Source organism: Bifidobacterium thermacidophilum subsp. thermacidophilum DSM 15837 (assembly GCF_000426425.1).
Classification (GTDB): Bacteria; Actinomycetota; Actinomycetes; order Actinomycetales; family Bifidobacteriaceae; genus Bifidobacterium; species Bifidobacterium thermacidophilum.
Window position 1 is genome coordinate 345,103 of sequence record NZ_AUFI01000006.1, and the last position, 115,343, is coordinate 460,445.

Genomic DNA, 115,343 nt, shown 5'->3' on the forward strand with positions numbered 1-115,343 from the left:
GGGAACTGCCGAGAACGCGCCGGGAACACGCCGCATCGGGTTCCCGTTTGTGTGCATGCCCGCTACCATGGCTTGTGGCGTTCCCGCCCGAGCCGCACAGGTCAAGGAACGCCTGAGTTCCGAGACAATACTGTGTGCGGCCATGAGGGACAGGAGAATCCCATGGGCGACTTTGCTCGCAATCAGGTCGATTCGACCGAATCAACATATCCATCTTTCCAAGGCAACGGCGCCGTGCCATCCGCACGTCCGGTCACGTTGCGCTGGACCACCGCCGATATCGCCGTCGGCGCCGCGCTCGGCGTCGCATGCGGGCTGGTGTTCTGGGGATTCAACTTCGCGTATCAGGCGATTTCGCCGGTGTTGGGCGCGCTGCTGCCGGGCATCGCGAGCGTGCTGCATGCGTTCTGGTATTTTTCCGGCCCTCTCGCATTGCTGATCATCCGCAAGCCCGGTGCCGCCGTGTATGTGAATCTGGTGGGTGCCGTCGCCGAAATGGTGTTCGGCAATAATTTCGCGTTTTCCTTCGTCTTCATCTCCGCCGCGCTGCAAGGCGTGTTCGCGGAGATTCCGTTCGCGCTGGCCCGCTACCGCAAGTACAATCTGCCGATGAGCATCGTCTCGGGGTTGTGCGTGGCGATTGAATACGGGTTCTATCTGCTGTTCTTCAGGTATCAGGGCGTCGCGCTGGTCAGCCCTCGTGGCATCACGCATATGATCAGCGAGATTGTCGGCGGCGTGGTGTTCGCCGGTGTCATGAGCTGGTTCCTGTACTTGGCCATCGCCCGGACGGGTGCGCTTGACCGGTTCGCTTCCGGTCGTGCGGTCCGCGGTCTGGCAGACTGACCCGCATACGTTGTCGGCGTATTCCGTCGACGTATGTGGTCGGTGCCGTTGTCGGTGCCTGTTGTTGGACTGGCCGGCTGATCCGGTAATGGCCGAATCCTTTGATTCTTGTCGTTGAATGCATAGGCTGAATCCCGCGTGTCGTCAGTATCCGTTTCTCGGAACTCCGGATACGGGCGCGTGCGGTTAGGGGATTTGCTATAGTGGAAAAGTTGGTTTTCTCCAACGTGGGGCCTTAGCTCAGTCGGTTAGAGCATCGGACTCATAATCCGCCGGTCCACGGTTCAAGCCCGTGAGGCCCCACTTCTTCTCTCACTCGTCATCACGCGTGTCATGCCGTCTTTCGCATGGAATCGCGTTGACGCTGGTGTGTTCCCTTCGGTATACGCCGTGGGCTCATCAGCGTGTCGTCCGTAATGGCGCGTACAATACTGACGGTTCCGGTTCACGCCCGCCATAGGGGCTGGCGACCCGGGTCCCCCGAATTCCATAGGAGACACACCATGAAGCAGGGTATTCATCCCGATTATCACGCCGTGCAGGTCACCTGCTCGTGCGGCAACACGTTTGTCACCCGTTCCACCGCCGCTGGCGATCACATGACGGTTGACGTGTGCTCGAACTGCCACCCGTTCTACACCGGCAAGCAGAAGATTCTGGATACCGGCGGCCGCGTGGCTCGCTTCGAGAAGCGTTACGGCAAGCGCAGCAAGTAAGGCTTCTGAAAACGCCAGTCTTCGGACTGGCGTTTTTGTATTTCTGGGGTTCCTGGGGTTGCTGGTCCGTGATTGTCGGTGGAGGCGGTATGACAATCTTCTGCCGACGGTCAGTGGTGCGCCGGCGTCGGTAGCGGCGGAGCCGTGGCCTTCTGCCGACGCTGAGAGGTTATAGATATCGCGGGCGGTTCGGGATTTCGCCGGCTCATTCAGCGACTGGCCCATCGTAACGTCACATCTTCCCATCCTCTCAGGCGCACGGCATTGAGGTAGCCGACTTATGGCGTTGGATATTGACGGTATCTGATTGCGAAGTGACAGTGGGATCACACAATGACGAGATACCTGACCGATTGAGTTGGTTGTCGGCGGTATTGGCACGGCGTGTGACACTGTGATTGCACAGCAGGCTGATATCAGTCTGGTTCCGCCCGTTGCCATTGGTATCAATGCATGGTGTGATTGTCTGGTCGCGCGGCGGTCGGGTATCGGTTCGATGCAGTGGGGTGGTGCAGCTATCGGCATGTGGTGTGACGGTGGTGTCGCACGGCGGCGGGGTAGCCAGGTGCTTCGGCCGTCTGCCGCCGCTATCGGTGAGCCGTGTGATTCTCTGGTCGCACAATGGGCCGGTATCCGTCGCGGGCGCAGCGTCCGGTGCCCAGCTCTCGTCCGCCCCCCTTTGGCCAAGCGTGACTATATGATAGTGAAGTTGACCAAGATGAAGCGTGATTGCCGATGTGTGACCGGCAGCCGCCGTTGAGCCTTCCGGCACAGGGCTGGAGCACAGACGGCTGGGGTCGACGGGATTGGTATGCAGACGTGCACAGCACGTGCAATGGCAATACGGTAACGAGGATGATTTATGGCACAAGATCCACAGGATCAGTTCCCTGCGGCGCAGACCGCGGTGGAGGAGTATCACGATATCGAGCGGCAGATGGCGCAGCCTCAAGTCGCCTCCGACCCTGACAAGATCCGCAAGCTGGGCCGTCGCCATGCCGAACTCGGCACCATCGTCGCCGCATACGCCAAATACCGTCAGATATTCGACGATCTCGAAGCAGCCAAGGAGATGGCGTCCGCGGACGAGGATTTCGCCGCTGAAGCGAAGCGTCTGGAAGCCGAACTGCCGAAGGCCGAGGAAGCGCTGCGCACCGCGCTGATCCCGCGCGATCCGGACGACGCCCGCGATGTGATCATGGAAATCAAAGCCGGCACCGGCGGTGAGGAAGCCGCCCTCTTCGCCGGCGATCTGCTGCGCATGTACCTCAGGTATGCCGAAAAGCGCGGCTGGACCACCACCATCCAAAGCGAGAACACCACTGAACTCGGCGGCGTCAAGGACGTCCAGCTCGCCATCCGCGCGAAAGGCACCCCTGCACCGGAGGACGGCGTCTGGGCGAGTCTCAAATACGAGGGCGGCGTGCATCGCGTGCAGCGCATCCCCGTCACCGAATCGCAGGGGCGCATCCAGACTTCGGCGGCCGGTGTCATCGTTTTCCCGGAGGCGGATGACGACGATGACGAAATCGAAATCGATCCGAAAGACTTGAAGATTGACATCTTCATGAGCTCCGGCCCCGGCGGCCAATCGGTGAACACCACGTATTCCGCGGTGCGCATGACCCATATCCCCACCGGCATCGTCGTGAGCATGCAGGACGAGAAGTCGCAGATCCAGAACCGCCAGGCCGCGCTACGTGTCCTGAAATCCCGCCTGCTGGCCATGAAGCACGAACAGGAAGCCGCCGAAGCTGCCGATATGCGCCACTCCCAGGTCCGTTCGCTGGACCGTTCCGAGCGCATCCGCACCTACAACTTCCCGGAGAACCGCATCGTCGATCATCGCACGAATTACAAGGCGTACAACCTCGACCAGGTGCTGGACGGCGATCTGCAAGCGGTAATCGACAGCGACATTCAGGCCGACGAGGCCGCGCGTCTCGAACAGCAGAAGCATCAAGGCGCGAACGCGGCCTGACCTGTACACTCGTATGGCGGTATGACGACATGACGGTTTGGCGACATGATGACCAGACGGCCATGCGGCATGACCCACATGACCAGCATCGCCGTCATGACCGCCAATCGCCGGGTATGGTCCAATCGAAGGGAGTTCTATCGCGCATGGGCATCGAAACACTCAGGCAAATGCTGGCCGAAGCGACCGACAGGCTCAAGGATGCGGGCATCGAAACCGCCCGGTACGACGCCCGATTGTTGTTCGCCGAAGCTTGCGACACCAGCCCTCGCGACATTGACAAAGCCCTGCTCATGGGCGACGGATTCGAAGCCAGCGACCGTCAGCTCGCCGACTTCCGCTCGATGATGGACCGTCGCGCTTCGCGTGAACCGTTGCAATATATTGTCGGTCATGTCCCGTTCCGCTACCTCGATTTGCAGGTCGGACCGGGTGTGTTCATCCCCCGTCAGGAAACCGAAGTCGTAGTGCAGACAGGCATCGATTGGCTGACCCGCGAAGGCCTGTACGCCCCGAAAGTCGTGGATTTGTGTGCGGGCAGCGGTGCGATCGGCCTGTCCATCGTCACCGAAGTGCGCGGTGCCGAAGTGTGGGCTGTGGAGAAGTACCCGGAGACGCTCGCGTGGACGAAACGCAACGCCAAACTGGTCGCAGGCAACGATCCCGCGGCCGGCTACAACTATCACCTCCAGGCCGGGGACGCCACGGATACGACCACATTGGCCGCGCTGGACGGTTCGGTCGATCTTGTGGTCACCAATCCGCCATACGTGCCGATGTCCCAGCCCCCGCAACAACCCGAGGTGCGTGATTACGATCCGCAGGCGGCGTTGTACGGCGGTTCGGCTGACGGCACGCTTATTCCGGAGCGGATTGTCCGCCGGTCCGCGGCCCTGTTACGCAAAGGCGGCGCGCTGGTGCTTGAGCATGACATTACCCAGGCCGACCGGATGCTCACCTATGCGCTGTCGAACGGCTTTTCGCAGGCGCGCACCGGCTTGGATTACACGTCACGGCCACGGTATCTGTTCGCAATCAAGTGATGCCGCCCGGCACTTCGCGTCCTGCGGCCCGAGCGCACGCCGGCCGGCACGTCGGGACGCGATGGTGCAATAGTGGTGAAACAATCGGAGGTTTTATGGGCGAGGTATGCACAGTCGATGACGGGTCCATTGCGCGGGCGGCGCAGATTATCAAGGATGGCGGGGTTATCGTCATCCCCACGGACACCGTGTACGGTATCGCCTGCGATCCGTTCAATAGCAAGGCCATCGACCGGATTTACCAACTCAAGCGGCGTCCAAGGTACAAGGCGTTGCAAGTGATCATGGCCGATGCCGACAATGTGGAGGATTTGGGCCTGTACCTTCCGGCCCCCTTGAACCGTCTCGCCGCGGCCTTCCTTCCGGGGGCGTTTTCGCCGATTGTCGTTGCCGATCAGGATTGCCGGTTGAAGACGATTCGCCATGAATCCGATGGACATGCGACACAGGCGATCCGCGTGCCGAATTCCGCGCTGTCCTTGCGTATCCTGCGTGCGACCGGCCCGGTGGCGGCCTCCAGCGCGAACCGGTCCGGCGATGAAAGCGCCCAGACCGTTAACGAGGCCGTCGCCGCGTTCGGCGACCAGGTCGATCTGTATCTTGACGGCGGCCCAACCCAAGGCCATATTGCCAGTACGGTGGTCGCGGCCGACCCGACGAAACGCGACGGCATCAACGTCTTGCGCGAAGGCGTCATCCATCAGGCGGCGATTCGCGAAGCCCTGCACATCAACGGCGGGGGATTGGGCGCATGAGGGTCTACCTGTTCATCGCCGCGGTCGCCGGGGGAGCCACGTGGCTGATCACCCCGCTGATTCGCCATATCGCCATTCATATCGGCGCGGTCGGCAGGGTTCGCGCACGTGACGTGCACACCATCCCGACCCCACGCATGGGCGGCTTGGGCATGCTGGTAGGATTCGTGGTCGCCATGCTGTTCGCCAGCCGCATCCCGTTCATTTCCGGCTTGTTTACAGCGAATCATCAGGCTTGGGTGGTGATGATCGGCGCGATTTTGATCTGCCTGCTCGGCATGGCCGATGACCTGTGGGATTTGGACTGGATGCTCAAACTCGCCGGTCAGCTGCTCATCTCGGTGTTCGTGGCGTGGGGTGGCCTGCAGATTATCTCGCTGCCACTCGGGTCCTTGGTCACCGCGTCCCCAACGCTGTCGATGGCCATGACCGCATTCCTGATTGTCGCGTCCATCAACGCGGTGAATTTCGTGGATGGCCTGGACGGGCTTGCCGCCGGCATTGTCGCCATCGGCGGTATCGCGTTCGGCTTGTATTCGTATATTCTCGCGCGCTCGTCACCCAGTTACGCGTCGATGGCCACGCTCATCGATGTCGCGTTGGTCGGGGTCTGTATCGGCTTCCTGCTGCACAACTGGCATCCTGCGAAACTGTTCATGGGCGATTCCGGCTCGATGCTGCTCGGCTATCTGATCACCTGCGCGTCGATTGTGATGACCGGGCATTTGGATCCGGCTTCGTTGCACACGAGCGTGTATGTCCCGGTATTCATGCCGATTTTGCTGCCGATTCTCGTGCTGTTCCTGCCGGTGCTGGACATGTGTCTGGCCATTGTGCGGCGTTTGAGCAAAGGCCAGTCGCCGATGCACCCCGACCGCATGCATTTGCATCACCGGATGCTCAAAATCGGCCATTCCGTCCAAGGGGCGGTGCTGATTCTGTGGGGTTGGGCCGCGCTGATTTCCTTCGGGTCGGTCACCATCCTGTTCTTCCCGGTCAGATATGTGGTGATTGGCTTCCTTGTCGCCGCGGCGGTGCTGACCGTGCTCACCATGTTGCCGTATCTGCGCAGGAGGATTCCGGAGATTATGGAGGAGGACGCCGCGTATTCGAAGCACCATGCCGCCCAGCATGTGTGTCCGCAGTCGGGGCGGGGCGCCGATCGGCCGACTTCCGAGGCCGGGAATGAATCGCGGGATGCGGAAAAGGACGCGGATCGTCCGTCGCAAGCGTGATCGGGCCTGTCTACCAGCAGGCGGATGCGGGATTGCGGCGCGAGCCCACGGTCCATGTCTTGCACCGCTGCGCTCGAAAAGCTCGTAATGACGCCCATTTCGGCCGTTCGCGTGTCGCAAGTCAGGTCACGACCTTATAGTGTGGTTATGGCTTCAAATTTTGATACGCAAGCGCAAGCATATGCTCCCGTCCCTCCGATTTTCGCCAAGCTCGGCCTCGCGTATGACGATGTGCTGCTGCTCCCGAACGAGACGGATGTGATTCCGTCTGAAGTTGACACCACCACCCACCTCACCCGTGAAATCACCATGAAGACCCCGGCGATTTCCGCGGCCATGGATACCGTCACCGAATCCGACATGGCTATCGCCATGGCCCGCAACGGTGGTATCGGCGTGCTCCACCGCAACCTGTCCATCGACGATCAGGCCGCTCAGGTTGATATCGTCAAGCGCAGCGAATCCGGCATGATCACCGACCCGCTGACCGTGAACCCGGAAGTCTCGCTCGCCGACCTTGACAAGCTGTGCGGCAAGTTCCACATCTCCGGCCTGCCGGTCGTGGACAAGGACAACAAGCTCGTCGGCATCATCACCAACCGCGATATGCGGTTCATTCCCTCCGAGGATTACGACCGTCTCGAGGTCAAGGACGTCATGACCAAGGACCACCTGATCACCGGTCCGTCCAACATCTCCAAGGAAGACGCGCATCGTCTGCTCGCCAAGTACAAGGTCGAGAAGCTGCCGCTCGTGGACAATGAGGGCCATCTGACCGGTCTGATCACCGTTAAGGACTTCGTGAAGACCGAGCAGTACCCGGACGCCACCAAGGACGACCAGGGCCGTCTGCGCGTGGCCGCAGGCATCGGTTTCTTCGGTGATGCCTGGCAGCGTGCCTCCGCCCTTATGGAGGCCGGTGTTGATGCGCTCGTCGTGGACACCGCCAACGGCGAAGCCCGTCTGGCACTCGACATGATTCGTCGCCTCAAGGCCGACAAGGCGTTCAACGGCGTGCAGATCATCGGCGGCAACATCGCCACCCGCGAAGGCGCCCAGGCCATGATTGACGCCGGCGCGGACGCGGTCAAGGTCGGTGTCGGCCCGGGCTCCATCTGCACCACCCGCGTGGTCGCCGGTGTCGGCGTCCCGCAGCTGACGGCTGTCTATGAGGCCACCCAGGCGTGCAAGGCCGCGGGCGTCCCGTGCATCGCCGACGGTGGCATCCACTATTCCGGCGATATCGCCAAGGCGCTGGTCGCCGGAGCGAGCACCGTCATGCTTGGCGGCGTGCTCGCAGGCTGCGAGGAAGCCCCGGGCGAGAAGGTCCTGCTGCATGGTAAGCAGTACAAGCTGTATCGCGGCATGGGCTCGCTGGGCGCAATGGCCCCGCGCGGCAAGAAGTCCTACTCCAAGGACCGCTACTTCCAGGCCGATGTCGCCAGCAACGACAAGGTCGTGCCGGAAGGCGTCGAAGGCGAAGTCCCGTACCGCGGACCGCTCAACGCCGTGCTCTACCAGCTGATCGGCGGCCTGCACCAGTCGATGTTCTACGTCGGCGCGCACAACATCAAGGAACTGCAGGAGCGTGGCCGCTTCATCCGCATCACCGACGCTGGCTTGCGTGAATCCCATCCGCACGACATCGTTATGACCGCGGAAGCGCCGAACTACTCCGGCTTCCACAACAACTGATGTCCTGACAGCCCCGCGGGCGTGATTCCGCGGATTGCTGCCGGATTGCAAGGCGGCCGCCCTGTTGCCAGTGCATCAGAGCGGCCGCCTTCTTGGTACTACCGACGAAAGAGACCAACGAAAGAAACCAGCGAAAGACGTCTGCCCGCCACACTGATAGGCTGCACACGTCATCGTCATGATTGAGAGAAGAAGGGTATGGTCACCAAAGACTTCTGGGTACTACTCGCCATGGTGTTGTATTTCATCGCCATGCTGTCCATCGGATTCGCCTATTCGAAACGTTCGAACTCCTCGGCGAAGCAGTATTTCGCCGGCGGTCGCGGTGTCGGCCCGTGGTTGACGGCCCTGAGCGCCGAAGCCTCCGACATGAGCGGCTGGCTGCTCATGGGTCTGCCCGGTCTGGCCTACTTCACCGGCGCCGCAGACGCCATGTGGACGGCGATCGGCTTGGCAATCGGCACATATCTCAACTGGCGGCTGGTGGCCCGGCGTCTGCGGCGATATTCGGTAGTTGCGGGCGACGCCATCACCGTGCCGGATTTCTTCTCCAAGCGCTTCCATGACAAGAAGAACGTCATCTCCACCATCGCAGCGCTGATTATCCTTATCTTCTTCTGCGTGTACGTGGGCAGCTGCTTCGTGACGGTCGGCAAGCTGTTCTCCACCCTGTTCGGCTGGGATTACCATCTGACGATGGTCGTCGGCGCGGCCGTCGTGTTCGCCTACACACTGATCGGCGGCTACCTGTCCGTGGTCGTCACCGACTTCATCCAGGGCATGCTCATGTTCTTCGCGCTCGCCGTCGTGTTCATCGGCTCAATTGTCTCGGTCGGTGGCGTGGACAACACCGTGACCTTCCTGCGCGGCATTCCGGGCTTCCTCGACAGCACGCATCTGGCCACCCCGGTGCTCAACTCCATGGGCGAACAGATTGTGCGCGACGGTAAGGCGGTCTTCGGCGCGCCCACCGATTACGGCATCATCACTATCATCTCCATGCTCGCCTGGGGCCTGGGATACTTCGGTATGCCGCAGGTGCTTGTGCGCTTCCTGTCGATCCGCAGCTCCGAGGAGATCCGCAAATCGAGGATCATCGCCACCACATGGTGCGTGATCTCGCTCGCATGCGGCGTGTGCATCGGTCTGGCGGGACGTGCGATGATGCCCACCCAGTTCGGCACGCAGGCCGCCGCCGAAAACATCTTCATCGTCATCGCCCAGGCGCTGCTGCCGAGCTTCCTGTGCGGCATCGTGGTCTCCGGCATCTTCGCCGCCTCCATGAGCTCCTCCTCCTCATATCTGATCATCGGCGCGAGCGCGGTGGGCGAGAACATCTACCGCGGCGTCATCAACCGCAAGGCCACCGACAAGCAGGTGATGATGGTGGCGCGCACCACGCTGCTGGTCATGTTCCTGTTTGGCATTTTCGTGGCCTTCGACCAAAACTCCTCGATTTTCCAGGTCGTTTCCTACGCGTGGGCGGGGCTCGGCGCGTCCTTCGGCCCGCTGATGCTCCTGTCCCTGTACTGGCGCCGCACGAACAAGTACGGTGCCATCGCCGGCATGCTCGGCGGCACTGCCACGGTGCTCATCTGGCACAATCTCATCAAACCGCTCGGCGGTGTCTTCGCCATCTACGAGCTGCTGCCCGCGTTCATCATCTCGCTGCTGCTCATCGTCGTCGTCTCGCTGCTCACCCCGGCGCCCGAAGATTCGGTGCTGTACGAATTCGACCACTATCTCGACGATCCCGCCGACCGCAAGGTCGATGACGATCTGGTCGCAGCCGAAATCCAAGCCGCTGAGGAACGTTCGCAGATCTGAGACGCGATGCTTCTCCCACCCCCGCGGTAACCTGAGAGGTCCGGTCCGCGGGGGTTCGCATGCCGCCGAAGTCGGACATGACCGTTGATACATGAGGAAAGAGGCACCATGGTAGACGCACATGACGCAGAGACCTATACCGCGCAAGATTCGCGCATGATCTGGATTGATTGCGAGATGACCGGACTGGATATCTTCCACGACGAGCTGTGCGAAGTGTCCGTCGTCCCCACCGATTTCGACCTCAACGTGCTCGACGAGGGCGTGGATTATGTCGTCAAGCCGTCCGACGCGGCTGTCGCCCATATGAATGATTTCGTGCGCGCCATGCACACCCGTTCAGGCCTGATCAACGAATGGGAGCACGGGCTGAGCCTTGAGGAAGCCGAACGCAAGGTGACCGAGTATGTCGCGCGGTTCACCCCAGACGGGGTCAAGCCGCTGCTTGCCGGCAATTCCGTTGGCTCCGACAAGAAATTCCTCGACCGCTACATGCCCGGCCTCATGGAGCACCTGCACTACCGGGTCATCGACGTGAGCACCATCAAGGAGCTCGCCCGCCGCTGGTATCCGGACGTCTACCGCAACCGTCCGGCGAAGAACGGCGGCCACCGTGCGCTCGCCGATATCATCGAATCCATTGACGAGCTGCGCTACTACCGCGATCTGCTCTTCGTCCCGGCCCCAGGCCCGGATGCCGAGGCGGCTAAGGCTGGCGCTCGCCACATCGAGGCGACCAGTCTGCTGCGCACGTACGAGAAGAACGGCAACGCCCTCGAGTAACGTCAGGGAGGCCGTCATTTGACTGCTGACGGCCGCTTTTCCCGCTACAGCTCGGCCGATTGCCGCACCGCACGAAGCCGGCACTGAACCGGCTTGTTGCCGGCGACCATACCGGTATGAAACCGGTACGTTGCCGGCACTGAACCGATACGCTGCCGGCCCGCTATTCGCGAATCAGAATGCTGAAAGGATCCAGGCATGAACGCGACACCATGGACTCAATCCACGCCGCTTCCCAGTGATATCGCGATGGTCGTCGCCGATATGGACGGCACATTACTGGACGGCGACAGCCGGATTCCTGAGGGATTCTGGCCGCTTCTCGCACGCTTGCAACGCGCTGGCATTGAATTCGTCCCGGCGAGCGGGCGACAGATTTTCACGCTGCGTGACATGTTCGGCGACGCCATGCCGACCGGCTCGTTCATCGCCGAGAACGGCAATCTTGTGGTCGCACGGGGTCGCACCACCGGTGTGACCGCGCTGCCTGCCCATGCGGTGGCACAAATGATCGGCCTGTTGGTGGGCGCTGACCTGCCTCAAGGCCATGATGTCGGCATGGTGGTGTGCGGCGAGCACAGCGCGTATACCAACCGCAAAGACACACCGTTCGTGGACGAATGCCGCAAGTACTACCACCGTCTCGCCTTCCTCGACGACCTGCATGAAGCGGTGATGGGGCCGCACGCCGACCGGATTCTCAAGGTGGCGGTATTCGATTTCGGCGATGTGCGTGTGCCCGCTGACACCCTGTTCGCCCCGCTGCGCGACTGCTATCAGGTGGTCGTTTCCGGAGCGCATTGGGTGGACATCATGGACGCGCACACCGACAAGCGCCGCGGGGTCGTGGCCTTGCAAGAACAGCTGGGTATTACGCCCGCACAGACCATGGTATTCGGCGATTATCTCAATGATTTGCAGATGCTGGGGGCGGGGGAGTGGTCCTTCGCGATGGCCAACGCCTACCCGGATTTGCTGCGCGAGGCGCGGTATATCGCCCCGGCGAACACCGAGTATGGCGTACTGCGCGTCATCGATGCCATGCTCCGGCAGCGGGAAAGCCAAAGGAGACACGCCGATGCTGCAAACTGACGCATTGAGGATTCTGGATGCCGGCGCCAGCGTGTTCCTCACCGGCGCCCCGGGGGCCGGTAAAACCTATGTACTCAACGAATTCGTCAAACAGGCCAGGGCGCGCGGGGCGTCCGTGGCGGTTACGGCGTCCACCGGCATTGCGGCGACGCATCTGAACGGGCAGACCATCCACTCGTGGAGCGGTGTCGGCGTCGCCGAGGCGATGACTGACAGCCTGCTCAAACAGATCAAGACGCGTCGTGGCAAGCGTATCCGCGCGACCGACATCCTCGTTATCGACGAAATCTCCATGATGCACGCCTGGCTGTTCGACATGGTCGATCAGGCATGCCGCGCGGTCAGGCGCAATCCAGAGCCGTTCGGAGGACTACAGGTCGTCATGTCCGGCGACCCGTTCCAGCTGCCCCCGGTCGCCCATGCCAAGCGGGACCGCGAACTTGTCGTTCCGCCGCCGGAAATGGTCGCCATGCGTGAGCGGTATGAGCGGGCAGGGCGCAATCCGGAGGGTTTTGTCACGGAATCGTTGGTATGGCCGGAACTCAACCCTGTTGTGTGTTATCTGACCGAACAGCATCGTCAGGATTCCGGCCAGCTGCTTGACGTGCTCACCGACATCAGGCGCGGGGCGGTCAGCGATGCCGATCGCGCGGCGTTGGACGCCCGCATTGGCGTCGAGCCGGCCGAGGACGATGTCGCCGTCTATCTGTTCCCCAACAACCGGCAGACCGACGAGCTCAACGACCGCAAGCTCGCGCAGATCGACAGCCGCGAGCACGTCTACGAAGCTCAGGCCTCGGGCCCGGTACAGCTGGTCAAACGGCTCAAAAGCACCATGCTCGCCCCCGAACTGTTGACCCTCAAGATCGGGGCCGCGGTCATGGCCCTGCGCAACGACACCAACCAGCAGTATGTCAATGGTTCGCTCGGCACGGTGGTCGATTTCGTCGCCAATCGTGACGGTGACGAGTACCCGATGGTCCGTTTCGACAACGGGCATACCGTCATCATGCAACCGGCCGCATGGGAGATGATGGACGGCGAGACGGTACTCGCCTCGGTCAAGCAGGTGCCGCTGCGCTGCGCATGGGCGATCACCATCCACAAATCGCAGGGCATGACCCTCGACCGCGCGCGCATGGATTTGCGCAGGACCTTCGCGCCCGGCATGGGCTATGTGGCCCTCTCCCGCGTCGAATCCATGGAGGGGCTGTACCTGGACGGCATCAACGATCGCGCGTTCCTCGTCTCCCCGCAGGCGGTGGGGCTTGACGGCATTCTGCGTGACCGTTCGCACATGGCCGAGCATGACCTTGCCGAGCATGGCGAGGATGCCTTCCGTGACAAGGGCGAGGAGCCTCTAGAGGACGAATTCATGCAGGGCGGATTGTTCTAGACGGGGTTGCAGACGGACAATCAATCTTCCCCGGGCTTCCCGTGTGAGGTTTTCTCGCGTGTGGATTCTCGCGTCACGGCGATGAGCAGGCTACACTGGAAGTATCGGATGCGTCCGGCTCGCAGGAGAGGCGGACGCCATCGCAAGGAGGTTCGCCATGAAGAAATCAACCGTAGTATCTGTCATCGGCCTGTTGACCATGTTCGTCGCATTCGTCCTGTTCCAGACATGGCCGCTCGTGCTGTTCGGCACTGTGAAACTCACGGATGTCCTCACCTTGGTCGGCGGTCTCATGTTTATCATCCCGGTATATCTTGATTCCGTGAAGCGCAAGCGCGCCGACAACGCTCCGAACCCCGTGGTGTGGTCGACCTTGCCGCCGATCGGCATGGCCGTGGTCTGTGTCGGCATCCTCATGCCGAACAGCCTGACCTTCTTCCACCTGTTCTCCCTGCCGGACGTGTTCTATCTGGTCGGATGCCTCATGATGCTGCCGATTTTCCTCTACCCGATGTCCGGTCTGGAACGTGCGGAACTTGAGGAAACCGTCGAGGAAGAGGTTGACGAGGCGGCGAACAGTACCGCGGCCGGCGGCAAGAAGCGCGACTAGCCGTCTATTCGCGCCGAGGTGTTGTCAGCCGTCTTCGCTGGCATTGCCACCCCAATGTCCCATAACGCGAATACCTTGGGATTCATGAGTTCCAAAGCACTTCGTATGTCTACGCTGTTCCTGCGCACGCTGCGCGAGGATCCTGCCGATGCGGATGTTGATTCCGCGAAACTGCTGCAACGCGCCGGGTACATCCGCAAAGCCGCTCCAGGCATCTGGACGTGGCTGCCGCTCGGCCTGCGCGTCCTCGATAAGATCGAGGGCATCATCCGTGAGGAAATCAACGGTATCGGAGCCCAGGAAGTGCATTTCCCGGCCCTGCTGCCCCGCGAACCGTACGAGGCGACCCACCGCTGGGAAGAGTACGGCGAAAACATCTTCCGCTTGAAGGACCGCCATGGTGCGGATTATCTGCTGGCCCCCACGCATGAGGAGATGTTCACTCTGCTGGTCAAGGACATGTACTCCTCGTACAAGGACCTGCCGGTGACGCTCTACCAGATTCAGACCAAGTACCGCGACGAGTTCCGCCCGCGCGCCGGCCTGATTCGCGGCCGTGAGTTCATCATGAAGGACGCTTACTCCTTCACCGTTGACGAGGAGGGCATGCGCAAGGCCTACATGGACGAGCGCGGCGCCTACGAGCGCATCTTCACCCGCCTTGATTTGAAGTATGTCCCGGTGTTCGCCATGTCCGGCCCGATGGGCGGATCTGCGTCCGAGGAGTTCCTTGCCCCGATGCCGATTGGCGAGGACACCTTCGCGCTTGCCCCGTCCGGCAAGGCTTGGAACGTAGAGGCGCTGACCACGCCGGAACCGCCGGTCGAGGATTATTCCGACACTCCTGCCGCCGAAAAGGTCCCAACCCCTGATGCGATGAGCATTGACAATATGGTCGCGCGCGCCAATGAGGACCATCCGCGCAGCGACGGCCGTCAGTGGCAGGCGAGTGACATCCTGAAGAATGTGGTCATCGCCGTCAAACACCCTGAGGATGCCGACCACGATAAGCCGTGGCGCGAACTCGTGGTTGTCGGTGTGCCCGGCGATCGCGTTGTCGATATGAAGCGTCTGGAAGCCCAGTTCACCCCCGCCGAGATTGAGGAAGCGACCGAGGATGACTTGAAGGCACATCCGGAGCTGGTCCGCGGCTATATCGGGCCGATGGCCCTTGGCCCGCAGGCTGCGGCGCGCGGTGTCGAGCACCCTATTCGCTATTTCGTTGACGCGCATATCGCCCACGGTTCTGCGTGGTTCACCGGCGCCGACGAACATGAAGTCGACTACTACAACCTCGTGTATGGCCGTGATTTCACCGCCGACGGCACGGTCGAGGCCGTCGAGGTCTGCCATGGCGATATGAGCCCGGACGGTTCCGGCCCGCTGAGTTTCGAACGCGGCGTGGAAATCGGTCAGGTCTTCCAGCTTGGTCTCAAGTATTCCAACGCGCTTGGCCTGAAGGTCCTCGATCAGAACGGCAAAGCCGTCCCGGTGTGGATGGGCTGCTACGGCATCGGCGTCAGCCGTGTGCTCGCGTGCGTCGCCGAAACCCATCATGACGACAAGGGTCTGGCCTGGCCTGCGGTCATCGCCCCGGCCCAGGTGCATGTCCTCGCCACCGGCAAGAACGCCGAGGCCTTCGACGCCGCCGAAAAGCTGGTCGCCGAACTTGAAGATCGTGGCATCGAAGTGCTGTATGACGACCGCAAGAAGGTCTCCCCGGGCGTTAAGTTCAAGGATGCCGAGCTGATTGGCGTGCCGCTGGTCGCTGTCGTCGGCCGTGACACGGTCAACAACGGCACGATCGAGGTCCGCGACCGTGACGGTTCGAACTCCGAGGCTGTCGCCGTCGATGCGGCTGCGCAGACCATCGCCGATCGTCTTGCCGCATTGCTTGGCAAGTAGAGGCCGGGTATCGCACAGACAACGTACGGCAAGAGTACGGCATGATGTGATTCGTCTTCCGTGCGTGTGCGCGCAGATATGATTCAACCTGTGGCGGGCGTCATCTGAGTAAGGTGACGCCCGCCACTGCGTGTGGGCGCCGCGGGATTTACGGGATTCGCAGGATTCATGCGATTTGCGGGCGCTGCGGGATTCGTCGGGATTCGTACGGGATTTGTGGAATTCATTGGATTCGCTGGGTTTGTCGGATCGGCGTCCTCGCCTGAACGACTGTTCTCGGCGGCTTCCAGCCGAGCGACTTTCCTGAAAACCTCATTACGCCGACGACATGTGCGCGTTAGGCTGCTGGCGCCACTACCCAAACCGGTTACGGTGGGACGGCGGGGACCCCGCCAATGTTGCTGGGGTGTGTGGCATCTCAACCTGATTGCGAGCGGCGGCGCCGAAGGCATTCCCAGCCGACGTTCTCGTTCAAACCGGCTGTCCTTATGACTCGTAACACATCGACAGACGCGAAGCAACACCGGTATCATGAGTTATCCACATTCCGCCGTTTCTCACTTTTCCTTGATATTCTGCGGATTGCGATAGCTGAATGCATCTTTTGACCACATTTTCCGATTGGCTGGCGCAGTACCCATGCCATCCGGAAGAATGAATAGTACCGCAGACGCGACGGTGACATCCTGCAATACGACAGGCTTCTCTCCTCGCTCCAATCTCCAGTTGTGTGGTAGGACGTGTCCCCGTCGCGGCTGCAGTCCACATATCGCAGTCATGGATTCGCAATCATGAGGGGGAAAGCAATGGTGCAGCAAGGTCTGATAACCATCAATGGATACGCCGGTTCCGACCCGGTCAATTTCGGTAAGGATGTGCCCGCCTGTTCGTTCAGGATCGGGTGTACTCGCCGCTATTTCGACAACTCCGCAAAGGAATGGAGGGACCGCCCGACCATATGGATTACGGTCAAGGCGTTCCGTTCGCTGGCGCGCAATGTGCTGGCTAGCGTGCATAAAGGCGATCCGATCATCGTGTCGGGCACGTTGGCGAATGAGCAGTGGGAACGCGATGGCGAAACCCATTCCAGAACGGTCATCGAAGCGGCTTCCATCGGCCATGATCTTGGACTTGGGGTATCGCAGTTCACCAAGCAGAAATCAGGATTTGCGTCCGGGGCACCGGCGCCTGGGACGTCGACGCAACCGCAGGAACAGCAGCAGCCGCAGGGACAACCGCAAATGCAGCAGGCTTCCATGTCAGGTGCGCCTAATCAGGGAGCCGTGTCTCCGGAAGCCTCCGCCGGGCAAAACCAAGGGGGTCTTCCGTGCGACCCATTCGCTGAGACGCAACAGCACCAAGCGGCTGAGGGTGAAGCATATCCCATGCCCGAAGATGATGAGAACCCTCCTGAGGAGGTATTTTGACCAGGGGCGGCTTGAAATCGGGCAAACAAAAATGGCCACGAAGACATGTAGGAGTCTTCGTGGCCACGTGGTGGGGAGGAATACTGCCGGCTGGTCATATCCGCGACACGACGGAATATGGCGGCGGTGCATGGTCCGGCGGCTGCAATCGTGCGCCCTATCGGCACACAGGTGGCATCACCAGATGCGTACCCGCTTGTCGGGGTCGAGCCACATCGCGTCCTCGGGCTGCACGTTGAACGCCGTGTAGAACAAATCGACATTGCGCACGATGCCATTGGTACGGAATTCTGCGGGGGAGTGGGGGTCGATTTGCAGGTACTGCTCAGCGAGTTCGTCGCGCTGCTTGGTCCGCCAAATCGAGGCGTAGCTCAGGAAGAAACGCTGAAGCCCTGTGAAACCGTCGATGACGGGCGCGGTGCCGAGTGCTGCCTTGATGGCGTCGGTGGAGCCGTCCTCCGGTTTGCCGGCAGCGGCGTCGAGGGCGAAGGCGTATGCCTTGAGCGCGATATTCACGCCGCCCAGGTCGCCGATGTTCTCACCAATGGTCAGCGCGCCGTTGACGTGTGGGGCTTTGTCCGGCTCGTCGGCGTACTTCTCGACGAGCTGGCTCGGCACGAAACCGTTGTACTGCTCGATGAGCGCCTTGGTCCGCTGCTCGAAGTGTTCACGGTCCTCGTCGGTCCACCAGTTGTTGAGTTTGCCGTCGCCGTCGTACTGGCTGCCCTGGTCATCGAAGCCATGGCCGATTTCATGGCCGATGACGGCGCCGATGCCACCGTAGTTCGCAGCGTCATCGGCTTCGGGATTAAAGAAAGGAGGCTGCAGAATTGCTGCCGGGAACACGATGACATTTAGTGACGGCTCATAATAGGCGTTGACTGTCTGCGGATTCATCAGCCACTCATCACGGTCCACAGGCTTGCCGGCCTTGGACAGTTGATATCCGTTCTCGTACAGGGACGCGGCACGCATATTGTCCACAAGTCCGGCGTCATCGCGTACGTCAAGGGCGGCGTAGTCACGCCAATGACTGGTGTACCCGATTTTCGCGGTGAACTTTGAGAGCTTTTCCAATGCCTTGCCCTTGGTCGCTTCGCTCAGCCAGTCGCTGGTGCTGATGGACACGCGATAGGCGTCAATCAGATTCCCGACGAGCTGTTCCATGCGCTGCTTGGAGCTTTCAGGGAAGTGACGTTTGACGTATTCGCGCCCGACGTCCTCACCGCACACGCCGTTGACCAGCGAAACGCCGCGCTTCCACCGGTCACGCTGCTGTTTGGCTCCGGAGAGCACCTTGCCATAGAACGCGAAATTCGTCTCGTCGAACTCATGGCTGAGCATGCCCGCCCATCCGATGATGGTGTGGACGCGTGCCCACAGCTTGAGGTCATCCAAGTCGCTTGCCGCCCAGAATGCGTCAAGCCCGGACAGGAAGCTCGGTTCATGTACGATCGTATGTTGCACAATCGCCTTGAAATCAAGCGGTTGCGCCTTGCCTGTCGGCGTCGCGTCGTATGCCGTCTGCCATGCGTCCACCCAATCGGATAGGCCGAAATGCTCCAGCGACTCGCTCAATGCCGCGTAATCAGTGGGATTGTAGGTTTTCTGCGAATCCCTTGTGGCCACGTTGTCCCAATGGTGCGAAGCGATGACGGTCTCAACCTCAAGGACGCGCTTCGCCTGTTCTTCGGATTCCAGCTCGTCGCCGTACCCGGCCTGGCGCAGTTGCTTGGCGACCATCGCCACATACTGTTCGCGGACCGGGGCGTAATGATCCTCGCGGTAGTACGCCTCATCCGGCAAGCCGATGCCCGCCTGTTCGATGTGTACGATGTTATGCTCGGGGTCTCCCGGGTCACCATATATCGCCATCGCGAACAGGTCCGGTCCCCCGGTCGGGTTCAACGAGCCGAGCACGCGGGTGAGCGCGGTCTTATCCGCGGCATGGTCGATGGCATCAAGATCGGGGCGAATCGGCTCAATGCCAGCGGCGTCCACGGCATCGGTGTCGCAGAACGCGCGGTAGAGGGCACGGGACTTCGTCGCGGGACAATCGTCATCCTCAAGGATGTCGCGAATCTGGCTTTCGGCGTTCTCTGCGAGCTTGTCGAAGGAACCATAGCGAGAACGATCATCGGGAAGACGATAGGTGTCGATCCAAGGCCCGTTCACGTAACGGAACAGGTCGTCGGCGGGCTTGATAACGGAGGAAAAAGAGGCCGGGTCAAGGCCGGAAACCAAAGCTTTGCTCATAGCTTCACCCTAGCCAGATTCGGTGACAATCCGGCATTGTTCCGTCGGCGGTACTGGGCGGGTGGAGCAGCCGACCCGCAGAGCGCGGGCACGGGCGCAAGAAATCGGACAATACTGCGCATGTCGTTGCCCTACAAGGCCATCGTACGCGAATACAATACGAAATGTAGGCAAAATCCGGTGCCTGTAAGGAAAGGAGTAGTCATGACTGATCAGAATATGAATCAGAATCCTTATGGACCGTATGCCAACAACCCCAACCCGAACGCGGGCCAGAATCCTGAATCCGACGACGGGAACCAGTATTCGTTCAACCCGTTCCGTCTGGTCGAGGAGATGCTGCCGCAGCGTGCGAAGAACACCATCCGCGGAGCCTATGGGCTGATTGGCATCGTCGCCGTCATCCTCGGTGTCGCGTTGCTGGTATGGCCGGGCAAGACCCTGCTCGTCGCGGCCATCGCGCTGGGCGTATTCTTCGTTGTCGCCGGCGTGGTGCGTATCGTCAGCGCCATTGTCGAACTCGGTCTGCCCGCCGGATGGCGTGTGCTTGATATCATCGTCGGCCTGCTGCTGACCATTGGCGGCGTCATCATGTTCAAGTACACGGCGTTGTCCGCGCAGACCCTGCTTATCGTCATCACCTTGACCGTCGGCATCTGCTGGATCGTCGAAGGCATTATGGCACTGACCGAGTCATGGATGCTGCCGAAGCAGGGATGGGCGATCTTCTACGCGATCATCTCGATTATCGCGGGCATCGCAATCCTGTTCTGGCCGGGGCCGTCGGCGTTGACGCTGATGATTTTCGGCGGCATCACGCTCATCGTGCTCGGTATCAGCGCAATCGTGCGTGCGTTCACCTTCGGCAAACCCAGCAAGCGCTGAACGTAGCTGAAGAACAGTCATCGGAACGAGCGGGCCGCCTGCCGCAACTGACAGGCGGCCCGTTGCGTTCCAGCCAACGGTTCGCCGTCTGGTGTCAAGGCAACGGCTTGCTTTGTAAGCCGCACGAAGTAGGGTTGCAATTATGATCGAACTGAAAACACCTCAGGAAATCGAAGCAATGAAGCCTGCCGGCCATTTTGTCGGCAGCATTCTCAAGGAACTGCGCGCCCAGACCGGCGTGGGAACCAATCTGCTTGACATCGACGATTATGTCCGCCGCCGCATCGAAAGCCGTAAGGGTGCAGAATCCTGCTACGTGGATTACGCCCCGGACTTTGGCACTGGCCCGTTCAAGCATTACATCTGCATTTCTGTCAACGATGCCGTGCTGCATGGCGTCCCTTATGATTATGACCTGAAAGACGGCGATCTGGTCAGCCTCGACCTGGCGATAAGCGTCGACGGGTGGGTCGGCGACTCCGCCATCAGCTTTGTGGTCGGCAAGAACAAGGATCCCGAGGACTTGCGCCTGATCAAATGCACTGAGGATGCGCTCGCCGCCGGCATCGCGCAAGCTCAGCCGGGCAACCGTCTCGGTGATATCTCTGCAGCCATCGGCGATGTTGCGCACGAGCAGGGCTACACCGTGAACCTCGAGTTCGGCGGCCACGGCGTGGGTCATATCATGCACGGCGATCCGCACGTCGCCAACGATGGCAAAGCGCATCACGGCTACAAGCTGCGCCCAGGGCTGGTCATCGCGATCGAACCGTGGTTCATGAAGACCACCGACGAGATCTACCAGGATCCGAAGGACGGCTGGACGCTGCGTTCCGCCGATGGTTCGCGCGGCGCGCACACCGAGCACACCATCGCCATCACCGAGAACGGTCCGGTGATTCTCACCGCTCGTGACGAGTGATACAAGGTTGCAGCGATGCGGCGCAAGGTCGTCTGCGTAAGGTTGGCGTAGGGTCTGTGCAAAGCCGACGCAAAGCCGAAACGGTGTCAACGCAACGCTAGGCTACGCTACGCATGTCTGCGCATCGCTGATTGACTGACAGGGGTGGGCCGTTCGCGACGTCCCACCCCTGCGGTGTTTCATCGCTGCATGGTGTCCATCGCAATATTGCAATCCGCCGGATTTGCGGAATTCTCAAGGGTAATTCGGTTATTCACCGCCCTCGCCTTACGCCCCAATCCGCAGAATCTGTGAAATTCTCATGGTCGGCGCAAACCGTGAAATCAGCTCGTTTTGCTGAAACCACGCGGCGATTGCGATGAGAAAGTGACCGTTGTGCAAGACAGCGCGAGCATGGTCTTGGCGCGGTCTGTTATGATGAACACACTCCAGCGCGCGCATATGTGACCGCCGTTGCGTTATCGGCAGCATTGTGTCGTCGGCGTTTGAGACGTTCGAGGCGTCCGAACCATTCAAGACAGCTTGAACGATGCCGATTGGCGGGTGCGCACGTATCCAACAGAAAGGGGAGCTGATGGCGACAGCCGAGTTGGAGATCGATTCCGAACAGTACGATCTGCCGCTGGTCAGAGCGACCTCGGGTCCGGACGGCATCGTTGTGTCCAATTTGCGCAACGACGGGTGGGTCACGCTTGACCCCGGTTTCCTGACGACCGCGCAATGTGAATCAAAAATCACGTTCATCGACGGCAACAACTCGATTCTGCGCTACCGAGGCTACCCGATTGAGCAGCTGTGCGAAAAGTCCGATTTTCTTGAAGTCGCCTGGTTGCTACGTCACGGTGAACTGCCCACCCGCCAGCAGTACGAAAAGTTCTGCTCCGACATCAACCATCGCACCATGGTCGGCGAGGATTTCCGCACCTTCATGGGGTCGTTCCCGCGCACTTCGCACCCGATGAGCGTGCTCGCCTCCGCCATCAACGCGCTCGCCGCATTCTACCCTGACACTACGGATGTCAACGATTCCGATCAGCTTGACGAAGCGGCCGAAATCATCATGGCGAAGGCGCGGACCATCGTCAGCTACATCTTCCGTCGCCGTCGCGATGAGCCCATGCTCTATCCGGACGTCTCTCGCGGCTATGTCGACGATTTCCTGCGCATGTGCTTTGCCGTGCCATACGAGCCGTTCGAATCCGACCAGCTGTATGTGCACGCGCTCGGCCGTCTGCTCATCATCCATGCCGACCATGAACAGAATTGCTCGACCTCCGTGGTGCGCATCGCGGGCAGCGCGCACGCGAACCTGTATTCCGCAGTCGCCGCGGGTGTCAACGCGCTGTCCGGTCCGTTGCATGGCGGCGCGAACGAGGCGGTGCTGCGCCAGCTCAAAGCCATCCGCGATTCGGGCAAGACCGTCAAGGAATTCGTCGAATGGTCCAAGGACAACGGCAAGCGCATCGCCGGGCTCGGCCATCGCGTCTACAAGTCGTACGACCCGCGCGCGGCCATCGCAAAGTCGTATCTGACGAAAATTATGGAGCATGAAGCGACGTCGAAGCTTCCGAAGGACGAGCGTGCGCTGTTCGACGTGGCTACGGAACTTGAGCAGATCGCGTTGAATGACGAGTATTTCGTCTCGCGCCACCTGTACCCGAACGTCGACTTCTACACCGGGTTAATTTACCGCGCGATTGGTTTCGACCCGGCCATGTTCACGACGCTGTTCGCGCTCGGCCGCATCCCTGGCTGGATTGCGCAGTACCGCGAAATGCTGGACGACCCGATGACCAAGATTGGCCGGCCGCGCCAGGTGTATACGGGTGAGGCGAAGCGCGATTATGTTCCGATGGATCAGCGCTGATTTGGGCTGATGGCGTTGACTTGGTTAGCTCCGTTGGCGGCGTTTCGGGTCGGATAGTGCCGAAGGCTTGAGCGTACCAGTGGCATCGATGGTCTTTGACGCTGATGGCGCTGATGATGTGATGGCTGACGGCGTTGCTGATGCTGGTGCGTTGGCCGACGACTTTGGCTGACGGCGCGTTGATGGTGCCGGTTCGTTGGCTGACGACGTTGGCCGATTGCGACGGCCGTTGACGTTGCTGGTGCCGGTGGTTGGCCGATCGCGAGTCCGATGACGGCGTTTCTGGTGCCGAGGGTGCCGTTGGTCTCACAGATGGTGTCGAAGGGCTGAGAATACCGATGGTCTGGGGAAGTGGGATTGCTTGTCTCTGGTATCTCTCTGGTATCTTCGTCCTGGCGCAATCGTGTCAGCAACATAGAAACACTGACGAGCGCAGTCTTCCCATGGCGGGGTAGATTCCCGTTGACCGTGCCGATGACGGGCGCCGCACAACCTGTATCGCGGCGCCCGTTGTTGTTTGACTGTGTTGGATTGCGCTTCGCCCAGCCCTCGTGCGTCGTGATTGCCCTGTCGTGATTGCCCGTGTCGTGATCACCCGTGTCGTGTGATCGCCCGCATCTGTGCAAGCCGCCCTATGCGCTCATCCTCACGTTGGTTGTGAGTGGTGACTCACAATCGGTTGTGTTCTGTCGTGTCGGTGTGTGGATGAGCGTCGTCAACGTGTTTGGTTGTGAGTGGTGACTCACAACCAAACATATGGAATCCCGTCAGACGGTAGATTGCTGATGTCCTGATTCTTGGTTGTGAGCGAGGACTCACAGCCAAGGGAGTGGGGCGCTGTCAGGCTGTTGATTGTTGCCGCCTTGATTGTTGGTTGTGAGTTGGGACTCACAACCAAGGGGTTAGACAGCGTCCTTCAGTAGGCGCTTTTCTATTCGTGTTGTCGATTGTGAGTGGCGACTCACAACCAGAACAGAGGTGCGGTCAGTGCCTCTCAAATGCGTGGCGTTTGCCAGCGTGTTGTGAGCCACCACTCACAACCAACATGGGAGAAGGACAAATGACCTTGATGGGCTTGAATTCGCCGAGCTTGCAGTTGATTAATCCCCGGTCGGTGAATGTTCCGATTCATCAAGATCTCGATTATCCGAGACCTAGCCGTGCGAGTCTAACCCTGCCTTGGGCTCTGCCGGTTCGGACTCCAGCCGACTAGAACCCAAGACGCGCGGTTTCGCCCAATCTGAGTCCCGACCTGACCGAGCCCGTTGGAATCAATAGCACATCATCAGAGACAATACGCGGAATCCGCCGCTCATACTCCAAAAACGAGCGTGAATACCAAAGCGACGATCGCGATTCCGCCCTGCTTCAGAATAATCCACGGACTGCTGGTATAACTGCCATATGCGGCGACGGCGATGATGTATCCCAAGAGCCATGCGACCGCTGCTTGCGAGTGGTATGCGAACAGCGCAATCAGCAACAGGACACCGATCAGCAGGTTATACACCCCCTGGTTGCGGAACAGCGTTGTCACAGAATCGCGCGATAGTTCCTCGTGCGTCATGCCGAACACGCGCCCCGTCGAGGACGATGTAGTCGCGATGGTCTCCAAATAGAAGATGTACATGAATTCAAGAGATACCAAGGTCACAAGGACCATGCTGACAATGTGCATGACACTACTTCTTTTTCTTTCTTCTGTTTCTCACGATTGCGTGTGGGGCGGACCGTAGATAACGCTCGACATCCGCATCACTGCAGATGGCTTGACGTTCGCCGACGGTCGCATCAGAAAACGGGGCAAACGAAAGGTAATACAGGTTATACCATTCATCTGCCCCGCAATTCCGAGATATTCGTCAGTTCTTGTGCAGCTTCTCGTTGAGCGCAATGCCGACCTTGCGGTAGCGCGCCTCGATGCGGCCGCTGACCGAATTGCGGATGAAGAGGATGTTGTTCTTGCCGCTCAAGTCCGAACCCTTGACCACGTCGAGCGGTTCGCCGGCGGCGACCTTCGCCTTGTCGTATACGGTCACCTTGGTGCCGGCGGTTACGTATAGGCCCGCTTCGACCACGCAGTTATCGCCCAGGGAGATGCCGATGCCCGCGTTGGCTCCGAGCAGCGAATGCTCGCCAATCGAGTTGCGCAGCTTGCCACCGCCTGACAGCGTGCCCATGATTGAAGCGCCGCCGCCGATATCCGAGCCGTTGCCGACCACGACGCCCTGCGAAATGCGGCCTTCAACCATGGAAACGCCGAGCGTGCCAGCGTTGAAGTTCACGAAGCCCTCGTGCATGACTGTCGTGCCCTCCGACAGGAAGGCGCCGAGGCGCACACGGTCGGCGTTGCCGATGCGCACGCCGGTCGGGACCACATAGTCGACCATACGCGGCATCTTGTCGACGAGCATGACTTCGACGTTGGCACTGGGGGCGCCGTTGACGGCGTGTGCTGCGGCCGCCTGCACATCCATCTTGCGCAGGGCGAAATCTTCGATCGCGAACGGGCCGTAGTTTGTCCAGACGACGTTCGTGAGCACTTCGAAGATGCCGTCAAGATTGATGGTGTTCGGCTTTGCCAGGCGCATGCTCAACAGGTGCAGACGCAGATAGGCGTCGGCAGCATCCGTGGGGGCTGCGTCCAAATCGCTTACGGTGAAGATCGGGATGCGTCGTACCCCGCGTGCGTCGGCTTGTTCGCGGACGAGAGCGTCGAACCCGTGTGCCGGGCGGTCGGCTGGTGATGGAACGGGGCCGAGGGTAAGTTTCGGATACCACACGTCGAGCGTGGCGCCGGCGGCGTCGATGCTTGCCAGTCCCCATCCCCATGCGGTGCGTTGGTCTGCCATGATATTCTCCTGCTTTCTGGCGCTTTGAGGCGCCAATGTCCTAGAGGTTTGCGATGTCCTGAAGGTGCGCGTTATCCATGGTGCGCTTACTGGCGAGTATATTACGGTTCGCGGGTTATCGACAGGCGGATTCCGGTGCGCGAGTTGCGTTGTGGTGATGGGGTGGGCGGTGGTGTCTGGCCGAGCGGTGTTTGTCGTGGTGGTGTTTGGCGGTTGATGGTGCCGTCCTGATTGTTGGTTGTGAGTGGTGGCTCACAATCAGTAAGTGGAGTGGTTGCATCTGTAGTCGTTTGGGGCGCCCCTGTTGTTGGTTGTGAGTGGCCGCTCACAATGTGGGTGTGTTGGGTCCCGTTCTGCTGCGGTTCTGCTCGTTCATGCTGTTGGTTGTGAGTGGCAGCACGCAATCGGTTGCGTTCTTGTACGTCGAGTACACGGAGGGAAGTCATCAAGGTGTTTCGTTGTGAGTGGTGGTTCGTAATCGATGGTGTGGAGTGCTGTCCGTTGGTTGGTTGTTGGTGTCCTTATCGTTGGTTGTGAGTGGGGACTCACAATATGGACACGGCGGACCCGTTCTGCGGCTGTTCTGTGTGTCAATATCGTTGGTTGTGAGTGGCAGTTCGCAACCAACGATGTGGAATCTATCAGGCTGTCGATTGTTGTCGCCGTGATCGTTGGTTGTGAGTGGTGACACGCAATCAACGATACTGGCCTGTCGGTCGGTGGTTGGTTGTTGCCGCTCTTGTCATTGGTTGTGAGTGGACGCTCACAACCAGTTGTGTTCTGACGTGTCGGTGCGGGGACAGCCATCGTCAACCTGTTTTGTTGTGAGTCCCGGCTCACAACAGACGCATGCCGGAGACCGTCGGATCCCTGGCAGGTCACTAGCGGAAACTCGACGGATGCTGGGCGCATACCTGAGACTGATATCAGATCCTTGCGAGGCGGATATCGGGAATGGATACCGATAGATGCCACACCGCTCGCCGCCGACCCCCGCCCGCCGTTCGTCCGCCTGCGACAATCAGGAAACGACCTTACTGCGGATAACTTCATCTTCTGACCACATTGTCCGTTCCAGTTTCCGGCAGAACGCGCGACACGCTAGCGTCGACCGTATGAGTATGAACACCGTTGAATATCGAAGATCGGGGCTGATGACGCAGGCGAATGGCCGTCGCACCGAAACGACTCAGGTCCGTCTGCTGCGTATCCAAGCTGAGACGCTGATCCGTTGTCGTGAACTTCAGGCGCGCGCCGCTTCCCCGCTGATTTTTGCGCTGAGCACCGCATTGAAATTGCTGTGCATCGATGTGCCGAATGAATTGAATCATGACGAGTTGGTCGTGGTCGCGGATTCGCAGAAAACTCGCAGACGGATCGCGGGCGTCCGCTGCGTGTATTGGAGCTATCCCACGCGGCTGGTGCATCTTGAGGGTATTACGTGCGTCGCGCCGGATACGACGTGGCTGATGTATGCGCGTCGTTCGAGGCTGGAATCGTTGGTGTTTCTGGGCGATGCGTTCATGCGCAGGGATAGCGATCAACGGTGGATGACGTTGCGCGATTTTCGCAATTCGTGCCATGCGACGCATGAGCAGATTCGAAAAGCCAAGCGAAGAATGCCGGCGGGCACTGTGAATTCTCGCAGAGCCATGGTGCTGATGAGGGAGAACACTGATTCTGTCCGAGAAAGTGAATTGCGGTTGATGCTGCTGTCCTATGGCTTGCCGATGCCGCAAGTCAATCCGCACGTCGATATCAGGAACGACACCGGGCAGGCGAACGTGGGCAGACGACGGCGATTCTTCCTCGACCTTGCATATTCTGAGTGCAAAGTCGCTGTGGAATACGACGGTAAACAGCATGCGAGCAATTGGGAGGAGGATGTTCGCCGTCGTACGTTGCTCGAGGATGCTGGCTGGTTGTGCGTGAATGTCACCTGGAATGATATGCGCAGTGATGTTGAACGGCGCGCGCTCGCGGTAAGTGTGGCCTCGCGCCTAGAACGCCGGTCGGGGAGGAAACATGCCGTGACAGGGCCGATTCCATTGCGACGATTGGCTTCTCGCTTGCTGCGGATAGATAAAGAGGCTGATGATTCTATGACCGAGAAGGCTGATGCGCACGGTTGATGGTGTGTTAATTGTGTAGTGCGGACAATTCGGTTGTTGTTGGACGATGGCAGTGCCGATGCCCGATCACTGGGAGAAAACTGACGGTTTACTGACGGTTGCCGGCGGTTGCCAGCGACATTGACTTCGGTTACGCACTCGGTGTCGCACGCAAGACGCGCGTTGGATTCATGGGCCGGTGGTGGGAAGATCACTGATGTCATGGCGATATTTGACACGCCTGATGATTGCACAATGTGTGCCAAATTTGTGGCTGGATTGACGTCGGTCTGGTAGGAAGTCGTGCAATGGGGCGCGGCTTCGCAATAATCACGTGGGCGTTTTTACTGCGTTGCGGTCGAAAAGTCGATGATGTCCCTTTGCTTCTCGGTTGCACCGTAGGTGTCGTCGTTGCGTGTAACGTTTTGGAATCCGATTGTGCCCGGACGGAATCATGTCCTCCGGGGCGGTGTGTCGTTGCCGAGGTTGTCGCGATTTTCCCGGCGTGGTTACGAGCGTGACACAAACCGTGACTGTGTCAGAGGTCTGTTCATGGGATTCTTGCGATTCGACGTCACTGTAGTTTCGTAGCCATCCGTGTTGCGCCGGTTTCCGCCGACCTCGCCGCGCGTCATGTACACCGCGCCGCACGCCTCGTCGGCCTCCGCGCCCATAAACGTGTCCAGCATCAGCTCCAGCATCCGCGAGAGTCGGTAACGCATCTCCTCCTGCCCGCGCGCGACCTGCAACAGCCCGCCTTGTAAGCGGCAGGTCGTCGGTTCGATCCTCCTGCCCGCGCGCGACCTGCAACAGCAAGTCCCGCGTCTGTTCATCGTCCAATGATGCTAACTTATGCCTTACGGTCATCGTCTGGTCCTTCCCGCCATCAATTTCGCTTATCCATCAATGGCGATACTAGGCGGTGATCCCTTTCAAAGCCCGCAAGGAACAGGGCTTCATACACCAACTTCTGGGACATAACTGACCGGTGGTTTGGCCTGACCAGCGGTTTCGTTCGACTGGCTATGCGGCTTGACTGGTTTGACCGGCTTCTTGACTCTGCTCCCTTGATTGTGAGTGGTGGCTCTCAATCATGCGGCAACAAGTCCGAATACGTCGTCACCCGTCCGTGCATCCCACTTGATTGTGAAAGTCCACTCACAATCACCCACAATGATCTTGGGTGATGAAGGCATCGCTGTTTGCTCTGACGATGATTGTGAGCACTGACTCACCTTGCGCACACGAATGAGCAATTGCCGGCGACTGATATGGTCTCTCCCCGTCTGATTGTGAGTTGTCACTCACAACTGTTCGTTTGTATGTCCCAACTGGTAGCTGAAGCCGACCGATGACTGGTAACTGGTGATTGGCGATAGGTGGCTAGTCGCTGCTAACTGCTGGCTGCTGACGACTGACGGTGACTGGCGAGAGCTGGCATCGTTGACATAGCTTGGCGGGTTGTGAGCACTAGCTCACAATCAGGCGCAGGGGCCGTGGCGATTGGCGACCGTAGGGGAGCCTGGAGCTTCGGTTGTGTTTGTCGACTCACAATCAGATAGGGGGAGATTGCGCTTGCCGCATGATAGTGGGGGAGGTTGCGCTTGACGCCCAGATATTTGTGAGTGCTGACTCACAATCAGATCGGAGGAAGACCAGCTCGTGGCCAAATGGGAGCGGGATCACTGAAAATTGTGAGTGCGGACTCACAATCCTGGTAGGGGAGTCGCGTGTGCCGCGCGCGATACGGCATTGCATCGTTGGGTTGTGAGCGACGGCTCACAATCAGCAAAGGGTGTGAACGTTCGGGCGGGTCGGCGGACGATTTCCGCCTGTGCCTGTAAGGTGGATAAACGTGGCAGACTATGACTTTACGCAAGATTTGAACGAGACCAAGGCGAAATTTGACATGATCGCCAAGGCCATCGATATGGACGCCCTTGCCTCGTCAATCAAGGATCTCGAGGTAGAGGCGAGCGCGCCCGGCCTGTGGGATGACCAAGAACACGCTCAGCAAGTTACCAGCAAGCTCTCGGCGGCGCAATCCCAACTGAAGCGTCTCAAGGACGCCCAACGGCGCATTGACGATGTCGAGACCCTGTACGAGCTCGGTTCGGAGGAAGACGACAAGGATTCCATGGACGAGGCCGTCAACAATCTCAAACAGCTCGATCAGGACCTCGTCGACATGGAAGTCCAGACCCTCATGGACGGCGAGTACGACGCACGTTCCGCCGTGGTCACCATTCGTTCCGGCGCCGGCGGCGTCGATGCCGCCGATTTCGCCCAGATGCTGCTGCGTATGTACCTGCGCTGGGCGGAACGGCATAATTTCAAGACGAAGATGATGGACACGTCCTACGCCGAGGAAGCCGGCATCAAATCCGCCACATTCCAAGTCGATGCCCCGTACGCGTACGGCCGGCTATCGGTCGAGGGCGGCACACATCGTCTGGTGCGCATTTCGCCGTTCGATAACCAGGGCCGTCGTCAGACATCCTTCGCCGCGGTCGAGGTGATTCCGCTCGTGGAATCCACCGATCACATCGATATTCCGGAATCCGATATCCGTGTCGACACCTTCCAAGCATCGGGTCCTGGCGGCCAAGGCGTGAACACCACGTATTCCGCAGTACGCATCACCCACTTGCCCACGGGCCTCGTGGTTTCCATGCAGGATGAACGCAGTCAGATTCAGAATCGTGCGGCCGCCATGGCGGTGCTCCAGTCCCGCCTGCTGGTGCTGCGTCACGAAGAGGAAGCTAAGAAGAAGAAGGAACTCGCCGGCGATATCAAGGCCAGCTGGGGAGACCAGATGCGTTCCTACGTGCTGCACCCGTACCAGATGGTCAAGGATCTGCGTACCGGTTATGAGACTTCGCAGACTCAGGCTGTGTTCGATGGCGATATCGATGGTTTTATCGAGGCCGGCATCCGTTGGCGTCACGACCAGCGCAAGCAGGCCGCCGAGGAAGCTGCCCAAGCCTAAGGCGACGGAGGCCTTGGAACATCGAAAGCCTTGAAACAACAACTGAACCACATCTGACAACACTTGAGAACGTGCTGCCCCCGTATCCGCCTTGGGACAAGGATTCGGGGCGCATGTCCGGTAATCGACACGGAAGACGGGAATCATGTCGCTGATAACGCTTGATGATGTTACAAAGATTTATCCGAAAGGCACACGGCCGGCACTGGATGACATCACGCTGCATATCGACCGTGGCGATTTCGTGTTTCTTGTGGGCGCGTCAGGTTCCGGCAAAACGACGTTGCTGAGCCTGCTGTTGCGCGAGGAGGAGGCGACGGACGGGGAGATTCGCGTCGCGGGCAATGACCTGCGTCGTTTGACGAATCGGCAGGTCCCGCAGTACCGCCGTTCCATCGGCTTCGTGTTCCAGGATTACAAGCTGTTGAACAACAAGACGGTCTGGCAGAATGTCGCGTTCGCGCTTGATGTGATTGGCACGAGCCGCTCAACCATCAGGACGTTGGTGCCCAAGGTGCTTCAGACGGTCGGGCTTTCCGGCAAGGAGAAGAACTACCCGCATGAGCTGTCCGGCGGCGAGCAGCAGCGCGTGGCTATCGCGCGTGCGTATGTGAACCATCCGCAGATCCTGCTTGCCGACGAGCCTACCGGCAACTTGGATCCGACGACGTCACTCGGCATCATGGAAGTCCTTGATGCAATCAACCGCACCGGCACGACCATCGTGATGGCCACGCATAACGAGGAAATCGTCAACTCGATGCGCAAACGCGTCGTCGAATTGCACAACGGCAAGATTGTGCGCGACGAGCAGCATGGTTCATATGATTCAGCCTTGTATTTCCCTGATCGTGATGTCGAATCGAAAGCTTCAAACGCGAACGCGGTGCGGACGTCTGAGGGCCAGGACGAAGTGTCCGGGCGGCAGGCCGGAACTTCCGATGCCACGGCGGTCGAAGCTAGTACTGACGATCCTGATGCGAAGTTCCGTCCTCAGCGTTCCGCGTCACCGCAGGCTTCGGCGACGCTTGGTGTCGCCCAATCGCTGATGGCTTCGGAGAACGGCGATGAGGGTATCGCCCGACTCGCCCATTCTGTTCATTCCGGGCGCACAGGCCGATATGGCGAGGTCTTCCAGTCCGTGGAAACCACGATGACCTGGGGCAAGGGTCTGAGTGCAGAGGATATCGCTGCGAAGCGCGAGCATGAGGAAGCGTATGCCAAGCGGCACGGCACGAATGTTGAGGCATCCAAGCCACACAGCCACGAAGGTCAGTCCTCGGATGAGCAGGCTGCACAACCGCAACAGGGGGGTGCAGACAACAGCCGGGTGGCGCCTCCCGCCCCGCCATCGCCTCCCGTCCCGCCGATGCCGCCCGCCGTTGATGGCGAAGCAGCTACACAACGGGTACATGGGACGCAAGTCACGAGCGAAACGCAAGACACCAGCGACGCACAAAACACGAACGATGCGGATGGGAAGGAAAGTCAGCAGTCATGAGATTACGGTTCATTCTTTCCGAGACATGGACAAGTCTGCGTCGCAACGTACCGATGATCCTGTCGGTCATGCTGGTCACGTTCATCTCCTTCCTGTTCATCGGCGCCTCTGTGCTGATGCAGGCGCAGATTACCAAGGCGAAAGGCGACTGGTACGACAAAGTCGAGGTCGTAGTCTGGCTGTGTCCTGACGGCGCGAGCCAATCAGCGAACTGCTCGTCCGGCAAGGCTCCTACGGACAGCGAAATCGTGGATATCGAGGATAAGATTCAGGATGAGCTTGGATCCGTGGTTTCCAAAGTCACGTATGTCAGCCGTGAAGAGTTCTATAAGAACACCTTCCTCAAGCAGTATCCGAACGGCGTATATCAGGGCAGGACGCTGACTGCGGCGGATATGCAGGCATCGTTGAGGCTCAAGCTTACCGATCCGACCAAATACCAGCAGGTTTCAGAAGTGCTGTCGGGTGTGAGTGGGGTTGAGGAAGTTCAGGATCAGCGGCAGATCTTCGATCCGGTGTTCAATGTGCTGAACAAGGCGACGGTGGTGACGGTGGTCCTCGCAGGTGTCATGATTGTGGTCGCCGTGCTGCTCACTGGCACGACCATACGTATGAGCGCCGCATCGAGGAAGAACGAGACCGAGATTATGCGGCTGGTCGGTGCGTCGAACTGGACGATTCGTCTGCCGTTCATCCTTGAAGGCATGACGGCATCCATGATCGGCTCACTGCTGGCGGTCGGCGCATTGAGTGGAATCGTACAGATTTTCATCACCGATGGAATCGCGCAAACCGTTCAGTGGATGCCGTTCATCACGCAGAAAACCGTATGGCTTGCGGCGCCGGCGCTCGTCATCGGCGCGATGGTGTTGTCCGCGCTTTCGTCCGCCGTGTCGTTGCGACGCTACCTCAAAGTGTAAAGAACAAGTAAGGGGGCATGCCGGTCGCCGGTGGTCGGCAGTTGTCCGCCGGGACTGCAGCATGCCGTGCGCAGGCGTGCGGAGCCGTCGTATCGTTACGATATATCGTCGGTGACAGCATGACGGGGGTATTCTCATTGACCATTGAGCATCGTTATGTACAATGTGCGATACACCACAAGAAAGGCTGTGATATGAAGCGCACGAAAAAGATCGACGCCATCGTGGGCGCACTGATCGCATCGCTCACTTTTATCGCCGCAGGCACTGCGAACATGATCGCGCCGCTGCAGCCGGCGCAGGCGGTCACGATGCAGCAGTACAAGGCAAAGCTCCAAAGCCAAAGTGAGCTCAAAGCCAAACTGACCGGTGTCAGCACGCAGTTGGCGAATCAGATTCTCCAACTCAACGATCTGAACCAGAACCAGATCCCCGCCGCGCAGCAGGCGTTGGAAGACGCGCAGAACAGCGCGGAACAGGCGCAATCCCAGGCGCAGGCCGCACAGGAGCGACTCGAGGCCGCGCAACAAGACAAGGCCAACTTGCAGGAACAAATCAAGCAGACCGGCGCGAACTATGACGATGCGAAGGAAGCGGTCGCCCAGATGGCGCGTGAAAGCTTCCACGGCACCACTGCCTCGGAAGTGATGAATGTGGTGACCAATTCCACCACGACCGAGGATTTCGTCAACAAGATGCAGGCCGACGCCGCAGTCACGCGAACCGAAAGCAATGCTGCAAGCGACGCCGCGACGCAGCTGAGCACCGCGAAGAACCGCGAGCAGCGGCTTGCGGCAATCGAGGATGAAATCACCACGCTCAAGCAGAAGGCCGATGCGCAAGCTGCCGCGGCTCAGAAAGCCGTGGAAACTGCCCAGGCCAAGCAGACCGAGCTGAATGATCTGTTGGCTCAGGGCAATGCCGAACGGGCTTCGCTGGAGAGCCAGAAGAGCCAGTTGACTTCGCAATCCGCGAAAGAAGCTGCCGAGATTGTTGCGATGGAGTCGGAGATCACTTCCTGGTCCAGCAACTATTCAAATCAGCAGGCATCTCCCTCAAGCGGAGGCGCACAGTATACAGGCAAGAAGCCTTCGTCGGGTTCCAGTTCCAAGGGACCAAGCGGCTCGACTGCGTCAAGACCGAGTGCTCCGAGCAATTCGAATTCGTCGAATACTTCGCATAATTCGAATAATTCAGGTAGTTCGGGCGGTTCCGGCGCCTCCGGTATGAATTATGGCGTGCCGGGAAGTTGTCCTGCCGGCTCTTCATTCTGCTACGGGCATCGCACAGGCAACATCGGCAACGGCAATACTTATCCGGCGCGGAACTGCACCCTGTGGGCGTATATTCGCCGTTCGCAGTTGAGCCTGCCGGTGGGTTCGTTAATGGGCAACGGTGCCGACTGGGCGGGTACCGCGCGTTCGCTGGGATATTTGGTGAACAACACGCCGCATGTCGGAGCGGTGATGGTATTCGCTCGAGGGCAGCGTGTGACACGTTGGTATGCGAATGCGGCGTACGGTCATGTCGCCGTAGTCGAGCGTGTGAACTCTGATGGTTCGGTGCTGGTTTCCGAAGGCGGCACCGGGTTCGCGACATTCCCCGCGTATGAGACGATTTCGAACGCCGGGAATTATCAGTACATTCATTACTGATCTGAACCGCTGGACTGAACCGCTTGACTGCTGAGCTGTCCTTTGTCTGACGGGCTGGTCTTTCGCCCTCTCAAAATGGCGGGAGCATGTTGCTTGATGCGATGCACTCCCGCCATTCCTATACGCGGAGTCGATGGCACGGTTGTGTGCGGTTTCCGGCGAGGTAGGGGGGAAGAGCAGAAGAGAAGAAGAGGAATCGTTCGCGTTGATTGTGAGTGGCGACTCGCAATCAAACTGTGGAATCGTGAAACGTCCCACGATTGTTGTCCTCTTCGCGTTGATTGTGAGTGACTGCTCACAACCTGAGCAGACCTGGGCGGTTGTTCTTGACAAAATCATCTCCGGTTACTGATGTTTGTGAGTGACTGCTCACAAACAAGGCGAATGAAACTGTCCCGGGGAAGATTTCCTGCCATTGTTCGGCTGATTGTGAGTCGCCGTTCACAACCTTGGACGATTGCGCGTTGTATCTACTGTCATTCGCACTCGTTGCATCATTGTTTGCGAGTGGCGACTCACAATCAAAACAGTGGAGTGCGTGAATAGGGACGCTGACGCGGTCACGGCCGTTTGATTGTGAGCGATGACTCACAATCTTGTTGTTGAATCGATTGATGATGGTAATCGTGGTGGGAGTTGACGGAGCCACGGCTCACGATTGTGAGTGGTGACTCCGAGCTTGATTTGTGAAATCGAGAGATAGACATGTGATTGACGCAGAAAATTACCCGTTGTGAGTGGTGACTCGCAATCGACGTTTTTTCTGCGGTGGCATAAGAGACTGATGCGATGCTGGCGGCTGGTTGTGACTGGCGACTCACAACGATTGTTGATCAGAAGTCGGGTGGTGGATGTCGGCGGTTGTTTTGCCATTGATTGTGAGCGGCGGCTCACAATCTGTTGATTAGGGCGCTGCAGAGTGAGGTGGGGTACAAGACGAATAATGCGGGAGATACGGCGAGATGTAAAACAGGTGAAGAAGTGACAGGGCGGCGGATTGCCGGATATGGGTATGGCAAGCGACGTGACGGATTGCCGATCATAGGTGCGGCGAGTAATGCGGGAGTTGCGGAATTTGGCGGAGCGAGGGTGTTGTGGGCTTCGGAATTTGACAGAGTGAGCGGTGCTGCGGGTTGCCGGATATGGGTAATGCGAGCGACGTGGCGGATTGCCGGACGCGGTTATGACAAGCGGTGCACCGAGTCGCGTGCGAAGCGTGACAATGCCAAGGGCGCTGCGGAGCTGGAGTAGTAGGAGAGCGGCTTCGTGTACAATGATGGGTTCGACAGACAACATGCGAGCACCGTTTCCGCAATCGCTGTCAGCAGCGCGATGAAAACGGTACGATTCCGCGCACCCGCATACGTACCCGTGTACCCGCGCACCCGCATACGTACCCGTGTACGTACGTACTTGCGTATATACGTAAATACATACTAAGCGGTTCGCATGCTTGGCCTGTCAGACGCGCACCCGCGCAGGTACGTGATTACAAGACAATGCGCCCGTGCGTCGCCAGGCTGTTGCCGACGAGTGCGAACAGTGTGGAACTGAAGGAAACGAGGAACGAGGACGGAATGGCGAAAGAACAGGGGACTGTGATGATCGCGCAGAACCGCAAGGCGCGGCACGACTATAGCATCGAGGACACGTACGAGGCTGGACTGGTGCTCACGGGCACCGAGGTCAAGTCGTTGCGTGAGGGGCGCGCGTCGCTCGCTGAAGCATTCGTCAGTATTGACAGGCGCGGCGAGATGTGGCTTGAGGCCGCAAATATCCCGGAATATCTCAACGGCACGTGGAACAATCACGCCCCGAAGCGCAAGCGTAAATTGCTGCTGCATGCTGCGCAGATTGAGAAGCTGCAGCGTCAGACCCAGGCGAAAGGCTATACGATTATTCCGCTGAGCCTGTATTTCAAGGACGGCAGGGTCAAAGCGGAAATCGCGCTCGCACGAGGCAAGAAGGAGTACGACAAGCGTCAGGCTTTGCGCGAGGAGCAGGACAAACGCGAGGCGTTGCGCATCATGCGCTACAAGAACAAGCAGATGATCTGAGCGTTATCGTTTCGCTGGTCTGCGAAGATGGTTGATGGCGCGGGCATTCAATGTTGGCTGTCTTGCGGCGGAATCGTGACATCATCGTCCACAATCGTGCCCGCATATCGAGACTCCCCGTTGCAAGCCCACATTGCACGGTTACGGTGAAGTGTAACGTCGCTGTAGCATGGCGGGCTTATCCTGCGGCTATCGGCGAGGACGGGGCATCCGCCCGGGTGCCCACGCCGACGGGCGCTGCCGCTAGGCTCTTGCGTCCGGAACATAGAGAGGGTTCAGCCATGTCAGCCATGTCATCCATGTCTTATTTTCGCCACGCTGGAAGCCAAACCGCAAACATGCTGAAACGTTTCGGCGCCGCCGCCTGCTGTGTTGCCATGCTCGCCGGCGCTGCTGCATGCGGTACGAGCGATGCATCGGATACGAAGTCCGGCTCCGGTTCGTCGTCGAGTTCGTCCACGGCCGGTTACGATGTCTCCGGTGTGAAGAAGGACGCCTCGATTGCGGCGTTGCTGCCTGATTCGGTGACCAAGGACGGCAAGCTCACCGTCGGCATGGATACGTCGTACGCGCCGGCCGAGTTCCTCGCGGAGGATGGCAAGACTCCGGTCGGATATGACGTTGACATCGTCAAAGCGATGGCGAATATCTTCGGTTTGAAGGCGGACCCGGTGACCGCGAATTTCGATTCGATCATTCCGTCGGTCGGCAGCAAGTACGATATCGGCGTGTCGTCGTTCACAGTGACGAATGAGCGTCTTGATTCCGTTGATTTCGTAACGTTCTACAAGGCGGGTTCCACGTGGGTGACCAAGAAGGGTAACCCTGAGAAGGTGGATACTTCGGACCTGTGCGGCAAGAAGATCGCCGTGCAGACCGGTACCACGCAGGAGGAATCGGTCGCCGAGATTTCCAAGCAGTGCAAGGCGAATGGAAAGCAGCCGGTGGACGTGCTTTCGAGCAAGTTGCAGACCGATGTGACGACGAATGTGGTGACTGGCAAGGCGGTCGCGTTCTATGCGGATACCCCGGTTGCCGGCTATGCGATCTCGCAGACCGGCGACCAGCTTGCCACGCTCGGTGAAGATGAGGGTGTCGCCCCAGAGGGCGCAGCCATCAAGAAGGGTGATTCCGCCACCGACGAAGCGGTGCAGAAGGCCCTGCAGAAGCTCATGGATGACGGCACGTACAGGAAGATCCTCAAGCATTGGGGTGCCGAGGGCGGTGCCGTGACTAAGGCGGAGATCAACCCCAAAGTCGAGGACTGAGCTGCGCGTCTTGTCCGGGCGCGTTGACTACGCGCCCGCAGGGTATCCATGGTATGCCGGTCGTGTCGCGGATGACGCCTGTTACGTCCCGACGCGACCGGCGTGTCTTTTTCGTGTCGCAGTCTCCGGCATAGTATATTATGCGAAGCAATGCATAGATATGCATGTTGGAATGGCAGACAGTCTGACCACATGCATGAAGAGAGGAACATATGTCATTCAAGGCTTTCAAGACCGCGCTCGCCTGCACGCTGAGCGCCGCCATGTTGCTCGGTGCCGCCGCATGCGGTACCACGGATGAAGCGACGTCCGGCTCCGGTTCTTCGTCGAGTTCGTCCACGACCGGTTACGATGTCTCCGGCATCAAGAAGGACGCGTCCATCGCCGCCATGCTGCCTGATTCGGTGACCAAGGACGGCAAGCTCACCGTCGGCATGGAGCTCACGTATGCTCCGGCTGAATTCCTTAAGGAAGACGGCAAGACTCCGGTCGGCTACGACGTCGACCTGTCCAACGCGCTGGGCAAGGTGTTCGGCCTGGACACTCAGATTGTCTCCGCTTCCTTCGATTCGATCGTCCCGTCGGTCGGTAGCAAGTACGATCTCGGCATCACCTCGCTGACCATCACCAAGGAGCGTATGGACGCGGTCAATTTCGTCAGCTACTACAAGGCTGGCGCCACATGGGTGGTCAAGAAGGGCAACCCGCAGAAGGTCGATACCTCCGACCTGTGCGGCAAGAAGATCGCCGTGCAGACCGGTACGGTCGAGGAGGAGGACGCCAACAAGGCGGCCAAGCAGTGCAAGACAGACGGCAAGAAGACCATTGAGGTGCTCTCCAGCAAGCTGCAGACCGATGCGGCAACCAATGTGGTGACCGGCAAAGCCGATGTCTTCTATGCGGATTCCCCGGTGGCGGGTTATGCAATTTCCCAGACCGACGGCCAGCTTCAGGCGCTCGGCAAGGACGAGGGCTCGGTCAAGCAGGGCATCGCCATCGCGAAGAACGACGACCAGACCACCAAGGCCGTGCAGAAGGCCGTGCAGAAGCTCATGGATGACGGCACATACATGAAGATCTTGAAGCACTGGGGCGTGCAGTCCGGCGCTTTGGACAAGGCGGAGATCAACCCGACCGATCTGAGCTGACCAGCTGGCCAGCTGGTATCAGTTGGCATCAGTGGGCGTCAGTTGACATCAGCGGAAGGGGATATGCTGATACGCCCGTCGGTCATGCGACGTAAGCCGCATAGCCGGCGGGCGCACTCGTTGGGGAATCATCGTTGGGGAATCATCGTTGGGGAATCAATCGTGACTGATACAACAGCCTGACCATGTGGTGCGCGGCACTGATTTGTGATATTGGGATACGGACATTATCTTGACTGTGTCGCAGGGCGTGGCGACAATAAAGTTCACAAGGTGTTCACGCTGATGGTGTGAACTGGGCAACGAACCGACAACAGGAGATGGCGCAAACCATGGCGAAGAAACAAGTCGACGGCGAAGGTCTGGACATACCCGACCGTATCCACGCGTTGCCCGTGAAGCGTACCGGCCCGGTGGTCGCCGCTGTGATCGTGGCGTTGCTTGCGGCGATGCTCGTGCAGGGGCTGGTCACCAACCCGCGGTTCGAGTGGAACATCGTATGGAAATACCTGTTCAACGAGAACGTGCTCGAAGGCATCGGTTATACCCTGCTGCTTACGGTGATTTCCATGGTCGTCGCGATCATCCTGTCGGTGATTCTGGCGATTATGCGCAAGTCCATCAACCCGGTGCTGCGCGGGGTCAGCTGGTTCTTCATCTGGTTCTTCCGCGGCACCCCTGTGTACACGCAGCTCGTATTCTGGGGCCTGTTCTCCGTGCTGGTGCCCAAGCTGTCGCTCGGCATCCCGTTCACGTCGGTGACCTTCTGGAGCATCGACTCGTCCACGATCATCACCGCGTTCAACGCGGCGTGGATCGGGCTTGCGCTCAACGAGGCGGCCTACTTGTCCGAAATCGTGCGTGCCGGTCTTGAAGCCGTGGATCCGGGACAAACCGAAGCGGCGAAGGCGCTCGGCATGAAGCGCTCGTTGATTATGCGGCGCATCATCCTGCCGCAAGCCATGCGCATCATCATCCCGCCGACCGGCAATGAGACCATCGGCATGCTCAAGACCACGTCGTTGGTGCAAGCCGTGCCGTTCACGCTGGAACTTCAGTTCGCCACCAACGCCATTGCGAACCGCATCTACAAGCCGATTCCGTTGCTTCTGGTTGCCTGCATCTGGTACCTGCTGATTACCTCCATCCTTATGGTCATCCAGTCCCGTCTCGAAAAGCATTTCGGCAAGGGCTTCGAAGCCCGATCCATCGTGGCCGAAGATAATGGCGATCAGCAGCTGGACGGCCCGGTCGCTGTCAGCGAGACGAAGAAAGACCGCATCGCCCGCGGCAACAATGTGAAGATGATCGGGCTCAACGCGTGAGCGTGAGGGAGGAAACAGACATGAGCGACCAGACAGCAACCGATACCGCGTTCCCGCAGCAGACCTCTTCGCAGCAACACGACAAGTCGGCGACGCAACACACCACGCCGGCGGTCGAGGCGATCGGTGTGCACAAGGCTTTTGGACACCTCCACGTGCTCAAAGGCATCGACATGACCGTCATGCCGGGCACCGTGACGGTGATTCTCGGTCCGTCCGGCTCGGGCAAGTCGACCTTCCTGCGGCTGATTAACCAGCTGGAGACCCTGACCGGCGGCGAAATCCGCGTGGACGGCGAGATGATTGGCTTCAAGAAAGTCGAGCATAAGGGCCAGGAAGTGCTCCAGACCCAGAACGATAAGGAGATTGCGGCACAGCGATCCAAACTCGGCATGGTCTTCCAGCGGTTCAATCTCTTCCCGCATATGACGGCGTTGGAGAACGTCATGGAAGCGCCGATTCATGTGAAGCATATGGGCAAGAGCGAGGCGCGTGAGCTGGCGGTCGCCGAGTTGCAGCGCGTCGGGCTCGGCCAGCGGCTTGACTATTACCCGTCCCAGTTGTCCGGCGGCCAGCAGCAGCGTGTGGCCATCGCCCGTGCGCTCGCGATGAAGCCTGAAATCATGCTGTTCGACGAGCCGACATCCGCGCTTGACCCCGAATTGGTGGGCGAGGTGCTGAGCGTCATGCGCCAGCTCGCCGACGAAGGCATGACCATGATTGTGGTCACTCATGAGATCGGGTTCGCCCGTGAGGTCGCCGACCAGGTGGTGTTCATGGACGGCGGCGTGGTGGTTGAGCATGGTGGTCCTGAGATTATCGACCATCCGAGCGAGCCGCGCTTCAAGGACTTCCTGCAGCACGTGCTGTGAGTCTCCGTCGCGCTCATGGGTTGCGCTGTATCGGGGCATACATGAGCTGATGCAGCGCCTTGGGGAGGGAGAAGTCTATGGCTATTGCGATGGTATCGCGAAACGGAATAGTTCGACACCATGGTAGGTATGATGCTGTCGAGGCCTTCCGCGCGGGATTTGCGAGATTCTTGGTTCTTCTCGCGATTATGGGCGTCATTACTACGGGAATGAGGGGAACGCAGTCCGATCGCATGGTCGTGACATCGGTTTCCATGAGTGTAGAGGCATTGCTCGGCGACTGCCCCAAGTGGCTGCCATGGTGCGTTGTCTGACACGGCATGATAAGACCGTCTCATTGGGGGTGAGCGGTCTCGTATGAGTCACGGGCTACGCCATGGCAGCGGCCGTGCAAGAGAAATCTATGTGAGAGAAATCCCTGTGCGAGCAAGCCGTGCAAGAAGAACAGAAAAACATACGATTGCTCTTATCGAGCGGCAACATTGTGGTTCTCGTCGGCGGCGTGGCTCTGCGGGTGCAGGGGGATACGCGCGTAGAGCGTCCACGTCTCGTCCTCGCTGTTGAATCGCAGCTCGCCGCCAAGCGATTCGATGATGCCGCGGTGGAGCGCCAATCCACTTTGGGATTGCGGCAGAGCGCCGTCATGGCTGGCCGAAGCCTGGGCAACTTTTGGCGACTGCTGGTCTGTGCCGCGACCACGTGTGCTCTTAGGCGTCAGCGCGTTCGTCTGCATGAGTGACATGCTGTCGTCATCGTAGGCGATGGTGAGCATCGGCGCGCTGTCCGGGGATGCGTGCCGCAGCAGATTCGTGAAGATCTCTCCGATGAGCGTCACTGCTTCGTCGCCGGACTGTATGCAGACGGGCGACGATATTCGCCCTGACATGTGTACATCGACATGCATACGGTGCGGAGCCAGCAGATGCTGCCCTTGTTCGATGGCGATGCCGATGCGCGACGGCAGTGGAAGGTCATGCGAATCGTCAGTTTGGTCGTTGCGAGGCTGTTCATCCGCGGAGTTCATGGTTCTGATTACCGAGCGGATACTCGCCAGAGCGCTTTCGCTGAGTTGCCTGATTGTCCGCCAGTCCCTTTCGGATGTGGCGGTGGCATCAACGGCAATATTGGCGGCCGCATTACCGGCGGCATCATCGGTAGCGCCGTAGGTAGCGCCAGCGGCAGAGCTAATCACGCCGGTTGCACCTACCGCATCGATAGCGTCAATATGCTGCTGCGCGAGCAAGAAGATACTCGACAGATTCGCGGTGACCGCATCATGCGTCATCCGCGCGAACTTGGTGACTTCCTGCTGATGCGCCTGTTGCGTTCGCAGGAGTTCCAGCTCGGCATCGCGGTGCCGTTGCCGATCGTCGATGGCGATGGTGCGGATGGATGCGCAACTTGCGTATGTGACGATATACAGCACGAGAAATACGAATAAGGAAAGTGCTTCTCCTTGTGACAGCGCGTGGCGGAAGTCGAAGGCCAACAGCAGGGTGATGATTGAAGCGACAAGACTCCAGATCGACCATCGGGTGGGTGTTGAATACGCGAGCGTACCTATGGCCAGCGGCGTAAGCATATGAATGATCGAACCGGCATCCGAGAGTGATATCCCGGGAGCGAAAATCAGCAGTAGTACCACGGCGAATGAGATGACGGACATCGGTACCGGCGCGAAGGCGATGCCGAGCGGACAGCAGCAGGCGATAACACAAGCCATCCATTGCATGGGGGTCTGCGCGGGGAAGAATGCCAGTACCGCAATCATGAGTATCGTGGTCACCAGGCATAGGGCGACGTGCAATTTATGATGGCGCAATCGTTGCGGAATGACGGTTGCGATGGTGTTGCTGATTACAATCCGATGGTTTTCGTCCATAATGCCACCGCCTCCCGTTTGTTGGATACGCCCATTTTGTGCGATGCGCGCGTGATATACGTGTTGATGGTCGACGGGCTGACGTCGAGCACTTGCGCGATATCGGCGTTGCTGTACCCGTGCGAACACATGGTGAGCACCTGCTTTTCCTGCTGGCTCAGCGAGAGGATGTACGGCAGGCCTTCCTGCCGGATGCGCAGATGCGCCTGCCCTGGTGCCTCGAAGGGTGGCCGGACAGTGAGGGTTCCGGTGTCGGCGACCTCCATGATGATGGTTTTCAAGGCCGACAGCTCGTTCTTGCCGATAACCGCCTGCATGCCGGCATCGGTGGCATCATGGTAGAACTGGGTCGGCTCGTATGAAGTGATGCCGAGTATCGGCATCGTGCCGTTGGTATAGCGGATGGCCCGGCTCATATCGATGCCCGACAGGCCGCGCATCGAGATATCGGTGATGAACAGGTCCGGCAGGTCGCGGATGCCGGATTCGCATTGCCGGAAGTGGTCGAAGGCGTCCGAGCCGTTATGCTCGGTCCAGGCTATGGCGACGCGGGGCCATCCGGACATGATTTCACGCAGCATGTTCAAGGCCAGGATGTCGTTGTCGACGAGCACGACCTGCACGGTGCCCGACGCCTGGTCGCTGCCGGTCGCGGATGGTGTCTGCTGTTGGCTCATGGTGGTGCCTGGCTCCATGCTTGTTCGAATACGGGATTCGTACACCAGCATAGCGCTGTGGCGGCACCGCCGGATTGGCGTCAAACGATGACCGGCGCGGAAGCTGCTCCGAGGGGTATTCCAAAAACGGCGCCAATATGTGAGACGCGCAATCGTGGTTTCCGGGCGTGCTGAATGCCGTATTCGGCGGCAATCCAACGAAAACAGCATGGCTGTGTCGCAAGGCGACCAAGTCGTCATCGATGCTGGTAGCGCAATCGTGTAGGTATTTTCACGACAAGGATTTGCCTGCGGATTCCTCCCCACCGATAATGACAACGTTTCGATTCTGCACGAAGGAGCACAGAATGCGGCTGCATCACCAGAACACCGGTATGAACCGGAAAGCGGGCCGCAACTCTGTGTCCGTCTCCGTGACTGTCCTGCTCGCGCTCGTCATGCTGGCGGCCGGCGTGTGCGGCGGGTTCCTGCTCACCCGTGAGCCCGAACCCGCCGCGTTCGAGTCGACTGCGCGCGCGGGCACACTCGCCGTGCGATCGGAACCATATGATGACGAGCGTTCCGTCACCGTCACGGTGGAACGCAGTGAATCCGGTTCCGTAGCCGCTCCGGTTGGGGGAGTGGTTACGGAGTTGAGACAGTGCGCGGCCGGAAGCAATATTGAATCAGGCTCCGCGTTCATTGCCATTGACGGACAACCCCAACTCGCCCTGTATCTCAGGACTCCACCGTATCGGACGATGACCAGCGGCATGAAGGGCGGTGATATCGCGGCGCTCAACGCGGAACTCAGACGGCTCGGATATGCGGCCCCGGATTCGGACGTGATGACGTGGAATACGGTGAAAGCCTTCAATGCGCTTGCCACAACCGCTGGGACGCAGGGTACCACGCAGGAGCGCCAGTGGAGCATCGATACGTCGTTGTTTGCATGGTTGCCCCAACAGCAGGTGACTGTCAAGGAGTGCCAGGCCCGATATGGCGGGCACGTCGAGCCGGGAGCCGATGTGCTGACGACTACCAGCCAACCGGTCCGTGCGACGTTCCGGCGCAATGATTCCTCGATGCTGCAAGGCGATCGGGTCATGGAAGTCAACGGGACGACGTTCACCATCACCGATCAGACAGCGGACAGCACTGACGCCTCCCTACTCTCAGCCATCGGTGCGAGTAACGAATACCGTGCCGCCCAACAGCCGGCAGCCTCCGGGCAGGCTTCCGATACCGGAGGGGCCCAGAGCGACACGGGGCAGGACACTGCTTCGAACACCATCAACGTTACATATCGCTGGAAGCTCGCCAAAGCGCTGAACGTGGTCTCGGTGCCGCCGGCGGCGATGTACGATGTCTCTGCGGATTCGGCATGCGTGGTTTCGCGCGGCAAGCCGGTCGCCGTCCATGTGGTCGCCTCCCAGCTTGGCAAATCGATGGTCAGCGTGCAATCCGGCGCATCCCTGACTTCCGTCGATGTTCCCGCCAGCACAGGCAAGGCGTGCCGATGAGCGGGCAAGACCGGCTCGAGTCCATACGACCCGCGGTTGCAGGATTGGCGGGAACCAGTACAGTTCAGGACAATTCCGGTGATGAGCAGTCTGCCCATGTCAAGCTCGACGATGTCGGGCACAGCTTCGACGGGGACGACTGGCTGTTCAGGCATATCACCATGACGCTGTATCCCCGGCGCGTTTATGCGCTGGTCGGTCCTTCCGGCTCGGGCAAATCCACGCTATTGTCCATTGTCGCAGGCTGGCAGCAGCCAGCGCAGGGCAAGGTCATACGCGTCTCATGCGGTCGGGTGTGCTGGGTATTGCAGAATCCTCATGGAGTAGCGCGTAGGAAAGTCATCGACCATGTGGCACTGCCCTATATTTCTCGCGGGGACCGCAGGAACGAAGCCGAAGAGCACGCTTTGTCACTGTTACGCGTGTTCGGGCTTGACCATCTTGCCGCCAAACAGTTCCGTGACCTGTCCGGTGGCGAAGCTCAGCGGCTGATGCTTGCGCGCGCGGTCGCCTCCCACGCGGGACTGCTTCTTGTGGATGAGCCGACAGCACAACTTGATTTGGCGACTGCGGCGAGCGTGAACCGAACCTTGCACGGGTTGTCGATATCAGGGGCGATTGTCGTGGTCGCCACACATGATCCGCGCACCCGCGACGCGTGCACGGACATCATCGATTTGAGGGACTACCAGTGAGCCGGGAACAAGATACCGTTGCGCCTGCCATTGACCGGGATACGGCTGCGACAGGGCGTATGCGTCTGCGTGGTGTCGTGGACGAAGCATGGCGGGATATCGTGTCCGGAACCTCGCATGCGTTCATGCTCATGTTGATTCTCGCCGCGTTGGTTGGCGGGTTGTCTGCTGCCGACCTGTTCAGCATTCGGTCAATAGCGCAGCAGGTTGACCGGTATATCGCATCGGGCGCGTCGACGTACGTCATCGAGTTCAAAGGCAGGATCAGCGGTGAAGCATGTGAACGCTTGTCCAGTGTGGACGGGGTGCTCGCATCCGGCGCGTTACGGTCGAAGAACGACAAGGTCACATCCGCCGTCCTGCCATCTGCGAGTATTCCTTCGCTTGATGCCACGACCGGGGCGCTTGGTGTCTTTGCTTCTTCGACCCGTTCCGGCACTGTTACGTTGTCTACCAGGGATTACGATGGCATCTGGCTCTCCTCCCAGGCAGCGCAGTCTGTGAACGCTTCCGCCGGAAGTCAACTCGCATTGCATGCCGGTGGCAGTGTACGAATCGCCGGCGTATTCCAGTATCCGGACGACGGTAGGTCATCCAATTACCAATATGTGGCGCTCAGCCAGGTTCCGGTTGATGCAAACGATTTCGACCAGTGCGTGGTGAAGACCTGGCCGGTTCCGGATGCCCTGCAGGCGTTGTTGCAATCCACGGTATCCTCATGGCCTTCGGATGCTTCGCAGCAACCAACGATCAGCCAATTGAATGCGACGCAAGGCTCGAAGTTGGATGCCGTCAAGGCGTTCCGGGAGAGACAGAGTGCACTGGCTCCACTCGTGATGCTGGTCATTGCGTTCTTCATCGGATTCGCCGTTGTCCGTGTCAGGCGGCTCGAACTTGCATCCGCCATGCATTGCGGCGAACCCAAGACCGCGCTCTGGCTGCAGATGCTGCTCGAGGCGTTGGTCTGGTGCTGTTCGGCGATACTGGTGACGCTGCCATTGACGATCTGGGCGATTACCCATATGGATACGGGGATCATCATTGCCTCACCGACGCTTGTTGGTATTCTTTCCAGAGTTCCAGCGGCGGCCCTTGCGGGTGTGTTGGCCGGTGTCACGCTTGCGATGCTGGTCACTCGCGAACGTGACCTGTTCAGATATTTTAAGAATCGATGACCGGAAGCTGGGATTTGTAGTGTTTTTAACGACAAGGATTTGCATCGTGCGATGAAGTGCGAAACAATGCAATCGTGACGTCAACGAGGCGTCGCCTACGAGGCGCAAGAAGGAGTCTCAACGATGAAAAAAGTAGAGAAAGTAAAGACGGCATTAGCCGCGGTTACGGCATCGCTGCTGCTCGCCACTGGATTGGCGGGTACCGCGAATGCGAAAGATTACTGGAATTACGGGGTAGCGTGCTGGACGTATTCCATGGCAACGGCTCAGGGTGTGTATTCACAACACATCCTGAGATATTCATTGAATGATGGGTCGAAGAGGAACGCCTATGGAAAATGGGCTCCGACTTATCACAAGTCATATGCAAATGCTCATGGGCAGCCGTTGGTAGCGTATGATGCGCATTGGCGCAAGTATTAGTGATTGGTTCGGGATGTTGACTCATACCGTTGCTCGTATTCGAAATGTGTTTTTGATTTTCGGCGTGGCCGTGGCGTGCCTGATGTGCGTCGCCTGCGGCTCGGGACATCAGAACGCGACCCCAGCCCCATCGCAAAGCACTGCGAAGGCCGAGAATGGACATGTGTTCAAAGGTCCATACGCTCGAAAATTCGCAGACACGTACAACAGCCTTCAGACCGGTTTTGCCCGGGGACTCATAGAGGATGGCAAGATCAGCGAGAAGGACATCAATGCTTTGGAATTCAAAGTCGAGGGTTGCGTAGATGCCCAAGCTCAAAGCGAAGATGATTTCATCACCTTCATTTGGGAGGAAGGCACGACGACACCGACTCCATACCATGGTGCGAATGCGAAGAGGATGAACAAGATTGCGAAGCAATGCATGGAACGTTACGACGGGTATAAGATCAACGATCTGTCCCACTACGTATACGTCCATGAACATCCCGATGATAACGATCAATCCAAATGATAAATAACCGCGAAGGCGGGCTTGCGCTACGGGACTCGCGGCACAAGCCCACCTTCCGACTCTGCGAAACGAAAGAATCACCACTCCGAGAAGTGAAATCATGAAAAAGACCAACAATAGGGGGAACCGTCACACCGCTGTGACAGTCATGGTATGCGCCATGGCGTGCTGTGCAACATTGCTTTCGGGCTGTGCGGGCGGAGGACATACCGCTCCGTCCACTGGCACCGCGACAAGTGCATCGAGTAGCGCCACTGCGAAGGACGGCACCGTCTTCACCGGATACTACGCGCAACAAATCAAACGCACCTACGATGATGCACACCAGTCCCTGACCAAGAAGATACTGAAGGACAGCAAAATCACCGACGAAGAGTTCAACGAACTCAGCGAGCATTTCAGCGATTGCGCGAAACAGCAAGGCGTCGATGTCACTTTTGACTCGCAAGGCGGCATGCAAACCACGTATCCCGCCGGAATGAGCCAAAGCGATGGCGATTCCGCTGTCGCCCAATGCGACGAGGACAATGATTTCACCAGCATGAGCATTCTGCACGACAGCATGAAAAGCAATCCCAAGAACGAGGATCCAGCGGTACCGTTGCTCCAATGCCTGAAGAAAAACGGGCTCGCCGAACAATCCATGACGGTGGATGATTACAAGGCGATCGTCAGCGACGAGAACAAGGACAAGGACGTATTCGGCAAGTATTTCGACGAATCCGCCCCAGGGTATGATGCCGCGAAGGCGAAACTGTACGAAGCGTGCCAAACGAATTCGTGATGTGCATTCCAAGCGCCGATTGGCCGGTTATGTGAAAGTGACTTTCGCCATCGGCGCTTGACATAATCGTCCGATACACTGGTGTGCTATGTGCGGAATCGTAGGATATGCAGGCGGCATGACCGCATGCGGCAAACCATTGGAAGTATGCATGCAAGGCCTGGGCAGGCTGGAGTACCGTGGGTATGATTCCGCTGGCGTCGCCCTCGCCGCGCCGGGCATGGATTTGGTGGCGGTGCGCAAGAAGGCCGGGCGCCTGGACAATCTCAAGGCCGATCTCGCCCGCTCGCCGCTGCCGGACGCGACCGTGGGCATCGGCCACACCCGGTGGGCGACCAACGGCGAGCCGAGCGACACGAACGCCCACCCGCATGTGAGCGCGGACGGCAAGATCGCCATCATCCACAACGGCATCATCGAAAACGCGTCCAAGCTGAAAATGGAGCTGCAATCCGAAGGCTACGTGTTCTCCTCCGGCACCGATACCGAAGTCGCGGCGAAACTGCTCGGCAAGGTCGCCAACACCATCATCGAGGAAACCGGCAAACCCGACCTGTTCGAAGCGTTGCGGCGCGTGGCCCGCATGCTGACCGGCGCGTTCACCATCCTCGCCGTGGACTGCCGCCAGCCGGATATCGTTGTCGGCGCACGGCATGATTCCCCGCTCGTGGTGGGTCTGGGCGAGGGGGAGAACTTCCTCGGCTCGGATGTCGCCGCGTTCGTCGCCTACACCAAGCAGGCCATGGAAATCGGGCAGGACCAGGCCGTGTGCATCAGCGGCGACCAGGTGATCGTCACCGATTTCAACGGCAACCCGGTGAAGGATTCCAAGCGGTTCACCGTCGATTGGGACGCGTCCGCGGCGGAGAAGGGCGGATGGCCCTCGTTCATGGACAAGGAGATTCACGAGGATCCCGAGGCCGTGGCCAATACGCTGCTCGGCCGCTTCGACGATCAGGGCGATATCGTGCTCGACGAAGTGCATATCGGGCTGGACGTGTTCCGCCAGATTGACAAGATCATCGTCGTGGCATGCGGCACGGCAAGTTATGCGGGCATGGTCGCCAAGTACGCGATTGAGCATTGGGTGCGCATCCCGGTCGAAGTCGAGCTCGCGCATGAATTCCGTTACCGTGACCCGATCCTGACCCCGCGCACGCTGGTCGTCGCGATCTCGCAGTCCGGCGAGACCATGGACACGCTGATGGCCTTGCGCCACGCCCGTGAACAGGGGTCGCGCGTGCTGGCGATCTGCAACACGCAGGGCGCAAGCATCCCGCGCGAATCCGACGCTGTGCTGTACACGCACGCGGGCCCGGAGATCGCGGTCGCCTCCACCAAGGCCTTTGTCGCGCAGATCGTCGCCGCCTACCTGCTGGGCCTGTATCTGGCGCAGGTGAAGGGCACGATGTACCGCGACGAGATCAGGCACATCCTCGAGCAGCTCAAGGACATGCCACAGAAGATTCAGTGGGTGCTGGACAATCAGGCGGGCAATGTCGAGCAGGCCGCCAAGCGGATGGTCAACGCGCATTCCTTCCTGTTCCTCGGCCGCCATGTGGGCTACCCGGTCGCGCTGGAAGGCGCGCTGAAACTCAAGGAAATCGCCTACACCTTCACCGAGGGCTTCGCCGCGGGCGAGCTCAAGCATGGGCCGATCGCGCTGGTGGACGCGGGCGAGCCGGTCGTCGTGATCGTGCCGTCGGCGCGCGGGCGCAATATTCTGCACAACAAGGTGATTTCCGGCATCGAGGAAGTCAAGGCGCGTGGCGCGTACACCATCGCTGTTGCCGAACTGGGCGACCCGGATGTCGAACAGTACGCGGATGTCGTCTTCTGGCGACCGGTCTGCCCCACGCTGCTCAGCCCGCTCGTGGACGTGGTGCCGTTGCAGCTGTTCGCCATGGATATGGCCATGCTCAAGGGGTATGACGTTGACAAGCCGCGTAATCTCGCGAAATCCGTGACTGTCGAGTGATGCCTCGCATGTCCGCGGCCACTTGCAGCGTCGGGGCGTCCGGTATGGCTTCGTTGCCTCATGGGCGCCCCGACGCGCAATCCGGCTCCGACGATGCCGGGACGCGCGTGCCACAAGCCAGGCGGCACCGCTGGGTGACCGACGAGCCTGAAATCCCGTTCCGTTGCGTTGTGCTGTACGAGGATGAGCGGATCATTGTCATCGACAAGCCGCATTTCGTGCCAACCACGCCGCGCGGCATGTGGTACCGGCAGTCCGCGCTTATCAGGCTGCGTGAGCACTACGCGGAGCCGCAGATCACGCCGGCGCACCGGCTGGACCGGCTGACCGCCGGCATCGTGGTCTTCGTGCGTGACCCGGCCTGCCGTGGCGCCTACCAGATGCTGTTTCAGAACCACCAGGCGCGCAAGACCTACGAATGCCTGGCTCCGGCGGCGCCGATCACACGCCCGCATACCGGCACGCTCACACTCCTCAACGTCCCGGCGGTGTTCCCGCTCCTGCGCTGCTCGCATATCGTCAAGGACCGCGGCCGTCTGCAAGCCTACGAGGTACCGGGGGAGCCGAACGCGCGGACGATCATAGACCTGCCCGCCGCATGCGGCATGACCGACGACACTCCAGACGCCACGGCGCTGCCCGCCGGCACCCGCCGGTACGTTTTACACCCCGTGACCGGCAAAACCCACCAGCTGCGCGTCCACATGAGCTCAATCGGCCTGCCGATCATGGGCGACCCGTTCTATCCGACGCTCAAACCCTATGGGCCGGATGATTTCAGTACGCCCTTGCAGCTGGTCGCGTGCCGGCTCGAGTTCACCGATCCGGTCAGCGGACGGGATATGGCGTTCGTGTCGTCGGTTCCGTTGCAATGGTGATGAATACGGCCGAATGGTCTTGGAATGTTGTAGCAATCACACCGGCGGATGGTGCACGGCCGCGAATCGGCTAATCGCAACTGAAACAGTTAAGTTAAATCACCGCAAGAAAGGCCGGTTTTTCAGGCGCTTGACCGCCTCGGCATAGGTGAGACGCAGTGGGTATCCGACGTACGGGCATCGCCTATACTTGGCACCGTATCAACAGCTATCAAGGGGCGAACAATGAACCGGAACTTGACTGTCTCCATGCAGGATGTTGCAAGGGAAGCCGGCGTTTCGCCCCAAACGGTCTCCCGCGTCACCAACGGGAGCAAAAGTGTGCGCGACGAAACCCGAGTGCGCGTCGAGGAAGCGATGGACAAGCTCGGCTATCGTCCCAACTATGCCGCACGTGCGCTCAAATACGGCCGGTTCAACGATATCGGCGTCGTGGTGTTCAGCCTGTATGATTACGGCGATTCCCGCATTCTTGACGGCATCGTCGCGGCTGCGGTGGATGAGGGGTACGCGGTCACCGTACGCACGATGGGCGTCGGCAAGGAACGTTCGCTGCAGGCTGCGGTCGAGCGCATGGCACAGCTGCCGGTTGACGGCATCATCGTCGTGCTGCAGCAGGATGTCTCTGATTTCGATACCTTCGTTCCGCCGAAAGAGATGCCGGTCGTGCTCGTGTGCGAGGGGGCATCTACGAACTGCCCCACGGTGGACGCCGACCAGTATGGGTGCTCCACGAGCATTGTCGATTATCTGTTGGAACAAGGGCACAGCACCGTGCATCATATCGCCGGGCCGATGCAGTCGCGTGCGGCGCGCAGCAGACTGCAAGGGTGGAGCGACCAACTTGATCGCCATGGCATCGCCGCACCGCAAGCCCTGATTGGCGACTGGGGGGCGGACAGCGGGTATCGTGCCGGATTCGAGCTCGCCCACGACCCCGAATGCACCGCCGTGTACGCGGCAAACGACCAGATGGCGTATGGTGCGATCCTGGGTTTGAAGGATGGCGGCCGTCGCGTGCCCGAGGATGTCAGCATCGTCGGTGTGGATGATTCGCTCAGGGGCATTGTGCCCAAACTCGATCTGACGACCATGCGCATGCGCTTCGACACCATCGGGCATGAGGCGTTCACCATGATCCGCAAGCAGTGCGAAGGCCAGAACGTGCCAGTGAACGTGAAAACCGTGATTCCCGGCGAGCTGATTGAACGCGGTTCGGTGGCCCGGTACCCGCGTTGAGCCTCGCCGGTGAGTCCGACATGCGACGACTGCGGTGACACCTCGGCGAACGATGCGGCGGGGCGCATGCAGAAAACACGCGTGCGGCGAGGTATGAAGCGCCGTCAAGGAAAACACGGCAGTCAATGGTATGGTAAACATCAGTAACCGAACGCATACAGTTGGAGCGCCATGACAGCACGCAGAACACATCGCTGGCCAAGACCGCTGGACAATGCGGCCCGGCGTATCTGGTACGGCGGAGACTACAATCCCGAACAATGGCCGGAATCCGTCTGGGATGAAGATATCGAGCTCATGAACCAGGCCGGGGTCAATATCGTGTCCCTCGGCATTTTCGCGTGGAGTGCGATAGAACCCGAGGAAGGCGTCTACGATTTCGGGTGGCTCGACCGGATCATCGACAAGCTTTACCATGCCGGCATCGCCGTCGACCTTGCATCCGCGACCGCCAGCCCGCCGCTGTGGCTTACGCAGAAGCATCCGGAAGTCCTGTGGAAAGACGAGCGCGGCGACGCCTGCTGGCCGGGGGCGCGACAGCATTGGCGTCCCACCAGCCCGATTTTCCGCGAGTACGCCTTGCGGCTGTGCCGTGCCATGGCGCAACATTACCGGGACAACCCGGCCATCGTGGCCTGGCATGTGAGCAACGAGTACGGCTGCCACAACCGGTTTGACTATTCCGATGACGCCATGCGCGCCTTCCAGCGCTGGTGCAAGGAACGCTACGGGGACATCGAGGCGGTCAACGACGCATGGGGCACCTACTTCTGGTCTCAGCGCATGACCGATTTCTCCCAGATCATCCCGCCGCGGTACATCGGGGAAGGTAATTTCATGAACCCGGGCAAACTGCTTGATTTCAAGCGGTTCTGCTCCGACGCGCTCAAGGAGTTCTTCAAGGCGGAGCGTGACGCGCTCGCCGAAATCACCCCGAATATCCCCTTGACCACAAACTTCATGGTGAGCGCGCCCGGCAACGCCCTCGATTATGACGATTGGGGCAACGAAGTCGATTTTGTGTCGAACGACCACTACTTCACCCCGGGACGCCGGCATTTTGACGAGCTGGCCTACTCGTCCTCGCTGGTCGACGGAATCAGTCGCAAACAGCCGTGGTTCCTCATGGAACATTCGACCAGCGCTGTCAACTGGCGCAGCATCAACTACCGCAAGGTGCCAGGACAGCTGGAACGCGACGCGATGGCACATCTGGCCATGGGTGCGGACGCCATCTGTTTCTTCCAGTGGCGGCAATCCCAGGCGGGCGCTGAGAAATTCCACAGTGGCATGGTGCCTCACGCGGGACGGAACAGCCAGGTCTACCGTGACGTCTGCGCGCTCGGCAATGACCTGGACACGCTCTCGCAGGCGGGATTGCCCGGCACCACACTAAGCCAGGCACGGATTGCCGTCGTCTACGATTACGCGAGCGAATGGGCCACCGAGCATACGGCGACACCCACCCAGCAGGTGCGGCATTGGACGGAACCGCTCGACTGGTTCACCGCGTTGGCTGATCAGGGGCTGACCGCCGATGTGGTGCCGCTGGCGGGCGATTGGGATCGCTACGAGATGGTCGTTCTGCCGAGCGTGTACCTGCTGGGCGAAAACGATGCGCGGCGCGTGCGTGATTATGTCGCGGCAGGCGGCAAGCTGTTCGCCACCTACTACACTGGTATCAGCGACGAACGCGACCACGTGTGGCTCGGCGGCTATCCGGGGGCCATCCGCGATGTTGTCGGCGTGCGTTCCGAGGAATTCGCCCCGATGGGTGATGACGATGGCGTGCTTGATCACCTCGACCTGAGCAACGGCACCGTGGCACACGACATCGCGGACGTCATCACATCGACCGCGGATTCCGCGCGTATACTTGCCACCTACCAAGCCGATTCGTGGACCGGTATGAACGGTGTTCCCGCCATCACGGTCAACACATATGGCGAGGGGCGTGCCGCCTACGTCGGTTGCCGATTGGGCGCTGACGGGCTTGCCGCAAGCCTGCCTGCCATGTTCGAGGCCATGGACGTGAGCGTACCGGCATGGCAAGGTTCGGGCGACATTCTGCGCGTGGTGCGTGAGGGGCGCGGCGACGGCGAACATGAGGCGCCGCGGTTCACATTCCAGTTCAACCGTACGCACCATCCGGTCGCAGCGGATATCGAAGGGCGTACCATGGTCGCATCTCTCGCCGAAGACCATGACGACGGAACGGCGACCATCGCCCCGAACGGCGTCATCGTCAGCATGGGTTGACGGCGGGAGCCAGCGAACACATACGGAAATCAAGGAGCAGCATGACACGACCATCCCGCGGACGGCATCTCATCGCGAAGGCGTTGTCCGCCGTCATGTCCGTATGCATGCTGCTCACGGTCGCCGCATGCGCGGTGCAGGACACGCGCACCGTCATCACCGTATGGTCATGGGAGCCGAGCATGGGCAAGCTCGCCCAGTCCTTCGAGGCCGCGAACCCTGACGTCCATGTCATTGTGAAGAACACGAGCGGCTACGAGAACCTCAATACGGCGATCCAGGACGGGTACGGGCAGCCGGATGTCGCGCAGATTGAATATTTTGCGCTGCCACAGTATGCGGTCAGTGGCCAATTGCGTGATTTGACTGACCGTGCGCAAGGCTACGCGAACTTCTACACGACCGGCACATGGTCCTCGGTGCAGCTTGGCGGCCGTATCTATGGCCTGCCCATGGATTCGGGCCCGATGGCGTTCTTCTACAACGATAGCGTGTTCAGGCAGGCCGGGGTTGACCCGACAACCATCCACACGTGGAAGGATTATTACCGGGCGGCCAAGAAACTCAAGAAAATCGGGGTGTATATCGACGCGGACGCCGGGGATGCAAGCTTCTTCAACGCGATGATCTGGCTCGCCGGCGGCAGACCGTACCGGACCTCCTCCGACGGCAAAACCGTCACGGTGAACCTCAAAGGTGACACGGGCACGAAAACCTTCATCGAATACTGGCAGAAAATGATGGATGAAGGGCTGATCAACACCCGGCTGACCACATGGTCCACAGGGTGGCAGAACGCACTGGGCAACGGAACCGTCGCCTCGGTGCTGTCGGGCGCGTGGATGCCCTCCATGCTGTTGTCCGATGTGCCCGGAGCTGCAGGACAATGGCGGGTCGGCACTATCCCGACCGTTTACGGTAGCACAGCCAACGCTGAAATCGGCGGGTCCGCGTTGACGATGCTCAACACGACGCGCAAACCCGAAGCCGCATACCGTTTCATCGAATATGTGTGCCATGATGCCGAAGGTATTGCCACGCGCGTTGACGGAGGGGCGTTCCCCGCAGATACTTCCACATTGGAATCCAAGACTTTCCTTGAAAAGACGACCATCCGCGACTCGCGCGGCATCCAGATCCCGTATTTCGGTGGCCAACAGTTCAATAAGGTGCTCGCGCAGGCGGCGCAGAACGTGTCCTCCGGATACCAGTATCTGCCGTTCGAAGTGTATGCGCGCAGCGATTTCCGCGCGACCATGGGTAAGGCTTACAAGTGGGAGTCCGCCAACCAGCGGCGGATCGTCGCAAAAAAGCGTTTCGAGGCGGGCATGACCGACGATGACGGCAATCCTGTGACTGTGCCGGACGATCCGGGGCCGAAGGTTTCGCTCGCAGGAGCGCTCGCCAGTTGGCAGAACGACATTCAGGAGTACGGGGTCAATCAGGGCTTCACCATCCAGTGATGCAGATGATGTAGAAACCGGTATTCGCTGCGGCACGTCGGTTGCGCGGCCTATACTGGCGGCAGCGCTGACGGCGACCGCCGCAGCGACAGTACAGACCGCCGCAACAGCGCGGCGTTTGGGAGGTCGTATGGCTTCAACCCATATCATGCTCGGTGTCACCGGCAGCGTCGCGGCGTTCAAAGCATGCCAACTGGTCAGTGATTGGGGCAAACGCGGGTATGAGACGCGGGTCGCCATGACCGCGGCCGCGCAACGGTTCGTCACCCCGCTTTCGTTCGCGTCCCTCGCTCACACGCCGGTACGCACGGCAATGTTCCCCGATACCGCGGATTCCCAGGATGCATTGGATGCGCAGCGGCTTGGCATCAGCCATATCGATGACGCGAAATGGGCGGATGTGCTGGTGATCGCGCCCGCGACAGCCGATATCATCGCCAAAATCGCGCACGGCATCGCCGACGATTATCTCACTTCGATGGTGTTGGCATATGAGGGTCCCAAAATCCTGTGCCCGGCGATGAACACGCGCATGTACAACAATCCCGTCAGCCAGCGCAATATCGCCGCATGCCGCGAATTCGGGTGGACGATTGTAGAACCGGCAACCGGGCGGCTCGCTTGCCAGGACACCGGCAAAGGCAAGCTCGCCGATTTGGAGGACATCGAGGATGCCGTTGAACAGGCCGCCGAGAGTGCGGCCGCCAGCAGATGCGGCACGAAGACGGAGACCGACCAGCCCGCGAACGACGAATTGGCCGGATTACATGTGCTGGTCACTGCCGGCCCCACCCAGGAGCCGCTCGACCCGGTACGGTACCTGACCAACCATTCGACTGGGAAAATGGGGTATGCACTCGCCCAGGCGGCGCAGGCCATGGGAGCTGAGGTCACGCTCGTTTCCGGGCCGGTTTCGCTTGACGAGCCGGACGGCGTGCACACTGTCCATGTACAGACCGCGCAGGAGATGTTTGACGCGGTGCATGGCCACTTCGCGCGGGCGGATATCATCATCATGGCCGCCGCGGTCGGCGATTTCCGCCCGGAGTATCGCAGCGAGCAGAAAATCAAGAAAACCGGGGAAGTTATGCCGCCGATCACGCTGGTACAGAACCCGGACATCCTCGCTTGGGCGGGCGAGCACAAACGCCCGGACGGCTCGCAGCTCGTCTGCGGGTTCGCGATGGAGACGCAGGACCTGCTCGCCAACGCGCAATCCAAGCTGGAACGCAAGCATTGCGACATGCTCGTCGCCAACGACCTCAACGAACCGGGGGCCGGTTTCGCGCACGATACGAACCGGGTGGTGATCCTCACACCGGATACCGACAAGAACGCCACTGCGGGCGAGGACGGGTCGAAAATCCACTCAGAACCGCAGCCACTGATGGACAAGCGCGACCTTGCGGCTGTCATTCTTGGCAGGCTTGCCCGGATGCGGCGGGAACGTCTGGCGGATTAGAGCGAATCGGCACCCGGAGGTTTGTAAAGAATCCGGGTCATGCGGGCAATTACGAAAACGCGGATGAAAGGACACCCATGCTGCTGGCAGTAGACATCGGCAATACGAATATCGTGCTCGGCTTCCTCGATGGGGACCGCAAGGAGCAGATGAGGGGCACCTACCGGATCACCACAAAAGCCAACCACACGTCGGACGAATACGGGCTCATGATCACCGAATTCCTCGCGATGAGTGGGTACAGCCCGAGCGATGTGCAGGACGTGATTATCGTGTCTGTCGTGCCGAAAGTCATGCATTCCTTCCGTGCGAGCATCGTGAAATTCCTCGGCATCGACCCGATGATTGTCGGTCCGGGCATCAAAACGGGCATCAACGTGGTCATGGACAATCCCAAAACCATGGGCGCCGATTGCCTCGCCGACTGCGTGGGCGCGTATTTCACCTACGGCGGGCCGACGCTTGTCGCGGATTTCGGGACGGCCACGACCTTCAACTACGTGGATAGTAAGGGCAGCATCCGCAGCGGGCTAATCACCACCGGCATCCGCACCGCGGCGGCGGCCCTGTGGAACGAAACCGCCCAGTTGCCGGAAGTCGAGATTACACGGCCCAAGTCGATTCTCGCGAAGAACACGAAGGACGCGATGCAGGCGGGGCTCTACTACAACTTCCTCGGTGGCATCGAACGCACCATCCGACAGTTCCAGCAGGAGATCGACGGGGAGTTTCGCGTCATCGCCACCGGCGGGCTCGGACGCATGTTCAAGGACGATACCGACCTGATCGACGTATATGACCCCGATTTGATTTTCAAAGGACTGGCATCGATTTACGCGCGCAACACCCGCTGAATTCGCCGGTTTGGCTTTGATGTGCGCGCAGACAGAGGGCCGGAGCGGCCGCCGGGGTCAGACGGGCGGCACCAGACAATCCGCCTGCACGCGTATCATGATGCGAGGTGGTCGACCCGCATGGGCGGCCAACCGACTCAACATAAGCAGGCCCAACGGCCGAACAGAGGAGCAACCATGGCCAAGTCCAATGGTGCGTACGGTACATCCGACGCAACCGAACCAGACACCACAACCCAGCCGCCGCATGCGACGGAAGACACCCGCGCCAATACTGGCGCGAACGCTGATACCAACGCGAGCACCGACGCTAGTCTGAACGCGCATGCGAAGCAACGCAAGAAGAGGCATGACGGGCATCGCCCAATCATCTGGGTGGTCGCCGCCTTGGTGATTGTCGCGCTCGTCGCATGCATCGCCATTGTGAACTCACACTCGCGCAAGGCAGCAGCGCCGGCACAATCAGACAGCATCGCCATCGGCATCAAACTCGCGCCCGTGAGCCTTGACATCCGCAACCAATCCGGGTCGGCGCTCGAACAGCTGCTCATCGGCAACGTCTACGAAGCACTCGTCTCGCGCAACTCGAACAACGAGGTCGAACCCGGTCTCGCCAAGAGCTGGACCATCAGCGACGACGGGCTGACCTACACCTTCAAGCTCAACGAGCACATGAATTTCTCCAACGGCGACACACTCGACGCCACCGATGTCGCATGGTCCATCAACCAGCTCAAATCCAAGCGCTACTACAACAGCGACCAGGTCGAGAACCTCAAGCAAGCCAGCGCCCCGGACGCAACCACCGTGAAACTCACGCTAAGCCAACCCGATGCGAATATGCTGTGGTACCTTTCCGGCCGGCCCGGCCTGGTCTTCGACAAGGACGCGCACTACGACGCGAAAACCACGGCGGTCGGTTCCGGGCCGTATCTGGTCAAGTCATTCGATTCCAGCAGCAAGCTCGTCCTGCAGGCGAACCCGAAATATTGGGGCAGCGCGCACAAGGCCCGCACGAACACAGTCACCGTGCGGTTCCTACCAGACGACAACGCGGCGCTCAACGCGCTGACCAGCGGGGACGTGCAGGTGCTGTCCCCGGTCAACGCGAATATGACCGGCAAGCTCAAAAGCAGTGGGAAATACACCATCAAGGCGAACGACGGCAGCGACAAATTCGTGCTCGCGTTCAACTGCACGGGTGCGAAAACCTCCGACAAACGCATACGGCAGGCGATCCGCTATGCGATTAACCACAAGGAGATCATCGCCTCGCGCGGGGGAGTGGATGCGGCGCTCGGCGGGCCGATCCCGTCCGTCGACCCCGGCTACGAGGACTTGACCGGCCTGTATCCGTACAATCCCACCAAAGCCAAGAGCCTCATGCAACAGGCGGGGTATTCCACCAGTCACCCGCTCAAGCTGACGCTCACCTACGCGACGAGTATCTACGGTTCCGAGCTTGGTGAGCAGCTGCGCAGCCAATTGAGCCGCATCGGGATCGATTTGAGCATCAACAGCGTGGAATTCTCCACATGGCTTCAGGACGTGCACACCAACGGCGATTACGACCTCTCGCTCGTCGACCATGCGGAAAGCCACGACTTCTACAAGTGGACGCAGCACGACTACTACTACCATTACGACAATCCGCAGGTGCAGGCGCTGTATGCCAAGGCACTCGCTGCAACAGACGACGAGGACAGCGCAAGCAATCTCAAGCAGGCGGCGAGGATTGTCAGCGAGGATGCACCCGCCGACTGGCTGTTCGCCTACCGGGTGAGCGTCGCACAGGCCAAAGGGGTCACCGGGTTCCCTTCCCGGCTGACCCAGAGTGTGCTGCCGTTGTGGAAGGTCACGTACACGCCGGCACAGGCGTAGAGCGTAGCGGCGCAACGGCGGCGATACGCGGCACGATATACGGCAAGACAGCGCGGCAACATCTGGCAGGACGCGCTGATACGCGGCAAGAGTCACAGGCAAGGAGCATCAAGGCAATGAGATATCTGATTCGTCGGCTGGTGCTGTTTGTAGCCGCCCTGTTCGGCCTGTCGCTGCTGGTGTTTGTCGCGTTGCGGATTCTGCCGGGCGATGTTGCGTCCGTCATGGCGGGCACGAACGCCACGCCTGCGCGCGTGGCTGCGTTGCGCTCGCAGATGGGGCTGGACCGTTCGTACCCGCAGCAATATGCGGATTGGCTGTCGGGCCTGATGCACGGGAATATGGGGGTGTCTGCGATCAGCGGACGCTCGGTCTCCTCACAGGTCGGGTCACATGCGGCCATCACCATGCCACTGATTGTATTGAGCCTGATTGTCGCCCTTGGCGTGGGCGTTCCACTTGGCTGCCAGGCGGTGCTTGCCGCGAATTCGCGGGTGCGTGGCGTGTTGCATATCCTCGCCATCGTCGGTGGTGCGGTGCCGGCGTTGTGGGGCGGGCTGCTGCTCATCATGATGTTCGGCCGCGGGGTCGGACTTGTCGGCATCCTGCCGTCGCAGGGATTCCCTGATGACGGCTGGCGCAACCCGGTAGCGGTTCTCGCATCGTTGATTCTGCCCGCCATCGCGACCGGATTGGTGGCGGGGGCCGCAATCATGCGCTATACCCGCGCCTGTCTGATATCGATGGAGGACAGCGATGCCGTGGCGATGGCCATGGCGTGTGGGATGACGCGTCGACAGGCGATGCTCGGCGTGGGATTGCGGTTGTCTGCCGCGCAGCTGGTGTCGGTGGCGGGGTTGACTTTCGCACAGATGGTCACCGGCGTCATGGTTGTTGAAAGTCTGTTCAATCTTCCCGGATTGGGCGCCATGCTGATCGGCGATGTCGGCAATCGTGATCTGGTCGCCGTGCAAAGCGAACTGTTCCTGCTCGCCGCATTCTTCCTGCTGCTCGGCGTGCTGGTCGATATGCTTCATCATGCGCTTGATCCGCGGTTGGGCGGGCAATCCGAGGAACGAGGGTGAGGGAAGATATGGCTTCATCACGTAATCGTCGTGGGCGCTTGCAGGAAACTGGGCGTCCGACATCGTCGGGGCAATCCGAGGCAATCGTTCACTCGGCTGATACAAGGCTTTCTGAGCTTTCGGGCGATGCAGAGCATCCGGGTGCAACCAGGCTTCCTGCCGATGTCGGGCATCCTGCCAATACCGCGGATTCGCGGCATGTCGGGCCTGTGAGACACCCGTCCCGCGGCGGCTTCTACGGCAGATTACCGTTGCATGTCAGACTCGGGATTATCCTGCGCGGCATGTGGGGCCGGCCGGGCGGGCGGTTTGCGCTGATTGTCATGGCGTTGTGGCTGGTCGTGTCCGCGGTGTCGCTTGTGTGGACGCCCTACCCGCTGCTGCATACCGATGGCGACGATGCGTGGGCGTCGCCGTCCGCTGCCCATCCGCTCGGTACGGATGGCGTGGGCGCGGATGTGCTCAGCTGGCTGATGGCCGGGTCTCTCACGGATTTGGCGGTTGCCGTGCTGACCGTACTAGTGTCCGCGACGATTGGACTCGCGCTTACCGCAGCGATGGTATCGACCCGCCGGATGCTCGCCTCGGCAAGCGTAGTGGTCGTGGACGCGCTGATCGCGATTCCGACGGTGCTGCTCGCCCTGCTGTTCGCCGTTCCCTTCGGCACGTCTATCGCGGTGGTCGTCGCGGCGTGCGGTATCACGTACGGGCTGAATATGGCGCGAATACTGAGGCCGACGGCGGCTTTGGCGGCCCGGAGTGCATACGTGGAGGCGGCCAGGGCGAGCGGTGTCGGCCCGTGGCGTGTGTTCGTGCGGCATATTGTGCCCTCGACCTTCCCGGTGCTTGCCGTGCAGCTGTCGATGAGCGCGGGGACTTCGATTCTGGCCGAGGCGGGGTTGACCTATCTGGGTGTCGGTGTGCCGTCGGGCGTGCCGAGTTGGGGGCATTCGCTGACCACGTCGGTGCGGCTGATCAGCGTGTATCCGCTGACGGTGCTGTGGCCGGGCTTGGTAGTCACACTCGTGGTGACCGCGATGTATCTGCTGGGTGATGCGATTCGCGATTGCGCGGACCCGTTGGCCAATCCTGAGCTGCGTCGGGTGGAGGTCGGATGTTCAGGGCCGGCAGATCGAGGCGAAGAGGCGGAATCATGAACAATCTGGATGCGAGTGAGCTGAATATGGGCGGCATGACTGCGAATGCTGCCGGGGTCGGTGGCACCGGTGCGGGCGGTGCTGCCGATGCTGGTCATGCCGGTGTAGGCAATGCCGGTGTTGGTCATGCCGACGTGAGCCTCGCTACGAACACCGCCGGTAGCGCGCGCCCCACAATCCTTGATGTCCGCGATCTGAATGTGACCATCGGCGGGCATGCTGTATTGAAGCGGGTGTCTTTGCATGTCGACGCCGGTGAACGCGTTGGGATGATTGGGGCATCCGGGTCAGGCAAATCCATGCTGGTCAAAGCGGTGACCGGCTTGTTGCCTCGAACCGCGCGCGTGGACGGCAGCTTGAACATTGGCGGCAAGCGGGTCGACACCATGGATGATGCGGAACTTGCCGATTTGCGCGGTCGATACGTTGGGCTTGTGTTCCAGAACCCCGGAGCGGCGCTCAATCCGGTGCTGACCGTTGAGCAACAGGTCTGCCTGCCGCTGCGCCTGCATTATGATTTGGACGCAGATGAGCGGCACGACCGAGCGATGACCATGCTGGAACGGGTCGGCCTGCCTGGAAGACTCGCGGGCGCCTACCCGCATGAGCTCTCCGGCGGCCAACAGCAGCGTGTCGGCATCGCCACGGCGTTGATCACCTCGCCGCGGCTGATTATCGCTGATGAGCCGACCACTGCGCTTGATGCGATTGTGCAGCGTTCCATCATCGATCTGCTCGTTTCGTTGGTCGAATCGGCCGGTGCGTCGATGCTGTTCATCACCCATGATTTTGCGGTGCTTTCACGGGCGACTACGCGATGCGTCGTCATCGACGGCGGGCGTGTGGTCGAGACGGGTGGAACTGAAGAACTGCTGCGTAATCCTGGGGAACCAGCGACATGCGCGTTGGTGCGTGCCGCGAAGCTGCTGACACTGGACACGGGTGTGGGTGCAGGCGTGGATATGGACGGCACTGCGCGTATGGATACGAATCGGGAGCGTCAACATGGGTGAGAAGAGCAGGAAAACCGTACCGGCAGAAGTCATCGTTCCCGACGGACGCGACGTCGCGTCAGACGAGAAGGAAGCACTGCTGTCCGTGCGGGGGGTCGATAAGTCCTTCGGCTCCCGTTCACGACGGACCCAGGTGTTGTTCAACGTGGATATGGATGTCGCCGAAGGGGAGTGTCTGGCGGTGATCGGCGGGTCGGGGTCCGGAAAAACCACGCTGACCCGCATTGCATTCGGCTTGGAGCAGGCCGATTCGGGCACGGTTACGTATCGAGGCGTTGCCTTGAGCGGAGTGCGTTCGCTGGGAATGCTACGGCTGAGAAACGAATCGGGGCTGGTATTCCAAAACCCGTTCACCTCGCTCGATCCGCGTTGGACCGCCGGCGAATCGATTGCGGAAGGACTGATTGCAAGACAAGCCGGGCATAGAGCGGGCGACGCTGGGAGGCGAGTGGCATCGGACGATATCGCCGGTGCGGTCCGCCGGGCGTTGGGGATGGTCGGGCTTGATCCGGATGAGTTCATCGGACGGTATCCGGTCGATATGTCAGGCGGGCAGGCGCAACGGGTCGCCATCGCGCGGGCGATAGTCGCCGAACCGCGCATCGTGCTTGCTGACGAGCCGATGAGCGCGGTCGACGTCTCAGGGCGTGTCCAGATTCTGGACACATTGGCGGAAATCCGGAGGAAACGGCCTCGGACCGCGATGGTCATCGTGTCCCACGACCTAGGAGTTGTGCAGCATATTGCCGACCGGATTGTCGTGCTGCATGACGGGCGAATCGAGGAGACCGCCGCCACCGGCGATCTGCTCACGCAACCGCAATCCGCCTATACCAAACAACTCATCGACGCCGCAGCATGGTGATCGGCGTCGGTTGTGGCCGTCACTGGATGGTGTCGCCCGCGCATAGTCATCGTCGAGTGGAGATGTGTAGTGGCTGTCGCCGTATGGTGGCTGTCATCGTGGTGGTACCGCCCGACAACCCAATCCAGCAAGTCGTTTCCCGTCATCTCTGCTTCTACCGACGCTGAGCGGGCCGTGAGCGTCGGCAGAAACTGGAACGTGATCTTCTGCCGACGTTGAGACGCGGGTGAGTGTCGGTAGAAGCAGATGTCCAACCTTCTTCAGACACTGACCGGTCTCTCAGCGTCTGCAGAATCAGAAGGGGAGCACAGTAGTCGCGAGCCGATCGCGGAATGACGATGTGAACTATTTGACGACGGCGTTGAAATCGCTTCCGGTTGCGAACGAGGCGACCGATTGGAAGACCTGACGAGTCAAGTTGCGATACGCTTCCTCGTTGCGCCAAGCGACATGCGGGGTCAGAATGATGCCTGGAACCCGGCGCAGCGGGTCGTCTTGGGGAAGCGGCTCATGCTCGAACACGTCCAGCGCGGCCTTCACATCACCGCGGGCAAGCCGCTTGGCAAGCGCACCCTGCTCGATCACTTCGGCGCGCGCGGTATTGATGAACAGCGTGCCCGGCTTGATATGTTCCAGCGATTGCGCGGTGACGATGCCTTTCGTTGCGGCGAGCAGCGGCATGTGCAGGGAGATGATGTCGGAGCGCTCGAACATATCGCCCATATCGTCGACCGGTGTGACTCCGAGCCGCGCGACCGCGTTCTGATCAAGATGTGAATTCCACACGAGTACGTTCATGCCGAACCCTTGGAGCATGCGGGCGAACACCTGGCCGATGCCGCCGAATCCCACCAATCCGACCGTTTTGCCATGCAAAGCGTAACCGTCGGCGCCTTCCCAGCTGCCGGCATGCACTTGGCGGTTGAGATCGCCGACGTGCCGGGCGAGCTCCATCAGCAGTGCGAACGCGTGCTCGGCGACCGCATGATCGCCGTAGCGCACGACGTTGCACACACGCACACCGCGCTCTCGGGCAGCCTGCAGGTTTATGTAGCTCGCGACACCTGTGCCGCCGAATGCGAAGCAACGCACATGGACTCTTTCAGTCAGCCGGTTGAAGATCGAATCGGTGACATGGAATCCGATGACCATCACGGCGTCGGCGTCTTGGCAACGGCTGACGATAGTGTTTTCGTCGAGCGTGAAATCGCCGTACATGCGCAGACGGATCACGTCGTGCAACAGGCTGATGTTCTCCTTGAAATACGGAATCATGGAGGCAACGACCACCGGCATGACCGCGAGCGGCAGATCGGTGCGTTCGGGCTGTGTTTCGATGATTGGCTGGATGTCGGCTGCGGCTGATGTTGATGTTTCGCTCATGCTTCCACCTTAGACGCACGCGTGCCGGCAGTGTTGCGAGAGCATTTCGATACGTTGGTTCTGGTGTTGGTGTTGGCGTCGGCGGTGTTGGTGTTGGGGCGTGCGATATCCCCCGCCCCGTACTTGATTGTGAGTGGTTGCTCACAATCAATGAGTCGTTCATACGATAGTGTGCGGCGGCCGCCCCACACTGTAGTTGATTGTGAGTGGCGACTCACAACTAAGTACGGCGATCGGTCGGAGCAGATACGTCTGGTGGTTAAATGCCACTTCGTTGTGAGTGATGACTCACAATCAATGAGTCATTCGTGCGGCAATGTGTGCCGACTGCCCTGCGCTGTTGTTGGTTGTGAGTGGCGACTCACAATCAACGTGAGGGTTGGCCATTGCGGGGGCGACTGGTAAGTCAACGTCCGTTGGTTGTGAGTGGCTGTTCACAATCAACGAGCTGTTCATGTGGAAGCGCGCGTCATTCACCCTTTGCCGTAGCTGGTTGTGAGTGGCAACTCACAACCAAGAGCGGGAGTGGGCATTGCAGGTATAGCTGGAGCGGTTGTGACTGCTGGTTGCGAGTGGCTGCTCACAATCAACGCGCTGTTCGTGTGGAAGCATGCGTCGGTCGCTCTGCGCTCGAGCTAGTTGTGAGTGGTCGCTCACAACTAACGGGGCAGTGAGCCGTCGTGGGGTGGTTCGTGAGCTGATGTCTCTTCGTTGTGAGTGGCGACTCACAGCCAACGAGAGAGAGTGCGGTGTTCCGATGCGACTCCGCAGACGTTGATGTGTAGTTGTGAGTGGTCGCTCACAATCAGCATGAGCGATTGTCCGTCGTGGGTGCGGTGGTGCGTGAAAGTTCTTTGGTTGTGAGTGGTGACTCACAATTGGAAGATGGGTCGGGGCATGCGCGGTCTGGATGGTCTGACCGAGTTGTTCGTTGTGAGTGGCGGCTCACAATCAGCGTGAGGGTTGGTCGTTGCAGGTGTGGCTGTTGAGTGGAAGCTCTTTGATTGTGAGTGGCGGCTCACAATCAAAGAGATGAGACAGAGGATGCGGGCTGATGATGCTGTCTATTATTGGTTGACTGTGCTTAACGCCTGTTGCTTAACGCCTGTTGCCTAGCGCCTGTTGCCTATCGCCTAACGAATATCGCCTGATGGATGAGTAAATAGGCGCCGCGTCTTGTTCGCAGCCATTCCAATGGAGACTGGCCGCGAACAGATCGCAGTAAGCGATTGTGGAGTGCTACCAGTTTGTCGGATTCCTATGGGCCGGTTCGCGCGCAGGTCGGAGTAGCACCCGCGGCGGCAGACGCGCTCAGCGCGTGAACACTCCCTGCAGCCACGTGTATAGCGCCGGATTCGAAACATCCCAAGCTTCGAGCCGCCCGGTTGTCATCAGCCAAAGCGCTTGCAACGCGAGCCCGAACACGAGGAAGACCACAATCGTGACGGTCAGCCAGTGGCGGCCCTTCATTCGACTTGCCGCTTCCACTGGCATCAGCAGACACATGGTGCCAATGGCCGCCAGCCATGCCATATCGCACATATATCGTGCGTTGACGCCGAACGGTCCGTCAATACACGCTATGACACCGACAAGCAGCAGACACGTGATGCCAATTGCGCATGACCTTGACATTCCTCGCGTCATTTCGTGCGACTTTTCCAGCGATACTGCCGACGACATCCCTGATTGTGTTCCAGACGACACCCCCGTCGTCTCGACTTCTTCCGTCCGCTTGTGCGAGCCGCCCGTGTCGCTCGAGGCATGCGAGCCGCGTGAGAAGCACGAGACGATGAGCCAGATGACCGCTGGCAGCGCGAGCAGGCAGATCGGCGACAACGCTACGATACCTCCCACCGTCGGCTCCGCGATGACGTCTCTGTTATGGATCAGAAACGCCCAAGGATTCCCGGCACCCGTGGCGAAGACATCCGCGGTGAACGGGAACTCACGGGTGAATCTGATCGGGGCGAACAGCAGCAGAGCGGCACTGAACAGCCGGGCTTGCGGGCTAACGTGGCGTTGCGTCATATCGAAGCCGGTCAGATTATAGGCAGCACCGAAATCGAGCGGATTGCCGAATCGGGCGGCGTTGTACCACATCATGACGCCACCGACGAGAAGGAACGGCACGATCGCCGCAAGACTGGCTTGAATCGCGTGTCGTGACCGAACGGCAAGCATTTCGCGCGACCTGATTTGCGGCCATAGCAAGATAAGACCGAAGACCGCTGTCAGAATAAATGTCGGTCTGCACGTCATGGTGAGTGCGACGAGTAGCGATCCCGCAGCGACCATCCCGGTTCGGGGAACCGAGCCGATATCGTCAGCGGACCGTGCCCACAGCGCGATTCCCGTGGGTGCGAGAGCCAGCGAGGCGAGGATCGGAATCGAGTAGAACCACGGAACGAGGACGAGATAGGACAGTCCCGATGCCGCAATGATTGCGGTGCACGTCAGCACGACGAACCAGCGTGGCGTCCCCTTCCAGAACCGTTTCCACAGGGTCTGCACCAGGAAGATCAGTGATGTGCAAGCGGCGATTGCCAGGATTGCGCACGCGGCGGCGGTCGACAGATCCATTCCGGTCAGTGCTTTGTATGGGGCGAACAGCACGATTGCCGGGAGTGGTCCGAAATAGCAGTAATAGCGGCCGTGATAGAACGCCCAATCCCACAGCGATGGGTCGCCGCTCGCCGTGCCCTGCGCCCCTCTGGCCTGTACGTCGTACGGATTGTCCATGGCCGCGAGCCAGTCGGGCACATGGACATCAAGCCATGTTCTGCCGTGGAGGAACGCGTCAGCGAGCCGCTGATACTGCGCCCGGTTCACAAGGAAGGTTCCGTCGGCGTAGTGCAACTGGTATGTGGCGTCAACAGGGTGGGTCGATATAGTGAGCAGCACGATGATGACCGAGGCGAGGACCCACACAATCGCGAATGGCAGCCAATCTGGGCGAAGAATGCGGGGAATGCGGTGCCGGGTGTGCGACTTGGCGCGCTCGACGGTTGTTGTTGCGGCGGTGTCGCTTGCGAACGTCGGGGCGCTCGTGTGATCGGTGGCGGTGCTGTGCATGACTCCACTGTATCTCAGGGACGCGCGGGGTTGACGAATTCGCGGCGGTAAAGCGGTTGCCGAAACGGGTCGGAGCCCACGCCGGCCGCGGGTGGATGAACATCGAGACAAGGCAAAAGCGTCCCGTTGCAAGTTCCGGGCAATCGAAAAGCCGTCTTACGATATGAGACGCTGTGATACGCCGTTGTCAAAGGGCATGCTACGGTAAGGGCCATGACGTATTTCTCATGTTGTTGTTGTCGCTAACCGACGCCCCTTGGCGAGCGGTTGACAACGCACAACTTGAGATAGGATTCCGGCAGACCACATGGAAGGGCATGCGGATCTGCACACGATTGCAGCAAGACGAATAACCATCATGAATATCGTCTACGCTGGATTGTGACGCAATCACGATGAACCGGCGATTTGCCGGACAATCACCCGAATCGATGTGGTCGGAACAACCGACATCGCATCTTGCCGGAATCGTTTCTTGTGCACTCAACCGATGGCCAGGCACCACACCGCCGACCCATCCATCGGCCAGCCCATCACAAAGCAAGACACAAAGCCCAAGCACAGAAACGAGACATCATGACCATCCACGATTCACTCACCGACCTCATTGGCAACACCCCGCTCGTCCGCCTGCACCACGTCACCGATGGCGTGAAAGCGGACATTGTCGTCAAAGTCGAGTATTTCAACCCGGGCGGCTCATCCAAGGACCGCATTGCCGAGCGCATCATCACCGCTGCGGAGGAATCCGGTCAACTCAAGCCGGGTGGTGTGATTGTGGAACCGACCAGCGGCAACACGGGTGTCGGCCTCGCCTTGGTCGCCCAGCAGCGCGGCCATCGCACGATTTTCGTCGTGCCGGACAAGGTGTCCGAGTCCAAGCGCGCAGTGTTGCGGGCGTATGGCGCCGAAGTCGTCGTCACCCCCACCGACGTCGAGCCGGACGACCCGCGTTCCTACTACAACGTGTCCGACCGACTCGCCGCCACCATCCCCGGCGCGTTCAAGCCGAATCAGTACAGCAACCCGAATGGCCCGCGCAGTCACTATGAGACCACCGGCCCGGAAATCTGGGAAGCAACCGATCACAAGGTCACGCATTTTGTCGCCGGTATTGGCACGGGAGGTACGATTTCCGGCACCGGCCGCTACCTCAAGGAAGTCTCCAACGGTGCTGTCCAGGTCATTGGTGCCGATCCGGAAGGCTCCATCTACTCCAACCCGAATGACGTCCACCAGTACAATATCGAGGGTGTTGGCGAGGACTTCTACCCCGAGGCCTTCGATCGCAACATCACCGACGACATCAAGCAGGTCACCGACGCCGAGGCCTTCGAGATGACCCGCCGCCTGGCCAAGGAGGAAGGACTGCTGGTCGGCGGTTCCTCCGGCATGGCGGTCGCCGGAGCACTCAAATACGCGCGTGAGAACAATCTGGACGAACATCAGCTGGTCGTCGTGCTGCTGCCGGATTCCGGACGCAGCTATTTGGAGAAGATTTTCAACGACGACTGGATGCGAGCCAACGGCTACGGCGACGTTGTCGACCGTACCAGCAGCCCGTCCATCGCCGAGCAATACTTGTGATTCCGCCCGTGTGATTCCACACGATTGATTCAGCTTGATTTCGCTCGCACATCAGCGGTCCGACAATCAACCCTACATCCGATACCAACCCGTCATCACCAAAACCGATACCGACACGCGGGACAAACCCCGCACAACCAGATACGCTCGAAATCAGCGTATGAAAGGAACAACAATCATGTCCGTCGCATCATTCGAACAGTCCGCCAAGGATTTCGCCGCTACCAAGCTCGCCACGCGCGCCATCCACGCCGGCCAGGAGCCTGACCCGATCACCGGCGCCGTCGTCACGCCAATCTACATGACCTCGACCTTCAAGCAGGACGGTGTCGGTGGTCTGCGCAACGGCTACGATTACAGCCGTTCCATCAACCCGACGCGTGATTCCTTCGACGCCCAGCTCGCGGCCATTGAGGGCGCCAAGTATGCGCTCGCCTTCTCATCCGGCCTCGCCGCGATTGACGTGCTGCTGCGCTCCACCTTGAAGCCGGGCGACAGTGTCCTGCTCGGCAACGATGTGTACGGCGGCACTTACCGCCTGCTGTCCAAGGTGTTCGTGCCGTGGGGCGTGAACCTTGACGTGGGCGACATCACCGACACCGCGGCGGTGAGCGCGGCACTCGAATCCAAGCATTACGAGTGGATCTGGGTGGAGACGCCGAGCAACCCGCTGCTCAACATCACCGATATTGCGGCGACAACCGCGGTCGCGCATGCGCACGGCACGAAGGTCGCGGTGGACAACACCTTCGCATCCCCGGTGCTGCAGCATCCGCTCGATGATGGCGCCGACGTGGTGGTCTACTCGACGACCAAGTACATCGGCGGCCATTCCGACGTGGTCGGCGGCGCGGTCGTGCTCAACGACGAGGAGCTTCGCGACAAGGTCGCATTCCTGCAGAATTCCGCGGGCGCTGTGCCTTCCCCGTTTGATTCCTGGCTTGACATCCGCGGCCTGAAGACGCTGGATCTGCGTGTCAAGCAGCATAGCCGCAACGCGCTCAAGATTGCCGAGTGGTTCGAAGGCAAGCCGCAGATCGAACGCGTGTGGTACCCGGGTCTCGAATCGCATCCGGGCCATGAAATCGCCGCACGCCAGATGCACGGCGGCTTCGGCGGCATGGTTTCCGTCCAGTTCAAGGGCGGGCTTGAGGCGGCGAAGCGGTTCGCCGCAGCAACGAAGATCTTCACGCTCGCCGAATCACTCGGCGGCGTGGAATCCCTGATTGAGCTGCCGGCGGCCATGACCCACGCTTCGGTGTCCGGGACGACGCTTGAGGTTCCGGCGAACTTGGTGCGCCTGTCCGTGGGCATTGAGGATGCGGATGATTTGATTGCCGACCTCGATCAGGCGCTTGAGCAGGCCTGACTGGAAGAGAAGATAGGAAGAAGCTGGATGGATGCCGGATACTCGGGTCCGGTATCCGACAAGGGGACGTGATGAATGGGCGTCCGGGGCGATGATGGGCTCCGGGCGCCCATCGTTGTTGCTTGCTGGTCGTTCTTTGTTGTCGTCGTGGGGGTCGCGGATGGACGCCGGTGGTTGTCGGTCGGTGGCTTGAAGCCGGCCATCTGCCCGCGGTGCGACTGCGTGGGCGCATGGCGGGCAGATATCGCCGTCTTGGTGCTGGATTCGTGAGGTATCTGTCTGCCGTGCGACTTTGCTGTCACACGGCGTGCCGATAGCGTTGAGTGGCCGTCGGAATTCCGTGGTATCCGTCCGCGGTGCGATTGTGTGGTCGCTTGGTGGGCGGGTTGTCGTTGGTCGGGTGCCGGGGCCCGGTAGTATCCGCCCGGTGTGTGACTTTCTGGTCGCATGGCGTGGCGATATCGTAAGCTGTTCGCTGAGATTCGGTGGTAGTTGCCCGGTGTGTGTTTTCCCAGTCGCATGGTGTGCCGATATTGCCGTGTTGCTGTTGGCATTCTGGTATATCTGTCCGTCGTGCGAGCCGTCAGTCGCACGACGGGCAGAAAAGTCGCCAGTTCCGTCGCGCAGGATAGACTCGGGGGATATGACGGCAGGGAATTCGGCGATGGGCATCACACGCGCTACGGGTATGGCAGATTCGACAGGTGTGTCAGATTCGACAGGTGTGTCAAGAATGATGGGCAACTCTCGCGGGAACACGGGAGGCGAAACGCCTGTACCGGCGCCGGCGCTCGCCGCGCTGAAACAGTATTTCGGCTACGATTCGTTCCGTCCCGGCCAATCCGGACTCGTCACCGCAATCCTTCAACGCCGTGACGTACTCGGCGTCATGCCCACCGGCGCGGGCAAATCCATCTGCTACCAGATCCCCGCCACCCTGCTGCCGGGCCTGACCATCGTCATCTCCCCGCTGATTTCCCTGATGCGCGACCAGGTGGATGCGCTCCAAGACGCGGGCATTCCCGCGGCGTACGTGAACACCACGCAAAGCCACGACGAGCAGGACGCCGTGCTTACCCAAGCTGCCCAAGGCAAGATTCGCATGCTGTATGTTGCCCCGGAACGTTTGGAAACCGGGCGATTCCGGGATTTCGCCGTACACACGCGCATCTCGCTGGTCACGGTGGACGAGGCGCATTGCGTTTCGCAGTGGGGGCAGGATTTCCGCTCCTCGTATCTGGGTATCGGCGAGTTCATTGACGCGCTTCCGGTTAGGCCGATTGTCGCCGCGTTCACCGCGACCGCAACAGGCAAAGTGCGTCGCGACATCGTTTCGCTGATTCACCTGCGTAACCCGTTGGTCACCGTCACTGGATTCGACCGTCGAAACCTCTATTTCGACGTCATCCGGATGGAAACCAAACGCAAAACCGCATGGATTGCGCAATACGTGGCGACGCACCCCGGAGAATCCGGCATCGTGTACTGTGCCACTCGCAAGGAGACCGAAGCGGTGGCTACCGCGCTCAACCATGCGGTTCGAAGCCTCATGGTGGCATCCGGAACACATGGCCACGCGGAGGCCCCAGCAGGCTTGCCGGACGGCCCGATTGCCGCCGCCTACCATGGTGGCATGGCGCCGGAAGACCGGTCGCGCACTCAACGGGATTTCGTCACCGACCGCGTGCCCGTCGTCGTGGCCACGAACGCGTTCGGTATGGGCATCGACAAATCCGACGTGCGTTATGTGATTCACCACAATATGCCCGAAAGCATCGAAGCATACTATCAGGAGGCCGGCCGCGCCGGGCGTGACAGCGAACCCAGCCGGTGCACGCTCCTGTGGAACGACAGCGATATCGTCACCCGCCGGCGTCTGCTTGACTTGAACGGTGACAACGAGCGCCTCGACCCTGAGGAGCAGCAGATCGTCCGCGCCTCGAAACGTCGCCTGTTGGATGGGATGATTGGCTACTGCCGCACCACGCACTGCTTGCATGATTATATGGTCAGGTATTTCGCCGACCCCGAAACCGAGCAGGGGCTGGCAAACTTGATTGCGCCCAACGGTTCGGCTCAGCCGGAGGGTCCGACCGCAACATGCGGGAACTGCTCGAACTGTGAAGGCAATTTCGAGACGCTCGACGTTACGGATACCGCGCGGGCGATCAGTCGGTGCGTCCACGATTTGGGGCAGAGCTACGGCATGGGCAAGATAGTGGCGGTCCTGCGCGGTTCCAAAGCCCAGGATTTGCTCAATCGCGGCCTCGACAAGGTGCCAAGCTACGGCGTGCTGAGCAGTGTCCCCGAAGCGCGGATCCGCGATGTGCTCAACCAGATGAGCGTTGACGGTTTCCTCGCGATCACCGAAGGCCGGCTGCCCATCGTCCAATTCGGGCCGCTCGCAGCGCAGACGGTCGCCCCTGATTTTCATTACGAAATCAAGCGTATCCAACGGCAAAAGAGTGGGCGTTCGCGTGCCGCGGGCGCGACTGGCGGCGCGCTCGGCCAGGGCGCTACGGCCATGCAGGCGCAGGATACCGCGGAATTCACCGAGGCGGACGAACAGCTGTTCCAACGGTTGCGCGCCTTGCGCCGCAGCATCGCGCAGGAAATCGGCAAGCCGCCGTATATCGTGTTCTCCGATCGTTCGTTGCGTGACATGGTCCGGCTCAAACCTGCCAATGATCAGGAATTCCTTGAAGTCAGCGGGGTGGGGGAGAACAAGTTGCGCCAGTATGGTGCGAAGTTCATGGAAGTCATCACGCAAGATCGGTCGTGACACGCCGGCGAGCCTCTCACACCCTGCGGCTCGGCGGGGATAGTATGGACTGTGTCGTCATTGAAGACGATAGCGACGGCGAAGACGACACCGGTACCGGCGGGTGCCGCGGAATATGGCCATTGCACTATTCCGCCTGCACGTACACACGACCGGGGCCCAACACACGCCCGAAAAGCAAGGAGGCTGACATGATGGACCGTCATCTCAGGGAACTGCTCAACGACCAGTTCAACAAGGAGCTCTATTCCGCATATCTGTATATGGATTTCGCGGATTATTATCACACTCGTGGCCTGCACGGCTTCGGCAACTGGTACGACGTGCAGGTGCAGGAGGAACGCGACCATGCGATGCTTATGCGCGCTTGGATGCTTAAGCGCGGCGAAACCATTGAGCTGCTGCCGATCGCAAAACCCGACAAAACCATTACAGACGATGCTGATCCGCTGCATTTCGCGCTCGCTCATGAACAGTATGTCACCGGGCTGATCCATACGCTGCACGATGCCGCAGAGGCGGCCGGGGACACAGACAGCGCGAAGTTCCTCGATTGGTTCGTCAAAGAGCAGGTCGAGGAAGAAGAAAACGCGACCTCGATGATCGAGCGGTACGACAAGGCTGTCGCTGGCGGGACGCTCGAAGCGCTGGACACCGAGCTGAAAGCCCGTCGTTGGAAGGCCCCGTCACTGCGCGTGGACATTTTCTGACCGGTTTGAGCGGCGCAGCGCCTTTCGTCGAGCCGGCTGCTGCCAGCAAAATCCACCGCCGAAGCGCATGCCGCCCGCGCCGCGCTAGCCGGGCATAGCTTTTTTCTATGTCCTATACGCTCTCGCCCGCGGCGGCATACATCCGGGCGGGCTAGACTAGGCATCGAAAGCGGGTGGTCTACGTGTGCAACGCAGGCCACCCCGGCATCGAGGAGGTACTATGAGCGATGAATCCAAGCCCACGCAGGACGGCAAGCCGGTTGTCGAAAGCTTCCAGCTTGATCACACGAAGGTGAAGGCGCCGTACGTGCGCTACATCGACACCGAAACCGGACCGAACGGCGATGTGATCTCGAATTACGACTTGCGGCTGGTCCAGCCCAATGAGAACGCCATTCCGACCGCCGGTCTGCACACCATCGAGCACACCATCGCGGTGCTGCTGCGCGAACGCATCCCGGGGTATATCGACTGCTCGCCGTTCGGCTGCCGTACCGGATTCCATCTGCTGACCTGGGGCACGCACAGCACAGAGGATGTTGCGCGTGCGCTCAAGGAATCCTTGGAATTCATTGCCTACAAGGCAACTTGGGACGATGTGCCGGCGACCACGATTGAAAGCTGCGGCAACTACCGTGACCACAGCCTGTTCACCGCGAAGGAATGGTGCAAGGACATCTTGGCGAAGGGCATCAGCTCTGATCCGTTCGAACGCAAGGTGGTCTGAGCGCGGCGATTCGCGTCGCAATACGTGTACGGTAACGGCGGGGTGCTTCACAGACGGTGACGCACCCCGCCGTCGTGCTATCAGCCGGGGTGCTGGATTCGTTCGCCTTGCGATGTGCGCGCCGTGCCACAGATGCTGTGATACTTGCCGTGGTAGGGTGGAGCAGGTTATCTACGGCAGGAGACAGACAATATGGTTGCACGGCGATTCCGGCACGCCACCATGCGCGATTTTCCGGTGATGGAGCAGAACTACGAGCGCGCCCGTGAGCTGATGGCCCGCAACGGGAACCCCACCCAATGGGGGCATACCTTCCCGAAGCCGGAAATCGTGCAGGATGATATCATGCGTCATCGCAGCATCCTGCTGGTTGACGGCAGCGGCGCCAATGAGCGGATTCTCGCGCAATTCGCGGCTTGCACGGGCGAAGACCCGACCTATCAGACCATCGATGGGCAGTGGCTTGACGATGACGCCTACGTGACCATCCACCGCATCGCTTCGTCCGGTCTGATCCGCCATGCGGCGCGGGAATGCCTGGAATGGGCGCTCAAACAGTACGGCAACGTCCGGGCGGACACCCATCCGAACAACAAAGCCATGCAGCACGTTCTTGAAACCTGTGGGTTCACGCGGTGTGGGCTGATCCAGCTCATCGACCGGCCGACCGACACCACGCGGATCGCTTACCAGCGCCACGAATGGTGAGTGGCCGGTAGGCGGCTGGCCGGAGGCTGGTACGGTTCCGCCGTCAGCCAGAGGCTCTGTCGCCACGGCATTCGGCGCACTGGTGTTATCTGTCGCCTTGATAACCTTCTGCCGACGCAGAAGACACGCTCGGCGTCGGCAGAAGGTTGAGACGTCGTTGAATAAGCAATGCCGCCGATCGCGATGAAGCAATCAGCGGCATTCGGCGTTGCGGAGAGGCTCGCTGGGCTCAGCGCCCGCTCGCCATGCTCAGGATTCGAAAGCTACGAGACTGTCGCTGTCGTTCCCGGCCGCCGGGGCTGTAACTGAATCGTTCCCGTCCGCCGCGCCGAGCTTCGAATGCTTGCGACCGTACGCGAAATACACGATCAAACCGAGCGCGAACCAGACCACGAACCGCACCCAAGTCTCCCAATTGAGGCCGACGATCAGGACGCAGCAGAACACAATCGCCAGGATCGGCGTGACCGGAACACCAGGGGCGCGGAAGCCGCGATGGGTGTCCGGCTGGGTCTTGCGCATCCACAGCACGCCCGCCGACACGATGATGAACGCGGACAGCGTGCCGATATTCACCAGTTCGAACAGGATGTTGATATTGATGAATCCGCCGGCGATTGCCGTGAGAATGCCGAAGAACCATGTGCCCTTGAACGGCGTGTGGAACTTCTTGTTGACCTCGCCGAAGAACTTCGGGAACAGGCCGTCGCGGCTCATCGCATAGCAGATGCGCGACTGGCCGTACAGCTGGACGAGCATCACCGTGGTCATGCCGATCAGCGCGCCCAGATTGACAACGAAGGCGAGCCAGTTGAGCCCGGTGGCGAGAATCACGCCGGCGACCGGGGCGTCCACAAACTTCGCGAATTCAGGGTATTTGACGATGCCTGTCATGATAAGCGTCATGATGATGTACAGCACGGTCGAGATGATCAGCGAATACAGGATGCCGCGCGGCAGGGTCTTGTTCGGTTCGACCGTTTCCTCCGCGGACGAGGACACTGCGTCAAAGCCGATGAAGCTGAAGAACACGATTGAAGCCGCCGGAATGATGCCCATCGGCTTGGTCGAACCCGGCTGGAAGGTGTACCAGCCGTACGGGGAGAACGGTTTCCAGTTCGCCGGGTTGACATACCACACCGTGCACACGATGAACAGCACGATGATTGCGAGTTTGATCATCACCATGATGTCGTTCGTGCGTTTCGTCTGGTTGATGCCGATGGACAGCACCCACGTGATCAATAGCACGACAATGAATCCGGGCAGGTTGAAATAGGTTGTGACCCCCGGCGTGGTGCCGTATGCCGCGGTCAGTTCGACCGGCAGGTGGATGCCGAAGCCTTCCAAGAGCTTGTTGAAATACCCGCTCCATCCGGCGGAGACGGTCGCCGCTTGGAGTGCGTATTCAAGAATCAGATCCCAACCGATCATGAAGGCGATGATTTCGCCGAACGCCACATACGCGTACGAGTAGGCGGAACCGCTGACTGGCACCATCGATGCGAATTCTGCGTAGCACAGGCCGGCGAACCCGCAGCATACCGCGGCCAGCAGGAAGGACACACACAATGCCGGGCCGGCGGTCAGCGCTCCCTTGCCGGTGAGCACGAAGATGCCGGTGCCGATAATCGCGCCGATGCCGAGCATCGTCAAATCGAAGGTTTTCAACGTCCGTTTGAGCGGCGTGGCCTGCGCGACCATGCTTTCGACGGATTTCTTACGTAGCAGGTTCATGAATTCTCTTCCGATAACGCGACGGGACAGGCGCCGCGACGAATGATCCGGAATCGGGGCGGGGAAACAGAATTCCCCATGATTCGCATTGCCTTCTCTTTTATAACCGTCGCGCCCGACGCGCCGGGGCGATGACGCGAAGGGTTCCACGATGTGGACAGGGAACCGCCGGGGAGGAAACGCGTGCGACGAATGTTACCTCCCTGCGCAACAATGGGAGCATGACTTTGAATGCAGTTCCAGCATGGCAGTTTTCCTCGGCGCAGGGCGAGGCGAATTATCAGGCCGCGTTGCGTCAATATCCGGCGCAGGCGATCGTCGACCTCGCGGCGATGCGCGACAATATGCGGCATTTGGTGTCCGTGGTCGGTGGCCCCCAGTCCGGCACCGCGGTGATGGGCGTCGTCAAGGCGGATGCGTACGGGCATGGGTTGATTCCGTCCGCCCTCGCCGCGCTCGCGGGAGGCGCCACATGGCTCGGCACCGCGCAATCGCATGAGGCGCTGCTGCTGCGCAAGGCCGGAATCGGCCCGGACCGTTGCCACATTCTTACGTGGGTGTACAACGGCACGCAGGTCCCGTTCGATGAACTGATTGCCAACGATATCGACGTTTCTGTCGGCTCTCTCGCTGGTATCGACGCGCTCGCCGCGGCCGCACGCAAGGTGGGGCGTCCGGCGCGCGTCCATGTGAAAGTCGATTCCGGGTTCGGCCGCAATGGCTTCACTCCGCAGGGCTTCGGCGCGGCGCTCGATAAGCTGGTGCCGCTTGCCAAGGAAGGTGTGCTCGATATCATCGGCCAGTGGAGCCACCTGGCGGTCGCCGATTCGCCGGATGTTCCGGAATTCGTCGACGCGACCGACCAACAGGTCGCCACCTTCAACGAGTTCACTCAGCGGATGCGCACAGCTGGAATCGCGCCGAAAATCAGACATCTGGCCAATACCGCGGCCACGCTCGACCGCCCGCAGATCCATTTCGAACTTACCCGGCCGGGCGTCGGCCTGTACGGCTATGAGCCCGATCCGGCGATGGGCACGCCGCAGACCTACCGTTTGAAGCCAGCCATGACTTTGCAGGCGCAGCTTGGCACGGTCAAGGACGTGGAATCCGGTCACGGCATCTCCTACGGCCGCACCTATCTGACGCCGCAGGCCACGAGCACCGCAATTGTGCCTGTCGGATACGCTGACGGCATTCACCGTTCCGCATCTGGATTCGATATGCAGGGCGCCAAACATATCACCAAGCTTGGCGGCCCGGTGCGTGTCATGACCGAACAGGGGCCGAAGCTGTTGCGCGTCTCCGGGCGCGTGTGCATGGACCAGTTCATCCTCGACCTGCACGGCAGCGCGGCCGACATGGGCGTCCATGAGGGCGACACCGTTGAACTGTTCGGCCCGGGCAGGGGAGAGGACTACGCTGAACCGACCGCGGACGACTGGGCACGCGCGGCGGACACCATCAGCTACGAGATCTTCACTTGCCTGCGCAACCGCATCCCGCGCCTGTATCTGCACGCGCCCGAGGTGCTGCCCCCTGAGGATTTGGCGAAACTCGATCCGGCGAGCATCCTGTAATCGAGACCAAAGCGGGAAGCGAGGCGGTTTCAGGTGGCGTGGCGTGCGACGCCTGTCGGGCCGCCCCGCTCGACCGCTTGAGTACTTGATTGCTTGACTGTTTGAGTGCTTCGGCGGCGGGTTGTCGTCGGTTGCGTCGGCGGCTGCCGCGGCTATTGACCGCTGGTTGGCGCGCTGCCTGCGGCGGATTGCCGAACCGTAATCGGCGGTATGCGTCTGGAATGTCAGCGCTGGGATGCGCGACGGGGAGACGGGAAAGGGCAGATATGACGACTACAGCCGACGGCGAACGTGTACTCACCACTGAAGGGTATTGCGCGGCGGACGAAGAGCGTTGGGCGCCTGAACCGCCGAAATCCCCGTCGCGCACGGCGTTCCAGCGCGACCGGGCGAGACTGATTCATTCGTCCGCGCTGCGCAGGCTGGGCGGTAAAAGCCAGATTCTGGTCGCAGGAACCGACGATTTCGCGCGCACGCGATTGACGCATACGCTCGAAGTCGCGCAAATCGGCCGGCAAATTGGCGCTCTGCTCGGCTGCGACCCCGACGTTGTCGATTGCGCGTGCCTCGCACACGACCTAGGGCATCCACCATTCGGACACAACGGTGAACGCGCGTTGGCGGCAATTGCCAAGGATATCGGCGGATTCGAAGGTAACGCGCAGACCTTGCGATTGCTGACGCGACTGGAACCGAAAATATTCCTTCCCGACGGGCGGTCCGCCGGGGTCAATCTGACGCGCGCTGCATTGGACGCCGCGGTGAAATACCCGTGGACGCTTCGCGAGGCGGCCGCTCACCCCAAAGGGGAGCGTAGCGTGAAATTCGGCGTCTACCCAGACGATGAGCCGGTGTTCCATTGGCTCAAGCAGGGGGCGCCCGAGGCCAGTACGCCGATGGAATGCCAGGTGATGGACCTATCTGACGACATCGCCTATAGCGTGCATGATATTGAGGATGCGATTGCGACCGGCACACTGAATCCGGTGGCGCTCGCGGACAACCGGATTGTCGACCGGGTGGTCGAATCGGCGCGCGCATGGTATGGGCGGCAGTGGGACCCGGACCTTCTGCTGGCGGCGGTGCTCAGGCTGCGTGACGGACAACTTCTGCCGGGTCGTTTCGATGGTTCCCGGCAGGCGTTGGCGCAGTTGAAGAACATGACCAGCGCGTTGATCGGCCGTTTCGCCGGATCGGTGGAATCGGCCACACGGCAGCGATATGGTACCGGGCCGTTGACCCGGTATGCGGCGCATGTGGTGGTGCCTGACCGGACACGCTATGAGATTCTGGCGCTTAAGGGGATGTCTGTGTATTTCGTCATGGCTCCCCGCGAACGTGAGCCGTTCCATGAGCAAGAGCAGCGAATTGTCACCGATTTGGTGGATGTGCTTATGGCTGACTCGCCGAGGCCGAGCGACGCACTGGAGACGGTGTTCCTCGATGACTGGCGGCAGGCGTCGAATGATGACGAACGGTTGCGCGTGGCAATTGACCAGGTGGCCAGCCTGACGGACGGGTCGGCGGCGACCTTGCATTCGATTCTGTGCTGAGCGCCGACTCGGACACGCGGTGTCGCGGCGGCCTGCCGGCGCCGGCAGTATCTGTCTGCGGTGCGACATCGCGGTCGCACGGCACGCTGTTCTCTGGCGGCGCACGCCACTGAACAGCCCTCAGGCTAGCATGGAACCTATGCCCGGGATGATCAAGAAAGAAGACGTTGAGAAGGTGCGCGCCGCCGCGGACCTGTACGATATCGTATCCGCGTCCGTCACGCTCAAGCCTTCAGGCACCGGCACCTATGTCGGCCTGTGCCCCTTCCATGACGAGAAAACCCCGAGTTTCAACGTCCGCCCGTCCTTGGGCGTGTGGCACTGCTTCGGTTGCGGGCTGGGCGGCGACGTCTTCGGCTTCGTCGAGCACCAGGAGAACATCGACTTCCGTGAGGCGGTCGAACTGCTCGCCGACAAATACCACATCGAGCTGCATTACGATCAAGGCTCGCGCCAAGGCGAGCATGCCGGGTCGAAACGCGCGCGTCTGCTTGAAGCAAACGAGGAGGCCCAGCGGTTCTTCACCTCGCAGATCATGAGCAAGGAGGCGCTCGCCGCGCGCAAGCTGCTCGGCGGCCGCAATTTCAGCCAGGCCGATTGCGAACGTTTCGGCTGCGGCTATGCCCCGCAAGGCTGGGACAATCTCGTGCGACATTTGGCGGACAAGGGCTTCACCCAGCAGGAGATGTTGGATGCTGGACTCGCCCGTCGCGGCCAGCATGGCATCTATGACTATTTTCGAGGTCGGGCCACATGGCCGATTCGCGATTCGACCGGTCGCACGCTCGGCTTCGGCGCGCGCAAACTGTATGACGACGACACCATCGCGGCGAAGTACATCAATACGCCGGATACGCAGCTGTACCGCAAAACGCAGGTGCTTTACGGCATTGACTTGGCGAAATCATCGATTGTGAAGCACCGCCAGGCGGTGATTGTCGAGGGGTACACGGATGTCATGGCCTGCCATTTGGCGGGTATCGACACGGCGGTCGCCACATGCGGCACCGCGTTCGGCGCGGAACACGCGAAAATCATCCGTCGTCTGATTGCGGACGATTCGCTGGGCGCCGTCCAGCTGGTCGGGCCGCTTAAGGTCGAAGGGCAGTCGCTCAGTTCGCGTGTCGTCTTCACGTTCGACGGCGACGCGGCAGGACAGAAGGCCGCGCTGCACGCATTCGGGTTGGATTCTTCATTCCTGTCGCAGACCTTCGTCGCCGTGGCCGACGACAATCTCGATCCGTGTGATCTGCGAATCCAGCGCGGCAACGAGGCTGTGCGCGCACTGATCGACAGCGCCCGTCCGCTCTACGATTTCGTCATCGACACGGCAATCGACCGCTTCGACACCCAGTACGCCACCGGGCAGATGGGCGCGGTCAAGGCAGCCGCACCGCTGATCGCGCAGATCCGCGACCGTTCGCTGCTTGACTTGTACACGCGCAAGGCGACCCGGCGCATCGGCATCGACCTTGATATCATGCAGCGCGAGGTCAGACAGGCCAGACGGCAGTACAACGTACGCGACGAGGACGCCTACGCGCCCCGCCGACGCCAGCAGGTGCGTATCGAGGAGCGTGCTGACCGCGATGACCCGTACGCGAATCCGGCTCGCAGGCGGGAGCTTGAGCATCGCGATGCCGCCAATCAGACGTATTTCCACATCGACGACGCGGTGTTCATCTGCGAGCAGCAGTTCATGGCGACGCTCATCCAGATTCCGCGTGCGATCGACCGCGAATGGTTTGCCCAGTTGACTCTGGCGAATTTCATGACCCCGGTGTTCCGCACCCTGTTCCAGGCGATTGCGGCTGCCGGCGGATTGCCGACGGATGACACCCCGCAAGGCTTGTGGATGCACAATCTGACCAAGGCAGGCGGTCCGATGCTCCAATCGGTGATTGACGAGCTTGCCGTGATGCCGTTGCCGTTGCCGACCCCGCCGAACCAACAGTCGGCGCCTGGTGTAGGTGAGGGACAAGGCGCCGGTGTCGCCGGAGCGCCCGGCGTCGCCGACGTCCAGCTGCGGGAGCCGACCCAGGGGGAGCGCCAGTATGCGTCTGAACTGTTGGCCCGGCTGCTTGATATCGGTTACATGCGCAGAATCGGCGCGGCCAGACGCCGTATGGCCCAGCTGCCGGACGGCGAGGAGAAAATCGCGCTGCTCGGCAGCATCACCACGCTTGAAACCGCGCGCAAGGACCTTCAGGCGCAGGTGTACAACAACACGGTCGGGTAGCCTGGGGGCAAAACGACGCTCCTTACGCGTCGTATTCCCCGCTCGGCCCGATTGTCAGCGCGTCATCATGCGTGCGCCCGCTGTGGATGGCCTCGTTCATCGCACGGATTTCGTCCATATCCACCGCATATGCTTTGCCGTCCAGCTCCTTGACCGGAACCACCCAGCCGCCGTGCGTCATATACAACTCGTCCGCATCCCGCAGCTCGTCAACCGGCAGCTTGCGGTACGCGGTCCGCTTGCCTTCCTCAAGCGCCCACGCGAACAGTTCGCGTTGCGATGTGCCGTTTAGGATACCGATGCGCGGGTCCGGCGTGACGTACGTATCCCCGTATCGTGCGACGATGCTGCTGTTGGGACATTCCAACGTATACCCGTCCGTTGTAGTGGTGACCGCGTCGCCGACCCCGCGCCGGTCGCATTCCCGGTGCATCGCCTGATTAACCGCATAACTCAGGGTTTTCGCGCCGTTGAGCAGCCACGGCGCTTTCGACGTGATATCCGACGGGTATCCGCGGGTGAGCGTCGCCATGGTAATCGGCTCGATGCTGTGTCCTGTGCCCACGCCGTCAAGGAATATCCATACGCTTGGCATCAACGGTCCGTTGTCTGAATGTTCCGCTTCGGCGCCGATGCCGGTGGTCGGGTCGAGGCCGCGCGAGACGAGAATGCGGAGCATAGGCGCTTCTTCGGCCCCGTCGTAGGCGTCGATGACCCCTTGACAGGCGTCGGTGAACGCGTCGACATCAGGTTCGGGCATATCAACCAGTGCGGCGGAATGGGCGAGCCGTTTGAGATGGTTTTCCAAGGATACGGGGAATCCGTCGTAGACCGTGGTCGCCTCGAAGATCCCGTCGCCGCGCAATACGCTCAAATCAAAGGCCGAAGCACAATCATCATGCGCGTCAATGATGGTGACCGTGTCCACGCCGCCGATATCCAACCCCTTGAACAATACCGATGCGTTTCCTACCCCGAGTACGACTGCGCTCATGGAATGACTCCTCTCGTGTTGGCTTGCCGTGATGGCCTTGGCGGTCTCGCGGCCCTGCCGCCGGTGTGCCCCGCGGCCGACGCGTCGTGGCTGAGCCACCGCGTCGTCGAACGAGCCTCATGTTATTCCGCGCGTATTTCACGGATCGCACGGGCGGGGCATGCCCGTAATCCGCCGGTCACAGGTTGGTGATCTTCCTCGTTGCTGCGTGAAACCCGGGTTTAACGCGCCCAACTTAGCGTGTGGACGAAAGGGAGGTTCCTATGGGTTCGTTGATGTCCGGCGTTGCGCCGGTTGAACACAATACGCAAGGTATTGCGCCCGTACTGGACGCGAATACGACGCCGCAAGAGGCGCGTGAGGCGTTCCGGCACGGCGTGGTGCGCCCGACCTGCGGCATCGCCCGCGGTTTCGCCCAGGCGAATATGATTGCGTTGCCGCGTGAATACGCGTTCGATTTCCTGCTGTTCACCCAACGCAATCCCAAGCCCTGCCCGATCCTCGAGGTGCTTGATCCGGGCAATCCCCGGCCGTCCATTGCGGCCGGCAGCGATATCCGCACGGATATCCCGCTGTACCGGGTGTGGGAGCATGGCGAGCTGGTGGACACGTGCAGCGATATCACCGATATCTGGGCGCAGCATGATGATTTGGTCACATTCCTAATCGGATGCAGTTTCACCTTCGAATTCCCGCTGATGGAGGCGGGTATTCCGGTGCATCATATCGAGCAGGGACGCAACGTGCCGATGTACGATACGTCGATTCCTTGTAAGTCGGCCGGACAGTTCAGTTCGACGATGGTGGTGTCGATGCGTGGCATCCAGCCTGACCGCATCGCGGACGCCGTTCGCATCTCCGGCTATTACCCGAGCGTCCATGGCGCGCCGGTGCAGATTGGCGAGCCGGAGCGTATCGGCATCACCGATTTGCAGCACCCCGATTATGGCAACCCGCCGATCATGGAGAACGGTGACATCCCCGTGTTCTGGGCGTGCGGCGTGACCCCGCAGGCGGCGGTGATGGCGTCGAAACCGTCGTTCGCGATTACCCACGCTCCCGGGCACATGTTCCTTACGGATATTCCCGACCGCAGTTTCATGGTGTGACTCGCGTCGGTGCAAATACATCAATACCGATGGCGCGCGATGCGGAAGATATGAGATGTCGAAAAGCAGAAAACAGCGGAAGTGGGGAACAACAATGACGGGAATAGACATCAACAGCGATATGGGCGAAAGCTTCGGCCGGTGGGCGCTCGGCGACGACACGGCGCTGCTCGGCGTGGTGTCGAGCGCGAATGTGGCGTGCGGCTTCCATGCGGGCGACCCGGCGGGCATGCTGCGCACAGTCGGATACGCGGCGGCGCACGGTGTGACGGTCGGCGCGCACGTGGCGTACCGCGATCTTGCCGGATTCGGCCGTCGGTATGTCGATGAGACGCCCGAAGATCTCGCTGCCGACGTCATCTACCAAATCGGCGCGCTGGAAGGTGTCGCGGCGGCTGCCCGAACGCAAGTGAAATATGTGAAACCGCATGGGGCGCTGTACAACCGGATCGCGATTGACGAACGGCATGCCGCAGCCGTGGTCGAGGCGATCAAGGCCGTCGATCCGTCGCTGGCCTTGCTCACCCTGCCCGGTTCGGTGGTCGGCCGGCTTGCCGAGGACGCGGGATTGCGTGTGTTCCGCGAGGCGTTCGCCGACCGCGCCTACACCCCGGACGGTCATCTGGTCTCGCGGCGCGAGCCGGGCGCGGTCGTCACCGACCCGGAACAGGTGGCCGCACGGGTGCTGCGCATGGTCGAGGATGGTACGGTGACGGCTCGTCGCCATCAGTGTCCATGAAAGCCGCGAAATCATGAGACGGATATTGCCGGCAGGACAGGACGCGCTGCTCGTGGAAACCGGGGATTTGCGCCATGCGCTCGGCCTGTATCATGCGCTGAACGCGGCGATGGAGGATGCCGTTTCGGCAAACGCGTCGGCAGGGGAATCCGTTGCTTCGCTGGCGCCGGCACGACCGTTCGCGGCGGTCACGGAATTGGTTCCAGCCGCGCAGACCGTGCTCGTGCGATTCGATCCGCGCAAGATCCGTTCAGCTTCGCTCGCCGAAGCGATTATGACGCTGCCCGATACGCCCGATGAGGCTCAAGAGCATCGGACGGTGACCGTGCCGGTCATCTACGACGGCGAGGATCTTGAGGCCGTGGCGCAGCTGCTTGGTATCAGCGCCGATGAGGTGGTCGCCCGGCATACCGGCACTCCGTGGACGGCCGCATTCGGCGGGTTCGCCCCCGGATTCACGTATTTGGTGGACGGGGACCCGATTTTCGACGTACCGCGCCGCGCGACGCCACGGTTGGTCGTGCCCTCAGGCGCGGTCGGCCTCGCCGGGCGGTTCAGCGGTGTCTACCCGCGCGAAAGCTCGGGCGGATGGCAGCTGATTGGGCACACGGCCATGCCGATGTGGGATGCACAGGCGGACCCGCCCGCCGCCATCATGCCCGGCGACCGTGTGATGTTCCACGCCGAGCGTGATCGGGCGATCATGACTGATATTGCGCGCCAAGGCCGAACGTCGACGGACGGCGATATCCGAGCGAATACCGGGAACTCCGGTAGCGGTTCAGATTCAACGACACGCGTCCACGGCTTGCGTGTGGACCGCCCCGGCCTGCTTGCCCTGTTTGAAGACGAGGGCCGGTATGCCTCGGCTATGGGCGTCGCCGGATCGGGGGCATGCGATATGCCCGCCTACCGTCTTGCCAATTTGCTTGTCGGCAATCCGCCCGGTGCGCTCGCCATCGAACTGACCGCCGGCGATGCCGCGTTCACCGCGATAGGGAATGTGGTGGTCGCCGTTACGGGGGCACCCGTCGATGTATGTATCACCGGAAAGGCCGCATCTGGTGCCAATCCAAGGCGCGTGGCCGTAACGCAAAGCCTGCACCGGCAGGAGGCCATCATCCTCCATGACGGCGAAACCCTGACCATTGGCGTGCCGCGCGCGGGATTACGTGATTATCTTGCCATTCGAGGCGGATTCGAAGTCCCGATGACGCTCGGCAGCGCTTCGCTGGACACCATGTCCGGCATCGGACCGGCTCCGCTGGCCGCAGGCGACACGCTCGCCGCCGGACCCGCCGATCCGTCACGAAGCGTAGGGCGGCCATGCGAATGGGACGGCCACCTGCCGACCGGCACCATGCACCATGCCGGTCCGGAGGCGATCGGCAGCGCCGATCATCCGGTCTGGCTCGATGTCATGCTCGGCCCGCATGATGACTGGTTCACGCCGGCCGCCATCGGCACGCTGTTCGGCACCACGTGGCAGGTCACCGCACAATCCAACCGTACCGGGCTGAGGCTCAACGGCCCGCAGCCCCTGGAACGCGAAGACACGCGGGAATTGCCCAGCGAAGGCATGGTCCCCGGCTCGCTTGAAGTGCCCGGAAGCGGGCAGCCCGTGCTGTTCCTGCGCGACCAGCCGGTCACCGGCGGCTATCCGGTGATCGCCGTGCTGGCACTTGATGCGCTCGCGTTGGCGGCGCAACTGCCGCCGGGCGCGTCCATCCGGTTCCGCAAAGCCTGGGAGGGCGCAATGGCGGCATCGGGAGGCCAAGACCTATCCCATCCCGATGAACACGATGGAAAGGAGTCCCGATGAAGCGCATTCTGGTCGCCAATCGCGGGGAAATCGCCGTACGAATTATCCACGCCTGCCATGATCTGGGGCTGGAGGCGGTCGCCGTCTATGCGGATGATGACGCCGACGCGCTGTTCGTCCAGCTTGCCGATGAGGCCATCGCCCTGCACGGGGTGACGTCAATGGAAACCTACCTCAACATTCCGGCACTGCTCAAGGCGGCGGCAAGCGGACATGCGGATGCTGTTCATCCAGGGTACGGATTCCTATCGGAAAACGCCGATTTCGCGCAGGCGGTCCAGGATGCCGGGTTGACATGGATCGGCCCATCACCGCAGACCATCCGCATGCTCGGAGACAAAGTCGAAGCGCGTGCTGTCGCCGCGAAAGTCGGCGCACCCATGGCCCCGGGCACCACGCAACCGGTCAAGGACGCGCAGGAAGCCGCCGCATTCGCGCGTCAACACGGTCTGCCGATTGTCATCAAAGCGGTGCACGGCGGGGGAGGCCGCGGCATGAAAGTCGTGCGCGACCTCGCCGATGTCGAACCCGCCTTCGAATCCGCCGTCCACGAGGCCGAAGCCGCGTTCGGCAACGGGGAGTGTTTCATCGAACGGTTCCTCGACCATCCGCGTCACGTCGAAGTTCAGGTGCTCGGCGACACGTATGGCGGGGTCATCGCCGTCGGTACTAGGGACTGCTCGCTCCAGCGGCGCAACCAGAAGCTTATCGAGGAGGCCCCGGCGCCCTTCCTGCTCGGGAGCATCACACAACGGCTCGAGGATGCGGCCGTGGCGATCTGCTCTGAAGTCGGGTACGTGGGTGCCGGAACCGTGGAATTCCTCGTGGCCCCGGATGGCACGCTCTCGTTCATGGAAGTCAACACGCGTATCCAAGTCGAACACCCGGTCACCGAAATGACCAGCGGGATCGACCTGGTGTCCTGGCAGCTGCGTATCGCCGCAGGGGCGTCGATCGCCGGGCTCAAACCGGCGCATGACGGGCATGCGATGGAATTCCGTCTCAACGCGGAAGACCCATCGCTCGGATTCGCGCCGTTCCCCGGGCGCATCACCGCGCTGAGGGCGCCCAGCGGGCCGGGCATACGCTTCGATACCGGCATACAGGCCGGTTCGATTGTCTCCGACCACTTCGATTCCATGCTCGCCAAACTCATCGTGCACGCCCCGACACGCGAGGAATGCCTGCAACGGGCGCGACGGGCGCTCGCCGAACTGCGCATCGACGGCGTGCCCACGGTCGTGCCGTTCGACCGGGCGGTGCTCGCCGACCCTGATTTCACGGCGGAGCACGGGTTCCACGTCTACACGCGGTGGATCGAGGAGGTGCTGCTCAAGCGGCTTGACCCCGAACAGCTCAAGCCTGATGGGATGTCGGCACGTTTCGATGACGCAGATACCGGGTTGCATCGTACCTGGATTGAATGGGATGGCCGCCGCGTCGAGGTCGGCTTGCCGGCTGGTCTGGTCTCCTCGCTTGGGACGGCGGGGGTGGCCGGTGATGGAACATCGCACGATGGCGGCGTGGAGGAGACGACCGCGCATGACGCCGGGGATATCCTCGCCTCGATCACCGGCACTGTGGCGCGTTGGCTGGTCGATGACGGCGCTGAAGTCGGCGCGGGCACGCCGGTCGTCGTTCTGGAAGCCATGAAGATGGAAATCCAGGTTACGGCCCCGATTGGCGGCGTGGTCCATATCGCCGCGCAGCCGGGCGACAGCGCGAGATCCGGAAGCGTGCTGGGGCATATCGAATCGTGAGACAAGACATGAGACAGATAGGCGAGACAGGCGAGACAGGCGTGGCATACGGCGTTCGGCCGATTTGACCGGCCGGGCGCTGATAGGAGAGGAGCGGATATGACGGAAACGATGCAATACAACCAAGCAGGACATGTCAATCGGCAATCGGATACGTTTCATGCCGGCCGTGGCAGTGCGGCGCGCCATGGCGGCATCGGCCCTGCCGCCCGCATCGCAAGCTGGCGGTGGAAACCTCGCGTCGCGCACATCCAGAATGCTGCTGCGGCGGATGTAGGCCGGGGCAGCGAAACCATGATGACCTTCGCGCGCGGCGACCTGTTCCATGCCGCCCGGTGGCTTAAATCCGGCGGCCACAAGGCCATGGTCGTCACCGGGTTCTACATTCCGCAGGCCGAGCGTCCGGCTGCCGAATCGGATGGTCCCGCCGGGGCGGTCGAGCTGTGTGAGGCGCTACGGGCCATCGGTTCGGATGCCTGGCTGGTCAGCGATGAGCCGTGCGAGCCGGTCATCCGCGCAGGGGCCTCGTCGCGACTGCCCGAAGACCATGTGGCCATCGCGCCTGCGGATGCGCGACACTTCGACCAGTGGATTGACGCGATGCGCGGGTTTGTCGATCATCATGGCATCGACACCATCATCTACATTGAGCGCGTCGGGCCTGCGCGCGACGGGAACCCGCACAATATGCGGGGGTTTGACATCGACCGGTGGACCGCCCCGCTCAGCCGACTCACCAGGCTGGGATTGCATGTGATCGGCATCGGCGACGGCGGCAATGAGATCGGCATGGGCAGGCTTGATTCCATCGTCATCGAGGATGTCGTCGAGCATGGCGAGCGTATCGCCTGCATGGTTCCCGCGGACGAGCTGATTGTCTCCGGCACGTCAAACTGGGGCGGTCACGCGCTGGTATGCGCGATGTACGCGATGGGCTGCCGGCGGGCGGCTCCGCTGCTTGACGTGGCATGGCATCGGGCTGTGCTGGCGGATGTCGCGCGTGCCGGCGGGCTCGACGGTGTCACGATGCGCAACACCCCGACGGTCGACGGCCTGAGCGGGGAACGCTACTACCGCCAGATCCGCATGATGTCCGACATCGCCCGCGGGCGGTGTTAGCTGGCGCTTGTTGCGGCAGATGCGGGGTCTTGGGCTGCAAACGGTTGCACAATCCACGATGATGATCTGCTGTTGGATGCAGCGGCGTTCCGGTACGGAGGGCGCGACACCTTGTACAGATGCCATCGGCGGCGGTTGTTGTGCGGGTATGCTGGTGTGAACAGGCGGGCGGGCCCGCTGCCCATCAAGGTCGAGTTCGTGATAGGGGGCAAGTAATGTTTTTGACCATTCCCTCTGATTTTCCTGCCGCTCCGGGGCTTGTCGTTGATGATTTCTGCTGGGTTACCGTCAGACGTGGGCCGGGCGGGTATGTATTGCGTAATTATGTCTGTCTTCAAGGGGGGGGTGGGATAACGGCGCTTGCCGATGGGGCTTCGTGTGTATTTCATGCGGCCGAGGCGACGCCGCGCGCCCTTGGGTTGGCTGTTTGCGGCATCATTGATTGGAACATCGACCATCGTGGCAATCTGATCGCTCAGGGCGACCCGCCGGGGTGGAAGGAGTTGTGCGAGCCGATCGGCAAGGGCGCCGCGAGATGGAATCATGCCATGGAGTGTCTTGTCTCGCAAACGTCCAAAGGTTTTCATCTCAGCGTTCCCGTGCCTTCATTGCGCGGGTGGGATACCGATAGCCGAGTCAGGGAGGGGGAGATGGATGTGGATTCTTTCGATCCTGAAGTGCTGGGGCACGCGTTGCTGGACATCTATGATCGGGTTGATGCGTGGTGCGCCCGTAATGGGCGGAACCCTCGAACGGGGATGCCATGCCCGTTGCGTGAGGATCTGGGTAGTGATGGTGTGTTGGTGTTGACGCCGACGGCGTATTTCGAGGAGGAGTACCACCATCCCGGGCATGCCGTGATTCGCGAGTATTTCTATCATCCGGACGCACATCTGCCTGTGGTTGAGGTGACTGGCGAAGAATGGCTCAATCATTGGAAAGATGGGATCGCGGCGTGGTTGTGTTGGCGTGTGGTGCCGGCTGGTGGTGTGGATGGCTTGTTGGGGGTGTGGCAGGCTGCTCATGGCCGTGCGGTGGAGGTGTCTTCTGTGGGGTGTGAGGGGGAGCCTGGTGTGGGGTGTTTTTCGTCGCGTGGTGTGGTGTCGAACCGGTCGTGGGCGTCGTATTGGTTTCGTCGGGTGTTGGTGTCTGGTGGGGTGTTGGAGTTGGTGTTGGATGTCAGGCAGCCTGGCCGTCGCGGGCGTCTGGCGGCTAAGGCGGTGCGGGCGTGGGAGCGTTGCGCCCGCCACGCCCAACTCCTCCCGCCGGGAACACAGGCATGAGACGTGTCGATCATCAACCGTGTGAGTCAGCATGGTGCCTGTGGCATGCCGCTGCTGTTGCCGCGTGCGCATACGCTGACGATGGATTCCCGGCAGGGGAATGTGCTTGTCCAGGCATTCGCTGTGATATGTTCCACGGATTTGTGTGCAGGAACCGGGGAATGCGCCGGTATTCGGGTGGTCATGTCTGTGGGCTGGTGCAGGGTGTCGCGTTTGGGCGCGTATTCCCGTCATGCTGCCGGGGATGCGCGTGTATCTCCGGGTTGCTGCATCGTCGTGCGAACGGGGACTTGGAGATGTTCGGGTATTTGGGTGGTCCTGTCTGCCCTCCAGTGCAGGACATCGCGTTTGGGTGCGCATCTGTGCCGCGTTGCCGGGGATGCGCACGTATCTTCGAGTTGTTGTGTGGGCTGGGATACAGGAACCGGGGGATGGGCGCGTAGATGGCTGATGCCGGCCGGCCGCGGCGCCGGAGACGCTCAGATGCGCGTGAATCTTCGGGTTGTTGCGTCGGCTCGCGTACAGGAACGTAAAGATAACGCCGCAACCGTACCACCCGCCCCGCGCGCCCCACACCAAATCCTGCGACCGGCCTCACGCCCCACCCGCGCAACTTCTCCGTCCGGCTGCGACCCCCGCGCGACACGCGGCGCACAATCCGCCCTGCGCTACCGGGAAAATCGTGTCGTTTCGCCTACGATGGGAACCATGGTCACGGTAATGGTTGGTTCGGCTGCGCATCCGGTCAGCGACCGGCTGTATGGCGCGTTTCTTGAGGACATCAACATGTCGGTCGATGGCGGCCTGAATGCGAACGTGGTCAATAATTACAGCTTCGATGGCGTCTATCTCAAGCACCACAGCATGCGCGCCCGCGGAACGGACCGGTGGCGCACTCAGGCCGATCCGTTGCGTTTCTGGCCGTTCCATGGGGTTTCGGCGACGAGTTACGGCGCCCAGACGCGCGGCGAGCACGGGCAGCGTATTGAAACATCCTGCCCGGCGCCTCCGCTGCACCCCAACAGCCGATACGTGCGTGTGACCATGCCTGCGGGGCGGCATGGCGCGGATATTGAGAACCTCGGGTATAACGGCGGCGGCAAGCATGCCGGGGAGTGCGCGATTGCCATCAGCCAGGGGCATCGTTACGATTTCAGCGTCTACGTGCGTCCGGTAGCCGGTGTGGTGACGCTCGCGGTGAGTGTCGTCAACGCTTCGAAGGCGGCGTTGACCGATTGCGTGGAACTATCGTGCGGCAGCCCCGGTGATGCGGATGCGTCAAGCGCAAGTGTCGCCGCGGCGAGGGCGTGCGATTCGGATGACACTGCCCACTCCAACGGATGGGTTCGTCTGACATGCACGCTATCGGGTATGACCTCGGGTCTGGGCAAGCTGCATATCGGCTTGGTTCCGGGCAATGGGCACGTTGGTGATTGCGGATACGCCGGCGATGAGGCAGATGCTGGCGAACAACGTGCCGACGGGGTGCGTGCCGGCAGGGACGGGATGCATACAGACGGGGTGCGTGCCGACGGGGTACGCGCAGACGAGCATCATGCAGGGCGTGTGGCAACTACGCCGACCGCCGTACCGACCGCCGTACCGTCCGTCGCGCAATCCGCCGTGCAACTCGCCGCGCCGGCCGCCTTGTCAGACGCCGCTATCGACCTCGACTGCGTCAGCCTCATGGATGCGGACACCTGGGGTGCGGGCGACCCCAAATGGCGGTACGGCAGGTTCCGCCGCGACCTGGTCGAAGCCATCGCGGCGCTCAAACCCGCGTTCCTGCGGTTCCCCGGCGGCTGCATCACCGAAGGCGTCACACCGGGCAACGAGTACCGTTGGAAAGACACAGTCGGCGCCTTGTATGCGCGTCGTCAGCAATACAATATGTGGGCCTTCCGCATGCCGGACGGCTCAAGCTATTCGCAAAGCTACCAGATCGGCTTCTACGAGTATTTCTGCCTGTGCGAGGATTTGGGCGCCAAGCCGCTGCCGACCCTGTTCGCGGGCATGACCTGCCAGTCGCCGTACCGAGACCCGCAGTCCATTCCTGTGGACAGCGATTATTTCCGCGATGTGGTGGTCCAGGATTATCTCGATCTCATCGAATTTGCCAACGGCGATCCGGATGCCAGCCAGTGGGCGCGTGTTCGCCGCGATATGGGCCATCCGGCGCCGTTCGGCCTCGACATGATCGGCATCGGCAACGAGAATTACGGCGAAGGATATATGGAACGGTTCGATGCCATCGCCAAGGCGATTCACGAATGTTATCCGTCGATTTTGTGTGTGATGAGCGCCGGACTGTTCCCATATCATCTGTCGATGCGTCGGGCGTGGAATCATGCACGCGACATCGCCGCCGGGCGTGGCGAGATGCTGTTGGCATGCGACCCGCCGCTCGCCGGCAGCAGAGTCATCGTGGACGAGCACTCCTACCACACGCCTGAATGGTTCGCCTCGCAAGCCCGCCGGTACGACAGATATCCGCGTGATTCCGCCGGCGTGATGGTCGGGGAGTATTCGGCGAACGGGTATCTCGCGGGGCGCAAGCAGGACAACGCGCACGCCAACACATGGGCTTCCGCACTCGGCGAGGCGGCGTTCCTCACGGGGTGCGAGCGCAACAGCGACGTGGTGCGCATGACATCGTATGCACCGCTGCTCGCGCGCGTGCCGGGCAAGGGATGGATGCAGAACCTCATCGAATTCGACGCGCGCACGGTGATGCCGACGCTCAACGCCGAAGTAGAACAGCTGTTCGCCACGCATATCGGTCCGATGGCCTACGAGTGTCAGCTGGGCGATATCGGGCATGCCCGCGCCGGTAAGGCGGTGACGGATCGGCTGTTCGTATGCGCCACCGGCGATGAGTCGACCAGATTCATCAAGCTGGTCAATACCGGCGGCGATCGCATCGATGTCACGCTTGATATCTCCTTTGGCTTGCGGTCACTGGGCGCGCGGTCCCGCCGCGATTCGTGCCGATTGCGTGTGGTGCGTCTGTGTGCCGCGCCCGAGGCACGCAATGTGCTCGGGGCCGAGGGCGTGTCGCATCGGGCGGTGGAACGTCGTGAGGATACTTTCGCGATGGCCGGTCCGCCGGTACGGTTCGCGTTGGGGCTGCCGGCGTATTCGGTCACGATGGTGACGGTGACGTTGTGACACGCGCATGACGCGTGATGTTCCGGTCCGGCGGTGGCTGTCCGGCGGGCGCTGTCCGGTGTCCGTGCGAATCGTTGTGACACGCGCGTGACGCGTGCCGTCCTCCGCGTCGTCCTCTACCGACCGGTCGGCTTCGTACGGGCGCGCGATTGGCGGCATTTCGGCAATACTGGTGTATTTGCCGCCGACGTTTTCGATGATGGTCGGAGCAATCCGCGCGAACACGCCGTCTTTGGCTTCAGCCTGCCGGATTTCCCCGCTAAGATTGGGCATGTCGCGGGTGCGGCATGTTGAATTCACCTGGGGTTCAACTCAAATTCACGGAGGACTGGATGCGACGTTGGTTGCTTGAAGTAGTCAAGAGTGAGACGATTCTCATCGTCGCCACGGTCCTTGCAATCATATCCTGTTTCGTGGTGCCTCCGGATGCCGAGTATCGCAGCTATGTGCATACCAAGACGATCGCCCAGCTGGTGTGTCTGATGCTGGTGGTGTGCGGATTCCAGCGTATCGGCGTGTTCCGCATGGTCGGCTCGCGTCTGCTGCGCATGGTGCGCACTCAGCGCGGTGTGGTGCTGGTACTGGTGTCGCTCACGTATTTTTCCTCGATGCTGATCACCAATGATGTCGCGCTGGTCACCTTCATCCCGTTCGCGATTTCAGTGTTCAAGATGGCGGGTATGGAGGCGTCGGCCGTGCTGGTGGCGACGCTGATGACCGTGGGAGCGAATGTCGGCAGCATGCTCACCCCGGTGGGCAATGCGCATAACCTGTATCTCAAAGCGTTGTCCGGCATACCGACCGGAAAGTTCCTCGGCATCATGGCCCCGTATTCGTTTGTCGCTGCGGTATTGCTGATTGTGGTGATTTCGGTGGCGTTCGGCGGCAAGAAAGTAAACCGGTTCGCCGATCTTGACGGGGAAGATATCGAACGCGGGGTGCTTGCCCCACATCCCGACCAGCCGCAGCCTGACGAAATCCGCTTGACCGGCTATGGTGCCGGCCATGGCGGCTGGCGCGTGTGGGTGTATGCGGTGTTGTTCCTGCTGTGCCTGCTGGTGGTCAGCGACCTGGTGCCGATCTGGGTGATGTGCGTCGTGGTCTTCGGCGTGTTCCTGTTCGCCGATCGCAAGGCGTTTCGGAAGGTCGATTGGGGGCTGCCGCTGACCTTCATCATGTTCTTCATTTTCATCGGCAATATGAAGCGCGTGCCCGCGTTCTACTCGCTGGCGGCGTCCTTGGTGGGCGGCCATCCGCTTGAAGTGGCGGTCGTATCCAGCCAGATCATGAGCAATGTGCCGACGACGATTCTGCTGTCGGGCTTCTGCGATGATTGGACGCATCTGATTATCGGCACGAATCTGGGCGGCATGGGCACGCTGATCGCCTCGATGGCGTCCTTGGTCTCGTACAAGAACGTGACCCGGCGCTACCCGGACAGAAAAGGCCGCTACCTTGCCGTATACAGCGCGGTCAACGTGCTGTTTCTCGTGGTGCTGGTTGGCCTGTCGTGGATCATCGACTGACATGCGCGCCCGACTGGCCTGCGCGCGCTCTTCTGGCCTGCGCGCGCTCTTCTGACCTGCGCGCACCCTTCCCAAACTGTCTACGTTCACAGCCGTCTGAGCATAGACAGTTTGAGAAGTGAATACGTGGGACAGCTGCGTTGCACGAGGTTGCTGTGTTGCGTGGGGTGGTTGCGTGCGAGACCGCGATGACGGTTGGTGCAATGAAACGTCCGTGACGACCTTGATGGAAAGTGACCCCGGTCGGATTCGAACCGACGACCTTGAAATTAGAAGTTTCCTGCTCTATCCAACTGAGCTACGGGGCCGTAAGACAACGTGTGCCATTATAGCAGCCATAGGGACGTGCGCCTGCTGAGGATTCTACGGAATCTACCGCAACGCGGAGCGGATGGCCTGCTCGACCTGCGGTGCGGTCAAGCCGTACCGCTTGTACAGGTCCTGCGCGGGCACGCGGTCGGTGAATTCCTTGGCGGCCCCGAAGTTCAGTACTCGCATGTGCCTGTCGACGCCCGACGGCTGCAGACCATCCTGATTCGCGTAATACGCGGTCACCTGCTCGCCCCAGCCGCCGGACAGCTGTGCATCCTCGAGCGTGACGACCAGCGAATGACGCTTGCGCAACGCCTCAAGGCACGCGGTGTCAAGGCTGGTGCACTGCTGCGGGTCGATGACGGTCGCGTCGATTGTCGCCACCCCGCCATCGCGAGATTCTGCCAAATCCGCTGCGATACGTTCGGCGAGCGGATACATGTTGCTCAAACCGAGGATCGCGACATCCGCGCCCTGTCGGGTCACCCGGTACCGGGCGAACGGCGTGTCGGCGTTCCCGACATCGCCCTTTGCGCGCGTTTCGTCTGCATCGCCACAATACCGCGGATATGTGCCGTCATTAGCCGCCGCACGTTCGGCCGCAAGAATCGGCTCGCCCGGCACGCGGATTGCGACCGCCCCATGGTCGTGCGATGTCGTCGACCAGTCGAGCATGGCAAGGAACGCGTACCCGCTCGTCGGCGTCAGATATGTCAGATTGGGGATATTCGCGAACATCGGGATATCGAAGGCTCCGGAATGCGTGTTATCGGCGCCGGAAATGCCCGCCCCGAACACGAGGAGCGTCACCGGCGTCCCGTTGAGCGACAGTTCCTGCTGCAACTGGTCGAAGGTACGCTGGAAGAAAGTCGCGCTGGTTGCGAGCACCGGTGTGCCGCCGGCTTTCGCGATACCCGAGGCGAACGCCACCGCATGCTCCTCGGTGATGCCGGTATCCACGTAATGGACGCCCGCCCGCTCACGGAACTCTCGCGTGATGCCGTTCGACCCCGGGGTGGCGGGGGAGATGACCACAAGTCCCGGCTCGCTGGCGAACCGCGGTTCCAGCCGTGCCATCGCCAGCTGCCCGTAGTGCTTGCGAGCGCCGAGAGGATTGCCTTGGGCTGCGAGCGGGTCCTGCCAGTGGTTGGCCTCACAGCGGCCTTCCTTTACGCCGGCGGCAGCGTCCTCGGCGTCAAGCCCCAGCCCTTTGGCGGTATGGATGTGGATGACGATCGGGTGGTCGATATCCTTGACCTGGCTGAACGCCTCCACGAGCGCGGCCACATCGTTGCCGTCCTCGACATACCGGTAATCAAGGCCGGACGCGTTGAAAATATTGGGCTGCGAGGTGCCACCGGCTGCGCGCAGCCGGGCGAGCTGCCCGTACATGCCGCCGAAATCCTCGGCGATGGACATCTCGTTGTCGTTGACGACGATGATCATATTCGTGCCCTGCTCGGCCGCGTTGTTGAGCCCCTCGAAGGCGATGGCGCTGCTCAGTGACCCGTCGCCGATGACGGCGATCACATTGCGCGTGCCGCTCGTGCCGTCAAGCCCGCCCATGAGGTCGCGGGTTTTCGCGAGCCCGCACGCCAGCGAAATCGAAGTTCCGGTGTGACCGAGCACGAACATGTCATGCTTGCTTTCCTCGGGGTTCGTGAACCCGGTCACCGTGCCGAACAGCCGTTCGTCCATATAGGCCGGCGCACGCCCGGTGAGCATCTTGTGCACGTAGCTTTGGTGGGAGACGTCGAAGACGATTTTGTCGAGCGGCGAATCGAACACGCGGTGCAAGGCCACGGTCGCCTCGACCATGCCGAGGTTCGAACCGATATGCCCGCCGTGCAGTTTGCCGTACCGCACCAGCGTCGTGCGGATTTCCTGGCACAGGGCCGGCAGATCTTTGGAATCAAGCGCTTTCACGTCGGCGGGGCTCGAAATATGCTCCAGAAAACCGCCAACCATACGCTTGCTCCTTCCGTTTGTCCCAAATGTGAGATTGTAGACTACGCGCGGCGTGATGATTGAGTGTGGAGAAAATACCCCCAGTTTCTTCGTAAATCGCGTGCGCGATGATTTCGCGGCATATCCGTACTGCGCATCCGTGCCGCATATCTCTGCCGTATATTCATGTTGTGCACAGCTGTTTTTCGAAGCCGTTGCGTAGAGTGGTTGCATGCGTCCACTCTGTCCGATCTGGAGGTAGGAATGGCTGAAGAAACGCCGCAAGTTGCTGTGATTATGGGTTCGGCGAGCGATTGGGAGACCATGAAGCACGCCTGTGAAATGCTTGACCAGTTCAAGGTGCCGTACATGAAGCAGGTGATTTCCGCCCACCGTACGCCTGAGCTCATGGCGGATTTCGCGCATTCCGCGCGTGACAAGGGTATCAAGGTTATCATCGCCGGCGCCGGCGGGGCAGCCCATCTGCCTGGTATGGTCGCCGCGCAGACCACGTTGCCGGTCATCGGCGTGCCGGTGCGCTCGCATGCACTGTCTGGCTGGGATTCCCTGCTGTCCATCGTGCAGATGCCCGGTGGCATCCCGGTCGCCACTACGGCGGTCGGCAATTCCGGCGCCACGAATGCGGGCCTGCTGGCGGTGAGCATCCTGAGCATCACCGACGGGCGTCTGACCGACGAGCTCAAGGCATATCGCGAAAGCCTCAAGGAGAAGGTGGCACAGTCCAATGCCGAGCTTGTCTGAGGAAACCAACGGCCGTATCAAGTATCTGGAACCGGGTTCGACAATCGGCATCGTCGGCGGCGGCCAGCTGGGCCGCATGATGGCCCTGTCCGCACGCCAGATGGGCTTCCGTATCGGCGTGCTCGATCCGACGCCGAACTGCCCGACCGCGCAGGTGGCCGATTTTCAGGTGACCGCCGAATACGACGATGTCGCCGCGATTCGTGAGCTTGCCGAACGCAGCGATGTGCTCACCTACGAGTTCGAGAACGTCGACGTGGATGCGCTCGATGACGTGCGCGACCTGGTGGCCATCCCGCAGGGCACTGATCTGTTGCGCGTGACTCAGGACCGCGTCCATGAGAAGACCTTCATCAACGAGCATGGCACGGCGACCGCTCCCTGGCGGCAGGTCGACAGCATCGAGCAGCTTGAGGCCGCGCTCGGCGAGATCGGCTATCCGTCGGTGCTCAAGACCCGTACCGGCGGCTATGACGGCCACGGCCAGACCGTGCTGCACGGGCCGGATGATTTCACCGCGGTCCGGGAGCGTGCGCAGCGTGAGGGCATGTTCCCGCCGTCGATTCTGGAAGATTTCGTCGATTTCGCGTTCGAGGCCTCGATCCTAGTTGCCGGCAACGGGCAAGACTACGTGACTTTCCCGATGGTGCGCAACGAGCATCGCAACAACATCCTGCATATGACGATCGCCCCGGCGGCCGTCTCGCCGGAGGTGGAACGCGAGGCGCATGAGCTTGCGGTCAGGCTGGCAAAGGGCTTTGAACTCTCCGGTATTCTCGCAATCGAGCTGTTCGTCACCAGGGACGACCATGTGATCGTCAATGAGCTGGCGCCGCGGCCGCATAATTCCGGGCATTACACCATCGAGGCGTGCTCCTCGAGCCAGTTCAACGAGCATATCCGCGGAATCGCCGGCTGGCCGCTGCCCAAGCCGCGGCTGCTCAGCCCGGCTGTTATGGTCAATGTGCTCGGCCAGCATGTGGCGCCGACACGCGCGCTCATTCCCGAGCACCCCGAATGGCATCTGCATGATTACGGCAAGGCCGAAGTGCGGCACGACCGCAAGATGGGGCATATCACCGTGTTGTGCGACGACACCCAGGCGGCGGTCGAGGCGCTTGAGGCAACCGGGTGCTGGGACGATTTGCGCTGAATCGGGCTGATGCACGCTGATTGCGCGTGATTGCGTATCAAGCACTGTTCGACGGCCGGCATACTGGAGACGGTATGCCGGCCGTCGGCGTACCGGGCTTGCCACGGGCGTGGGGTGGTTGTACTATCGCGGTGCAAGTCCGTCGTTTCGTTGACTGGCCGCCGGCGTGGCCGGGTTTCGCGAGGGGCTGGCATGGTTGTTGATGGTTCGTTACAGTAGAGGGCATGGATATGGCTGAGCATGGCGTCGCACGGCACACGCGGCAGAAGAATGCGCTGTTGCAGCAGTTGCGTGCGTGCGAGGGCTTCGTCTCGGCGCAGGAACTGCACCGGCGGCTCACCGATTCTGGGGCGTCCGTAGGTCTGGCGACAGTGTACCGGCAACTCAACTCGCTGGCGGAATCGGGCGCGGTGGACACCGTGCGCTTGGACGGGCAGCAGATGTTCCGTATCTGCGATGACGATTCGCACCATCACCACCTGATCTGCAACGGCTGCGGCAAGACCATCGAGATCGAGCCTCCGGATATGGAGTGGATGCGGCAGATTGCCCGCTCCCACGGTTTCAAGATCAACTCGCACACCCTCGAGATCTTCGGCCTGTGCACCGACTGCCAAAAGAAGCGCGCCGCCTGACCCGACCGGGTGTTACCCCCGACTGTCTCATCGCGGACACACGGGTATTCCTTTTCCGCTCGGAGCTGCACGTCGCTCAGCGTCGATAGACGGTTGTGCATGGCTTGTTGCAAGGAATCCTTGGTACCAGCCTGCTTTTCGACACGCTGTAATTGATAATAATTATCATTAACGATAATCTGGTCTGGTCATCGGATGCGGCGATTGTCGCATCGCGTCACTGAAGAGAAGATCAGGAGCAGACATGACAGCAACCGGAACATATCGACGGATCGCCCGGGCGGCGGCATGCATTGCGGCAGCGGGATTGGTCGCCGCCATGGGGGCGTGCGGCTCGCGCGAATCAGCAGGAACGGCCTCATCCAACGCGTTGGGAACCCTCAACGTGGTCGCCAGCATCAACCAGTGGGGCTCGGTCGCGGGCGAGATCGGCGGCTCCCGCGTCAAGGTGACCAGCATCATCAACAGCACCGCGGTCGAAGCGCACGATTACGAGCCGACCAGCGCCGACATCGCCGCCATGGCGAAGGCGGACGTCATCATCGTCAACGGTGCCGGGTATGACAGCTGGGCCACGAAAGCCGCTTCATCCACCAAGGCGCAGGTCGTGAACGCGGCCGAAAGCGGCGGCAAGCATGACGGCGACAACCCCCACGTCTGGTTCTCCGCAGCCGTGCGCACGGCGGCTGCCAAGGCGATCGCCGCAGCATACCGGCACAGCGATGCCGCCCACGCCGAGGAATACACCAAGCAACTCAAAACGTGGCAAGACAAGGAAAAGACCTTGGAATCGGCCATCGCCGAGGCGAAGCAGCGGCTCGACGGCAAGAAATATGCTGCCACCGAGTCCGTGGCTGCCTATCTGGCGGATGACCTGGGATTGACAGATGCCACGCCGGCCGGATACGCGCAGGCGGTCGCCAACGAAAGTGAACCTGCCTCCGGCGATGTCACCGCCTTCAGCAAGCTGCTCCAGGCTGGTTCAGTGGCGTTGCTGGTAGTCAACACACAGGAATCCAACGCCACGACCAAGCAGCTGACCACCGCCGCCGGCCAAGGAGACGTACAAGTGGTGGAACTCACCGAGCAGATGCCCAAGCATTACAGCACGCTGACCGATTGGATGACTGCGCTGGTCGCATCGTTCGCAACAGCCGGGAAGGGCTGATCCGGCATCAGACACCAAAAACGGGCGATTTCCCGGCTCGTTCACGAGGCCACGCCCTTCGCACCCGTTCACGACGACCGCAGCAGCATCGCCGGGTCGATTCTCGCCGTCCTCCACGCGGGAATGATCCCGGCGATCGTATACTGACGAGATAGCCGCGCCGATTGCGGGGGAGCCGGCGGTATCTCGCCGCGATGTGACTGGTGGGGCACACGGCGACGGGATGGCGGTGCTGGGACTATCCAATCCCCTCGTATCTGTGCGGCATGCGACTGGGCGGTTGCACATCATGCAGATAGCATCGTGCAGGGCAGCCAAACCTCGCGAATCTCCGCTGAGTGTGATTGATCAATCGCACTCAGCCAGATACCGCCGGTGTCAGTCCGTCGGCCGCTCTTCCGGCGTCGGTGGAAGCAGGTCTCAAACCTTCTGCCGACGCTGGCAAGCCACTTAGCATCGGCAGAAGGTTGTGTCGACGGTTGGCGGTCTCTCAGCGTCGGCAGAAGCAGAAACTTGGCTGCGCGACGTTTGTCTGCAGTCGTCGATAGCTGTCGCTGCTGTCCGCAGCCGACCGCCCCGCACATCACCGGTGTTCCTGCTCCTTGGCTTTCGGGGCGAGTCGCAGCGACTTGAGCATGTCCGGGATCTGCGAGGCCTTGAGTCCCGGCAGATACGCGGACAGTACGGCGAGCCCGATGCGCGGCAGCGCGGCCGCGTCCGGATAGCAGATATAGATCGGCGAAGGCGTCGGCTGGAACTTGCGCTTGAAGAAGTACAACGACTTGAACCCGTACGCGGGTTCGAGCGTATCGGCCACAATCTGCAGCGCGTGCTCGATGACTGCGACATCCTCCGGATCGGCGGTATTGTCGCCGATACCGGCGAGCGGCGCGGCGGACAGGCTCATGAACTGCGGCGCATGATCAGGCTCCTCGACGCACTGCTCATGCAGACGTTCGGCCATACGGGCGATGAGGAACTCCATGATTCCGTTCGGACTATCCGTACGATGCCGCATGAAATCAAGCGTCCAACCGATCACTGTGCCGTCGCGGTAGGTCGGCAGCCAGCTGGTCGCGCCCTGCACCACGCCGTCGGCGTCGATCGCATACAGCAGCATAACACGCGGGTCGCGCAGCTCCTCGATGCCGCCCAGCGTGAACTTCATCTCCGGCAGCGACTTGAGTTCCGCCCACTGTTCGGAAATCTCGATGATCTGCTCGCGCACCTCCCACGGCGCCTCGTTGGATGTGGTCAGCACATCGGTCAGGCCGCTGCGACGCGCCTTGTTAATCGCCGTGCGGATATCCTGCCACTTCTTGCCGCGCGTCTGCCAGGTGCTGGGGATGACCAGCATCTCCGTACCCACCTGGATAGACGAGCAACCCAATGATTCCAAGGTCTCACGGGAGTTGTCGTGCACCGCGTAGAAGGCCGGCGACCACGAGTTGCGCTCGCAGAAGCGCATGAACTCGCGCAGCGACGTGTCGAATTCACCCGGGTCGCCGAACGGGCCGGTCACGGTCAGGGCCACGCCATGGCTCACCCGGTAGGCGATCGCCGACCGGCCGCTCGGGGAGAACCAGTAGTGGTTGTCTTCCCACGTGGTCATGAAGCTCATCGACTCGCCGCCACGCTCCACCAGCGTGCTGGCGCGCTCACGGTCGGCGGCGTTCAACGCCACGGAGTCGCGGAACCACAGCAGGAACACCACGAGCACCACAATCCAGAACACCAGTCCGGGCACCTGGTTGATAACCATCGATGCCACTGTGGTCGAATGCATGTGCAGCCGGCTCGACCCGATAAGCCCCATCGGCAGGTAGCGGTGCGGCAGGTCGCGCAGCAGCATGCCGAAGGTGGCCGGCGGGGTATACGCGTCACGGTTGAGCATGCCGAACGCGAGGAATCCGCCCGCAGTGGCCAGCAGCGTCACGCCGATGGTACACACGCCCCGCCGAATGCGCGAGCGGCCGGTCAGTACCGGGAAATGGCCCATATTCACGGCGATGGCCACAATCAGCACCGCAGACGGCAGCGCGGTGGCGACCAGCAACTGCAGCAGAGCGATCCGCAGTTCGGCGTCGATCGGTATGATGGCGCTGTCAAGCAGCGGAAACACCACGCAGTAGACAAGCGAGAGGGCTACGGTCAGGCCGTTGAGTACAATGCTCACGCGTGCGGCCAGCTTGCGCCCGTGGTACAGGCCCCACGCGAGGATCGCCAGGGCGGCCACCAGCAGGATGGTCCGGGTCCACACGCCGGTCATCGCGAAATGATAATGCTTTGCCATCGCCACGCAGCTATTCGCCTGCAGATTGTCGGCGCATACGTCGGCCAGTTCCTCGTCGCCGACAAGGCCGGACAGGAAGAAGCCGAAGGTGGACAGCGGACCGTCATGCGAACTGGACACGAGCGCGAGGATCGGGCCGAATGCGAAAATCAGCTGGATCGCGGCGATTAGGCGGCGCACTTCATAATCCGTGCCATGCCACCACTGTTCGTGCTCCTGCGTGTGGCCGTTTCGACGTGCCATGATCGCGCCCGCGGCCTGCCCGACCAGCGCGGCGGCGAGGGTGCAGTAGTCGCCCGGATTGCCGCTGAACAGCAGCCCGGCCAGCACGAACGCGTAGCCGGTCAGTCGGATGCGGCGTCTCCACAGCAGTGATTCGAACGCGCTGGCCGCCATGAGCGCCCCGATGGACAGGGTGAGCGGGGACAGCGAGAACGGCAGGCGCTGCACGGCATGCCATGATTCGGCGTCCCACAGATTCGTGGCGATGGCGCACAATCCGAGGCCCAGTGCCGAACCGGCGACCGCGCCCAGCAGCGAAGTAGCCAGCGTACGGGCGACGCCGAGCACTGCTTGCGCCGTCGAAACGATCACGAGAATCGCAATCGCGTACAGCACTAGGGCGAACGGCCCCCGTACGAGCACCAGAGACCACAGCAGCTTGAGGAAGTGGGCGAACGTGCCGCTCTGCCCTGGCTCAGCCGTGTGGTGGAACATGCGCAGCATGGTCATGTCTTGGGGGCGCCGGATGACGTGGTGGGTCAACTGCCAGATCCACACTGAGATGTTGAGTACGACGAGCACGATGGCCGCCACCGGGCCCGCCCAGTGTTTCGTCCACCAGCCGCGCATGTCGATGTTGAGGGCGCTCCAGCCGGTTTGATGCGGTGCCGGCTTGGATGCCTGCCGCGGTGTCTTCTGTGGTGGTTGCTGTGTCTGAGTCATAGTCGTCGCTCGTTTTGGATTGTGTGTGATGTGTTGGTTGTGTTTGATTGGTTCGTGTTCGTCTGCATTCATCGCCGCGCTCAGCCGTCCACCGTGAGCATCTCAAGATTCGGATACGAGCTCAGCTCGCGCCGGTCCGTCCCGATGCCGCTTTGCGCGCAGAACCGGTCGATGACCGCGGCAAGCCCGGTGTTCACCGTATGCCAGTCGTGTCCGGATCCTTTCGCGGTCGCCAGATGGACGGTCATGCCAGCCTGTTTGGCGGCTTTGGCGATAATCGCTGCATTACGCTGCGATTTCGTGTCCCATTCGCCGGCGATGCTGAACAGGGTTTGTGTCGACGGGGCATTGCGTTTGATGATTTCGGTCGGCACATGCCGCTGGTACAGCTTCGCGTCACCGTTGAAATACCGCGTGATGGTGGCCTCGCGGTCGTGGTAGGTCGGGGCGAGCTCGCCGTCCGCTGCGTAGATATGCCCGTAGAGTTCCGGATGCGCCGGCCCGAGCTGGGTGCTGCACGTTCCGCCCTGCGAGAACCCGCCGATCAGCCAGTCGTTCGTGGATGTCGAAACCGGCAAGGTCCTGCGGATCCACCTGGTCACATCCACGGTCAGGTAGGTTTCGGCCTTGCCGTACACCGGGGTGTCCGCGCACAGGGAGTTCTGTGTTGCGGCACCGTTCTGATCGGGGGAGACGACAATCGGCGCCAGTCCATGATGCTTCGCCGCGTAGTCGTTGAGCGTCGTCGCGATGCCGCTTGCATTGAAGAAGCGGTCGGGGCTTCCCGGCTGGCCGGCGAGCATCACCATCACCGGCAGTGCCGGCGGTTTGCGGCTCAGCGCGGCTGGCGGCAGATATACGTCGGCGTTGCGCGCCTTGAAATGCGAGGCGGTCGCCGGAATATCGACGGTCCTGATCTCGCCCGCCTCAGGCATCGACGGCAACGTGCCGCGCTTGGCGAGCCGCTGCCATTCCTTCACGCTCATCGACGCCTTGCCGCTGATATGGGAGGACGACACCTCCTTGAACGCGGCCACGCCGAATAGCGAACCGAGCGTGGTGTACTCGCCGTACACCATGTCTACGCGCACAGCGCAACTGATGAGGGACAGCACCGCCATCGCGCAGGCGATTGCACGCCGCAATCCGCGAGAATCCACAGCCGCGCACACGGCGAACGCCGCCAATCCGATGCCGATGGCGATGGTCAGCATCACCATCCACCCCAAGCTCACGCCGAAGACGAGAAATACATCGGACAACAGCCACACGACTAGTCCGCCCACGCCGAATCCCGCCAAGCCGACGAGCAGTTCGCGCAACAGCACAGGGATTGTCCATCGCGGTTCCCCGCGCCGCGAGGAGGGCAGAATGACGGCCAGCAATGCGCTCAACGCCGTCAGCGCGAATAGGGTAGGGGGAAACCAGCCGTTGAGCAGATGAATATTAGTGAGGAATTTCACCGCAACCGCTTCCTTTCCGGGTTTGGTTTGGCTGGAACACCGCCACGATAATAACGCTCGACACAAAGTTCAATCATTCGTGAGGATGACCCGACCCCGCCCCCTTGGGCTGCTCATGGAAACCTGCATGAATGCTGGTAGAGTGCGCGTTTTGTCGCTTATGACGTGGACAATGTCCTAGGTTGGTCCAACGGGACCGTCGTTTGCATACGGACGGCACCCCGATGCGCACGGCGTATTCGGGGCGGGATAAGGAAAGGCCACATGACTCGTACCAGCGATGACCATGATTTCGCCACAAGCACAACACAACACGACACGACCGGCATGACGGGTAGTGACGCGGACACCACCGCCGTGACGTCGGACGCTTCGCCAATCGAAGAACTCAAAATCGCGACCACCAGCCATGACGACCTGCTCAATGGCGACCCGCGGGACAAGAACGGCAAGCCGCGCAAGCCATTCGCCAACTGGCTGTACGCCGTAGTGTTCATCGTGGTCGATATGGCCGCGGTGCTCATCATGCAGACGGGCGTCACGGAAAGCAGCACGCGCGTGCAATTGTCGAGCCCGCTGCTGGGCGCGTGGAGCATCGTCGGCAAGATGTTCACCCAGCTGAATTTCGTGTTCGTGCTCAATCTCATATTGGTCGGCCTGTTCTATCTGGTGTTGCTCATGCTCACCAACCGGCTGTGGGTGGCGTCACCGATTGTGCTCGCACTCGCCTCGGTGATCGCCGTGGCAGACCATTTCAAGGTCGAATCACGCTATGAAGCGATTCTGCCGTCCGATCTGAACTTCCTGCAATCCAACACCGGCGATATCGTCAGCTTCATTCCAACCGGATCGACCGGCCTGATTGTCGGTGTCATCATCGGCATTGTCGCGTTCATCGCGCTGTTCGTGTTCCTGAATCATATTGACGGGCGTCACGGCAGCATGATTCGGTCCGGCGACTCGGCGCGAAAAGCCTCTCTCGGGGCGGTCACGCGCATCCTGCTGATTGTGCTTCCGGTGATGTTCCTGGGGATGTATACCGCTCAGGCCGGTACCGTGGGCTCGTGGGCGCGGAACTTCTCCTCGTGGCTCGGTGACACCCCCTCCATGTGGGATTCGGTCTATGATGCTCAGCGCAACGGCGTCGTGACCTCCTTCCTGCGACAGATGAACCCCGATGTCATGGAGGAGCCCAAGAACTACAGCGAAGCGACCATGAAGAAGGTCGCGGCACGGTACGCCGCCGAGGCGAAAACCATCAACGCGAGCCGTTCCAACAATCTCACCGACAGCACCGTCGTGTACATCCTGTCGGAATCCTTCTCCGACCCCTCACGCGTCCCCGGCATCAAGCTCAACGAGGACACCATGCCGAATATCCGCTCGATCAAACAGAACACCACGAGCGGGCTCATGCTGTCCAGCGGCTACGGCGGCGGTACCGCGAACCTTGAATACATGGGGCTTACCGGCCTGAGCACGGCGAACTTCAGTTCCTCGCTGACCAGCCCCTACCAGCAGCTCGTGCCGAGTGAAACGTGGACGCCGACCATCAACCAGCTGTGGGGATCGGCGGCGAATTCCATCGCCTTCCACCCGTATGAGCCGTCCATGTATTCGCGCGCAACGAACTACAAAAAGTTCGGATTCTCGCATTTCTACGCGCTCCAAGGCTCCGACATCATCAAATATCAGAGCAAGATCGGCAAGTCGCCGTATGTAAGCGACGAATCGACCTACAAGAGCGCGTATGAGGCGATTTCCGGCACGGACAGCAACCAGTTCGTGCAGATCATCACCATGCAGAACCATATGCCGTATAAAAACTGGTATGACAACAACCAGTACAAGGTGACTTCCACGGATTCCGATACCGAACTCGGCAAGACGGAAACCGAATCCATCGAAACCTACGCCAAGGGCGTGAGCCTGACCGACAAGGCGACCAAGGAGTTCCTCGATAAGCTGAACGAGCTGGACAAGCCGGTCACCGTGGTCTTCTACGGCGACCATCTGCCCGGCATCTACAAGACGGCCAGCAAGGATTCCGACAATTCCATCGCGTTGCACGAGACCGACTATTTCATCTGGTCGAACAAGGCCTCGGGCACGCAAGGAACCAAGGTGAGCAACAGCGAGTATTCCTCGCCGAACTTCTTCATTGCGCAGACCGCGGAACACATGGATGCGAAGGTGTCGCCGTATATAGCGTTCCTGACGCTCATGCATGAGAAGATCGCGGCGATGGAACCGCCGGTGGCCAACAAGATCCAAGGCTGGGACCGTATCCCCGAAGGCCAGGATATCTACTTGGATTCGAACGGCAATCCGATGGCTGAGGCTGATTTCGACAGCGAGACCAAGCAGCTCATGGAGGACTACAAGCTGATCCAGTACGATATCACCGTCGGCAAGGGATATCTCAAGTCTCTCGGTTTCATGACCCTTGGATGATCAGCAGGTAATCCATAGACTACGATGAAGGCCCTCGCACCGGAACATTCCGGTGCGAGGGCCTTTGCCATGGTCCGCGTGACAGGTTGTGCGTTCAGCTGTTCAGGCGTTCAGGGCCTTGGCTCCGATATCGTGGCGGTAGAACATGCCGGTCGTGTCGAGCTTGTCGAGCACACCGTAGATCTTGTCCTGCGCGGAGCGGATGTCGTCTGCGGTGGTCTCCAGCAGCAGCACGCGCCCGGAATTGGCGACTAGCTTGCCGTCGGCGTCCGTGGTGACGCCCGCGTAATACACGTGGCTGGATTCGTCGACCGGAATCTCCGGAATCGCGGCACCCTTGACCACGTTGGTTGGGTAACCGTTTGAGGCGAGCACCACGCCGAGCGTCGTCTTGTTGTCATCCTCCCACATGAAGGTCGGGGTCTTGTTGTTGAGGATCGCGTTGATGCCTTCGCCGAAGTCGGAGGTCAGGCGGGGGAGCACGACTTCCGTCTCCGGGTCGCCGAAGCGGGCGTTGAACTCGATGACTTTCGGGCCGTCCTCGGTAGCAATCAGGCCGGCGTACAGAATACCGGTGAACGGCGTACCCTCATCGGCCATCGCCTGCACGGTCGGGCGAACAATCGTCTCGATCGCCGTGTCGACCACGTCCTGGCTGATTTGCGGCACCGGGCTGTACGCGCCCATGCCGCCCGTGTTTGGCCCTTTGTCGCCGTCGAAGGCGCGCTTGTGGTCCTGCGAAATCGGCATTGGCCAGAACTCGGTGCCGTTCACGAAGCTCATCAGCGAGAATTCTTGGCCTTCGAGGTAATCCTCGATAACGGCCTTCGCGCCGGCGGCACCGAAGCGGTGGTCGACGAAAATATCCTCGAGAGCCTTGAGAGCGGTGTCCAGATCCATGGCGACCGTCACGCCCTTGCCTGCGGCGAGCCCGTCGGCCTTGACCACGATTGGGGCGCCGTGGTCGCGCACATACGCTTCGGCTGTGGCGAGCTCGTCAAAGGTGCGGTATTTCGCGGTCGGGATGCCGTGACGCTCCATGAGCTGCTTGGCGAAATCCTTGGATCCTTCGATTTGGGCGGCCGCCTTGTTTGGACCGAACGCCTTGATACCGTTCGCCTCGAAATCGTCGACAATGCCTTGGATCAGCGGCACTTCAGGGCCGATGAACACCCAATCGACCTGATTGTCCTTGACGAAGTCGATGAGGGCGGCGTGATTGGACGGGTCAAGCTGCGTGGTGTTGATGCCGTCGAGCCGCATGCCCGGATTTCCCGGGGCGACGGTCACTTCGCTCACGCTGTTCCCGCTCAGCAGCGCGTGCGCGATTGCATGTTCGCGTGCGCCTGAACCGATGACCAGAACCTTCATTCCCATCTTGCGCGTTCCTTTCGTTCTGACGCTGGTTTTCAGTGAAGTTCGACGTCGTTGCCGGTCTTGGCGACGATGGAGCCGATCTCATACGCCGTCTCGCCGTTGGCCTTGAGCAGGTCGAGCGTGGCCTGCGCCTTGGAGGAGTCCACGGCGAGCACCATGCCGATGCCCATGTTGAAGATGTTGAACATCTCCATATGATCCACGTCGCCCGCACGTTCGATGACGCCGAAAATCGGCGGGACGGGGAAGGAATCCAGATTGATGCTCGCCGCGAGGCCGTCGGGGATCATGCGCGGGATGTTCTCGATGAACCCGCCGCCGGTGATGTGGGCGACGCCCTTGATGAGATGCTCGGCGAACAGCGGTTTGAGCGCCTTGACGTAGATCTTGGTCGGGGTGAGCAGCACTTCGCCCACGGTTTTGCCGCCCAGCTCGTCAAGCTTGGTGTCCACCGTGTAGTCGGCCTGCTCGAACAGTGCCTTGCGCACGAGCGAGAACCCGTTCGAGTGCACGCCGGTGGACGGCAAACCAATCAGCGTGTCGCCTTCGGTGATGGTCGACCCGTCGACGATATCGGACTTTTCTGCGACACCGACGGCGAAACCGGCAAGATCATACTCGTCCGGGTCATACATGCCGGGCATTTCGGCGGTTTCGCCGCCGATAAGGGCGCATTCGGACTGCACGCAGCCGTCAGCCACGCCGGAGACGACCTGTTCGAGCAGCGCCGGATCGTTCTTGCCGCACGCGATGTAGTCGAGGAAGAACAGCGGTTCGGCGCCTTGGGCTGCAATGTCGTTGACGCACATGGCCACGCAGTCGATGCCGATCTTATCGTGCTTGTTTGCCATCTTGGCGACCATGAGCTTGGTGCCCACGCCGTCGGTGCCGGAAATCAGCACCGGTTCGCGGTAGCCGAGGGAGGCGAGATCAAACAGGCCGCCGAAGCCGCCGATGCCGCCGACCACGCCGGGACGGTTCGTGCGGGCCACGTGCGATTTGATGCGCTTGACTACCTCGTAGCCGGCTTCGACACTGACTCCTGCCTTCTCATACGCTTCTGGCATGACTTACCTTTCTTGGATTTGCTTGTATTCGTATCGATTGTTTTGTGAGGTATTGGCTTTATTGACTTTATGGGTTTTATAGGCTTTGTTGGGTTGGGACTGCACGCCACGTGTGGGCGGGTGGTGCAGTCGGAGCGGGCATGAGTATGCCGCTGCATCTGCGAAAGATTGCAGCGGCATCATGTCAGGCATTCGCCACTTGCGCTTGGAGCGTGTCGATATCCGCGCTGAACTCGTTGCCCTGATAGTGACTCTTGTCGTGCGCGAACTTGGCGATTCTCACACGGTCCTCTGGGGTCAGTGACTTGAGGAACGACTCCTCGTAATCGTCAAGCGCGGTCGGATAGTCACCGTTGAAGTAGGCGACGCACAATCCGCCGTACGGGGCGTCCGCATGCAGGCCGATGGCCTTGACCAGACCGTCCAATGACAGGAACGCCAGCGAATCCGCGCCGATATACTCGCGGATTTCCTCGACGGATTTCTTCGCGGCAATCAGCTCCTTGGTCGTCTTGATATCGATGCCGTAGAAGCACGGGTATTTCAGCGGCGGTGAGGAGATGCGCATATGCACTTCGCGGGCACCGGCTTCGCGCAGCAGCTGCACGATGCGACGCGACGTGGTGCCGCGGACGATGGAATCGTCGATCACCGCCACGCTCTTGCCTTTGACGACGCCGCGTACGGCGGACAGCTTCATGCGAACGCCCTGTTCACGCAGTTCCTGCGTAGGCTGAATGAAGGTTCGCGCCACGTATTGGTTCTTGATCAGGCCCATCTCGTTGGGCAGGCCGCTGGTCTCGGAGAAACCGGACGCCGCGGACAGCGAGGAGTTCGGCACGGCGATGACCATGTCGGCGGGGGCGGGGGATTCCTTGGCGAGAATCGCGCCCATACGCTTGCGGGCAGAATGTACATTGACGCCGTAAATGTTGGAATCCGGGCGCGCGAAGTAGATGTACTCCATGGAGCAGATGGCCAGCTGCGTGTTGGTCGTGTAGCGGTCCATGTGATAGCCATCATCGTCCACAACGATGATTTCGCCGGGGCCGATGTCGCGCACGAACTCCGC

At 60.8% G+C, this 115,343-nt stretch carries 83 protein-coding genes and 2 tRNA genes (1 of these 85 running past the window's edge); 68 read left to right on the forward strand and 17 right to left on the reverse strand.

Annotated elements, in window-relative coordinates; translation table 11 throughout:
* Positions 1 to 162: 162 nt before the first annotated feature.
* From K315_RS0101875 to K315_RS0101945, 15 genes are all read left to right on the forward strand, one after another.
* Positions 163 to 846, forward strand: a complete 684-nt coding sequence (locus tag K315_RS0101875) for an ECF transporter S component (protein WP_029575931.1) — start codon at positions 163 to 165, stop codon at positions 844 to 846.
* A 229-nt stretch (positions 847 to 1,075) separates the two neighbouring features.
* Positions 1,076 to 1,149, forward strand: a tRNA-Ile gene (locus K315_RS0101880).
* A gap of 200 nt (positions 1,150 to 1,349) precedes the next feature.
* The gene (gene rpmE / locus K315_RS0101885) at positions 1,350 to 1,562 is read left to right on the forward strand and encodes a 50S ribosomal protein L31 (protein ID WP_029575932.1); all 213 of its coding nucleotides are present in this window, start codon (positions 1,350 to 1,352) and stop codon (positions 1,560 to 1,562) included.
* Between the two features lie 862 nt (positions 1,563 to 2,424).
* The gene (gene prfA, locus K315_RS0101890) at positions 2,425 to 3,543 is read left to right on the forward strand and encodes a peptide chain release factor 1 (RefSeq protein WP_029575933.1); all 1,119 of its coding nucleotides are present in this window, start codon (positions 2,425 to 2,427) and stop codon (positions 3,541 to 3,543) included.
* A gap of 146 nt (positions 3,544 to 3,689) precedes the next feature.
* Complete coding sequence (gene prmC, locus K315_RS0101895) at positions 3,690 to 4,586, forward strand: peptide chain release factor N(5)-glutamine methyltransferase (protein ID WP_044085745.1); 897 nt, start codon at positions 3,690 to 3,692, stop codon at positions 4,584 to 4,586.
* Positions 4,587 to 4,681: 95 nt separating this feature from the next.
* Positions 4,682 to 5,341: an L-threonylcarbamoyladenylate synthase gene (locus tag K315_RS0101900; RefSeq protein ID WP_029575935.1), complete on the forward strand. Its 660-nt coding sequence runs from the start codon at positions 4,682 to 4,684 to the stop codon at positions 5,339 to 5,341.
* Entirely contained in the window at positions 5,338 to 6,576 is a 1,239-nt protein-coding gene (locus K315_RS0101905) for an MraY family glycosyltransferase (protein ID WP_029575936.1), read from the forward strand. The genes K315_RS0101900 and K315_RS0101905 overlap by 4 nt, the downstream gene beginning before the upstream one ends.
* 147 nt (positions 6,577 to 6,723) lie before the next feature.
* The gene (guaB, locus tag K315_RS0101910; RefSeq protein ID WP_029575937.1) at positions 6,724 to 8,271 is read left to right on the forward strand and encodes an IMP dehydrogenase; all 1,548 of its coding nucleotides are present in this window, start codon (positions 6,724 to 6,726) and stop codon (positions 8,269 to 8,271) included.
* A gap of 198 nt (positions 8,272 to 8,469) precedes the next feature.
* Complete coding sequence (locus K315_RS0101915) at positions 8,470 to 10,098, forward strand: sodium/proline symporter (RefSeq protein ID WP_029575938.1); 1,629 nt, start codon at positions 8,470 to 8,472, stop codon at positions 10,096 to 10,098.
* A 108-nt stretch (positions 10,099 to 10,206) separates the two neighbouring features.
* Positions 10,207 to 10,881 (forward strand): oligoribonuclease, encoded by a 675-nt coding sequence (gene orn / locus K315_RS0101920; protein WP_015450816.1) that lies wholly within the window; start codon positions 10,207 to 10,209, stop codon positions 10,879 to 10,881.
* Positions 10,882 to 11,079: 198 nt separating this feature from the next.
* Positions 11,080 to 11,973, forward strand: coding sequence for a Cof-type HAD-IIB family hydrolase (locus K315_RS0101925; RefSeq protein ID WP_029575939.1), 894 nt, complete (start codon positions 11,080 to 11,082; stop codon positions 11,971 to 11,973).
* On the forward strand, positions 11,960 to 13,369 hold the full coding sequence (locus tag K315_RS0101930; protein WP_029575940.1) for a PIF1 family DEAD/DEAH box helicase: 1,410 nt from the start codon (positions 11,960 to 11,962) through the stop codon (positions 13,367 to 13,369). The genes K315_RS0101925 and K315_RS0101930 overlap by 14 nt, the downstream gene beginning before the upstream one ends.
* Before the next feature lie 157 nt (positions 13,370 to 13,526).
* Positions 13,527 to 13,979 carry a hypothetical protein gene (locus tag K315_RS0101935; RefSeq protein ID WP_029575941.1) on the forward strand — a complete coding sequence of 151 codons (453 nt, stop codon included), beginning with the start codon at positions 13,527 to 13,529 and terminating at the stop codon, positions 13,977 to 13,979.
* Between the two features lie 84 nt (positions 13,980 to 14,063).
* On the forward strand, positions 14,064 to 15,884 hold the full coding sequence (locus tag K315_RS0101940) for a proline--tRNA ligase (protein ID WP_029575942.1): 1,821 nt from the start codon (positions 14,064 to 14,066) through the stop codon (positions 15,882 to 15,884).
* A gap of 791 nt (positions 15,885 to 16,675) precedes the next feature.
* Entirely contained in the window at positions 16,676 to 17,311 is a 636-nt protein-coding gene (locus K315_RS0101945) for a single-stranded DNA-binding protein (protein WP_081666352.1), read from the forward strand.
* A 177-nt stretch (positions 17,312 to 17,488) separates the two neighbouring features.
* Here K315_RS0101945 and K315_RS0101950 read toward each other — a convergent pair whose 3' ends face one another.
* Positions 17,489 to 19,567 carry a M13 family metallopeptidase gene (locus K315_RS0101950; RefSeq protein WP_029575944.1) on the reverse strand — a complete coding sequence of 693 codons (2,079 nt, stop codon included), beginning with the start codon at positions 19,565 to 19,567 and terminating at the stop codon, positions 17,489 to 17,491.
* 204 nt (positions 19,568 to 19,771) lie between these two features.
* Between K315_RS0101950 and K315_RS0101955 the strand changes: the two genes are divergently transcribed.
* From K315_RS0101955 to K315_RS0101965, 3 genes are all read left to right on the forward strand, one after another.
* On the forward strand, positions 19,772 to 20,452 hold the full coding sequence (locus tag K315_RS0101955; RefSeq protein ID WP_029575945.1) for an HdeD family acid-resistance protein: 681 nt from the start codon (positions 19,772 to 19,774) through the stop codon (positions 20,450 to 20,452).
* Positions 20,453 to 20,594: 142 nt separating this feature from the next.
* Positions 20,595 to 21,374 (forward strand): type I methionyl aminopeptidase, encoded by a 780-nt coding sequence (gene map / locus K315_RS0101960; RefSeq protein ID WP_015450800.1) that lies wholly within the window; start codon positions 20,595 to 20,597, stop codon positions 21,372 to 21,374.
* Between the two features lie 574 nt (positions 21,375 to 21,948).
* Positions 21,949 to 23,241 carry a citrate synthase gene (locus tag K315_RS0101965; protein WP_029575946.1) on the forward strand — a complete coding sequence of 431 codons (1,293 nt, stop codon included), beginning with the start codon at positions 21,949 to 21,951 and terminating at the stop codon, positions 23,239 to 23,241.
* A 1,312-nt stretch (positions 23,242 to 24,553) separates the two neighbouring features.
* On the opposite strand, the gene K315_RS0101975 is transcribed toward K315_RS0101965, so the two are convergent.
* Both K315_RS0101975 and dapD read right to left on the reverse strand, forming a co-directional pair.
* Complete coding sequence (locus tag K315_RS0101975; RefSeq protein WP_015450798.1) at positions 24,554 to 24,919, reverse strand: DUF1304 domain-containing protein; 366 nt, start codon at positions 24,917 to 24,919, stop codon at positions 24,554 to 24,556.
* A gap of 184 nt (positions 24,920 to 25,103) precedes the next feature.
* Complete coding sequence (dapD, locus tag K315_RS0101980) at positions 25,104 to 26,093, reverse strand: 2,3,4,5-tetrahydropyridine-2,6-dicarboxylate N-succinyltransferase (RefSeq protein WP_029575947.1); 990 nt, start codon at positions 26,091 to 26,093, stop codon at positions 25,104 to 25,106.
* Positions 26,094 to 27,247: 1,154 nt separating this feature from the next.
* On the opposite strand from dapD, the gene K315_RS0101985 reads away from it, so the two are divergent.
* Positions 27,248 to 28,225 (forward strand): DUF559 domain-containing protein, encoded by a 978-nt coding sequence (locus tag K315_RS0101985; protein ID WP_029575948.1) that lies wholly within the window; start codon positions 27,248 to 27,250, stop codon positions 28,223 to 28,225.
* A 488-nt stretch (positions 28,226 to 28,713) separates the two neighbouring features.
* Here K315_RS0101985 and K315_RS0101990 read toward each other — a convergent pair whose 3' ends face one another.
* Complete coding sequence (locus K315_RS0101990) at positions 28,714 to 28,953, reverse strand: hypothetical protein (protein ID WP_029575949.1); 240 nt, start codon at positions 28,951 to 28,953, stop codon at positions 28,714 to 28,716.
* Between the two features lie 1,106 nt (positions 28,954 to 30,059).
* Between K315_RS0101990 and prfB the strand changes: the two genes are divergently transcribed.
* The 9 genes from prfB (at position 30,060) to K315_RS0102040 (ending at position 41,939) form a co-directional block, all read left to right on the forward strand.
* The gene (gene prfB, locus K315_RS0101995; protein WP_029575950.1) at positions 30,060 to 31,193 is read left to right on the forward strand and encodes a peptide chain release factor 2; all 1,134 of its coding nucleotides are present in this window, start codon (positions 30,060 to 30,062) and stop codon (positions 31,191 to 31,193) included.
* A 145-nt stretch (positions 31,194 to 31,338) separates the two neighbouring features.
* Entirely contained in the window at positions 31,339 to 32,694 is a 1,356-nt protein-coding gene (gene ftsE, locus K315_RS0102000) for a cell division ATP-binding protein FtsE (RefSeq protein WP_029575951.1), read from the forward strand.
* Positions 32,691 to 33,614 carry a permease-like cell division protein FtsX gene (gene ftsX, locus K315_RS0102005; RefSeq protein WP_029575952.1) on the forward strand — a complete coding sequence of 308 codons (924 nt, stop codon included), beginning with the start codon at positions 32,691 to 32,693 and terminating at the stop codon, positions 33,612 to 33,614. Before ftsE ends, ftsX begins: the two co-directional genes overlap by 4 nt.
* Before the next feature lie 194 nt (positions 33,615 to 33,808).
* Entirely contained in the window at positions 33,809 to 35,269 is a 1,461-nt protein-coding gene (locus K315_RS0102010; RefSeq protein WP_029575953.1) for a CHAP domain-containing protein, read from the forward strand.
* 1,577 nt (positions 35,270 to 36,846) lie between these two features.
* Complete coding sequence (gene smpB, locus K315_RS0102020; RefSeq protein WP_029575955.1) at positions 36,847 to 37,326, forward strand: SsrA-binding protein SmpB; 480 nt, start codon at positions 36,847 to 36,849, stop codon at positions 37,324 to 37,326.
* A gap of 338 nt (positions 37,327 to 37,664) precedes the next feature.
* Positions 37,665 to 38,594 carry an ABC transporter substrate-binding protein gene (locus K315_RS0102025; protein WP_029575956.1) on the forward strand — a complete coding sequence of 310 codons (930 nt, stop codon included), beginning with the start codon at positions 37,665 to 37,667 and terminating at the stop codon, positions 38,592 to 38,594.
* A gap of 212 nt (positions 38,595 to 38,806) precedes the next feature.
* A complete protein-coding gene (locus K315_RS0102030; protein WP_029575957.1) occupies positions 38,807 to 39,742 on the forward strand; it encodes an ABC transporter substrate-binding protein in 936 nt (311 codons plus the stop codon).
* Positions 39,743 to 40,074: 332 nt separating this feature from the next.
* Entirely contained in the window at positions 40,075 to 41,067 is a 993-nt protein-coding gene (locus K315_RS0102035; RefSeq protein ID WP_029575958.1) for an amino acid ABC transporter permease, read from the forward strand.
* 20 nt (positions 41,068 to 41,087) lie between these two features.
* Positions 41,088 to 41,939: an amino acid ABC transporter ATP-binding protein gene (locus tag K315_RS0102040; RefSeq protein ID WP_029575959.1), complete on the forward strand. Its 852-nt coding sequence runs from the start codon at positions 41,088 to 41,090 to the stop codon at positions 41,937 to 41,939.
* Between the two features lie 466 nt (positions 41,940 to 42,405).
* Here the strand turns inward: K315_RS0102040 and K315_RS0102045 are convergent, their stop codons facing one another.
* Both K315_RS0102045 and K315_RS0102050 read right to left on the reverse strand, forming a co-directional pair.
* Complete coding sequence (locus K315_RS0102045) at positions 42,406 to 43,821, reverse strand: sensor histidine kinase (RefSeq protein ID WP_029575960.1); 1,416 nt, start codon at positions 43,819 to 43,821, stop codon at positions 42,406 to 42,408.
* Entirely contained in the window at positions 43,797 to 44,498 is a 702-nt protein-coding gene (locus tag K315_RS0102050) for a response regulator transcription factor (RefSeq protein WP_238556397.1), read from the reverse strand. Before K315_RS0102050 ends, K315_RS0102045 begins: the two co-directional genes overlap by 25 nt.
* 347 nt (positions 44,499 to 44,845) lie before the next feature.
* On the opposite strand from K315_RS0102050, the gene K315_RS0102055 reads away from it, so the two are divergent.
* From K315_RS0102055 to K315_RS0102140, 18 genes are all read left to right on the forward strand, one after another.
* Positions 44,846 to 46,000 (forward strand): hypothetical protein, encoded by a 1,155-nt coding sequence (locus K315_RS0102055; RefSeq protein ID WP_029575962.1) that lies wholly within the window; start codon positions 44,846 to 44,848, stop codon positions 45,998 to 46,000.
* A complete protein-coding gene (locus K315_RS0102060) occupies positions 45,997 to 46,695 on the forward strand; it encodes an ATP-binding cassette domain-containing protein (protein WP_029575963.1) in 699 nt (232 codons plus the stop codon). The genes K315_RS0102055 and K315_RS0102060 overlap by 4 nt, the downstream gene beginning before the upstream one ends.
* Positions 46,692 to 47,870: a hypothetical protein gene (locus tag K315_RS0102065; protein WP_029575964.1), complete on the forward strand. Its 1,179-nt coding sequence runs from the start codon at positions 46,692 to 46,694 to the stop codon at positions 47,868 to 47,870. Before K315_RS0102060 ends, K315_RS0102065 begins: the two co-directional genes overlap by 4 nt.
* A gap of 123 nt (positions 47,871 to 47,993) precedes the next feature.
* Positions 47,994 to 48,293, forward strand: coding sequence for a hypothetical protein (locus tag K315_RS0102070; protein ID WP_029575965.1), 300 nt, complete (start codon positions 47,994 to 47,996; stop codon positions 48,291 to 48,293).
* On the forward strand, positions 48,268 to 48,807 hold the full coding sequence (locus tag K315_RS0102075) for a hypothetical protein (RefSeq protein ID WP_231485427.1): 540 nt from the start codon (positions 48,268 to 48,270) through the stop codon (positions 48,805 to 48,807). Before K315_RS0102070 ends, K315_RS0102075 begins: the two co-directional genes overlap by 26 nt.
* A 160-nt stretch (positions 48,808 to 48,967) precedes the next feature.
* Positions 48,968 to 49,591: a hypothetical protein gene (locus tag K315_RS0102080; protein WP_015450777.1), complete on the forward strand. Its 624-nt coding sequence runs from the start codon at positions 48,968 to 48,970 to the stop codon at positions 49,589 to 49,591.
* Between the two features lie 88 nt (positions 49,592 to 49,679).
* Positions 49,680 to 51,569: a glutamine--fructose-6-phosphate transaminase (isomerizing) gene (glmS, locus tag K315_RS0102085; RefSeq protein WP_029575967.1), complete on the forward strand. Its 1,890-nt coding sequence runs from the start codon at positions 49,680 to 49,682 to the stop codon at positions 51,567 to 51,569.
* 44 nt (positions 51,570 to 51,613) lie between these two features.
* Entirely contained in the window at positions 51,614 to 52,447 is an 834-nt protein-coding gene (locus tag K315_RS0102090) for a pseudouridine synthase (RefSeq protein ID WP_152571384.1), read from the forward strand.
* Between the two features lie 225 nt (positions 52,448 to 52,672).
* Entirely contained in the window at positions 52,673 to 53,686 is a 1,014-nt protein-coding gene (locus tag K315_RS0102095) for a LacI family DNA-binding transcriptional regulator (protein ID WP_044091172.1), read from the forward strand.
* Positions 53,687 to 53,857: 171 nt separating this feature from the next.
* Positions 53,858 to 55,945 (forward strand): beta-galactosidase, encoded by a 2,088-nt coding sequence (locus K315_RS0102100; protein ID WP_029575970.1) that lies wholly within the window; start codon positions 53,858 to 53,860, stop codon positions 55,943 to 55,945.
* Between the two features lie 41 nt (positions 55,946 to 55,986).
* Entirely contained in the window at positions 55,987 to 57,408 is a 1,422-nt protein-coding gene (locus K315_RS0102105) for an ABC transporter substrate-binding protein (protein ID WP_029575971.1), read from the forward strand.
* Positions 57,409 to 57,538: 130 nt separating this feature from the next.
* Positions 57,539 to 58,870 carry a bifunctional phosphopantothenoylcysteine decarboxylase/phosphopantothenate--cysteine ligase CoaBC gene (gene coaBC / locus K315_RS0102110; RefSeq protein ID WP_029575972.1) on the forward strand — a complete coding sequence of 444 codons (1,332 nt, stop codon included), beginning with the start codon at positions 57,539 to 57,541 and terminating at the stop codon, positions 58,868 to 58,870.
* Positions 58,871 to 58,947: 77 nt separating this feature from the next.
* A complete protein-coding gene (locus tag K315_RS0102115) occupies positions 58,948 to 59,724 on the forward strand; it encodes a type III pantothenate kinase (RefSeq protein WP_029575973.1) in 777 nt (258 codons plus the stop codon).
* Positions 59,725 to 59,901: 177 nt separating this feature from the next.
* Positions 59,902 to 61,605, forward strand: coding sequence for an ABC transporter substrate-binding protein (locus K315_RS0102120; RefSeq protein ID WP_029575974.1), 1,704 nt, complete (start codon positions 59,902 to 59,904; stop codon positions 61,603 to 61,605).
* A gap of 116 nt (positions 61,606 to 61,721) precedes the next feature.
* Positions 61,722 to 62,690 (forward strand): ABC transporter permease, encoded by a 969-nt coding sequence (locus K315_RS0102125; RefSeq protein WP_029575975.1) that lies wholly within the window; start codon positions 61,722 to 61,724, stop codon positions 62,688 to 62,690.
* Between the two features lie 284 nt (positions 62,691 to 62,974).
* Positions 62,975 to 63,847, forward strand: coding sequence for an ABC transporter permease (locus K315_RS0102130; RefSeq protein ID WP_152571394.1), 873 nt, complete (start codon positions 62,975 to 62,977; stop codon positions 63,845 to 63,847).
* Positions 63,844 to 64,860, forward strand: a complete 1,017-nt coding sequence (locus K315_RS0102135) for an ABC transporter ATP-binding protein (protein ID WP_029575977.1) — start codon at positions 63,844 to 63,846, stop codon at positions 64,858 to 64,860. The genes K315_RS0102130 and K315_RS0102135 overlap by 4 nt, the downstream gene beginning before the upstream one ends.
* Positions 64,853 to 65,725 (forward strand): ABC transporter ATP-binding protein, encoded by an 873-nt coding sequence (locus tag K315_RS0102140; protein WP_029575978.1) that lies wholly within the window; start codon positions 64,853 to 64,855, stop codon positions 65,723 to 65,725. Before K315_RS0102135 ends, K315_RS0102140 begins: the two co-directional genes overlap by 8 nt.
* Before the next feature lie 345 nt (positions 65,726 to 66,070).
* Here K315_RS0102140 and K315_RS0102145 read toward each other — a convergent pair whose 3' ends face one another.
* Both K315_RS0102145 and K315_RS0102150 read right to left on the reverse strand, forming a co-directional pair.
* Complete coding sequence (locus K315_RS0102145) at positions 66,071 to 67,108, reverse strand: D-2-hydroxyacid dehydrogenase family protein (RefSeq protein ID WP_029575979.1); 1,038 nt, start codon at positions 67,106 to 67,108, stop codon at positions 66,071 to 66,073.
* A gap of 1,311 nt (positions 67,109 to 68,419) precedes the next feature.
* The gene (locus tag K315_RS0102150; RefSeq protein WP_029575980.1) at positions 68,420 to 70,183 is read right to left on the reverse strand and encodes a hypothetical protein; all 1,764 of its coding nucleotides are present in this window, start codon (positions 70,181 to 70,183) and stop codon (positions 68,420 to 68,422) included.
* 576 nt (positions 70,184 to 70,759) lie between these two features.
* On the opposite strand from K315_RS0102150, the gene K315_RS0102155 reads away from it, so the two are divergent.
* From K315_RS0102155 to K315_RS0102180, 6 genes are all read left to right on the forward strand, one after another.
* Positions 70,760 to 71,770 carry a pyridoxal-phosphate dependent enzyme gene (locus K315_RS0102155; protein WP_029575981.1) on the forward strand — a complete coding sequence of 337 codons (1,011 nt, stop codon included), beginning with the start codon at positions 70,760 to 70,762 and terminating at the stop codon, positions 71,768 to 71,770.
* 178 nt (positions 71,771 to 71,948) lie between these two features.
* Entirely contained in the window at positions 71,949 to 73,139 is a 1,191-nt protein-coding gene (locus K315_RS0102160; protein ID WP_029575982.1) for a cystathionine gamma-synthase, read from the forward strand.
* A gap of 736 nt (positions 73,140 to 73,875) precedes the next feature.
* Positions 73,876 to 75,921 (forward strand): RecQ family ATP-dependent DNA helicase, encoded by a 2,046-nt coding sequence (locus K315_RS0102165; RefSeq protein ID WP_033520392.1) that lies wholly within the window; start codon positions 73,876 to 73,878, stop codon positions 75,919 to 75,921.
* Between the two features lie 191 nt (positions 75,922 to 76,112).
* Complete coding sequence (locus K315_RS0102170; protein ID WP_029575984.1) at positions 76,113 to 76,631, forward strand: ferritin; 519 nt, start codon at positions 76,113 to 76,115, stop codon at positions 76,629 to 76,631.
* Between the two features lie 220 nt (positions 76,632 to 76,851).
* Positions 76,852 to 77,358: an S-ribosylhomocysteine lyase gene (locus tag K315_RS0102175; RefSeq protein WP_015450757.1), complete on the forward strand. Its 507-nt coding sequence runs from the start codon at positions 76,852 to 76,854 to the stop codon at positions 77,356 to 77,358.
* Positions 77,359 to 77,550: 192 nt separating this feature from the next.
* Positions 77,551 to 78,066, forward strand: coding sequence for a GNAT family N-acetyltransferase (locus K315_RS0102180; RefSeq protein ID WP_033520298.1), 516 nt, complete (start codon positions 77,551 to 77,553; stop codon positions 78,064 to 78,066).
* A gap of 249 nt (positions 78,067 to 78,315) precedes the next feature.
* Here the strand turns inward: K315_RS0102180 and K315_RS0102185 are convergent, their stop codons facing one another.
* A complete protein-coding gene (locus K315_RS0102185) occupies positions 78,316 to 79,803 on the reverse strand; it encodes an APC family permease (protein ID WP_029575986.1) in 1,488 nt (495 codons plus the stop codon).
* 221 nt (positions 79,804 to 80,024) lie between these two features.
* Here K315_RS0102185 and alr point away from each other — a divergent pair, with 221 nt between their 5' ends.
* The 3 genes from alr to dnaG all read left to right on the forward strand — a co-directional run bounded on the left by alr (position 80,025) and on the right by dnaG (position 85,175).
* Entirely contained in the window at positions 80,025 to 81,383 is a 1,359-nt protein-coding gene (alr, locus tag K315_RS0102190) for an alanine racemase (protein WP_029575987.1), read from the forward strand.
* A 266-nt stretch (positions 81,384 to 81,649) separates the two neighbouring features.
* On the forward strand, positions 81,650 to 82,936 hold the full coding sequence (locus tag K315_RS0102195; RefSeq protein WP_029575988.1) for a deoxyguanosinetriphosphate triphosphohydrolase: 1,287 nt from the start codon (positions 81,650 to 81,652) through the stop codon (positions 82,934 to 82,936).
* 139 nt (positions 82,937 to 83,075) lie between these two features.
* A complete protein-coding gene (gene dnaG, locus K315_RS0102200) occupies positions 83,076 to 85,175 on the forward strand; it encodes a DNA primase (protein ID WP_029575989.1) in 2,100 nt (699 codons plus the stop codon).
* 22 nt (positions 85,176 to 85,197) lie between these two features.
* On the opposite strand, the gene K315_RS0102205 is transcribed toward dnaG, so the two are convergent.
* Entirely contained in the window at positions 85,198 to 86,169 is a 972-nt protein-coding gene (locus K315_RS0102205; protein ID WP_029575990.1) for an aminodeoxychorismate lyase, read from the reverse strand.
* 275 nt (positions 86,170 to 86,444) lie between these two features.
* Between K315_RS0102205 and K315_RS0102210 the strand changes: the two genes are divergently transcribed.
* From K315_RS0102210 to K315_RS0102245, 8 genes are all read left to right on the forward strand, one after another.
* Entirely contained in the window at positions 86,445 to 87,278 is an 834-nt protein-coding gene (locus K315_RS0102210; RefSeq protein WP_044085758.1) for a putative hydro-lyase, read from the forward strand.
* Between the two features lie 94 nt (positions 87,279 to 87,372).
* Positions 87,373 to 88,017, forward strand: coding sequence for a LamB/YcsF family protein (locus K315_RS0102215; protein WP_029575992.1), 645 nt, complete (start codon positions 87,373 to 87,375; stop codon positions 88,015 to 88,017).
* A 13-nt stretch (positions 88,018 to 88,030) separates the two neighbouring features.
* Entirely contained in the window at positions 88,031 to 89,839 is a 1,809-nt protein-coding gene (locus K315_RS0102220; protein WP_029575993.1) for a 5-oxoprolinase subunit B/C family protein, read from the forward strand.
* The gene (locus K315_RS0102225) at positions 89,836 to 91,599 is read left to right on the forward strand and encodes an acetyl/propionyl/methylcrotonyl-CoA carboxylase subunit alpha (RefSeq protein ID WP_029575994.1); all 1,764 of its coding nucleotides are present in this window, start codon (positions 89,836 to 89,838) and stop codon (positions 91,597 to 91,599) included. The genes K315_RS0102220 and K315_RS0102225 overlap by 4 nt, the downstream gene beginning before the upstream one ends.
* Before the next feature lie 99 nt (positions 91,600 to 91,698).
* Positions 91,699 to 92,718 (forward strand): glutamate cyclase domain-containing protein, encoded by a 1,020-nt coding sequence (locus tag K315_RS0102230; RefSeq protein ID WP_029575995.1) that lies wholly within the window; start codon positions 91,699 to 91,701, stop codon positions 92,716 to 92,718.
* A gap of 215 nt (positions 92,719 to 92,933) precedes the next feature.
* A complete protein-coding gene (locus K315_RS0102235) occupies positions 92,934 to 94,001 on the forward strand; it encodes a hypothetical protein (RefSeq protein WP_029575996.1) in 1,068 nt (355 codons plus the stop codon).
* Positions 94,002 to 94,721: 720 nt separating this feature from the next.
* Positions 94,722 to 97,169, forward strand: coding sequence for an alpha-L-arabinofuranosidase C-terminal domain-containing protein (locus K315_RS0102240; RefSeq protein ID WP_081666361.1), 2,448 nt, complete (start codon positions 94,722 to 94,724; stop codon positions 97,167 to 97,169).
* Between the two features lie 332 nt (positions 97,170 to 97,501).
* Entirely contained in the window at positions 97,502 to 98,695 is a 1,194-nt protein-coding gene (locus K315_RS0102245; protein ID WP_029575998.1) for an SLC13 family permease, read from the forward strand.
* 234 nt (positions 98,696 to 98,929) lie between these two features.
* Here K315_RS0102245 and K315_RS0102250 read toward each other — a convergent pair.
* Both K315_RS0102250 and K315_RS0102255 read right to left on the reverse strand, forming a co-directional pair.
* A tRNA-Arg gene (locus K315_RS0102250) sits at positions 98,930 to 99,003 on the reverse strand.
* 64 nt (positions 99,004 to 99,067) lie between these two features.
* Complete coding sequence (locus K315_RS0102255; RefSeq protein WP_029575999.1) at positions 99,068 to 100,975, reverse strand: 1-deoxy-D-xylulose-5-phosphate synthase; 1,908 nt, start codon at positions 100,973 to 100,975, stop codon at positions 99,068 to 99,070.
* A gap of 243 nt (positions 100,976 to 101,218) precedes the next feature.
* On the opposite strand from K315_RS0102255, the gene purE reads away from it, so the two are divergent.
* The 4 genes from purE (at position 101,219) to K315_RS0102275 (ending at position 104,672) form a co-directional block, all read left to right on the forward strand.
* On the forward strand, positions 101,219 to 101,716 hold the full coding sequence (purE, locus tag K315_RS0102260) for a 5-(carboxyamino)imidazole ribonucleotide mutase (protein WP_029576000.1): 498 nt from the start codon (positions 101,219 to 101,221) through the stop codon (positions 101,714 to 101,716).
* A complete protein-coding gene (gene purK / locus K315_RS0102265) occupies positions 101,700 to 102,869 on the forward strand; it encodes a 5-(carboxyamino)imidazole ribonucleotide synthase (RefSeq protein ID WP_029576001.1) in 1,170 nt (389 codons plus the stop codon). The genes purE and purK overlap by 17 nt, the downstream gene beginning before the upstream one ends.
* A gap of 230 nt (positions 102,870 to 103,099) precedes the next feature.
* Positions 103,100 to 103,504, forward strand: coding sequence for a Fur family transcriptional regulator (locus tag K315_RS0102270; protein ID WP_029576002.1), 405 nt, complete (start codon positions 103,100 to 103,102; stop codon positions 103,502 to 103,504).
* 244 nt (positions 103,505 to 103,748) lie between these two features.
* Positions 103,749 to 104,672: a metal ABC transporter solute-binding protein, Zn/Mn family gene (locus K315_RS0102275; protein WP_029576003.1), complete on the forward strand. Its 924-nt coding sequence runs from the start codon at positions 103,749 to 103,751 to the stop codon at positions 104,670 to 104,672.
* Positions 104,673 to 105,255: 583 nt separating this feature from the next.
* Here K315_RS0102275 and K315_RS0102280 read toward each other — a convergent pair.
* Positions 105,256 to 107,910, reverse strand: coding sequence for a bifunctional lysylphosphatidylglycerol flippase/synthetase MprF (locus tag K315_RS0102280; protein WP_029576004.1), 2,655 nt, complete (start codon positions 107,908 to 107,910; stop codon positions 105,256 to 105,258).
* 80 nt (positions 107,911 to 107,990) lie between these two features.
* Positions 107,991 to 109,373 (reverse strand): alpha/beta hydrolase-fold protein, encoded by a 1,383-nt coding sequence (locus K315_RS09135; protein ID WP_033520302.1) that lies wholly within the window; start codon positions 109,371 to 109,373, stop codon positions 107,991 to 107,993.
* 327 nt (positions 109,374 to 109,700) lie between these two features.
* Here K315_RS09135 and K315_RS0102290 point away from each other — a divergent pair, with 327 nt between their 5' ends.
* Entirely contained in the window at positions 109,701 to 111,827 is a 2,127-nt protein-coding gene (locus tag K315_RS0102290; RefSeq protein ID WP_044085762.1) for an LTA synthase family protein, read from the forward strand.
* 102 nt (positions 111,828 to 111,929) lie between these two features.
* Here the strand turns inward: K315_RS0102290 and purD are convergent, their stop codons facing one another.
* The 3 genes from purD to purF form a co-directional block, all read right to left on the reverse strand.
* Positions 111,930 to 113,204 carry a phosphoribosylamine--glycine ligase gene (gene purD, locus K315_RS0102295; RefSeq protein ID WP_029576006.1) on the reverse strand — a complete coding sequence of 425 codons (1,275 nt, stop codon included), beginning with the start codon at positions 113,202 to 113,204 and terminating at the stop codon, positions 111,930 to 111,932.
* 32 nt (positions 113,205 to 113,236) lie between these two features.
* On the reverse strand, positions 113,237 to 114,271 hold the full coding sequence (purM, locus tag K315_RS0102300; RefSeq protein WP_029576007.1) for a phosphoribosylformylglycinamidine cyclo-ligase: 1,035 nt from the start codon (positions 114,269 to 114,271) through the stop codon (positions 113,237 to 113,239).
* A 184-nt stretch (positions 114,272 to 114,455) separates the two neighbouring features.
* A protein-coding gene (purF, locus tag K315_RS0102305) for an amidophosphoribosyltransferase (RefSeq protein WP_029576008.1) crosses the window boundary here: on the reverse strand, positions 114,456 to 115,343 show its 3' portion. Its footprint extends 642 nt past the window's final position; only the last 888 of its 1,530 coding nucleotides appear in the window; its start codon lies off the right edge, out of view — the gene reads right to left on this strand; it ends in the stop codon at positions 114,456 to 114,458.

Bases quoted from the DNA above. Each gene is read 5' to 3' on its own strand.
- K315_RS0101875 (WP_029575931.1), top strand. From the start codon at position 163: ATGGGCGACTTTGCTCGCAATCAGGTCGATTCGACCGAATCAACATAT.
- rpmE (WP_029575932.1), top strand. From the start codon at position 1,350: ATGAAGCAGGGTATTCATCCCGATTATCACGCCGTGCAGGTCACCTGC.
- prfA (WP_029575933.1), top strand. From the start codon at position 2,425: ATGGCACAAGATCCACAGGATCAGTTCCCTGCGGCGCAGACCGCGGTG.
- prmC (WP_044085745.1), top strand. From the start codon at position 3,690: ATGGGCATCGAAACACTCAGGCAAATGCTGGCCGAAGCGACCGACAGG.
- K315_RS0101900 (WP_029575935.1), top strand. From the start codon at position 4,682: ATGGGCGAGGTATGCACAGTCGATGACGGGTCCATTGCGCGGGCGGCG.
- K315_RS0101905 (WP_029575936.1), top strand. From the start codon at position 5,338: ATGAGGGTCTACCTGTTCATCGCCGCGGTCGCCGGGGGAGCCACGTGG.
- guaB (WP_029575937.1), top strand. From the start codon at position 6,724: ATGGCTTCAAATTTTGATACGCAAGCGCAAGCATATGCTCCCGTCCCT.
- K315_RS0101915 (WP_029575938.1), top strand. From the start codon at position 8,470: ATGGTCACCAAAGACTTCTGGGTACTACTCGCCATGGTGTTGTATTTC.
- orn (WP_015450816.1), top strand. From the start codon at position 10,207: ATGGTAGACGCACATGACGCAGAGACCTATACCGCGCAAGATTCGCGC.
- K315_RS0101925 (WP_029575939.1), top strand. From the start codon at position 11,080: ATGAACGCGACACCATGGACTCAATCCACGCCGCTTCCCAGTGATATC.
- K315_RS0101930 (WP_029575940.1), top strand. From the start codon at position 11,960: ATGCTGCAAACTGACGCATTGAGGATTCTGGATGCCGGCGCCAGCGTG.
- K315_RS0101935 (WP_029575941.1), top strand. From the start codon at position 13,527: ATGAAGAAATCAACCGTAGTATCTGTCATCGGCCTGTTGACCATGTTC.
- K315_RS0101940 (WP_029575942.1), top strand. From the start codon at position 14,064: ATGAGTTCCAAAGCACTTCGTATGTCTACGCTGTTCCTGCGCACGCTG.
- K315_RS0101945 (WP_081666352.1), top strand. From the start codon at position 16,676: ATGAGGGGGAAAGCAATGGTGCAGCAAGGTCTGATAACCATCAATGGA.
- K315_RS0101950 (WP_029575944.1), bottom strand. From the start codon at position 19,567: ATGAGCAAAGCTTTGGTTTCCGGCCTTGACCCGGCCTCTTTTTCCTCC.
- K315_RS0101955 (WP_029575945.1), top strand. From the start codon at position 19,772: ATGACTGATCAGAATATGAATCAGAATCCTTATGGACCGTATGCCAAC.
- map (WP_015450800.1), top strand. From the start codon at position 20,595: ATGATCGAACTGAAAACACCTCAGGAAATCGAAGCAATGAAGCCTGCC.
- K315_RS0101965 (WP_029575946.1), top strand. From the start codon at position 21,949: ATGGCGACAGCCGAGTTGGAGATCGATTCCGAACAGTACGATCTGCCG.
- K315_RS0101975 (WP_015450798.1), bottom strand. From the start codon at position 24,919: ATGCACATTGTCAGCATGGTCCTTGTGACCTTGGTATCTCTTGAATTC.
- dapD (WP_029575947.1), bottom strand. From the start codon at position 26,093: ATGGCAGACCAACGCACCGCATGGGGATGGGGACTGGCAAGCATCGAC.
- K315_RS0101985 (WP_029575948.1), top strand. From the start codon at position 27,248: ATGACGCAGGCGAATGGCCGTCGCACCGAAACGACTCAGGTCCGTCTG.
- ftsE (WP_029575951.1), top strand. From the start codon at position 31,339: ATGTCGCTGATAACGCTTGATGATGTTACAAAGATTTATCCGAAAGGC.
- ftsX (WP_029575952.1), top strand. From the start codon at position 32,691: ATGAGATTACGGTTCATTCTTTCCGAGACATGGACAAGTCTGCGTCGC.
- K315_RS0102010 (WP_029575953.1), top strand. From the start codon at position 33,809: ATGAAGCGCACGAAAAAGATCGACGCCATCGTGGGCGCACTGATCGCA.
- smpB (WP_029575955.1), top strand. From the start codon at position 36,847: ATGGCGAAAGAACAGGGGACTGTGATGATCGCGCAGAACCGCAAGGCG.
- K315_RS0102025 (WP_029575956.1), top strand. From the start codon at position 37,665: ATGCTGAAACGTTTCGGCGCCGCCGCCTGCTGTGTTGCCATGCTCGCC.
- K315_RS0102030 (WP_029575957.1), top strand. From the start codon at position 38,807: ATGTCATTCAAGGCTTTCAAGACCGCGCTCGCCTGCACGCTGAGCGCC.
- K315_RS0102035 (WP_029575958.1), top strand. From the start codon at position 40,075: ATGGCGAAGAAACAAGTCGACGGCGAAGGTCTGGACATACCCGACCGT.
- K315_RS0102040 (WP_029575959.1), top strand. From the start codon at position 41,088: ATGAGCGACCAGACAGCAACCGATACCGCGTTCCCGCAGCAGACCTCT.
- K315_RS0102045 (WP_029575960.1), bottom strand. From the start codon at position 43,821: ATGGACGAAAACCATCGGATTGTAATCAGCAACACCATCGCAACCGTC.
- K315_RS0102050 (WP_238556397.1), bottom strand. From the start codon at position 44,498: ATGAGCCAACAGCAGACACCATCCGCGACCGGCAGCGACCAGGCGTCG.
- K315_RS0102055 (WP_029575962.1), top strand. From the start codon at position 44,846: ATGCGGCTGCATCACCAGAACACCGGTATGAACCGGAAAGCGGGCCGC.
- K315_RS0102060 (WP_029575963.1), top strand. From the start codon at position 45,997: ATGAGCGGGCAAGACCGGCTCGAGTCCATACGACCCGCGGTTGCAGGA.
- K315_RS0102070 (WP_029575965.1), top strand. From the start codon at position 47,994: ATGAAAAAAGTAGAGAAAGTAAAGACGGCATTAGCCGCGGTTACGGCA.
- K315_RS0102075 (WP_231485427.1), top strand. From the start codon at position 48,268: ATGATGCGCATTGGCGCAAGTATTAGTGATTGGTTCGGGATGTTGACT.
- K315_RS0102080 (WP_015450777.1), top strand. From the start codon at position 48,968: ATGGCGTGCTGTGCAACATTGCTTTCGGGCTGTGCGGGCGGAGGACAT.
- glmS (WP_029575967.1), top strand. From the start codon at position 49,680: ATGTGCGGAATCGTAGGATATGCAGGCGGCATGACCGCATGCGGCAAA.
- K315_RS0102090 (WP_152571384.1), top strand. From the start codon at position 51,614: ATGGCTTCGTTGCCTCATGGGCGCCCCGACGCGCAATCCGGCTCCGAC.
- K315_RS0102095 (WP_044091172.1), top strand. From the start codon at position 52,673: ATGAACCGGAACTTGACTGTCTCCATGCAGGATGTTGCAAGGGAAGCC.
- K315_RS0102100 (WP_029575970.1), top strand. From the start codon at position 53,858: ATGACAGCACGCAGAACACATCGCTGGCCAAGACCGCTGGACAATGCG.
- K315_RS0102105 (WP_029575971.1), top strand. From the start codon at position 55,987: ATGACACGACCATCCCGCGGACGGCATCTCATCGCGAAGGCGTTGTCC.
- coaBC (WP_029575972.1), top strand. From the start codon at position 57,539: ATGGCTTCAACCCATATCATGCTCGGTGTCACCGGCAGCGTCGCGGCG.
- K315_RS0102115 (WP_029575973.1), top strand. From the start codon at position 58,948: ATGCTGCTGGCAGTAGACATCGGCAATACGAATATCGTGCTCGGCTTC.
- K315_RS0102120 (WP_029575974.1), top strand. From the start codon at position 59,902: ATGGCCAAGTCCAATGGTGCGTACGGTACATCCGACGCAACCGAACCA.
- K315_RS0102125 (WP_029575975.1), top strand. From the start codon at position 61,722: ATGAGATATCTGATTCGTCGGCTGGTGCTGTTTGTAGCCGCCCTGTTC.
- K315_RS0102130 (WP_152571394.1), top strand. From the start codon at position 62,975: ATGTGGGGCCGGCCGGGCGGGCGGTTTGCGCTGATTGTCATGGCGTTG.
- K315_RS0102135 (WP_029575977.1), top strand. From the start codon at position 63,844: ATGAACAATCTGGATGCGAGTGAGCTGAATATGGGCGGCATGACTGCG.
- K315_RS0102140 (WP_029575978.1), top strand. From the start codon at position 64,853: ATGGGTGAGAAGAGCAGGAAAACCGTACCGGCAGAAGTCATCGTTCCC.
- K315_RS0102145 (WP_029575979.1), bottom strand. From the start codon at position 67,108: ATGAGCGAAACATCAACATCAGCCGCAGCCGACATCCAGCCAATCATC.
- K315_RS0102150 (WP_029575980.1), bottom strand. From the start codon at position 70,183: ATGCACAGCACCGCCACCGATCACACGAGCGCCCCGACGTTCGCAAGC.
- K315_RS0102155 (WP_029575981.1), top strand. From the start codon at position 70,760: ATGACCATCCACGATTCACTCACCGACCTCATTGGCAACACCCCGCTC.
- K315_RS0102160 (WP_029575982.1), top strand. From the start codon at position 71,949: ATGTCCGTCGCATCATTCGAACAGTCCGCCAAGGATTTCGCCGCTACC.
- K315_RS0102165 (WP_033520392.1), top strand. From the start codon at position 73,876: ATGGGCAACTCTCGCGGGAACACGGGAGGCGAAACGCCTGTACCGGCG.
- K315_RS0102170 (WP_029575984.1), top strand. From the start codon at position 76,113: ATGATGGACCGTCATCTCAGGGAACTGCTCAACGACCAGTTCAACAAG.
- K315_RS0102175 (WP_015450757.1), top strand. From the start codon at position 76,852: ATGAGCGATGAATCCAAGCCCACGCAGGACGGCAAGCCGGTTGTCGAA.
- K315_RS0102180 (WP_033520298.1), top strand. From the start codon at position 77,551: ATGGTTGCACGGCGATTCCGGCACGCCACCATGCGCGATTTTCCGGTG.
- K315_RS0102185 (WP_029575986.1), bottom strand. From the start codon at position 79,803: ATGAACCTGCTACGTAAGAAATCCGTCGAAAGCATGGTCGCGCAGGCC.
- alr (WP_029575987.1), top strand. From the start codon at position 80,025: ATGACTTTGAATGCAGTTCCAGCATGGCAGTTTTCCTCGGCGCAGGGC.
- K315_RS0102195 (WP_029575988.1), top strand. From the start codon at position 81,650: ATGACGACTACAGCCGACGGCGAACGTGTACTCACCACTGAAGGGTAT.
- dnaG (WP_029575989.1), top strand. From the start codon at position 83,076: ATGCCCGGGATGATCAAGAAAGAAGACGTTGAGAAGGTGCGCGCCGCC.
- K315_RS0102205 (WP_029575990.1), bottom strand. From the start codon at position 86,169: ATGAGCGCAGTCGTACTCGGGGTAGGAAACGCATCGGTATTGTTCAAG.
- K315_RS0102210 (WP_044085758.1), top strand. From the start codon at position 86,445: ATGTCCGGCGTTGCGCCGGTTGAACACAATACGCAAGGTATTGCGCCC.
- K315_RS0102215 (WP_029575992.1), top strand. From the start codon at position 87,373: ATGACGGGAATAGACATCAACAGCGATATGGGCGAAAGCTTCGGCCGG.
- K315_RS0102220 (WP_029575993.1), top strand. From the start codon at position 88,031: ATGAGACGGATATTGCCGGCAGGACAGGACGCGCTGCTCGTGGAAACC.
- K315_RS0102225 (WP_029575994.1), top strand. From the start codon at position 89,836: ATGAAGCGCATTCTGGTCGCCAATCGCGGGGAAATCGCCGTACGAATT.
- K315_RS0102230 (WP_029575995.1), top strand. From the start codon at position 91,699: ATGACGGAAACGATGCAATACAACCAAGCAGGACATGTCAATCGGCAA.
- K315_RS0102235 (WP_029575996.1), top strand. From the start codon at position 92,934: ATGTTTTTGACCATTCCCTCTGATTTTCCTGCCGCTCCGGGGCTTGTC.
- K315_RS0102240 (WP_081666361.1), top strand. From the start codon at position 94,722: ATGGTTGGTTCGGCTGCGCATCCGGTCAGCGACCGGCTGTATGGCGCG.
- K315_RS0102245 (WP_029575998.1), top strand. From the start codon at position 97,502: ATGCGACGTTGGTTGCTTGAAGTAGTCAAGAGTGAGACGATTCTCATC.
- K315_RS0102255 (WP_029575999.1), bottom strand. From the start codon at position 100,975: ATGGTTGGCGGTTTTCTGGAGCATATTTCGAGCCCCGCCGACGTGAAA.
- purE (WP_029576000.1), top strand. From the start codon at position 101,219: ATGGCTGAAGAAACGCCGCAAGTTGCTGTGATTATGGGTTCGGCGAGC.
- purK (WP_029576001.1), top strand. From the start codon at position 101,700: ATGCCGAGCTTGTCTGAGGAAACCAACGGCCGTATCAAGTATCTGGAA.
- K315_RS0102270 (WP_029576002.1), top strand. From the start codon at position 103,100: ATGGCTGAGCATGGCGTCGCACGGCACACGCGGCAGAAGAATGCGCTG.
- K315_RS0102275 (WP_029576003.1), top strand. From the start codon at position 103,749: ATGACAGCAACCGGAACATATCGACGGATCGCCCGGGCGGCGGCATGC.
- K315_RS0102280 (WP_029576004.1), bottom strand. From the start codon at position 107,910: ATGACTCAGACACAGCAACCACCACAGAAGACACCGCGGCAGGCATCC.
- K315_RS0102290 (WP_044085762.1), top strand. From the start codon at position 109,701: ATGACGGGTAGTGACGCGGACACCACCGCCGTGACGTCGGACGCTTCG.
- purD (WP_029576006.1), bottom strand. From the start codon at position 113,204: ATGGGAATGAAGGTTCTGGTCATCGGTTCAGGCGCACGCGAACATGCA.
- purM (WP_029576007.1), bottom strand. From the start codon at position 114,271: ATGCCAGAAGCGTATGAGAAGGCAGGAGTCAGTGTCGAAGCCGGCTAC.